This window comes from Streptomyces sp. NPDC028368, assembly GCF_055565615.1.
The window spans coordinates 566640-679725 of record NZ_JBVHTY010000003.1 but is presented as its reverse complement, the minus strand read 5'-3'; the positions used below and the strand labels follow the sequence as shown (position 1 = coordinate 679725).

Below are 113086 nucleotides of genomic sequence, written 5' to 3'. Positions count from 1 at the left end.
ACATGTACGCGGAGTACGCGAAGGACCCGCGGATGCGGGCCAATATCGGTATCCGCCGGCGGCTGGCCCCGCTGCTCGACAACGACCGCAACCAGATCGAACTCTTCACGGCCCTGCTGCTGTCACTGCCCGGCTCGCCGATTCTTTACTACGGCGACGAGATCGGCATGGGCGACAACATCTGGCTCGGCGACCGCGATGCGGTGCGCACCCCGATGCAGTGGACGCCGGACCGTAACGCCGGATTCTCCTCCTGCGATCCGGGCCGGCTCTCGCTGCCGACCATCATGGATCCCGTCTACGGCTACCAGGTCACCAATGTCGAGGCGGCGATGAGTTCACCGTCGTCGCTGCTGCACTGGACCCGCCGCATGATCGAGATCCGTAAGCAGAATCCGGCGTTCGGGCTCGGCAGCTACACCGAACTCCCCTCCAGCAATCCGGCGGTACTGGCCTATCTGCGGGAATCGCCCGGCAGCGGCGGCGCGGACGACGACCTGGTGCTGTGCGTGAACAACTTCTCGCGCTTCGCGCAGCCGACGGAGCTGGACCTCCAGGCGTTCAACGGCCGTCATCCGGTCGAGCTGATCGGCGGCGTCCGCTTCCCGCCCATCGGCGAACTGCCGTACCTGCTCACCCTCGCGGGCCACGGCTTCTACTGGTTCCGGCTGCGCAGAAACGCCGCCTGAACGGGGCCGCCCCACCGGGCACGGGCCCCCAGAAATCCGCCCGTACGCGGCCGCACGCGCGTACGGGCGTTTTTTGACCTTTCGCTCGGGCAGTCTCCCTACTACCGCACGGGCCGGGCGAGCAAGGGCGGCCGGTCTCCGGGGCCCTGGAGACCGCCGCGCAACGCAGGCAGCGCATGTCGCACCACACCGCTGCCGTACGGACGATCCTCGCGTGAGGCCCCCCGGACTCCGTCTGGGGGTACCCCCACCGCGCCGCCGCACAGTCAAGGCCGCATTCCGGGACACTTTGGGCTATCTGTCGTGTGCCCGGGGAAAGGACGCGACGCCATGTCGGACACCGCCTCGACCCGTGCCACCCGAAAAACCCCTGACCGCCCGCTCGTCGCCGCACCCGATCTGCTGTCCTCGCTCGTGCCGTTGCTCGCCGAATGGGTGCCCCGCCAGCGCTGGTTCGCCGGCAAGGGACGGCTGATCACCGGCTTCTCGCTGGTCTCGGCGACCGAACTGCTGCCGTGCACCGCCGACGGCGGCACACCGGGAATACTGCAGCTGCTCGTGCGCGCCCAGCAGTCGGCGCCGCCGAGCCGGGCGACCGTCGCGGGTGACTGCTATCAACTCCTGCTGGGGGTACACCCCGCACTGCCGCCGCAGCTGGCGCCCGCCGCGATCGGCCGGCCGGCCGGCGGCCCGCTGCGCGGCCGTACCGTCTACGACGCGCTGCTCGACAACCGGCTGTGCGCGCTGCTGCTGGAGCGGCTGCGGGTGCCCGGCCGGATCGGCGCGCTGCGCTTTTGCCGCGAGCCGGGCCAGGACCTCCCCTCCGGGCTGCCGGCCCGGCCGATCGCCGTCGAGCAGTCCAACTCCTCGATCGTGTACGGGGATTGCTACATCCTGAAGGTCTTCCGGCGGATCGCGCCCGGCCTCAACCCGGATCTGGAGCTGCCCCGCGCGCTCGCCGACGCCAAGTGCGCGCGGGTGCCCGCCCCCGTGGCGTGGTACGAGGCCGAAGCCGCCGAGGAGGGCGGCGAGCCGACCACGCTGGGGGTCCTCCAGCCGTATCTGCCGGGCTCCGCGGACGGCTGGCAGCTGGCGCTCAACGCGCTGGCCGTACGGGCCGACTTCACCGGCTCGGCGCGGGCGCTGGGCCATGCCACCGCCGAGGTGCACACCGCGCTCGCCCAGACGCTGCCGACCACCGAACTGCACCGCCCGCAGCTGACCGCGATCGCCGCCCGGATGAACGCGCGGCTGGAGGCCACCGCCCGCGCGGTGCCCGTGCTCCAGCCCTATCGCGACCGTCTGCGGGCGGCGTTCGACGCGCTCGCCGTCGTCGGCCACGACGGCCGCAGCTGGGCCGCCCAGCGCATCCACGGCGATCTGCATCTGGGCCAGACGCTGCGCTCCGCCGACGAGGGCCGCTGGTCGCTGATCGACTTCGAGGGCGAGCCGGCCCGGCCGCTGGTGGAGCGCCGCCGCCTGCAGCCGGCGCTGCGCGATGTCGCCGCGATGCTGCGCTCCTTCGACTACGCGGCGCGCAGCGGGCAGGCCGGCGGCGACCCCTGGTCGCTGGAGTGGGCGCGCCGCACCCGTGAGGCCTACTGCCTGGGCTATGCCGAGGCGGGCGGCCTCGACCCGCGGTCGGCGCCCGAGCTGATGCGGGCCTACGAGACCGACAAGGCCGTCTACGAGGTGCTGTACGAGGCCCGGCACCGGCCCGACTGGCTGGCCGTACCGATGGCCGCCATCCGGCGGCTGGCGGCGGACAACGGTGCCTGCGGGCCCGACGGCCGCGGGTGAGGGGGCCGCAGAGGAACCGTCCCCCCGCCACCGCGCCACCACCCGAGATCCGACCGACGCCCCGCCCCGAGGAGGCACCCCACGTGACCGCCCGCCCGTCTGCCACCACCGACCCGGCAGGAACCGCTTCGCCATCCCCCGCAGGATCGCCGCCGTCCCGCCGTACCCCTGCCGATCCCGGGCCCGGCCAGGACGCGACCGGCGAACCCGCGGGGAGCGGCGAGCGTGCGCCGGGCGGCCGCCCGCCCGCGTCCCGGGCCGTCGCGGCCACCCGTACCGCCCGGCCCTCCGTCACGTCCCGTACGGCGAAGCCCAAGGCCGCGAGCCATGGTGTGCGGGCCGCCGCCCCGCTCGGCGACGAGGACCGGGGCCGGCTGCTGGGCGGCGCCCATCACGATCCGCACGGGCTGCTCGGCGCACACCCGGTGCGCGGCGGGCTGCTCTTCCGGGTCCTGCGGCCGTACGCCAAGGGCGTCACCGTCGTGGCGAAGGGGCTGCGCGCCGCTCTGCACGCCGAGGGCGACGGGCTGTTCGCCGGGGTGCTGCCGCTGCGCGCCATCCCCGATTACGAGCTGCTGGTGGAGTACGACGACAACACCGTGACGGTGCAGGATCCGTACCGCTTTCTGCCCGCGCTCGGTGAGCTGGACCTGCATCTGTTCGGGGAGGGCCGGCACGAGCAGCTGTGGCGGGCACTGGGCGCGCGGACCATGGACCACCAGGGCGTGACCGGCACCCGCTTCACTCTCTGGGCGCCCAACGCCCGGGGCGTGCGGGTCGTCGGCGACTTCAACTTCTGGGACGGCACCGGCTTTCCGATGCGGTCGCTGGGCTCGTGCGGCGTCTGGGAACTGTTCGTGCCGGGTGTCGGCGAGGGTGAGCTGTACAAGTTCGAGATCACCCGGCCGGACGGCTCGACGACCGTACGCGCCGACCCGATGGCCCGGCGGACGGAGTGCCCGCCCGCCAATGCCTCGGTCGTGGAGGAGTCGCACTACCGCTGGAAGGACGCCGACTGGATGGCGCGGCGCGGTGAGCGGCCCGTGCACCAGGCCCCGTTCTCCGTCTACGAGGTGCACCTCCCCTCCTGGCGCCCCGGCCTCACCTACCGCCAGCTGGCCGTCCAACTGACCGCCTACGTAAAGGACTTGAGCTTCACCCATGTCGAGCTGATGCCCGTCTCCGAGCACCCCTTCGGCGGCTCGTGGGGCTATCAGGTGACCGGCTTCTACGCGCCCACCGCCAGGATGGGCACCCCGGACGACTTCAGGTACCTCATCGACGCGCTGCACCGGGCCGGCATCGGTGTCCTGATGGACTGGGTGCCCGCGCACTTCCCGCGCGACGACTGGGCGCTGGCGGAGTTCGACGGACGGCCGCTGTACGAGCACCAGGACCCGGCACGGGCCGCGCACCCGGACTGGGGCACCCTGGAGTTCGACTACGGCCGCACCGAGGTCCGTAACTTCCTGGTCGCCAACGCCGTGTACTGGTGCGAGGAGTTCCACATCGACGGCCTGCGCGTGGACGCCGTCGCCTCCATGCTCTACCTCGACTACTCCCGCGAGGAGGGCGGCTGGACCCCGAACGTCCACGGCGGCCGGGAGAACCTCGACGCGGTCGCCTTCCTCCAGGAGATGAACGCGACCGTCTACCGCCGCTGCCCCGGCGTCGTCACCATCGCCGAGGAATCCACCGCCTGGGACGGCGTCACCCGCGCCACGCACCACGTCGGGCCCGGCGGCTTCGGCGGCCTGGGCTTCGGGCTGAAGTGGAACATGGGCTGGATGCACGACTCCCTCGTCTACGTCTCCAAGGAGCCGGTGCACCGCAAGTACCACCACGGCGAGATGACGTTCTCCATGATCTACGCCTACTCCGAGAACTATGTGCTGCCGATCTCCCACGACGAGGTGGTGCACGGCAAGCGGTCGCTGGTGTCGAAGATGCCCGGCGACTGGTGGCAGCAGCGCGCCACCCACCGCGCCTACCTCGGCTACATGTGGGCCCACCCCGGCAAGCAACTCCTTTTCATGGGACAGGAGTTCGCGCAGGGCGCGGAGTGGGCGGAGAGCCATGGCCCGGACTGGTGGCTGCTGGACCCGTCGTACGAGGCGGAGCCGGACCACCGGGGCGTACGCGATCTCGTACGCGACCTCAACCGGTGCTATGCGGACGCGCCGGCGCTGTGGGAACGCGACACCGACCCGGCCGGCTTCTCCTGGATCGACGGCGATGCCGGCGAGGACAATGTCCTCTCCTTCGTCCGCCATGCCGCCGACGGCACCCCCCTGATCGCCGTCAGCAACTTCTCCCCCGTCGTCCGCCACGCCTACCGCCTCGGCGTCCCCGACCGGATCCCCGCCTGGCGCGAGGTCCTCAACACGGATGCGCTCCGCTATGGCGGCAGCGGTGTCGTCAACCCGGACCCGCTCAAGGCCGATCCCACTCCGTGGAACGGCCGGGACGCCTCCGTTGCGGCCGTCCTTCCTCCGCTGGCCACGGTGTGGTTCCTCCCCACGTAGTCCGTCCGCTGCGCTTTGGCTTGGCCCCACGTTGTCGGCCGTCCCGCCGTGGGAGTTCTTCGCCGTGGCGCCTGCGGCGGGCGGTGCCGCTGCGCGGGGCTGTTCGGCTGCGGGACCGGACCTACACGGCTCCGCCGCTACGGCCCGCCCCCTCCCCGTTGAGGGTGGGAGAAGAGGGCCGGTGGGGATGCACGTCAGTGGTCAGCTGTGCCCTGTGGATCTCAGGTGCACCGGACCCTCATCGCACGCCCCCACCGACCCTTCTTTCCACCCACCCGTGGGAGGGGCCGCGCCGCAGGACGAAGTCCGGAGGCGTGGTACCGCACCCGACAAACCCACGCCCGCCGCAGGCGCCACGGCGAACAACCACCACGGCGGGACGGCCGACAACGTGGGGCGACAATTCAGACGTTGGCCGGAGCCGTGGGCGCCGGGATGGGTACCCCCGGCTCGCCGTGTGTGTCGACGGCGAGCGTCTTCTCGTCGAACGGCATGCGCCCGGCAAGCACCTCGGTCACCCGGGCCTTGTCGATCTCCTTGGTCCAGGTGCCGACCAGGACCGTGGCCACCGCGTTGCCCGCGAAGTTGGTGAGCGCCCGTGCCTCGCTCATGAAGCGGTCGATGCCGACGATCAGGCCGACGCCGTCGACCAGTTCGGGACGGTGCGACTGGAGGCCGCCGGCCAGCGTGGCCAGGCCCGCGCCGGTGACGCCCGCGGCGCCCTTCGAGGCGATGATCATGAAGACCAGCAGCGAGATCTGCTGGCCGACCGGCAGCGGCTTGCCCATGGCCTCGGCGACGAACAGCGAGGACATCGTCAGGTAGATGGCGGTGCCGTCCAGGTTGAAGCTGTAGCCGGTGGGGACGGTGATGCCGACCACCGGCTTGCTGACGCCCAGGTGCTCCATCTTCGCGATCAGCCTGGGCAGCGCCGACTCCGAGGACGAGGTGGACAGGATCAGCAGGAATTCGCGGGCCAGGTACTTCAGCAGCCGGAAGATGTTGACGCCGGCGACGAGGCGGAGCAGCGTGCCGAGCACCACGATCACGAACAGCAGGCAGGTGGTGTAGAAGCCGACCATGATGACGGCCAGCGACTTCAGCGCGTCCAGGCCGGTCTCGCCGACCACCGCCGCGATCGCGCCGAAGGCACCCACCGGCGCCACCCACATGATCATCGCCAGCACCCGGAAGACCAGCTTCTGGAGGTGCCCGACGCCGCGCAGTACCGGCTCGCCCGCCGAGCCCAGCGCCTGCAGCCCGAAGCCGACCAGCAGCGCCACCAGCAGCGTCTGCAGCACCTCGCCCTTGGTGAAGGCGGAGACCAGCGTGGTCGGGATCATGCCGAGCAGGAACTCGGGCAGGCTCTCGCCGCCGCCCTCGGTCTGCGCCTGGCCCGCGTGCCTTACGGTCTCGGTCAGGTGCAGGCCGGATCCGGGATCCAGGATGTTGCCGACCACCAGGCCGATGGCCAGCGCGACGGTGGACATCACCATGAAGTAGCCGAGGGCCAGACCACCGACCGCGCCGACCTTGGCGGCCTTACGCACCGAGCCGACGCCCAGCACGATGGTGCAGAAGATGACCGGCGAAATCATCATCTTGATGAGGTTCACGAACCCGGTGCCGAGCGGCTTGAGCTGGACGGCGACGCCGGGCGCGGCAAAGCCCACGATGATGCCGAGCAGCACCGCGCCGATCACGGCGATGTAGAGAAAGTGGGTACGGTCCCGCTTCTTGGGTGCGGACTCCTCGGTGGTGCCCCCACGCGGCGGGGTCTGTGCAGCCACGGCTGCCTCCTCGGGATACGGCTGTGCGCTGATCTGCGGCTCTGTGCACAGCGAGTCCCGGCGACTATGCACGCCGCTGTGGCGCCCGTCACCCTTGCGTGCATTTCGTTCACGTAAAAGTGGCCGTGCGCCCGCCGCGAAAGTGACCGTGCAGACTGTTCTGTATGCGACTCCCCCCTCCCCGGCCGCCCAGGCGGCTGCGCGGCCCGCGCAGTCTGGCCGGGCAGCTGTTCGCCATGCAGGTGGTGCTGGTGGCGGCGGTCGTGGCGGGCTGTGCGCTGTTCGCGTATCTGAGCGCGCAGCGGCAGGCGGAGCAGACCGCGCGGCGGCAGGCGACAGCCGTGGCCACCACCGTCGCCGATTCCCCGGTGGTCGTGGCGGCGGCCCGCACGAAGGATCCGACGGCCGCGCTCCAGCCGTACGCGGAGCGGCTGCGGCGCGATGCGGGCGTCGACTTCGTGGTGGTGATGGCGCCGGACAAGACGCGCTGGACGCACCCCGAGCCGTCCGCGATCGGCAAGAAGTACCTGGGGCACATCGGGCCGGCGCTGCACGGCCGGATCGTGCCCGAGACGCACATGGGGGTGCTCGGGCCGTCCGTACGGGTCGTCGCGCCGGTCCGTGATCCGCGGCGCGGCGGCCGGATCACCGCGCTGGTCAGCGCCGGGATCACCATCGAGACGATCAGCGAGCAGCTGCGGGACCAGGTGCCGCCGGTGATCGGGGTCGCGGCGGGTGCGCTGGCGCTGGGCGGGCTGGGCACGTATGTGATCAATGCCCGGCTGCGGCGGCACACCCACGGAATGAACGCCGCCGAGCTGAGCCGGATGCACGACTACCACCAGGCCGCGCTGCACGCGGTGCGCGAGGGGCTGCTGCTGCTCGACGGACAGCGCCGGGTCGCCTTGATCAATGACGGCGGGCGGGAGCTGCTGGGACTGTCCGACGACGCCGTGGGCCGTCTCGTCACGGAGCTGGGGTTGCCGCAGCCGCTGACCGAGGCGCTGCTCGCGCCGGGCCCGCGCGTCGACGAGCTGCATCTGACCGCCGAGCGGGTCCTGGTCGTCAACTGCGCACCCGTCTCCGGAGGCGAGCACCGCGGCAGTGTCGTCACCCTGCGCGATCACACCGAACTCCAGGCGCTGTCGGGCGAGTTGGACTCCGTACGGGGCTTCGCCGAGGCGCTGCGCTCGCAGGCCCATGAGGCCGCCAACCGGCTGCACACCGTGGTCTCGCTGATCGAGCTGGGCCGGGCCGAGGAGGCGGTGGATTTCGCGACCGCCGAACTGGAGCTGGCGCAGGCGCTGACGGATCAGGTCGTCGGCGCGGTCGCCGAGCCGGTGCTCGCGGCGCTGCTGCTCGGCAAGGCCGCGCAGGCGAATGAGCGGGGCGTCGAGCTGACCCTGACCCCCGACAGCCGGATCGACGACGGGCTGCTGCCGCCCGATCTGCCCGCCCGGGACCTGGTGACCGTGCTGGGCAACCTCATCGACAACGCCCTCGACGCCGCCGCCCCGCCCCGAGCGGCGGTAGTCGTCTGGTCGGAGACCGCCTTCCGGGCGGGACCACCAACGGCCCCTGCCCCGGCCAACCGCGCCTCGGGGCGCCCCGCCGTACAGGTCACCGCGCGGGCGACGGACGGCGAACTGCTGCTGTGCGTCGCCGACAACGGTCCCGGCGTGGCCGCGGACGCCACGCGGGAGATCTTCCGGCGGGGCTGGTCCACTAAGGCCGGCACGGGCCACGGTCTGGGCCTCGCCCTCGTCAGGCAGGCCGTGCGCCGCAACCGCGGCACCCTCACCCTCGACCGGGCGCCGGAGGGCGGCGCGCGGTTCACCGTACGGCTGCCGCTGCACGCCACGAGAGGAGGTGCCCGGTGAGCACCCCCGACGGCCGGACCCCCGACGGCCGGCACTCCGATATCCGGGTCCTCGTCGTCGAGGACGATCCGGTCGCCGCCGACGCGCACGCCCTGTACGTCGGGCGGGTGCCCGGCTTCACCGTCTCCGGCACCGTGCACTCCATGGGTGACGCCCGCCGCCATCTCGACCAGTACGCCGTCGACCTGCTGCTGCTCGACCTGTATCTGCCCGACGGCCACGGGCTGCACCTGGTCCGGACGCTGCGCGCGGCCGGGCACACCGCCGACATCATCGCCGTCACCTCGGCCCGCGATCTGGCGATGGTGCGCGAGGGGGTCTCGCTCGGCGTGGTGCAGTACGTACTGAAGCCCTTCACCTTCGCCACCTTGCGCGACCGGCTCACCCGTTACGCCGCGTTCCGGGCCACCGCGGGCGAGGCCAGCGGCCAGGACGAGGTGGACCGGGCGATCGCCGCGCTGCGCTCGCCGCGGCCGGCCGCGCTGCCCAAGGGGCTGACCGCGGCCACCCTGCGCGCGGTGACGGATGTCCTGCGGGCCGCCGAGGGCGGGCTGACGGCGGCGGAGGCGGCCGCCGACGTCGGGATCTCCCGGATCACCGCCCGCCGCTATCTGGAACATCTCGTCGAGAGCGGCCGGGCGGCCCGCGCTCCGCAGTACGGCCAGGTGGGCCGCCCGGAATTGCGCTATCGCTGGTCGGGCCATTGACCGGCTGTGAGCGGTGACTTACTTTCAGCGGGCAGTACGCCGTGGTTAGTTGACCGTGGTTAGTTGGAGGTCGTGCCGTGCGCCCCACCGCCCCGCTGATTCTGCTCACCGCCGCCGTCGTGGCCGCCGGTACGCTCACCGCCTGCGGCAACGGGTCCGGGAGCGACCGGAACACCGTCAAGGTCGCCTTCATCAAGGACACCAACGGCAAGGTCCTGGTCCGCGACCAGTACATCGCGCTCGTGGCGAAGGAATTCGAGAAGGCCAACCCGGGCAAGAAGGTCAAGCTCATCCCGATCCAGGCGTCGGAGAACGACTACTACACCAAGATCCAGCAGATGATGCGCTCCCCGAAGACCGCACCGGACCTGGTCTACGAGGACACCTTTCTCGTCAACTCCGACATCAAGGCGGGACTGCTGCGCCCCCTGGACCCGTATCTGGCCAAGTGGCAGGAGTGGCGGCAGTTCGAGGCGACCGCGAAGACCGCGGCGAAGGCCCAGGACGGCCGGACGTACGGCGTCCCGGACGGCACGGACACCCGTGGGCTGTGGTTCAACAAGAAGGTCTTCAAGAAGGCGGGGCTGCCGGCCGACTGGCGGCCCAGGACCTGGGACGAGGTGCTGGACGCGGCCCGCACCGTCAAGGACAAGGTCCCCGGCGTCATCCCGCTGAACGTTTTCACCGGCAAGGGCGCGGGCGAGGCCGCCGTGATGCAGGGCTTCGAGATGCTGCTGTACGGCACGGGTGCGCATCAGCTCTATGACCCGGGCACGAAGAAATGGGTCACCGGCAGCAAGGGGTTCCGGGACAGTCTGACGTTCATCGACACGGTCTACAGGGAGAAGCTCGGACCCGAGGTGTCCGATGCGCTCAGCCCCGGCATCCAGACCAATGTGGCGGCCGAGCTGCTGCCCGAGGAGAAGCTCGCGATCGACCTGGACGGTTCCTGGCTCGGCCAGCAGTGGCAGAAGACGGGCGGCGGCAACCCCTGGCCCCAGTGGTCGACGACGCTCGGCCAGGCGCCGTTCCCCACCCAGCACGGCGCCGCACCCGGCCGGGTCAGCCTGGCCGGCGGCTGGACGTGGTCGGTGCCGCAGAAGTCCCAGCAGCCCGATCTGGCCTGGAAGCTGATCAAGACCTTCCAGTCGAAGAAGAACGCCCTGGAGTGGTGTGTACGGGGCGCGCAGATCGCGGTCCGCAAGGACGTCGCGAGCGATCCGCGCTATCTGCGGTCCGTGCCCGGCATCGGCTTCTTCACCGGCCTGGTCAAGATCAGCCGGTACCGGCCTGCGCTGCCCGCCTACCCCAAGGTCTCCGCGGCCATCGGCGAGGCGATGGAGGCCGTCACCGCCGGCTCCGCCTCTCCCGGCCGGGCCGCCAAGGACTACGACGAAGCGCTGAAGTCCATCGTGGACGGCCAGGTCGTCGCCAAGCCATGACCCGCGCCGCCGCCAGGGCCGCGCGCCCGGTCCGTACGGCCCGTACGGCCCGCGTCCGCAGAGGTCTGCTGCGCTGGTCCCCCCTCGCCCCGGCCACCGTCCTCCTTCTGCTCTTCCTCGCCGGCCCGATCGGCTACTGCGTCTACATCGCCTTCACCGACACCCAGCTGACCGGCCAGGAATCGGCGTCCTTCGTCGGCCTGGCCAACTTCCGGCACGCCCTGACCGACCCCGCTTTCCTCAACGCGGTCGTCCTCACCCTGGTGTTCACCGTGCTCTCCTCGGTCCTGGGCCAGAACACCCTCGGGCTCGTACTGGCGGGCCTGATGCGGCGCGCGTCGCGGCCGCTGCGGTCCCTCACCGGCGCGATCGTGATCACCGCCTGGGTGCTCCCGGAAATCGTCGCCGGTTTCCTGCTCTACAGCTTCTTCGAGCGGCGCGGTACCCTCAACGCCGTCCTGGCATGGCTCCAACTGCCCACCCAGAACTGGCTGTTCACCCTCCCCATCCTGGCCGTGTCGTTCGCCAATGTCTGGCGCGGCACCGCCTTCTCGATGCTCATCTACTCCGCGGCGCTGGACGGCATCCCCCAGGAGGTCACCGAATCGGCCGCGGTCGACGGCGCGGGCGGGCTGCGGCGGCTGTGGCACATCACGCTGCCGATGATCCGCCGCTCCATCGGCACCAACCTGATGCTCAACACCCTCCAGACGCTCTCCGTCTTCGGACTGATCTGGGTCATGACGCGGGGCGGTCCGGGCAACCGCAGCCAGACCCTCCCCGTGTTCATGTACGACCAGGCGTTCCTGAAGTCCCTGATCGGCTACGGCACCGCGGTGGCGCTGCTGCTGCTCCTGGTGGGCGCGCTGTTCTCGGCCGTCTATCTGCGTCTGATGCGCGAGGAGGTCTGATGAGGCGCAGGGGGGACCGCCGCCGCCTCGCCGCCGACGCGGGCCTGCTGGCCGTCGCGGCGGCCTTCGCGATCCCGCTGGTCTGGCTGGTGCTGTCGTCGCTCAACACCGAGGCGACGCTGCGCGTACGGCTGCCCAAGTCCCCCACCCTGGACAACTTCTCGGCCGTACTGACCGACGACATCACCTTCACGCCGATGCTCAACAGCCTGCTGCTGTGCGGCGGCGCCACCGCGCTCTCGGTCGTCTGCGCGGCACTGGCCGCCTACCCGCTGTCCCGGTTCCGCGCCCGCTTCAGCCGCCCGTACCTGCTGACCGTCCTGTTCTCGACCTGTCTGCCGATCACTGCGATCATGGTCCCGGTCTACGGACTCTTCGTCCAGGTCAACCTGATCGACACGATGTACGGCACCGCGCTGTTTCTGGCCGCGACCCAGCTCCCGTTCGCCATCTGGCTGATGAAGAACTTCATGGACGGCGTGCCGCGGGCCCTGGAGGAGGCGGCCTGGACGGACGGCGCCTCCTGGGCGCAGACCCTGCTGCGGATCATCCTGCCGCTGATGGGCCCCGGCCTCACCGTCGTGACGATCTACACCTTCATCATGATGTGGGGCAATTTCTTCGTCCCCTTCATGCTGCTGCTCTCCCCCGAGCAGCTTCCCGCCTCCGTCAGCGTCTTCACCTTCTTCGGCAGCGAAGGCAGCGTGGCGTTCGGGGAACTGGCCGCGTTCTCCGTCCTGTACTCGACGCCGGTGATCCTGCTGTACGTCCTGATCGCGCGGCGGCTGGGCGGCGGGTTCGCGCTGGGCGGAGCGGTGAAGGGTTAGGCCGGCGGCCGGCACAGCCGAAACGTCCGCCGTACCGTCCATCCGGTACGGCGCATACCACAGCGGACGGGATCTCGCCCATTTCCGACGTGGAAACCTACGAGTTAACAACTTGTTCATTCACACCATAGGTGTGAAAGCACCACGTCACTTACCGTGTGCCGGTGAACACGCACGACAGTGAGCCCCGCAGGCCCCCATTCAACGCCGAGGCCGCCCGCCGGCTCCGCGAGGCCCTCGGCATGACGCCCGCCCATGTCGCGTACGGGATGTCGGCCGCCTACGGGCTGCGCGTCGTGCCTGCCATGGTCGTCGCGTGGGAGCACGGTGAGAGTGCGCCGACCGAAGCGGAGCTGACCGCGCTGGCGGGGGCGCTGTGGTGCTCACCCGGGGAACTGCTCGGGGCGCCCGACACGCTGCGTGAGTACCGGATGGCGGTCGGGCTCGCGGCGGGCGATCTGGCAATGCGGATCGGCATGGACCAGCGGGCGTACGAGCGGCTGGAGGAGGGCGGGAAGTGGACCGGCACCGACCGGCAGGCCGCGGCGCTCGGCGAGGCGCTGGAGCTGCCGCCCCCCGCGCTGCTCCGGTTCACCGGCCGTGACGAGAAGCTGACCGAGCTGCTGACCAGCGCCGTCACCACGCGCTGGCAGGCGTATGTGCGGCCGGTCAGCAAGCTCGTGGCGCTTCCCAAGGAGCAGATCCAGGACGTCCTGCAGGCGCTGCACGGCGACTACCAGGCGGGTATGGCCGGCACGCTCAACTGGGGCGGCGGGAGCGGCGCCGAGGAGTCCGGCAAGGCGGGGCGCGCGTTCCTCGACGGGATCCTGGCGGCGTTCTGGGAGCGGATCGGGCGGGAGCGCCCCTAAGGGTCTCTGCCCCCGCGCGTCGGCCGGAGGGCAGCCACGGGTCCCCCCACGGTATGACGCCGGGGGCCGGCGTCACACTTCCGGCCGGTGCGGCTTTCGGTCCCTTGGGTTGACGACTGGGCTGGCCTGCGGATTCGAGAATGGGGACATCGATTCGACCGTCCCCCTTCAGGAGTCCCCGTGTCCCACGCGGCCGCTGCCTTTCCCGGTTCCCCCGCTTTCCCCGCCACCTCGGCCGTCGCCGCCCGCGCCACCGACCTGAGCAAGGTCTACGGAGCGGGTGAGACGCGCGTGGTCGCGCTGGACTCCGTCTCCGTCGACTTCGGCAAGGCCCGGTTCACGGCGATCATGGGCCCCTCCGGCTCCGGCAAGTCCACGCTGATGCACTGCATGGCAGGGCTGGACGGCATCTCCTCGGGTTCCGCCCGCATCGGCGACACCGAGCTGGCGTCGCTGAACGACCGGCAGCTGACCCGGCTGCGCCGGGACAAGATCGGCTTCATCTTCCAGGCGTTCAATCTGCTGCCGACGCTGACCGCGCTGGAGAACATCACCCTGCCGATGGACATCGCGGGCCGCCGGCCGGACCGGCAGTGGCTGACCACCGTCATCGAGACGGTGGGCCTGTCCGGGCGGCTGGCGCACCGGCCGGCACAGCTCTCCGGCGGCCAGCAGCAGCGGGTCGCCGTCGCGCGGGCGCTGGCCGCCCAGCCGGAGATCATCTTCGCGGACGAGCCGACCGGAAATCTCGACTCCCGCTCCGGCGCCGAGGTGCTGGGCTTTCTGCGCGAGTCGGTGCAGGCGATGCAGCAGACGGTCGTGATGGTCACCCATGACCCGGTCGCCGCGAGCTACGCGGACCGGGTGGTCTTCCTCGCCGACGGCCGCATAGTCGAGGAGCTGCACGCGCCGACCGCCGACGCCGTCCTCGACCGGATGCGGCTGTTCGACTCCAAGGGCCGTACGAGCTGACGCGGGCGCGCCCCGTTGGCCGTACCCCGCCCCGGCATCCGCCCCGCCTTCCGTATTCCGAGCACCGGACTCCAGGACTGACACCACCACCATGCTGCGAACCGCCTTGCGCAACGTCCTTGCGCACAAAGCCCGTTTGATGATGACCGCGCTCGCGGTCCTGCTGGGCGTCGCCTTTGTCGCCGGCACCCTGATCTTCAGCGACACCGTCGGCGAGGCGGTCAAGAACGCCTCCGCCAAGAATCTCAAGGATGTCGCCGTCTCCGTCCAGGCCACCAACTCGGACCCCGATGCCGTCGGTACGGAGGAGAACGGCAAGCGGACCACCGCCCTCGACGACAAGCTGGCGGACCGGATCCGTGCGCTGCCCGGGGTGGCCTCCGTACGGCCCGACGTCACCGGCGAGGCGACCCTCGCCGGCAAGGACGACCAGCCGATCGGCAACGGCTGGCAGAACCGCGCGGTCAACTACCAGCCGGGGAAGGACGGCAAGGACAGCCGCTATCCGATGGCGCAGGGGCGCGGTCCGGCCGACGGCGGCGAGATCGCGCTGGCCCGCAGCACGGCCGAGGCCGCCGGGTACCGGATCGGTGACACCGTGCGGTTCGCGACCGACGGGCCGGTGCTGAAGAAGAAGCTGGTCGGGATCGTCGCGACCGATGACCCGCAGGTGACGGCGGGCGGCAGTCTGGCGCTGTTCGACACCGCCACCGCGCAGAAGCTGTATCTGCACCCGGGGCAGTTCGACGAGCTGGTGGTGGCGGCCACGCCCGGCACCGACCAGCGGGCGCTGACCGCGAAGGTCCGCGAGCTGCTGCCCAAGGGGCGTGCCGAGGCGCGAAGCGGCAGCGAACTCGCCGCCGAGCAGAGCCGGATGATCGCCGACCAGAACAGCGCGCTGAGCAAGACCCTGCTGACCTTCGCCGGGATCGCCCTGTTCGTCGGGGTGTTCATCATCGCCAACACCTTCACCATGCTGATATCCCAGCGCAGTCGCGAGATCGCGCTGCTGCGCGCGGTCGGCGCCTCGCGCCGGCAGGTCGTCCGCTCGGTGCTGGCCGAGGCCGCGCTGCTGGGGCTGATCTCCTCCGTCATCGGGTTCGCACTGGGTGCGGGGATCGCGGTGGGGCTGCGCGCGGTGCTGGACGCCAATGGCGCGGGCTTCCCGGACGGGCCGGTCATCATCAGCCCGACGACGATCCTGGCCGCGCTGGCCGTCGGCGTCGTGGTGACCGTACTGGCCGCCTGGCTGCCGTCCCGTAAGGCGGCGAAGATCGCCCCGGTGGAGGCGCTGAGCAGTGTGGAGGCGCCGCCCCCGCTGCGCGGCCTGGTCGTCCGTAACTCCATCGGTGCGGTGGTCACCGGCCTCGGCGTCGCCGTCATGCTCTGGGTCTCCACCCTGAAGTCCGGCGACGATCTGCCGATCGCCATGGCGGGCTCGATGCTGACGCTGATCGGCGTGATCATCCTGGCTCCGCTGCTGTCCCGGCCGCTGGTCTCCCTGGCCGGGCTGGTCACCACTCGGCTGTTCGGTATCGGCGGCAAGCTGGCCAAGGAGAACGCGCTGCGCAATCCGCGGCGTACGGCCGCCACCGCGTCGGCGCTGATGATCGGCCTCACCCTGATCACCGGTATGACGGTCGTCGGGCACTCCGCGCAGCTGGGCATGGACAAGATGGCGGACACCGGGCTGACCGCGGACTACCAGATCAAGACCTCGACCTATGTGGGGCTGGACCCCGAACTGTCCAAGAAGGTGGCGAAGGTACCGGGCGTCGAGGCGATGGCGCCGTTCCGCGGGGCGGGCTACACCACCTCCGGCGGCCACGGTCCCGGCGGCGGGTTCGGTTACCTGCGCGGCACGGACCTCTCGGTGATCGACAAGGTCACCCAGCTCACCTTCAAGCAGGGCTCGTTGGCGGACATCAGGGCCGGCGGTATCGGCGTATCGGCGACCGGCGCCAAGGAGCACGGCTGGCGGGTCGGCGAGACGGTGAGCGTGGAGTTCCAGGACAAGAAGAAGGAGAAGCTCAAGGTCGCCGCCGTCTACGAGGACAATGAGACGCTCGGCGAGTCCTTCGGCGCCCTGTCGCTGGTCGATCCGCATCTGCCGGCGGCAAAGAATGACGAGCTGCTGGTGAAGGCGGCCGGCGGCGGCTCCGCGGCGCTGGTCAAGGACATCCGGCATGCGCTCGGCGACAGCCCGCTGCTGAAGATCCAGAACCACGACGATCTGCGCAAGGAGACCGCCGGGCAGATCGACACCGTCCTGAACATGGTCTACGGGCTGCTGGGCATGGCCGTCATCATCGCGGTGGTCGGCGTCGTCAACACCCTGGCGATGTCGGTGTTCGAGCGGACCCGGGAGATAGGGATGCTGCGCGCCATCGGGCTGGCGCGCAGCGGCATCAAGCAGATGGTCCGGCTGGAGTCGGTGGTCATCTCGCTGTTCGGCGCGGTGCTCGGCATGGGCCTGGGCATCTTCCTGGCCTGGGCCGGCGGCAGCATGGTCGGCTCGTCCTTCTCGACGTACGAAATGGTGCTGCCCTGGGGCCGCCTCGGCCTGTTCCTGCTGATCGCGCTGGTCGTGGGGGTCCTGGCAGCGGTATGGCCGGCCCGCCGCGCGGCCCGCCTGAACATGCTGGAGGCCATCGGCGCGCAGTAGGAAGAAAGCGTGACGGCGGCGGCCCCGGACTCCAAGGGGGCCGCCGCCGTCACGTAGCGCTCGGTGTCACGTACCGCTCGGTGCGGGCCGCGTCAGGAGCAGCACATCAAAAGACCGACTCGGCCTCGTCCATCCGGTGGGCGGGCACCCGCTTGAGTTCGGTGACCGCGTCGGCCAGTGGCACCATCGTGATGTCCGTGCCGACCAGGGCGGTCATCTTGCCGAAGTCGCCGCGGTGGGCGGCCTCGACGGCGTGCCAGCCGAAGCGGGTGGCGAGCACCCGGTCGTACGCGGTGGGGGTACCGCCGCGCTGGACGTGGCCGAGGATGACCGGGCGGGCCTCCTTGCCCATGCGCTTCTCCAGCTCATGGGCGAGGGCGTTGCCGATGCCGGAGAACCGCTCGTGGCCGTAGAGGTCGATGGCGCCCTTCTTGTAGTCCATGGTGCCGGGGGCCGGGTGCGCTCCCTCGGCGATACAGACCACGGCGAACTTCTTGCCGCGGGCGAACCGCTCCTCGATCATCTCGACCAGGTCGTTGACGTCGAATTCCCGCTCCGGCAGGCAGATGCCGTGGGCGCCGCCGGCCATGCCGGACTCCAGCGCGATCCAGCCCGCGTGCCGGCCCATGACCTCGACGACCATGACCCGCTGGTGCGATTCCGCGGTGGTCTTGAGGCGGTCGATGGCCTCGGTCGCGACGCCGACGGCGGTGTCGAAGCCGAAGGTGCGGTCGGTGGAGGAGATGTCGTTGTCGATGGTCTTGGGGACGCCGACGACCGGCAGCCCGGCGTCCGAGAGCATCCGGGCGGCGGTGAGCGTGCCCTCGCCGCCGATCGGGATCAGGACGTCGATGCCGTAGTCCTGGGAGTGGTCCTTGGCGTTCTCGCAGGCCTCGCGGAGCCGGTTGCGCTCGAGCCGGGACGAGCCGAGGATGGTGCCGCCGCGGGCGAGGATGCCGCTGACCGCCTCGAGGTCGAGCTTGCGGAAGCGGCCCTCGAGCAGCCCCGCGAAACCGTCCTCGAAGCCGATGACCTCGTCGCCGTGGCCGGTGAGGGCCCGGTGGACAACAGACCGGATCACAGCGTTCAGGCCGGGGCAGTCGCCGCCTGCGGTGAGGACTCCGATACGCATCGTGCTGTGTCTCCTGTGCTCGCTGTTGGTTCTTGTGAGCCGGTCCGATTGTTTCATGAGCGTGCAGGCCCTGACCTCACCCGCGGGCTACCCCTACTGTCTCCTCACCGGACTGTTCAGGGGAAACTGAGGGAGCGGCTTAGCCATCTGCGCAGGTATTGTCAAGAGGGGCAAGCCCACCATAACGGGTTATTTGACCTTGTGAGCGCCGGTATGGCGTGCGAGCAACGGAAGGACGGAGAGCACGCGTGACGCGCAGCGTGTACGTGACCGGGATCGACCGAGGCGACGGCCGCCAGGTCATCGAGCTGGGAGTCATGGAGCTCCTGACCCGCCATGTCGACCGGGTGGGGGTCTTCCGCCCGCTGGTCCACGACGACGGGCCCGACCGGCTGTTCGACCTGCTGCGGGCCCGCTACCGGCTCACCCAGGCCGCCGACACCGTATACGGCATCGGTTACGAGGAGGCCGCCACCCTCCAGGCGGAGCGCGGCACCGACGAGCTGGTCTCCCGCCTCGTCGACCGCTTCCACGCCGTGGCCAGGGAGTACGAGTACGTCCTGGTCCTCGGCTCGGACTACGCCGGCACCAACCTGCCGGCCGAGCTGGCCCTCAACGCCCGCCTCGCCAACGAATTCGGCGCCTCGGTGCTCGCCGTCGTCGGCGGCCAGGGCCAGGAGGCGGAGTCCGTACGGGCCGAGGTCCGCAACGCCTACCGGGCCTACCACTCGCTGGGCTGCGACGTCGTCGCCATGGTCGCCAACCGCGTCGCACCCGAGCTGCGTACGGCCATCGTCGACCGGCTCTCCGCGCGCCTCCCGGTGCCCTGCTACGCGCTCCCCGAGGACGGCTCGCTCTCCGCGCCGACCGTCGGCCAGATCGTGCACACGCTGGGCGCGGAGGTGCTGCTCGGCGACGACTCCGGCCTCGCCCGCGACGCCCGGGACTTCGTCTTCGGCGGCGCCATGCTGCCGACGTTCCTCAAGGCGCTCACCCCCGGCTGTCTGGTGATCACCCCTGGGGACCGCGCCGACCTGGTCATCGGCTCGCTGGCCGCGCACAGCGCCGGCGCCCCGCCGATCGCCGGTGTGGTGCTCACTCTCGACGAGCGGCCCGGCCCCGACATCATGGCGCTGGCGAGCCGGCTCGCCCCCGGCACCCCGGTCGTGTCCGTACCCGGCGGGTCCTTCCCGACCGCGGGTGAGCTGTTCGCCATCGAGGGCAAGCTGAACGCCGCCTCGCCGCGCAAGGCGGAGACCGCGCTCGGCCTGTTCGAGCGCCATGTGGACACCGTGGAGCTCACCAACCGCATCTCCGTCGCCCGCTCCGGCCGGGTCACCCCGATGATGTTCGAACACGAGCTGATCGAGCGCTCCCGCTCCGGCCGCCGCCGCGTCGTCCTGCCCGAGGGCGGCGAGGAGCGCGTCCTGCGGGCCGCCGATGTGCTGCTGCGCCGCGATGTCTGCGACCTCACGCTGCTGGGCGAGGAGGAGGCGATCCGCAAGCGCGCCACGGATCTGGCCATCGACCTGGCGGGTGCCCAGATCATCGACCCGCAGACCTCCGAGCTGCGCGAACGGTTCGCCGAGCGGTACGCCGAGCTGCGCTCCCACAAGGGCGTCGGTTACGAGCTGGCCTACGACGTCGTCGCGGACGTCTCCTACTTCGGCACGCTGATGGTCCAGGAGGGCCTGGCCGACGGCATGGTGTCCGGCGCGGTGCACTCCACCGCCGCGACCATCCGGCCCGCCTTCGAGATCATCAAGACGAAGCCGGGCGCCCAGATCGTCTCCTCGGTCTTCTTCATGTGCCTGGCCGACCGGGTCCTGGTCTACGGCGACTGCGCGGTCAACCCGGACCCGAACGCAGAGCAGCTGGCGGACATCGCCATCCAGTCGGCCACCACCGCCGCCCAGTTCGGCGTCGAGCCGCGGATCGCGATGCTCTCGTACTCCACCGGCACCTCCGGCTCCGGCGCGGACGTCGACAAGGTCCGCAAGGCCACCGAGCTGGTCCGCGAGCGGCGCCCGGACCTGCTGGTCGAGGGCCCGATCCAGTACGACGCGGCGGTGGATGCGGCGGTCGCGCAGACCAAGCTGCCCGGCTCCGACGTCGCCGGGAAGGCCACCGTGCTGATCTTCCCGGACCTGAACACCGGCAACAACACCTACAAGGCCGTCCAGCGCTCGGCGGGCGCGGTCGCCGTCGGTCCGGTGCTGCAGGGTCTGCGCAAGCCGGTCAACGACCTCTCGCGCGGCGCCCTGGTCCAGGACATCGTCAACACCGTCGCCATCACCGCCATCCAGGCGCAGGGCGCCCGGCCCGGCGCCGAGCGCTCCGCCTGAGCCCCCGGAACCCTCCCCCACCCCATCGGAAAGCACTACATGACTGCCACCGCCTCCCGCGTCCTCGTCCTCAACTCCGGCCCCTCGTCGCTGAAATACCAGCTGCTCGACATGACCGGCACGCAGTCGGCCGGCGGCTCCGCCGCGGGCCGTCTCGCCGTCGGCCTGGTGGAGCGGATCGGTGAGGAGACCTCGCGTCTGGTGCACACCCCGCTGGCCGCCGGCGGCGACAGGCGCGAGACCGAGGGCCCGATAGCCGACCACGAGGCCGCGCTGAAGGCCGTCGCCGCGGAGCTGGCCGCCGACGGGCTGGGGCTGGACTCGCCGGAGCTGGCCGCGATCGGGCACCGGGTGGTGCACGGCGGGCTGAAGTTCACCGAGCCGACCGTGATCGACGCTGCGGTGCTCAAGGAGATCGAACGGCTGGTGCCGGTCGCGCCGCTGCACAACCCGGCCAACATCACCGGCATCAGGACCGCGCAGGCGCTGCGCCCCGACCTGCCGCAGGTCGCGGTCTTCGACACCGCCTTCCACACCACGATGCCGGAGTCCGCGGCCCGCTACGCCATCGATGTCGAGACCGCCGACGCGCACCGCATCCGCCGCTACGGCTTCCACGGCACCTCGCACGCCTATGTCTCCCGCAAGACCGCGGCGCTGCTGGGCAAGGACCCGTCCGAGGTCAACGTCATCGTGCTGCACCTGGGCAACGGCGCCTCCGCCTCCGCGGTGGCCGCCGGCCGCTGCGTGGACACCTCGATGGGTCTCACCCCGCTGGAGGGCCTGGTCATGGGCACCCGCTCCGGTGACATCGACCCGGCCGTCACCTTCCACCTCAAGCGGGTGGCGGGGATGGACGAGGACGAGGTCGACGCGCTGCTCAACAAGAAGAGCGGGCTCATCGGGCTGTGCGGCGACAACGACATGCGGGAGATCCGGCGCCGTATCGACGAGGGCGACCAGCGCGCCCAGCTCGCCTTCGACATCTACATCCACCGGCTGAAGAAGTACATCGGCGCCTACAGCGCGGTGCTCGGCCGGGTCGACGCGGTGGCATTCACCGCCGGCGTCGGCGAGAACGCCGCCCCGGTGCGGGAGGCCGCCCTCGCCGGTCTGGAGCTGATGGGCATGGCGGTGGACGCCTCGCGCAACGCCGTACGGTCCGACGAGCCGCGGCTGATCTCGCCCGAGGACGCGCGGGTGGCGGTCGCCGTCGTGCCCACCGACGAGGAACTGGAGATCGCTCAGCAGACATATGCCCTGGTCAACGCCTAGACGTTGGTGTTTCCGCCCACCGGAATATTCCGCTCTGAAACAAACCGATAGGATTCCGCCATGCGCCGTTCCAAAATCGTCTGCACCCTGGGCCCCGCCGTTGACTCTTTCGATCAGCTCAAGACACTGATCGAAGCCGGTATGAACGTGGCCCGTTTCAACATGAGCCACGGGACCCACTCGGAGCACGAGGAGCGGTACCACCGTCTTCGCAAGGCCCAGGAGGAGACCGGCCACGCCATCGGCGTGCTGGCCGACCTCCAGGGCCCCAAGATCCGCCTGGAGACCTTCGCCGAGGGCCCGGTGGAGCTGGTGCGCGGCGACGAGTTCGTCATCACCACCGAGGACGTGCCCGGCGACAAGACCATCTGCGGTACGACCTACAAGGGCCTGCCCGGCGACGTCTCCAAGGGCGACCCGGTCCTGATCAACGACGGCAATGTCGCGCTGCAGGTCATCGAGGTCGACGGCCCGCGGGTGCGCACCATCGTCATCGAGGGCGGGGTCATCTCCGACCACAAGGGCATCAACCTGCCCGGCGCGGCGGTGAACGTTCCGGCGCTGTCCGAGAAGGACATCGACGACCTCAAGTTCGCGCTGAACATGGGCTGCGACATGGTCGCCCTCTCCTTCGTCCGGGACGCCAAGGACGTCCAGGACGTCCACCGCGTCATGGACGAGGTCGGCCGCCGGGTCCCGGTCATCGCCAAGGTCGAGAAGCCGCAGGCGGTGGCCAACATGGAGGATGTCGTGATGGCCTTCGACGCCGTCATGGTCGCCCGTGGTGACCTGGCGGTGGAGTACCCGCTGGAGAAGGTCCCGATGGTGCAGAAGCGCCTGGTGGAGATGTGCCGGCGGAACGCCAAGCCGGTGATCGTGGCGACCCAGATGATGGAGTCGATGATCACCAACTCCCGGCCGACCCGCGCCGAGGCGTCCGACGTCGCCAACGCCATCCTCGACGGCGCGGACGCGGTCATGCTCTCCGCGGAGTCCTCGGTCGGCAAGTACCCGATCGAGACCGTCAAGACGATGTCGAAGATCGTCGAGGCGGCCGAGGAGGAGCTGCTGTCCAAGGGCCTGCAGCCGCTGGTGCCGGGCAAGAAGCCGCGTACGCAGGGCGGTGCGGTGGCCCGTGCGGCCTGCGAGATGGCGGACTTCCTGGACGGCAAGGCGCTGGTGGCCTTCACCAAGTCCGGTGACACCGCCCGCCGGCTGTCCCGCTATCGCGCCACGCAGCCGATCCTGGCCTTCACCACCGAGACCTCCACCCGCAACCAGCTGACGCTGAGCTGGGGCGTGGACGCCTTCGTCGTACCGCACGTGGACAACACCGACGCGATGGTCGACCTGGTGGACGCCGAACTGCTCAAGCTCAAGCGCTACAACGCGGGTGACACCATGCTGATCACCGCCGGTTCGCCCCCCGGCGTCCCCGGGACCACCAACATGGTCCGGGTGCACCGCCTCGGCGGCGAGAGCGCCTGACGGGCTGACGGGCCCGCACGACGGAAAACGGCTGTGGGCCGCCCCCCGAGGGGGCGGCCCACAGCCGTTTTCTGCACCTTCCGGAAAGCTCCGCCGCGCGGGGCGGCTCTCCCGGTCAGTCCTCGATGGTCACGTGCATACCCGGGACATGGAGATTGCCGCCGAACTGGCCCGCCTGGTCGATCTTCACCTTGGTGAAGTACGCGAACGGGACATTGATGGGCGGCGGGTGCTCGGGGTCGAACACGATCGGGATCAGGCCGAAGAGATTGCCCTGCAGCCGCTCGGTGTACATCGTCACCTTGCCGCCACGGATGGTGGAGGTGGACCCTGGCGTCGACCGGACGTGGTACTTCTTCCCGGACGTCGGGTCGTCGACGATCTGGTGGAGATCGCCGATGTCGATGCTGTCGGCCGTGAACTTCAGGGCCTGCTTGGTACGGCCGCCCTGCGTCGTGACATTGACGACGCCCTCGTAGTTCAGACCGCGCAGGGTGAGCCCGCTGGACTCCAGGTGCCAGGGGGCATCGGGCAGGGTGACGGGCGTCTGCTCGTCCTTGCCCTTCTGCTTGTTCTCGACGACACAGGGGTATCCCTGCTTGCCGCCGGCGTCCTTGCCGTCCAGCCCGCCGCCGGGCAGGGCGTTGTCCGCCGTGCCGACCACACCGTGGACGGTGTCGTTGACCGTCTTGGACCCGTTCCCGCCGTTCGTGAGGCTGCCGACGGTGTCCTTGACCGGCTTGGTGAGCTTGTCGGCGGCAGACGCGGAGTCCTTGGACGCGGAGTCCTCGGACCCGGCGTCCTTCGAAGCGGACGCGGAGGGCGAGGGGCTCGGCGAGGCCGCCGGCTTGTCCTCGGACGTGTCGCCGCCGAAGAGACCGCCGAGCGCATCACCGATGCCGCCCAGCAGACCGCCGTCGTCCTTCTTGTCCTCGGAGGCCGACGGCGACGGGCTCGGCGAGCTCGACGGCTGGTCGGTCCCCGTGGAGCCGGAGGGCGTGGGCTCGGGCGTCTTGCCCGCGTCCTTGGTGGCCGAGGGAGAGGCGGAAGGCTTGTCGGACGGCTTGGCGGCGTCCTTTTTGTCCTGCTTGTCCTTCGCGTCCTCCTTGGCCTTGGCGTCCTTCCCGTCCACCTTGTCCGGGGCAGTGACGCACGGGCCGTCCTTGAAGGGGCTCTTGGGCGCCGGCTTGGCGATCGCCATCTGGGGCGTGAGCCCCATGCCCATGAGCACGGCGGACGGCATGGCGGCGATGGCTATCGCCTTGCCCGCGGGCACGTGGAACCGAGTCAGCAGCGGCTTCCTCGGTACTGCGTGCCGCGGCCCGGTTCTCGGCCCGGCGGCTGCGTTGTCGTGCAGCTCGTCACCCGGCACGGTGCCTCCCGTTCGTTCCGTTGGTCGGGCTCGTTCCTGACAGGTCGTCCAGTCCGAAGCCCAGCCCGGAACCGGCGCCGTTGGCCGGTGCGGGATTCGTGGCGACCACCGGTCCGGCGATCACCTCGCGCTCCTTCTCACCGCCATCGTCCGCGCTCTGCGGCCGGCCCGGCGCCCAGGCGATGCCCAGCGCACCCCCGATCAGCGCCACGAGGTAGCCGATCAGGAAGCCGCCGAAGTTCGAGACGACCAGGGAGACCAGGGAGAGCAGAATCGCCGCCACGCCCGCGAACACGCGCGAGACGGGCTGGAACCACAGGGTGAGACCGAGCACGACCAGCAGTACGCCGATGATCAGCGAGCCGGCGCCGGCGGTGGTCGCCATGCTGACGGTCAAGCCACCGAGCGAGAGGTGCGCGTAGGGGAAGTACATGATCGGGACCCCGCCGAGCAGAGTCAGCAGGCCGCCCCAGAACGGGCGGCGGCCGCGCCAATCCTGGAACGAAAGGCGCTTGTGGCCGAAGGTCTCGATCAGCCGTGGTCGCGTGTCGGCGCTCATGTTGTACAGCTCCTCGGGACTGGCAAATCGGTGGTACTGAGCTGGAGTGCGTAACTGATGCAACCGGCGTACGGGCACGGGGCACGGCTTCTGCCGCCGTACAGCTCACCCCGCGCCCGCACGCTCAGTGCGTCAGTAGCACTCGTTCTTGCCCTTGGCGACGCTCATCTTCAGGCCGCTGAGCTTGAACGTGCCGGCCGTGGTGGCCCAGGCACGCTGCTTGACGTTGGTCAGCACGGCCGAGTCGGCTTCCTGGGCGAAAGAGCCCGGGTCCGCCTTGTCGCCCTTGTGCATGCCGGGGCCCTTGGACGTCGAGCCCGCAGCAACACCGATGTTGATGTTGTTGAAGGTCGCGTCCGCGTCCAGCTGATCCAGGTCGATGTAGAGGTTCTTCGCCTCGACCGGCGTGCTACCGCCACCGGCCGACAGCTTCATCGACACATCGCCGAACACCGGGACCGGCACGACGACGGACTGGCACAGGTTCTTGATCTTGGCGCTCGAGAACCCCGAGACCGCCACCGGGACGTTCTTGCCGCCCTTCTGGGCGTCAACGGCTCCGTACTGAACGAATCCGGTGCCGTCCAGGCGGTCGGTTGCGACCTTGAACTGCTGGCCGGACACGCTGAACGATGCCGCGAGCGCACCCTGCGAGAGGGCTACGCCGATCGCCGCTGTCGCGGCAACGCTCGGCACCATGACGACGGCGAACCGCTTCCATCTGGTCCCGCCACGAGCCAGGGACTCCATGACTTTCCTCCTTCTCGGACGTACATCTCCGGTGCCCGACCTCTCAGTTGAGAGCAGCCGCACCTGGGATGGGAGAAGTGCTACGTCCTCGGGAAGGAGAGCGCCCGTCCTCGGAGGCGCTGTGCGTTCCGATTACCGGCGATCACCCCCGAGCGACAACCACTGGCCACGCTCTCGCGCAACCTCCTGGACAGGCCCTGCCGGAAGGGGCAGAGACCCCCCTGTCCATGGCCGGCGCTCACTGCCGCCGACCACTCGGTGGGGACCCCGAATACCCCGCGGCACCAACCGGATGCCGGGCTGCGGGAAGGGACCGAGCGTGGCCGATCGTGGTGCATTCGGAGCCGCCGCACAAGGGGCTCGTTACTTGCGGGTAACGGACCGATAACCGAGCCGCGACCGACCGAAACCGAACGGGCACGCACCGTCGCACTGACCGCGGCGGGACAACGGTCATTTACGGGCACAACGACCCAAGAAAGGCGGTCGGACTTACTCCAAGTAACAGCGCCTACGATTACCAAGATTTGGTAAAACGTAGGCGCCATTCCGTTTGCCGAGACACCTCGCGGGAGGTGTGGAGGTCACACGGGTGTCACACGGCCGTCATGCGAGGGACTGTCAGAACAGGACACGTGCAAGGGCCGTGCGCGCCGCGGTCACCCGCTGGTCGTCCGTACCGATCACCTCGAACAGCTCCAGCAGTCGCACCCGCGCGGCCTCCCGGTCATCACCGGAGGTCCGCTTCACCGCGTCGACCAGCCGCCCGAAGGCGTCCTCGACATGCCCGCCGACCAGATCGAGGTCCGCGGCACAGATCTGCGCCTCGACATTCGCCGGGTTCTCCGCGGCCTCCTTGCGCACCGCCTGCGGGTCCAGGTCCTGCACCCGGCGCAGCAACTCGGCCTGCGCGAGCCCGAGCTTGGCCTCCGGGTTGGCCGGGTCGTCGGCGAGGACGTTCTTGTACGCCTGGACGGCGCCGCCCAAATCACCGGCGTCCAGCGCCTGGCTCGCCGCTTCCAGCAGCGCGTCGTACGGGCCGACCGGCTCGGGCGCGGGCTCACTCTCCACCGGGGCCTCGACGGCGGCGTCGACCGGCGCGCCCACGATGCCGAACTGCTGCTCGGCGGCCTGCACCAGCTGGTCCAGCACCTGCCGGATCTGCGCCTCGGGGGCCGCACCCTGGAACAGCGGGATGGGCTGGCCGGCGACCACCGCGAAGACGGCCGGGATGCCCTGCACCCCGAACTGCTGGAAGAGCATCTGGTTGGCGTCGACGTCGATCTTGGCCAGCACGAACTTGCCGGCGTACTCGGTGGCGAGACGCTCCAGCAGCGGACCCAGCTGCTTGCACGGCTCGCACCATTCGGCCCAGAAGTCGATGACGACCGGAACCTCGGTGGAGCGCTGCAGGACGTCCTGCTGGAACCCTGCCTCGTCGACGTCGAACACCAGGCGGGCGCCGCCCGCGGGTGCCTGGCCGGTGCGGGCCGCCTCGGCGCGCGCCTGCTCGGCCTTCTCCTTCGCTTCCCCGGCCGCCTTCACCGCTGCGAGGTCGACGACTCCACTCATGGACATGTTGCGTGGCTGCATGAGTCCATCCTCCCCCCTGGGCACCGTGTTCCGAAAAGCGATGCGGAAATCCGGCCGAATGACCTGAACGGCACCGCCGGACCTGCCGCCGGGCACCGCCCCCGTGCGTACGCCCCGCCGGGTTGCCGGCGTACGTCCGGGAAGGTGCCCGAGCCGGCCCGAGGAGGACCGGTGTGTGGTCCCGAGGAGGACCGTTGTGCGGCCCTGGGTCCCCACCCATGGCCTGTGGTTGTCGCCGCGCGAGCCCGTTCCCAGCGAGCTCTTACGCTACGACCCGTAGCGTAACTGTCCGCGACCCCCACTCGGCACCCGGTTTCGGCCCCCCACGACGTGATCTGCCTCACGAGCCGCGTCGCCGGGTCACTTACTGGCCGGTATGGTCGCCCGCATGCACGACTCCACCAGCCCCCGGAAAGGCCGCACCGGCCGCCCGCGCAGCGCCGAGGCCGACCGCGCGATCCTCGACGCGACCCGCGCCGCGCTCGTCGACCTGGGCTGGGGAAAACTCACCATGGGCGATGTCGCGGCACGGGCCGGCGTCGCCAAGACCACGCTCTACCGCCGCTGGGCCAACAAGAACGAGCTCGTCGTGGACGCCGTGGCGGTCCTCTTCGACGAGCTCGAACTCCCCGACCGCGGCTGTCTGAAAGCCGACATCGAGGGCGTGGTGCTCCAGTTCGGTGCGCTGCTCGCCCGGCCCGAGACCAAAACGGCACTGATGGCCGTGGTCGCCGAGTCCACCACCGACGACGCGCTGCGCGAGCGGATCCGCTCGGCGATCGTCGACCGCCAGAAGCGGCTGGTCGTCCTCGGCCGCGAACGCGCCCAGAAGCGCGGCGAACTCCCGCCCGACAGCCCCGGTCCCGAGGGTGCGCTGGCCGCCACGCAGGCCGTCGGCCTGATCTTCGACGTCATCGCCGGTGCGATCGTCCACCGCACCCTGGTCAGCTCCGAGCCGGTGGACCCCGCCTGGGCCCACCAGTTCTCGACGGTGCTGCTGACCGGCCTGGTCGGCCTGGGCTGACGGGCCGACAGGCCGACCGGGCCGGACCGGCCTCAGACCTGGTAGCGGTCGGCCGCGAACAGATGCAGATTCCCGGCCACCCACCGCGACGTCCGCTCCAGGCCTTCCTCCAGCGAGATCCTCGGCTCCCACGAAGCCCACTCCCGCGCCCGGGAATTGTCCGACAGCAGCCGCTCGACCTCGCTGCCCGAGGGCCGCAGCCGCGCGGTGTCCACCACCACCTCGGCCTCCCGGCCCGACGCCGCGATCAGCGCCTCGGCCAGCGCGCCGATGGCGATCTCCCGGCCGGTGCCCAGATTGACGACCTGCCCCAGCGCCCGCTCGCAGTCCGCCATCGCCAGGAAACCGGCCGCGGTGTCCGTCACATACGTGAAGTCGCGGGTCGGGGTGAGCGAGCCGAGCTTGATCTGCCGGGCGCCGGAGTGCAGTTGGGCCAGGATCGTGGGGATCACGGCGCGCGCCGACTGCCGGGGACCGTAGGTGTTGAAGGGCCGTACGACCGTCACCGGCAGCTCGAACGCGTGCCAGTGCGACAGCGCCATCATGTCGGCGCCGATCTTCGAGGCGGAGTAGGGCGATTGCGGCTGGAGCGGGTGGTCCTCGCCTATCGGGGCGGTCAGCGCGGTTCCGTACACCTCACTGGTCGAGGTGTGGACGAGGCGGCGCACGGCGTGCCGGCGGCAGGCCTCCGCGAGGTTCTCGGTCCCGACCACGTTCGTCTGGACATAGGCGCCCGGCGAGTCATAGCTGTACGGGATCCCGATCAGCGCCGCCAGATGGAAGACCGTGTCGCAGCCCGCGACGGCGTCCATCACCCGGCCCGCGTCCCGTACATCCCCCGTGATCATCTCGACCGGGGACCCGGGCACCAGATAGCGCGCCAGATTGCCCTTCTCGGCATACGGCTTGTAGTGGACGAAGGCGCGTACCTCGGCGCCGGCCTCGACCAGCATGTCGACCAGGGTCGAGCCGATGAATCCCTCGGCCCCGGTGACCAGAACCTTGCGGCCCGTCCAACGCGCCGTATGGGTAGTGCTGCTGCTCATGCTGACTCCTTCATCGTGCAGGTGGTTGCGTAGGGGTGGCCCGCCAGCGCCAGCGCCTTGGCGGCCAGCAGGTCGGCGGCGCGGGCATGGGTGCCCGGGTCGGCGGCGGCGCCCATCGCGGCGAGCCGGTCCGGGTCGTCGAGCAGGGGGGTGACCAGCGCGTCCAGCCGCTCGTCCGTGGTCTGCGCGTCCGGCAGCAGCAGCGCCGCCCCGGCGTCGGAGAGCACCCGCGCGTTGTGCGTCTGGTGGTCGCCGGGCGCATGCGGATACGGGACGAGGACGGCGGGCATCCCGATGGTGGCCAGCTCCGCGACGGTCGACGAACCGGCCCGGCACACCACCAGATCGGCGGCGGCGTAGGCCAGATCCATCCGGTCCAGATACGGCACCGCCTCGGCGACCGCCGCCCCGCCGTTCGCCGCCAGCAGCGCCCGGGTCTCCTCCAAAGCGGCGGGGCCGGTCTTGATCAGCAGACGGAGACCGCCTCGGGAGCGATAGCGGCCGGCCAGCCCGACCGCGGCCTCGGTGAGCCGCGCCGCGCCCAGGCTCCCGCCGTTGACCAGCAGCAGCCGGGCCCCGTCCGGGACACCCAGCTCCCGCCGGGCCGTCGCCCGCAGCGCCGCCCGGTCCAGCCCGGCCAGCGGGCCGACCAGTGGCATCCCCACCGTCTCGGCCCGCTCACCGCCCGCCAGGTGCGCCCGGCTGCGGTCGAAGGCGAGCGCGAGATGCGGGGTGAGCCGGGCCGCGAACTTATTGGCCCGGCCGGGCACCGCGTTGGACTCATGGACCAGGCTCGGCAGCCCGGCCATCCGCGCCCCGACGATGACCGGTGCGCTCGGATAGCCGCCCATGCCGACGGCCACCTGGGCGCCCTGCGCCTTGAGGATGGCCCGGCACTGGGCGCCGGATCTGAGCAGGGCGGCCGGCAGCAGATAGCGCCGGGCGCCGAGTGACGGGTCGAAGGGGATCATGTCGACGGTGTGCAGCCGGTATCCGGCCTGCGGTATGAGCCGGGTCTCCAGACCGCGCTCGGTCCCGACGAACGAGATCACCGCGTCGGGCACCGCCCGGCGGAGCGCGTCGGCGAGGGCGAGCCCCGGATAGATGTGACCGCCGGTGCCGCCCGCACCGATCACGACAGAGAGTGGTGTGCGCATGGCCGCCACGCTCGCCAAGTGCCCTAAGAAGCTTCTAAGAGAGGTGTTTGACAGCCTGTGTCCATGCCCCATCACCCAGCACAGCCGTCCGCAGCAGGGCAGCCTCTCCCGCCCTCCGCATCCAAGATCCTCGTCGTCGACGACGAACCGGAGGTCCGCGCCGCCGTCGAGGACGGTCTCACCGTCGAGGGCTATGCGGTACGCGGCGCCGCCGACGGTCTGGCGGCGCTCTCCGAGGTCGCCGCCTGGCAGCCGGACGCCCTCGTGCTGGATGTGATGATGCCGGTACTGAACGGGCTGGCCGTCTGCCGGCGTCTGCGCGCGCTGGACGACCGCACGCCCATCCTCGTACTGACCGCGCTGGACTCCGTCAGCGAACGGGTCGACGGCCTGGATGCCGGAGCCGACGACTATCTGGTCAAACCCTTCGCGCTGGACGAACTCCTGGCGCGCCTGCGGGCCCTGCTCCGCCGGGCCGCCGCCCCCGCCGCCGACGACGGCACCCTGGCCTTCGGCGACCTGGTCGTCGACCCGCGCACCCGCAGCGGCCACCGGGCGGGCCGTCCCCTGGAGTTCAGCCGCACCGAATGGGCGCTGCTGGAACTGCTCCTGCTGCACCCGGGACAGGTGATGCCGCGCGAGGTGATCCTGGAGCGGGTCTGGGGCCGCGACTTCGGGCCGGACTCCAACTCCCTTGCCGTATACGTCGGTTACCTTCGCCGCAAGCTGGAGGCGGGCGGCGAGCCGCGCCTCGTCCACACCGTGCACGGCGTCGGCTACCGCCTGGACCGGCCGGAGGAGGCGTGAGCGATCGGCATGAGCGAGCAAACGATGCAGAGGTGCGCGCCACGCGCATGCGGGGCCGAGCGAAGCGAGGGTTCGGCATGAGCGGCAGGCGCGGGCTGGGCGGGCGGTGGGTGCGCCGGCGGCCGCTGCGCGCCCGGCTGGCGCTGGCGGCCTCGGCGGCGGTGGCGCTGGTCGCCATCGGTGTCTGCGCCGCCGCGTTCGTCATCATCCGCATCCAGATGACCCGCCAGCTCAACCTCAACCTGGCCCAGACGGCCACCCAGCTCACCCAGCAGACCCGGGGCTGGGGCCCGACTGCGGGCGACACCTCCTGCCGGTACCAGGCCGTGCCCTGCGTCCAGATCGTGCCGGCCGACCCGGCCCGCGACCCGCACGAGCGGTACGAGCTACCGGTCTCCGCCGCCACCCGCCAGGTGGCCGCCGGGCACCGCCCGGCCTACTACACCAACCTGACGGTCGCCGGACACCCGGTCCGGATGTTCACCAAGCACCTCCCCCCCAAGGACCAGGCGCTCCAGGTGGCACTGCGCTCCGACAGCGTGGAGCGGGGCGTACGGCATGCCGCCTGGGCGCTGTCCGCGGTGGGCGGCGCCGGCGTGCTGCTGGCCGCCGCGCTCGGCTACTGGGTCTCCCGCACGGGTCTGGCGCCGGTCGCCCGGCTCACCGCCACCGCCGAACGCATCGCCGCCACCCGCGACGCCCGCCACCGCATCGAGCTGCCCACCGGCTCCCCGGCCCGCGAGGACGAGGTCACCCGCCTGGCCACCAGCTTCAACATCATGCTCGGCGAACTGGAACAGTCCGTCGCCGCGCAGCGCCGCCTGGTCGCCGACGCCTCTCACGAGCTGCGGACCCCGCTGACGGCCCTCCGTACGAACGCCGAACTCCTCGCCCGCGCCGACCGCCTGACCGACGCCCAGCGCGACCGCGCCTCCGCCGCGCTGGGCCGCCAGCTGCGCGAGGTCACCACGCTGGTCAACGACCTGATCGAGCTGGCCCGCGACGAGGAGCCGCAGCCTCTGGTGGAGCAGGTGCGCCCGGCCGCCCTCCTGGAACACGCGGTCGGCGCGGCCCGCGAGCACTGGCCGGAGATCACCTTCACCACCCGCATCGACCCGGCCGCGGCCGCGGCCACCCTGCCCGGCGTCCCGTCGCGCCTGGCCCGGCTGCTGTCCAACCTTCTCGACAACGCCGCCAAGTTCTCCCCGCCGGGCGGCCCGGTGGACACCGAACTCACCCTCGCCTCGGGCGAGTTGAACCTGACGATCCGCGACCACGGCCCCGGCATCGCACCCGCCGACCTGCCCCATGTCTTCGACCGCTTCTACCGCGCGGAGGCGGCCCGCGCCCTGCCCGGCTCCGGTCTCGGCCTGGCCATGGCCCGCCAGATCGCCCGCGCCCACGGCGCCGACCTCACGGCGGAACGGGCGCCGGGCGGCGGGGCGCTGTTCCGGCTACGGGTGCCTGCCGGGACGCCGTAGCCGGGCCCCGCGCCGGCTGTGGGTGCGGGCGCCGTCCTCGTGAGCGGTGTCCCTCAGAACCCGGCCGGCTCGGTGTAAATCCCCCACTCGTCCCGCAGCACGCCGCAGATCTCGCCGAGCGTCGCCTCCGCGCGGACCGCCTCCAGCATGGGCTCGATCATGTTGCCGCCGTTGCGGGCGGCGGCCAGCATGTCGTCCAGTGCGGCCTTCACCCGGGTGTCGTCGCGGGCCGCCTTCCGGTCCGCCAGGACCCGTACCTGCTCGCGCTCGACCTCATGGCTGACCCGCAGGATCTCCAGGTCGCCGGTGACCGATCCGTGGTGGCAGTTGACGCCGACGACCCGCTTGTCGCCCTTCTCCAGGGACTGCTGGTACTGGAAGGCGGATTCGGCGATCTCGCCGGTGAACCAGCCGTCCTCGATGCCGCGCAGAATGCCGGAGGTGATCGGGCCGATCGGGTGCGAGCCCGTCGGGACCGCCCGTGCGCCGCGCTCCTTGATCTGGTCGAAGATCTTCTCGGCGTCCGCTTCGATCCGGTCGGTCAGCGACTCGATGAACCAGGAGCCGCCCAGCGGATCCGCCACGTTGGCGACGCCGGTCTCCTCCATCAGCACCTGCTGGGTGCGCAGCGCGATCTCCGCGGCCTGCTCGCTGGGCAGCGCCAGGGTTTCGTCCAGCGCGTTGGTGTGCAGCGAGTTGGTGCCGCCGAGCACCGCCGCCAGCGCCTCCACCGCGGTGCGCACGACGTTGTTGTACGGCTGCTGCGCGGTCAGCGAGACGCCGGCGGTCTGGGTGTGGAACCGCAGCCACTGGGCCTTCTCGCTGGTCGCGCCGTAGACGTCGCGCATCCAGCGGGCCCAGATCCGGCGCGCCGCCCGGAACTTGGCGATCTCCTCGAAGAAGTCGACATGGGCGTCGAAGAAGAAGGACAGGCCCGGGGCGAAGGTGTTGACCTCCAGTCCGCGGCTGAGCCCCAGTTCGACGTAGCCGAAGCCGTCGGCGAGGGTGTACGCCAGCTCCTGCGCGGCCGTCGCGCCCGCTTCGCGGATGTGGTAGCCGGAGACCGAGAGCGGCTTGTACGCGGGGATGCCGCGGGCGCAGTGCTCCATCAGGTCGCCGATCAGGCGCAGATGCGGCTCGGGCTGGAAGAGCCACTCCTTCTGGGCGATGTATTCCTTGAAGATGTCGGTCTGGAGGGTGCCGTTGAGGACCGAGGGGTCCACGCCCTGGCGCTCCGCCGCCACCAGATACATGCAGAAGACGGGGACGGCCGGCCCGGAGATCGTCATGGACGTCGTGACGTCACCCAGCGGGATGTCCTTGAACAGGACCTCCATGTCGGCCGCGGAGTCGATGGCGACGCCGCAGTGGCCGACCTCGCCGAGCGAGCGGGGGTCGTCGGAGTCCCGGCCCATCAGCGTCGGCATGTCGAAGGCGACCGAGAGGCCGCCGCCGCCCGCCTTGAGGATCATCTTGTAGCGCTCGTTGGTCTGCTCGGCGTTGCCGAAGCCCGCGAACTGGCGGATGGTCCAGGTGCGGCCGCGGTAGCCGGTCGGATACAGACCGCGCGTGAAGGGGTACTCCCCCGGCCATCCGATCCGCTCGAAGCCCTCGACGCGGTCGCCGGGCCGGGGGCCGTACGCCGGCTCCACGGGGTCGCCGGAGAGCGTGGTGAAGTCGGCGTCGCGCTTCCGGGCGGAGTCGTACCGGGCCTGCCAGCGGCGGCGGCCCTCTTCGATCGCGTCAGCGTCCATACCTTCGAATTTACTAGGACGTCCTAGTACTTGTCGATGGCTGGCGGCTTCGAGTCGTTACGGGCGGCCCCTCGCGGAGCCGGACAAACGCAAACGCGCCCGTCCGGCATGGGGACAGGCGCGTCGGTAAAGAGGAGCGGAAGCCGGGTCTCAGACCTTGACCGGCTGCGGCGCACCCTCCGTGACCAGCGGCTCGATCTCGCGGACGACCTTGCGCTCGACGAAGAAGGCGGCCGTCGGGATCGTCCCGGAGACCAGCACCCACAGCAGCTTGCCGAACGGCCACCGGGCCTTGGAGCCCAGGTCGAAGGCGAAGACCAGGTAGATGATGAAGAGCACGCCATGGATCTGCGCCACGACGAGGGTGAGGTCCTTGCCCAGCTCAAAGCCGTACTTGAGCACCATGCAGGCGCAGAGAACCAGCAGCATCACGGCGGTGATGTAGGCCATCACCCGGTATCGGGTCAGGACGCTTCGCTTCATGCCCTGAGCGTAACCGCCCGTTCCGGGGCGATCTTCGCCGCCCCCCGGCATACCGGCGGGCCCGCTACTCCTCGGCGAAGTCGGCCGCCGCGACCCGCAGCGGCCGCAGCATGGCGAAGATCTCGCCGCACTCCTCGGCGTCGTAGGCACCGAGGCCGAAGTCCATCGCCATCAGGTCCTGGGTGGCGGCATCGCACACCTTGCGGCCCTTTTCGGTGATGGAGGCGAGGGTGCCACGGCCGTCGTTCGGGTTGGGCCGCTTGGCGACCAGGCCCGACTTCACCAGCCGGTCGACGGTGTTCGTCACCGAGGTCGGGTGCACCATCAGCCGCTCGCCGATCTTGGACATCGGCAGCTCACCGGCCTTGGAGAAGGTCAGCAGCACCAGCGCCTCGTAGCGCGCGAAGGTCAGCTCGTACGGCTTGACCACGGCATCCACCTCGGCCAGCAGGATCTGGTGGGCCCGCATGATCGAGGTGATCGCGGCCATCGAGGGCACGGCTCCCCATCTGCGCTGCCACAACTCGTCGGCACGCGCGATGGGGTCGAAGGCAAGGCTGAGCGGCTTAGGCACGTCTTTGACCCTACCCGCCGGTCATATCGTGGTCAGCTCTGTCTCAGCTTTCGGGCCGCATGGCCGGGCCCCGGGCCGTCCGCCGCACCCCGTAAATCGCCGCGAGCACACCCACCGAGCCGATCGCACCCGCCGCCGGCATCACCACCTGAAGCGGTGCGTACCCGGCGGCCACACCGCCCAGCCCCATCCCCAGGCCCATGATCGTCATCCGCCCCGCCTGCATCATCGTCATCGCCTGGCCCAGCAGCTCCTCGGGGACCGCGGCCACGAACCAGCGGTCGACGCCGAAGTTGTACGAGATCCCGGTGCCGGTGAGGACGAGCAGCATGACGGCCCAGCCGAGCGAGGGACGGGCCGCGAAGCCGAGGGAGGGCAGGACGGCGAAGACGCTCATGGGGAAGGTGAGACGGGAGCGGGCGTGCGGGGCGAGGAACGAGCCGGCCAGGGTTTCGGCGGTGATCGCACCGATGGGCATGCTGCACAGCAGGAGCCCCAGGCCGGCGGGGCCGGTGCCGAGGAGGTCGCCGTAGGGGATCAGCAGCGCCTCGGGGACGACCACGAAGGCCGGCGGCAGCCAGCTGAGCAGGAGGAGGGCACGGATCCGGCGGTCGCCCAGCAGGCGGCGGATGCCGGTGAGGGAGGCGCCCAGGAGTGCGCCGCGGGCGGCGTCCCGCGCGGGACGGGCCCGGGTGCCCAGGCGCAGCAGGAGCGCCGAGCTGACAAAGGTGCAGGCCGTGATGCACAGCACCGCTCTGGGCGGCACCACGGCCAGCAGCACGCCCCCGGCGGCGAAGCCGGCCAGCTGGGCGCCCTGGTTGACGATGCGGATGAGCGAGCGGCCCAGCACGAACGGCTCGCCGGCGCCGAGGATCTCGCCGAGGGTGCCGGCCCGGGTGCCGGCGAAGACCGGGGCGATGGCGGCGGTAACGCAGCGGAGGAAAAGGAGGAGGGCGACGGGCGCGCCGGGCGCCACCATGCCCGCCGCGGCGAGCGCGCACAGGACGTCGCAGACGACCAGGACGGTACGGGCGGGACAGCGGTCGGCGACGGCGGACAGAAGCGTGCCGCCGACGACGTACGGGAGCAGGCCGAGGGCGAAGGTCAGGGCGCTGAGCAGGGGCGAGCCGGTGAGGTCGAAGACCAGCAGGGAGAGGGCGATCTCGCAGACCACCACGCCGAGGGAGGAGAGCAGATGGGCGGCGAAGACGACGCGGAATTCGGGGACGGCGAAGACGGCGCGGTAACCGCCCGGGGTGCCGGGACCGTCGGCATCGGGGCGTGCGGGGGCGCGGCCCGGCTTCGCGGGCCCGGTGGGCGAGAGCATGGCGGCAGCGTGCCGGGGGCGGGCGAGGGGTCATAGTCTTTCGGCCGCAGCCGAATCCCGGGGAGGGGAGGCGCCTCAGGTGCCGCTGGATCTGCATTTCGGGGCGGACGACTTTCTGCGTATCCGGTTCGCCATTTCGCCGCTGTGCGAGACGCATGAGGCGGTACGGACGCTGCGCCGCGCGGACCGGCACGGCTATCACCTGCCGTGGCTGCGGCGGATGCGCGAGACGGTCGCGGGGCTGGATCTGTCGCCGCTGTGGCTGTTCATGCCGTCGTCACCGCCCGGGTACACGCCGGATTTCCTGGGGCGGCCGCCACATGCGCCGCTGGCCGGGTTCGAGGAGGAGCTGGCGCTGCTGCGGGCCACGGATCCGGCGGTGGCGCGTGCCGAGATGGCCAAGTCGCTGGCGTGTGTGCCGGGGGCGGCCGGCTCGGCGCGCGGCCGGGCGGCGCTGGCGGATCCGGCGCGGGCGGTCCAGGAGCTGGCCGATGTCACCGAGCGGGCCTGGCACGCGCTGCTGGCACCGGACTGGCCGCGGCTGCGCGCCCTGCTGGAGGCGGAGATCGCCTACCGGTCGCACCAGCTGGCGGGCGGCGGGCTGCGGCGGCTGTTCGCCGATCTGCATCCGCGGCTGTCGTGGTCCCGGGACACGCTCACCGTCCGTACGCGGACCGATTTCGTCCAGATGCAGGATCTGGACGGGCGCGGGGTGCTGCTGCTGCCGAGCGTGTTCGTCTGGCCGGATGTGGTGAGCGGCTTCGATCCGCCGTGGCAGCCCACGGTCATCTATCCGGCGCGCGGGATCGGCGGGCTGTGGAGCGAGCCGGAGACGGGGCCCGCGCTCGCGCGGCTGCTGGGCGCGAACCGGGCGGCCGTACTGGCCGCCCTCGACGCCCCGTCGACCACCTCGGCCCTGGCCCACCGCCTGGGCCTGGCGCCCTCGTCCGTATCGGCGCATCTGTCCGTGCTGCGCGACGCCGGTCTGCTGGCCTCGCGCCGGCACGGACATCAGGTGCACTACGAGCGGACGCCGCTGGGCATCGCCCTGGCGGCGGGCGGCTGAGGGGTCCTAGGACCCCTGTGCGAGATGGCGCTCGACGGTCTCGACCTTCGAGGTCAGGCCGTCGGTGACACCGGGCCGGATGTCGGCCTTGAGGACCAGCGAGACCCGCCCGGCGCGCGCCTCGACGGCCGCGACCGCACGCTTGACGACGTCCATGACCTCGTCCCACTCACCCTCGATGGAGGTGAACATGGCGTCCGTACGGTTGGGCAGCCCCGACTCGCGGACCACCCGGACCGCGTCCGCGACGTATCCGCCGACGTCCTCGCCGACGCCCAGCGGGCTCACCGAAAAGGCGACGATCATGCGCTGACGACCCCTTCCTTACGGGCGCGGGCGGCGATCACACCGGCCTCTTCCTCCCGCTTGAGGACCCGGTCGCCGTAGAGCCCGCCGAAGGGCAGGATCGCCAGGAGGAAGAAGAACGCGACGCGCTTGAAAGGCCACTTGGTGCGGTTCCACACGTCCAGCAGCAGCACCACGTAGGTGATGAACAGCACGCCGTGGATCATGCCGAGCGGCATCACCAGGGAGTCGTAGTCGAAAGCCAGACGGAAGCCGGTGCCGAAGATCAGCAGCGCCGGGAAGGAGATCGCCTCCGGGATGGATGCCAGGCGCAGTCGGTGCAGGGCAGCGGCGGTCTTGATGTCCACGGGAACCTCGTCAGTACGGCGAAGGGGGGCCGGCAATGGCTTGTGCAAGGGTTCACAAGCTTCGCCCATTGTGACAGCCGCCCGAATGATCACTGCGCCGGGGGCGGCGAAGCCCGGATACGGCTCACCGGGGGCAGACCATGACCAAAAGGGCCTGCCCCGCGCGGCCCCGGCCGACTACGGTCTGACCCGTGGCTCAGTTTCGGCTCCAGGGGAGCAAGGTGCTCGCCGTCGATATGACGGGCGACGCCGTCAAGGCGAAAAACGGTGCGATGGTCGCGTACGACGGCCAGATGTCGTTCAAGAAGATGACCGGCGGCGGCGAGGGGCTGCGCGGCATGGTCACCCGGCGGCTGACGGGCGAGCAGATGGCCGTGATGGAGGTGAAGGGCCATGGCACCTGCTTCTTCGCCGACCGCGCGAGCGAGATCAATCTGGTGCGGCTGACCGGCGAGAAGCTGTACGTCGAGGCGAGCAATCTGCTGTGCACGGATGCGGCGCTGCACACCGGCACGACCTTCACCGGACTGCGCGGCGCCTCGCAGGGCAACGGCCTGTTCACCACCACCGTCGAGGGCCACGGCCAGGCCGCGATCACCTCCGACGGCCCCGCGGTGGTGCTGCGGGTCACCAAGCAGTACCCGCTCCAGGTCGACCCGGGCGCCTACGTCGCCCACACCGGCGACCTCAAGCAGCATTTCCAGTCCGGGGTGACCTTCCGCACCTTCATAGGAGAGGGCTCCGGCGAGGCGTTCCAGATCCGGTTCGAGGGCGAGGGCCTGGTGTACGTACAGCCCAGCGAGCGCAACACCGTGGGCGGTGAGATCTGATGGCGTTCACGGCACTCAACTCCCGCATGGTGGAGGCCCGTATCGCACCGGGTCAGCGGATGTTCAGCCAGCGCGGCGCGATGCTCGCCTATCGCGGCGAGGTCTCCTTCACCCCGAACATCCAGGGAGGCCAGGGCGGCATCGGCTCGATGATCGGCCGCCGCATCGCCGGTGAGGCGACGCCGCTGATGACGGTGGAAGGCTCCGGCACGGTGATGTTCGGCCACGGCGGCCATCACGTCCATGTCGTCGACCTGACGGGCGAGACGCTCTACGTCGAGGCCGACCGGCTGCTGGCCTTCGACGGCTCGCTGCAGCAGGGCACGATGTTCATGGGGTCGCAGGGCGGGGTGATGGGCATGGTGCGCGGTCAGGTCACCGGCCAGGGGCTGTTCACCACCACCCTCAAGGGGCACGGTTCGGCGGCGGTGATGGCACACGGCGGGGTCATCGAGCTGCCGATCACGCCGCAGCGGCCGGTCCATGTCGACCCGCAGGCCTATGTCGCCCACCGCGGCGACGTCCGCAACAAACTCTCCACGGCGCTCGGCTGGCGCGACATGGTCGGCCGCGGCTCGGGGGAGGCCTTCCAGCTGGAGCTGTCGGGCCAGGGCACCGTCTACGTACAGGCGTCGGAGGAGAAGCTGTGACCGGTCCCGTCGTCCACGACATCCAGACGCTGCCGGCCGACGACAACGTCCATGCCTACGCCTTCAGCGTGGAGCTCAACGGTCAGTGGTTCCTGCAGAAGGGGAAGATGATCGCCTATTACGGGCGGATCGACTTCCACGGCATCGGGCACGGCCGCCTCGACCGGCTGATCGCGGGCAGCTTCCATTCGCCGCTGCACGCCGCGGACTGGGTCGTCGCCGAGGGCCAGGGCAAGATGCTGCTCGCCGACCGCGCCTTCGATGTGAATTCCTTCGATCTCGATGAGGGCAACCTCACGATCCGCGCCGGTAATTTGCTCGCCTTTCAGCCATCTCTGTCACTGAAGCAGTCGATCATCCCGGGCTTTCTCACCCTGATCGGTACCGGCAAGTTCGTGGCCGCCTCCAACGGCCCGGTGGTGTTCGTCGAGCCACCGATCCGGGTGGACCCGCAGGCGCTCGTCGGCTGGGCGGACTGCCCCTCGCCGTGCCATCACTACGATCACCAGTACCTGCGGGGATTCCTGGGCGGACTGCGGGCGCACACCGGGATCGGCGGGGCCTCGGGCGAGGAGCACCAGTTCGAGTTCGTGGGGGCCGGGACGGTCCTGCTGCAGTCGACGGAGGTGCTGATGCCGGAGCGGGCGACCGGCGCGGTACCGGACGAGCCGGGCGTTCCGGGCGGCGGCGGGCACGCGCCGCAAAGTGGCTCACAACTGCCCCAGCTGCCCGGGGGCCTCGGGGGCCTCCAGCGCCGCTTCGGGCTGTGAGCGGTAGTCTGCGGACGGTGACCTCGAACGTCTGACCAACCGCACGAGGTCTCGCCGGTGTCCCACCAGTCGATACGGGGGCCGATGGTGGCCGATGGTGGCCGTCGGGCAACTTAATTAACTATTCAACTTTTACGGGTAGAATTCCTCACATGACGAACGACAGCGACACCCCCTGGCTGACCGACCAGGAGCAGCGTGCCTGGCGCACCCATCTGGACGTCAGCAGGCTGCTGATGCACCAGCTGGAGCGCGATCTGCAGCCGTTCGGCCTGACGAACAACGACTACGAGATCCTGGTCAACCTCTCCGAGGCCGAGGACCACCGGCTGCGGATGAGCGACCTGGCGGCCTGCACCCTGCAGTCCAAGAGCCGTCTGTCCCACCAGATCACGCGGATGGAGAACGCCGGTCTGGTGCGCCGCGAGAGCTGCGAATCGGACCGCCGCGGCCTGTACGCCGTCCTGACGGAGGAGGGCTGGGAGACCATGCGCCGGGTCGCCCCGCACCACGTCACCTCGGTGCGCAAGCACTTCATCGACCTGTTCTCCGCCGAGGACCTGGACGCGCTGCGCGCCTCCCTCACACCGGTGGCCGAGCACCTGAGGGAACGCCGCGGCGGTCTCTGACCCGATCGCCGCGGCCCGTTCCGGGACCGCGGCCCCGGCTCAGGAAGCCACCGGCAGCCGCAGCTCGAACACCGAGCCCTCCCGCACGGCCAGCGAGCCGCCGTGCCGCACCGCGACATCCCGCGCGATGGCCAGCCCCAGCCCGGCCCCGCCGTCGTCCCGTGCGCGCGCGTCATCGAGCCGTACGAACCGCTCGAAGATCCGCTCCCGCTCGCCTTCCGGCACCCCGGGCCCGTCGTCCTCGACCCGCAGCACCGCCCACTCCCCCTCACACACCACGGCCACCCTGACGGAACCGGCCGCATGCCGCTGCGCGTTGTCCAGCAGGTTGCCCAGCACTCGCCCCAACTGGCCGCGCGATCCGGCCACTTCGACGCCCGCCAGGTCACCGGCCCGTACCGGAATGCGGTCGCCGACCCGCTGCGAGCTCTCCTCCCGGACCAGCGCGGCCAGATCGATACGGGCCTCGGCGGGCCGCTCCCCCGCATCCAGCCGGGCCAGCAGCAGCAGATCCGCGGCCAGCCGCTGCAGCCGTACGGTGTCCTCCACCGCCCCCGGAACGTCCAGCAACTCCGGGTGCGCCACGGCCACTTCGAGCTGCGTGCGCAGACTCGCGATCGGACTGCGCAGCTCGTGCGAGGCGTCCGCGACAAACCGCCGCTGACGCTCCACGGACGTCTCCAGGGCCGCCAGCGTCTCGTTGGTCGTCCGGGCCAGCCGGCCGATCTCGTCCTGCGCCGCGGGCACCGGCACCCGCCGGCTCAGATCCGTACTGGCGGTGATCGCGGCCATCTCCCCGCGGATCCCCTCCACCGGACGCAGCGCCCGCCGGGTCACCAGCCAGGTCACCCCGGCCACCACCAGGAGCAGCAGCGGCAGCCCGGTCAGCATCGCGGTGCGCACCGTGCCGACGGTGCTGCGCTCGGGCGCCAGCGCCGAACCGGCCCGCACCGTGGCCTGCACGCCACCGGTGTCCTTGGCCTCGACCGACGCGAAGCGGTAGTCGGCCACCTTGCCGTCGACGTTCGCGGTGCCGTCCCGCAGGTGCGCGTCATCGTCGACCTCGCCCGGCCGGGGCCCGCTCGGGTCGTCGTCATCGTCGTCCTCGTCGCCGGGCGGCGCGACGCCCGCTCTCTTCGGCGGTCCCACGGCCTTGCCGTCGACGGCGCGCACATCGTCGCCCGCCGCCAGCACCCGCCCGTCGTCGTCCAGCACCACGACCGGATGGTCGTCACCGTCCGGCAGATCCAGCTTGCCGTACGCCGTCCCGGTCGCGATCTGCGTGGCGACCTCCCGCGCCGCGACCTCGGCCTGCAGCCCCGCCTGGTCCCGGAGGCTGCTCCCCAGCACCAGCAGCACCGCCGTACCGGCCGCGATCAGCGCCACCGCCACCACGACCGTCGCGCCGGCCGCCGCCCTGGCCCGTACCGAGCCCAGCACCTCAGGCACCGGGCACCAGCCGGTATCCCGCGCCGCGCACCGTCACGATGCGCCCGGCGCCGAGCTTGCGCCGCAGCGCGCTCACATACACCTCGATGATGTTGACATCGCCCTCGTACGCGAAGTCCCAGACGTGCTCGAGGATCTCCGCCTTGGAGACCACATCGCCCGCCCGCAGCGCCAGTTGCTCCAGCACGGCGAACTCCTTGGCGGTCAGCGCGACCTCCGTGCCGTCGAGCTCCACCTTGCGCGACCCCTGGTCGACGGCGAGCGTCCCCACCCGCAGCACCGGCTGTGCGGTCCGCCCGCGCCTGCGCAGCAGCGCCTTGACCCGGGCCACCAGGACCACATACGAGAACGGCTTGGTCAGATAGTCGTCGGCGCCGGTGTCCAGCCCCTCGGCCTCGTCGTACTCGCCGTCCTTGGCGGTCAGCATCAGGACCGGTACGTCGTTGCCCGCGGCCCGCAGCGCCCCGCAGACGCGGTAGCCGTTCATGCCGGGCAGCATGATGTCCAGCACGATCAGGTCGTACGCGCCCTCGCCCGCCCGGTGCAGGCCGCTCAGGCCGTCGTGGACCACATCGACGGCGTACCCCTCGGCCGTCAGGCCCTTGGCCAGCGACAAAGCCAGCCGCCGTTCGTCCTCGACAATCAACAGGCGCATGGGAGCCACCTTGTCACCCCGTACCTGAAGACCTCTTCAGGCGACTTCAGCTGCGCTTCAGGTTCGTTCGGCGACTGTGGTGTCACAGCCGATCACAGGGGAGAACACATGAAGCGCCACCTCATCATCGCCACCGCCGCGGCGGCCGCCCTCATCGCGGGCGGCACCGCCACCGCCGTCGCGGTCAACAGCGGCGACGGGCCCACCGGCGCGCAGTCCGGCACCCGGGCGGCCGCGCAGCCCGCGGCGCACGACGACCGGGGGCGGGACGACCACGACGACGACCACGGTCAGGAGGACCTCCGCGAGGCGCACGCCGCCAAGGTGACCGCGCCGCAGGCCGCGGCGGCCGCGCTGAAGGCCGTCCCGGGCACCGTGACCGGCCTCGACCTGGACCGGGACCGGCCCGGCCTGGTCTGGGACGCGGACGTGCTCGGCAAGGACGGCAAGTGGCACGAGATCACCCTGGACGCCAGGGACGCCCGCGTGCTGAACCAGCACATCGACCACGAGGACGACGGCCCCGACCCCCGGGGCGTGAAGGTGGACGCCGCCGCGGCCTCCCGTACCGCCGCCGCGCACGGCACGGTCACCTCCGTCGATCTGGACGGCGACCACCGGGCCGGGGCCGTCTGGGAGGTCGAGACCGTCACCAAGGACGGCAAGGAGCACAAGCTGCTGGTCGACCCGCAGTCCGGGAAGCTGACGGTCGCGCCGGCGCACGACGCGGATGACGACGACAACGACGGCGCGGACGACTGACCCACGGTGCCTGTGCGGCCGCCCCGGCCCCCCGGGGCGGCCGCCCTCGGCCGCGGTGCGTCAGCCGCCGTTCGTCAGTCCGTCGACCAGCTCGTCGGCCGCCCGGTAGGGGTCCGTCTCGCCGGTCACTATCCGCTCGGCGAGCGCGTCCAGCCGCTGGTCCCCGCTCAGATCGCCGATCCGCTCGCGCAGCGCCGTCACCGCGATCGTCTCGACCTCCCGGGCCGCGCGGGCCCGGCGGCGCTGTGCCAGCACCCCGTGCTCCTCCATCCAGGCGCGGTGCTTCTCCAGCGCCTCGACCACCTCGTCGACGCCCTCGCCGCGCGCCGCGACCGTCTTGACGATCGGCGGCCGCCAGTCGCCCGGCGCCCGCGATGCGCCCAGCCCCAGCATGTGGTTCAGCTCGCGGGCGGTGGCGTCGGCGCCGTCCCGGTCGGCCTTGTTGACCACGTAGACGTCGCCGATCTCCAGGATTCCGGCCTTCGCCGCCTGGATTCCGTCGCCCATGCCGGGGGCCAGCAGCACCACGCTGGTGTCGGCCTGCGAGGCGATCTCCACCTCGGACTGGCCGACGCCGACCGTCTCGACGAGGACGACGTCACAGCCCGCCGCGTCCAGGACGCGGATCGCCTGGGGGGCGGCCCAGGCCAGGCCGCCCAGATGGCCGCGGGTGGCCATCGAGCGGATGTAGACGCCGGGGTCGGAGGCGTGCTCGCTCATCCGTACCCGGTCGCCGAGCAACGCCCCGCCGGAGAACGGCGAGGACGGGTCGACGGCAAGGACGCCGACCCGTTTGCCCGCCTTGCGGTAGGCCGTCACCAGGGCCGAGGTGGTGGTGGACTTCCCGACGCCCGGTGAGCCGGTCAGCCCGACCACATAGGCGTTACCGGTGAGCGGCGCAAGCGTCGCCATCACCTCGCGCAGCTCCGGTGCGGCCCCCTCGACGAGGGAGATCAGCCGGGCCACCGCCCTCGGCCGGCCCTGCCGGGCCTGCTCCACCAGCTGCGGGACGTCCACCATCGCTGCCCGTCTCCTTCGGCTCGGCGTCTTTCGCGGTTACTTACCCGGAACGCGGATGATCAGCGCGTCACCCTGGCCGCCGCCACCGCACAGCGCGGCGGCGCCCACGCCACCGCCCCGGCGGCGCAGCTCCAGCGCGAGGTGCAGCACGATACGGGCGCCGGACATGCCGATCGGGTGACCCAGGGCAATCGCGCCGCCATTGACATTCACCTTTTCCGGGGACACCCCGAGGTCCTTCATTGACTGCACGGCGACCGCCGCGAAGGCCTCGTTGATCTCGATCAGATCAAGATCTTCGACAGTCAGGCCTTCCTTGCCCAGGGCGTGGTTGATGGCGTTGGAGGGCTGCGACTGGAGGGAGTTGTCGGGGCCGGCGACATTGCCGTGCGCGCCGATCTCCGCGATCCATTCCAGGCCCAGTTCCTCGGCCTTGGCCTTGCTCATCACGACGACCGCGGCGGCGCCGTCGGAGATCTGCGAGGAGGTGCCGGCGGTGATCGTGCCGTCCTTGGCGAAAGCCGGGCGCAGCTTGCCGAGCGATTCGGTGGTGGTGTCGCCGCGGATGCCCTCGTCCTTGCTGAAGAGGACCGGCTCGCCCTTGCGCTGCGGGATCTCGACGGGGGTGATCTCGGCTTCGAAGAGCCCGTTCTTCTGGGCGGCGGCGGCCCGCTGGTGGGAGCGCGCGGCGATCTCGTCCTGCTCGGGGCGGGCGATGCCCAGGCGGGTGTTGTGCTTCTCGGTGGACTCGCCCATCGCGACGCCCTCGTAGGCGTCGGTGAGGCCGTCGTGGGCCATCGCGTCGAGCATCTCGACGGCGCCGTACTTGTAGCCCTCGCGGGACTTGGGCAGCAGGTGCGGCGCGTTGGTCATGGACTCCTGGCCGCCCGCGACGACGACGTCGAACTCCCCGGCGCGGATCAGCTGGTCGGCCAGCGCGATCGCGTCCAGGCCCGAGAGACAGACCTTGTTGACGGTGAGCGCGGGGACGTTCATCGGGATGCCGGCCTTGATGGCGGCCTGGCGCGCCGGGATCTGCCCGGCCCCGGCCTGGAGCACCTGGCCCATGATCACGTACTGCACCTGGTCACCGCCGATGCCCGCCCGGTCCAGCGCCGCCTTGATGGCGACCGCGCCCAGATCGGCGCCGGAGAAGGTCCGCAGGGATCCCAGGAGCCGTCCCATGGGGGTGCGCGCTCCCGCCACGATCACCGAGGTGGTTGCGTTCGTGCCATTCGTTGCAGACATGCGGTGCGGCCTTCCTTGCAGGGAAGTTAACGAGGGTTCCCGTCAATGTACTGAGCGGTACGCCCCGGGTCACCGGGAAGTAGGTGTGACGGCGCGCACGTTGCGTAACCAGCCGTGCGAGCGGTGCACTGGAGCCATGCTGACGCGAATCGACCACATCGGGATCGCCTGTTTCGACCTCGACAAGACCGTCGACTTCTACCGTGCCACGTACGGGTTCGAGGTGTTCCACTCCGAGGTCAACGAGGAGCAGGGCGTCCGGGAGGCGATGCTGAAAATCAATGAGACCTCCGACGGCGGGGCCTCGTATCTGCAGCTCCTGGAGCCGACCCGGGAGGACTCCGCGGTGGGCAAGTGGCTTGCCAAGAACGGCGAGGGCGTACACCACATCGCGTTCGGTACGGCGGATGTGGACGAGGACGCCGCGGCCATCCGCGGCAAGGGCGTCCGGGTCCTCTACGACGAGCCCAGGACCGGTTCAATGGGCTCCCGGATCACCTTCCTGCACCCCAAGGACTGCCACGGAGTGCTCACCGAACTCGTCACCGCCGCACCCTCCGCCCCGGCGGACCACTGACCTACGCGTTCCCCGGCCGGTAGAGTGCACCTTCGGCCGGGGTAAGGGAGTGGGGCTCGGTCCATACTCTGCCGATGATCTGACACCATTTCTTCGGAAGGGTCAGCTCCGATGGACGCGAGTCCGGTACGACGTGACGTGTACGGGACGAGCATCCGCAGGACGGAGTCGGCCGCCACCATGACCAGGGGACGGATGGGACCGCGCAGTGCGGGGCAACGACCGCTACGAGGCTGACGACCACCTCTCGCAGTTCGAGGCCGAGATGGAGCGGCTGAAGACCGAGCGGGACAAGGCCGTCCAGCACGCCGACGACCTCGGCTATCAGGTCGAGGTGTTGCGCGCCAAGCTGCATGAGGCGCGCCGCAACCTCGCGACCCGCCCTGCCTACGACAACATCAGCCACCAGGCCGAACAGCTGCTGCGCAATGCGCAGATCCAGGCCGACCAGCTGCGGACGGACGCGGAACGGGAGCTGCGCGAGGCGCGGGCCCAGACCCAGCGGCTGCTCCAGGAGCAGGCCGAGCGGCAGTCCCGGCTGGAGGCCGAGCTGCACTCCGAGGCGGTCACCCGCCGGCAGCGCCTGGACGAGGAGCTCAACGAGCGCCGCCAGACCGTCGAGTCGCATGTCAACGAGAACGTCGCCTGGGCCGAACAGCTGCGTGCCCGCACCGAATCGCAGGCCCGCCGCCTCATGGAGGAGTCCCGGGCGGAGGCCGAGCAGGCGCTGGCGTCCGCGCGCGCCGAGGCCCAGCGGCTGTCCGAGCAGGCCCGCGAGCGGCTCGGCACGGCGGCCGAGGAGGCCCGCACCGAAGCGGAATCCATCCTGCGCCGGGCGCGCACGGACGCCGAGCGGCTGCTGAACGCCGCGTCCAACCAGGCCCAGGAAGCGACCGATCAGGCCGAGCAGCTGCGCACCACCGCCGGCAGTGAGTCGGAGGAGGCGCGCCGGGCGGCCGCGGAGCTGACCCGTACCGCCGAGGCGCGTATCCAGGAGGCGGACGCCGCGCTGCGCGAGGCGCGCACCGAGGCCGAGAAGCTCGTCGAGGAGGCCCAGCAGGCCGCCGGCAAGCGGCTGTCGGCCACCGAGTCGGAGAACGAACAGCGCACCCGTACGGCCAAGGCGGAGATCGCGCGGCTGGTCGGCGAGGCCACCAAGGAGGCCGAGGCGCTCAAGGCCGAGGCCGAGCAACTGCGCGCGGATGCCCGTACGGAGGCCGAGCGGCTGGTCGCCGAGGCCCAGGAGAGCGCGCGGTCCAAGGCGGCCGAGGACTCCGCGGCGCAGCTGGCGAAGGCGGCGCGGACCGCCGAGGAGGTGCTGACCAAGGCGTCCGAGGACGCCAAGGCCACCACCAAGGCCGCCGCCGAAGAGGCCGAACGGCTGCGCAGCGAGGCCGAGTCCGAGGCGGACCGGCTGCGCGAGCAGGCGCACGACACCGCGGCGCAGCTCAAGGGCGCGGCGAAGGACGACACCAAGGAGTACCGCGCCAAGACCGTCGAACTCCAGGAGGAGGCACGGCGGCTGCGCGGCGAGGCGGAGCAACTGCGCGCGGACGCGGTCGCCGAGGGCGAGCGGATCCGCAGCGAGGCCCGCCGCGAGGCCGTACAGCAGATCGAGGAGGCGGCCGGGACCGCCGAGGAGCTGCTGGGCAAGGCCAAAGCCGATGCGGAGGAGACCCGTTCGGGTGCCGTCGCGGAGAGCGAGCGGGTACGGACCGAGGCCATCGAGCGCGCCTCGTCGCTGCGCCGGCAGGCCGAGGACGCGCTGGAGCGGGCCCGTGCGGAGGCCGAGCAGCTGCTGCTGGAGGGCACCCAGGCCGCCGAGACGCTGACCACGACGGCCGAGGACAGCGCCCGGGAGCTGCGCGCGGAGGCCGAGCGGGCCGCCGAGGAGAAGCGCACCGAGGCGCAGGCCGAGCTGGACCGGCTGCACACCGAGGCCGAGGCCAGGGTCACCGCCGCCGAGGACGCGCTGCGCGAGGCGCGGACCGAGGCCGAGCGGCTGCGCCGGGAGACGCAGGAGGAGGCGGCCCGGCTCAAGGCGGAGGCCGCCGACCGGCGCCGGACGTTGCAGCAGGAGGCCGAGGAGGAGACCGAGCGGCTGCGCGCCGAGGCCGCCACGGACGCGTCGACGGCGCGTGCCGAGGGCGAGGCGGTGGCCGCACGGCTGCGCAGTGAGGCGGCGGCCGAGGCGGAGCGGCTGCGGGCCGAGGCGCAGGAGACCGCGGACCGGGTGCGCGCGGAGGCGGCCACCGCCGCGGAGCGCACCGGTACGGAGGCGGCGCAGGCGCTGGCCGAGGCCCAGGAGGAGGCCGCGCGGCGCCGCCGGGAGGCCGAGCAGCTGCTGGGCGAGGCCCGCGAGGAGGCCCATCAGGAGCGCACCGCGGCGCGCGAGCAGAGCGAGGAGCTGCTGGCGTCCGCCCGTACCCGGGTCAGCGAGGCGCAGGCGGAGGCCGAGCGGCTGGTCGAGGAGGCGGACCGGCGCGCGGGCGAGCTGGTCACGGCGGCCGAGCAGACCGCGCAGCAGGTACGCGACTCGGTCGCGGATCTGCACGAGCAGGCCGAGCAGGAGATCGCCGGGCTGCGCTCGGCGGCCGAGCATGCTGCCGAGCGCACCAGGACCGAGGCGCAGGACGAGGCGGACCGGGTCCGCAAGGACGCCTACGACGAGCGCGAGCGCGCCTCCGAGGACGCGGCGCGGGTGCGGCACGAGGCGCAGGAGGCGTCCGAGGCCGCGAAATCCCTTGCGGAGCGGACGGTTTCGGAGGCCATCGAGGAGGCCGACCGGCTGCGGACGGAAGCCGCCGGGCTGCTGGACGAGGCGCGGCGGGACGCCAACACGGCGCGCACGGAGGCCGCGGAGCAGGCCGACAACCTGCTGGCGGAGGCGACCGGCCAGGCCGAGAAGCTGGTCGCGGACGCCGGCGCGAAGGCCCGGCAGCTGCGTACCGAGGCATCGGACGCGCTGGCCTCGGGCGAGCAGGACGCGGCGCGGGCCCGTGCGGAGGCGCGGGGCGACGCGAACCGGATGCGGTCCGACGCCGCCGGGCAGGCCGACGCGCTGATCACCGAGGCGCGCTCGGAGGCCGAACGGATCGTCACCGAAGCCACCGAACTGACCTCTTCGGCTCAGGACGACGCGAACCGGATGGTCCAGGAGGCCCAGCAGGCCGCCGACCGGCTGCGCGCGGAGGGCGAACAGCAGGCGCACGCCATGGTCACCGAGGCGTCCGAGGCCGCGGAGCGGCTGCGGACCGAGGCGGCCGAGGTGCTGGAGAACGCCCGGACGGACGCCGAGAAGACCGGCGACGAGGCGCGCAAGGCGGCCAACAAGACGCGGTCGGACGCGGCGGAGCAGGCCGACCAGCTGGTCTCGGAGGCCGGTACGGAGGCCGAGCGGCTGCGGACCGAGGCGGCGGAGACCACCGCCACCGCCGAGCGGGACGCGGACCGTACCCGGGCCGATGCCCGCGAGCAGGCCGAGGCGATGCTCGCCGCGGCCACCGCGGACGCGGACCGGATGCGGGCGGACGCGGCCGAAACGGTCACCGCCGCGCAGGAGCACGCCAACCGCACCCGCGGTGAGTCCGCGAAGGTCAAGGAGGACGCCGAGGCCGAGGCGGAGCGGCTGCGGACCCAGGCGCAGCAGGAGTCGGACCGGCTGCTGGACGAGGCCCGTAAGGACGCCGCCAAGCGCCGTGGGGACGCCGCCGAGCAGGCCGACCAGCTCATGGCCAAGGCCCAGGAAGAGGCGCTCAAGACGGCCACCGCCGCCGAGGAGCAGGCCGACACGATGGTCGGGGCGGCCCGCAAGGAGGCCGACCGGCTGGTGTCGGAGGCGACGGACGACGGCAATGCCCGGGTGGAGAAGGCCCGTACGGACGCCAACACCCTGCTGGAAGAGGCCCGTGGGGACGCCACCGCCATACGGGAGCGGGCCGAGGAGCTGCGGGCGCGGGTGGAGAGCGAGGTCGAGGAGCTGCACGACCGGGCCCGCCGGGAGTCGTCGGAGGCGATGAAGAACGCCGGCGAGCGGGTCGACAAGCTCATCGCGCAGGCCACCGAGCAGCAGGTGGAGGCCAAGGAGAAGGCCGACCAGCTGCTGTCGGACGCGAACAGCGAGGCGAGCAAGGTCCGCATCTCGGCGGTCAAGAAGGCCGAGGGTCTGATCAAGGAGGCCGAGAACAAGAAGGCCGAGGCGGTGCGCAACGCGGAGCGGATGCGGACCGAGGCCGAGGCCGAGGCCGCCCGGATCGTGGACGAGGGCAAGCGCGAGCTGGAGGTGCTGGTGCGCCGACGGGAGGACATCAACGCCGAAATCTCCCGTGTTCAGGACGTATTGGTAGCGTTGGAGTCCTTCGAGACGCCGGGGGGCGGCTCGGAGGGCAAGGGGGGCGTCAAGGCATCCGCGGGAGCCGGGACAACTCGTTCGAGTGGCAAGCAGTCTGAAGGGTAGCCACTCAAATGAGGGGTCATTCTCCACTTCAAACGCGCAATGACTCGATGACACGCCGTTAAGACCCCTAGGATTCCCTTATCACCTCACCGGTCTCTTTCGACAGGAACCCCATGAGCGACACATCCTCCCCCTTCGGCTTCGAGCTCGTGCGGCGTGGGTACGACCGCGGTCAGGTGGACGACCGCATTACCAAGCTCGTCGCCGACCGCGACAGTGCGCTGGCCCGCATCACGTCGCTGGAAAAGCGGATCGAGGAGCTGCACCTCGAGACGCAGAACGCCCAGGCTCAGGTCAACGACGCCGAACCGTCCTACGCAGGTCTCGGTGCGCGCGTCGAGAAGATCCTCCGCCTCGCCGAGGAAGAGGCCAAGGACCTGCGCGAGGAGGCCCGCCGCGCCGCCGAGCAGCACCGCGAGCTGGCCGAGTCGGCCGCCCAGCAGGTCCGTAACGACGCCGAGTCGTTCGCCGCAGACCGCAAGGCGAAGGCGGAGGACGAGGGCGCCCGGATCGTCGAGAAGGCCAAGGGTGAGGCATCGACGCTGCGCTCGGAGGCGCAGAAGGACGCGCAGTCCAAGCGCGAGGAGGCGGACTCCCTCTTCGAGGAGACCCGCGCCAAGGCCGCGCAGGCCGCCGCGGACTTCGAGACCAACCTCGCCAAGCGCCGCGAGCAGTCCGAGCGCGACCTGGCCTCGCGTCAGGCCAAGGCCGAGAAGCGTCTGGCGGAGATCGAGCACCGCGCCGAGCAGCTCCGCCTGGAGGCCGAGAAGCTGCGCACCGACGCCGAGCGCCGCGCCCGCCAGACGGTCGAGACCGCCCAGCGCCAGGCCGAGGACATCGTGGCCGACGCCAACGCCAAGGCCGACCGGATCCGCAGCGAATCCGAGCGCGAGCTCGCGGCCCTGACGAACCGCCGCGACTCCATCAACGCGCAGCTGACCAACGTCCGCGAGATGCTGGCGACGCTGACCGGTGCGGCCGTCGCCGCGGCCGGCGCCCCCGGCGAGGACGAGCCCGTCTCCCGCGGCGTCCCGGCCCAGCAGACCCGCTGACGCCCGGCAGGACCTGCCCGGCAGCTTCCCGCGCCCCCGTACCGCCGCTGTGGCGGTCCGGGGGCGCGGTCGTGTGACAGGGGGCGTGCCCCGGTGGCGAGGGCCCTTGGGCGCCCTTAGCGTGCTGTACATGATCGAGCTCGAGGGGCTGACCAAGCACTACGGCGACAAGGTGGCTGTGGACCACCTCACGTGCACGGTGCGGCCCGGCATCGTCACCGGCTTCCTCGGCCCCAACGGCGCGGGCAAGTCCACGACCATGCGGATGATGCTCGATCTGGACAATCCGACCGAGGGCACGGTCCGGATCGACGGCAGGCACTACCGGCAGCTGCGGGATCCGCTGACGTACATCGGCGCGCTGCTGGACGCGAAGGCGATGCACGGCGGCCGGAGCGCGTACAACCATCTGCTGTGCCTGGCGCAGAGCAACGGCATTCCGCGCGGCCGGGTCGGCGAGGTGCTGGACACCGTGGGGCTGACCTCGGTCGCCAAGAAGCGCTCGAAGGGCTTCTCGCTCGGCATGGGCCAGCGCCTGGGCATCGCCGCGGCGCTGCTGGGCGACCCGGAGATCCTGATGTTCGACGAGCCGGTCAACGGCCTCGACCCCGAGGGCATCCACTGGATCCGCAATCTGATGAAGAGCCTCGCCTCCCAAGGCCGTACGGTCTTCGTCTCCTCCCACCTGATGAGCGAGATGGCACTGACCGCCGACCACTTGATCGTGATCGGCCAGGGCCGCCTGATGGCGGACACCTCGATGGCCGCTTTCATCCAGGAGAACTCACGCTCCTACGTCCGGGTGCGCGCCCCCGAGCAGGAAAAGCTGCTGGATCTGCTGCACGCAGAGGGGATCAACGCGGTGGCGGTCGGCAACGGCTCGCTGGAGATCGACGGGGTGCCGGCCGCCCGGCTGGGCGAGATGGCCGCCCGGCATCAGCTCGTCCTGCATGAGCTGAGCCCCCAGCAGGCGTCGCTGGAAGAGGCCTTTATGCAGCTCACCGCCGAATCCGTGGAGTACCACGCGCACGACGACCGGCCGGCGGCGGTGCGCGCCGGGCGGCCGCCGTTGGACGGCGCTCCGGTGCAGCCGGACGACTGGGGCGCGGAATGGCGCCGGCACGAGCAGAAGAAGGGGAGCTGAGCGATGGCGGTGGTCACGCAGGTGCTGCGTTCGGAATGGACCAAGATCAGGTCGGTCCGGTCGACGGTGTGGACGCTGGGCATCGCCGTGGTGGTCACCGTCGCGCTGGGCGTGCTGATCTGCACCCTGGCCAGGAACGACTTCCGCTCGATGGCGGCCCGCGACCGGCTCACCTTCGACCCCACCAACATCAGCTTCGCCGGGATGGGGCTGGGCCAGCTCGCGATGATCGTGTTCGGGGTGCTGGTGGTCTCCAACGAGTACAGCACCGGCATGATCCGCACCTCGCTCGCCGCCGTACCGCAGCGCGCCACCTTCCTGTTCAGCAAGCTGCTGGTGGCCACCGTCCTGGTCTTCGTGGTCGGCCTCGCCACCAGCTTCCTGACGTTCTTCGCGGGTCAGGCGGTGCTGGGCGGCCACCGGGCCCACCTGGGCGATGCCGGGGTGCTGCGCGCGGTCGTCGGCGGCGGCCTGTACATGACCCTCATCGCCCTGTTCTCCATGGGCGTGGCCGCGATGCTGCGCAGCCCGATGCTGTCGCTCGGCATCCTGATGCCGTTCTTCTTCCTGATCTCCAACATCCTCGGCAATGTCTCGGCCACCCGGAAACTCGGCCGCTATCTCCCCGACCAGGCGGGCCAGAAGATCATGCAGGTGGTGCCGCGGGTCGGCGACGATGTGCCGTACGGGCCGTGGGGCGGTCTGGGGATCATGGTCGCGTGGACACTGGCGGCGCTGGCCGGCGGTTTCCTCCTCCTCAAAAAGCGCGATGCGTAACGCCGCGCCGGGCGTGAGCCGCACGTACGTGGGGGTTCGGATGTCTCTCATCCGTCCCGTTTGACGGGAACCGTCAACTCCCCGATAACCTCCTAACCCTCACGGGGGTACGAGAGCGCCTCTGCCCCGTACCATCGCGCGAGGGGCGGAGAATGATCGAGGCAGTCGGCCTGACAAAGCGCTACGGCGCCAAGACGGCCGTGCACAACCTGTCGTTCCAGGTACGGCCGGGGACCGTCACCGGCTTCCTGGGGCCCAACGGCTCCGGCAAGTCGACGACGATGCGGATGATCCTGGGGCTGGACACACCGACCTCGGGCTACGCCACCGTCGCCGGCCGCCCCTTCCGCAAACTCCCCAACGCACCCCGCCAGGTGGGCGCGCTGCTCGACGCCAAGGCGGTGCACGGCGGCCGCAGCGCACGCCAGCATCTGCTCTCGCTCGCCCAGCTCTCCGGCATCCCGGCCCGCCGGGTCGACGAGGTGCTCGGCGTGGTCGGTCTCCAGGCCGTCGCGGGGCGGCGCTCCAAGGGCTTCTCGCTCGGCATGGGCCAGCGGCTGGGCATCGCCGCGGCGCTGCTCGGCGATCCGCAGGTGCTGCTCTTCGACGAGCCGGTCAACGGCCTCGACCCCGAGGGCATCCTGTGGGTGCGCAATCTGATGAAGCAGCTGGCCGCCGAGGGCCGTACGGTCTTCGTCTCCTCCCACCTGATGAGCGAAATGGCGCTCACCGCCGAGCACTTGATCGTGATCGGCCGCGGCCAGCTGCTCGCCGATATGCCCGTCAAGGACTTCATTTCGGCCAACTCCGCGGACTTCGCCCGGGTACGTACCCCCGACACCGATCCCGAGCAGCGCGAGAAGCTGACCGCGGCACTCGGCGAGGCGGGCGCACAGGTCGTACCGGAGCCGGACGGCGCGTTGAAGGTGACCGGGCTGCCGCTCCCCCGGATCAGCGATCTCGCGCACGGCGCCGATGTCCGGCTGTGGGAGCTGTCGCCGCACCAGGCTTCCCTGGAGGAGGCGTACATGCAGCTCACCCAGGGTGCCGTGGACTACCGCTCGACGGCCGACCAGCGGGCGGGCCTGCAGCAGCAGATGCCGGCCGGATATGCGCCCGGCCAGGGACAGCCGCATCCGTACGCCCCGCAGAACCCGTACGCCCAGCAGGCGCCCGGCGCTCCGGGGCCGGGCTACCCGCCGCCGGGGCAGGTTCCGGGTCACCCGTACGGGGCACCCGAGCAGTACGGCGCCCCCCACCCTTACGGGCAGCCGCCGCAGCCCGGCGCGCCCATGCCGCCGCCGGCTCAGCCCGCCGCCCCCGCCGCAATGCCCACGCCGCACAACGAGGACGCCCGATGACCAGCCCTCAGCAGCCGCAGCCCCAGCCGCAGCCTGAGCGCGGGCCGAACGACACCGGCGCGCACCAGCAGCCGATGCCGCCCGCGCCGCCGATGCCGCCGTCCCCACCGCCGGCCGCCGCGCCCCGGCCTGAGCAGCAGGCGGAGCAGCCCGCGCCCGCGCCCGCCAGGGAAGCCGGCACGATGATGCTCCAGGCCCAGCAGCCACCGGAGCAGGCCGCCCCCGCGCCGGGCCCCACGCTCGCCAAAGAGGCCGGCACGATGATGCTGCAGGCCCAGCCGCTCCCCCAGCCGCAGCCGCAGGCGCATCCGCAGCCCCAGCCGCTCGCCGCGCACGGCCCCGGCAAGGACGGGGGCACGATGATGCTCCAGGCTCAGGCCGCCCCGGCCCCGGCCCCCCAGCCGCAGCCGCAGCCGTACGGCCAGGCGCCGCAGGGCCCGCCCCACCAGCAACAGCAGCCGCAGCAGCCGCAGCAGCCGCAGCAGCCGCAGCAGCCGCAGCCGCAGTCCGCCCCCAACTGGCAAGGCGGACAAGCCGGTTATGTCTCGCCGATCCCGGTGAACAACACCCACCTCGGGCACGCCCTGGCCTCCGAGTGGACAAAGATCCGTTCGGTGCGTTCGACGATCTGGACGCTGGGCGTGATGGTCCTGCTGATCGTCGGCATCGGTGTGCTGATCTCCGGCCTCCTGGCCGCCTCCGGCCATGCACTCGGCAACAAGCTGGGGCTCTCGTTCATCGGCCTGCTGCTGGGCACCTTGTGCATCATCCCGCTCGGCGTACTGGTCATCTCCTCCGAGTACGGGACGGGGATGATCCGTACGACCATGACCGCCTGCCCCAGCCGGGCGCGGGTGCTCGGCGCCAAGGCGGTCGTCTTCTTCCTGCTGTCCTTCGTCGTGACGACGCTCTCCGCCACCGTGGTCGCGCTCACCTCGTCGGCCATGATCGACGGCCCCGACCCGACGGGCGGCCTGTGGCTGCGCGCCACCGTGGGCGCCGGTCTGTATGTGTCGATGCTCGGCCTGCTGGCCATGGCGGTGGGGTCGCTGCTGCGGCATTCCGCGGGGGCGATCAGCGCGATGCTCGGGCTGGTGCTGCTGCCGATGCTGCTGGCGATGTTCATGGCCGCTTCGGACAGCCTCAGGAACTTCGCCATGGGGCTGATCAACTACTCGGTCCCCAACGCCCTGGCGACACTCCACGACGCTTCGTTCTTCAGGGACTCCGGCCCGCAGGGCTGGACCCCGCTGTGGATCCTCGCCGGCGTCACCACGGCCGTCCTGGCCGCCGCCTTCGTCGTCCAGGAACGACGCGACGTCTAGAACTCAATACCTGGGTGCGTTACGGGACCGCTGGAGCCGCGCGCTCCGGCGGTCCCGTGCGTTCCAGCAGGCCTTGTGCCAGTGCCGGCGGTCGTCGACATCGCCGTCCTGCGGCCAGGCGACGACATGCGGCACACCGGGCGGGATCTCCTGGTCGCAGCCGGGGCAGCGGTAGTGCTTGCCCGCACCGCCGCCCCCGACCTGCCGCACGATCCAGTCCTCGCCGCGCCATTCCTCGGTCTTTTCCAGGCCGTAGCGGTCACCGCCCGTGCGGTCGGAGGGCTTCGCACCGCCGCTGAGGCGGTTTCGACGCGGGGACACTGAACACCTCGGGCAATCTGCGGGGATGGGGGTCCCCCCGCGCGAGCGGAGTCGAGCGTGGGGGGAGGGTTGTCACCAGCGTACGCGGCCCGGTCAGGGGCGGAAGCCGCCCGGCAAGTTTCTGCGATCATCGGGAAATTTCGCGTCAGGCCGTGCCCTTGGCACGTGTCAGACGTTGTTGCCTGTAAGGGGGAAGCCGCGTCGGCTGCGAGGAGGCAGAGAGCGATGCGCGTTGGAGCTTTCATCCTGGCCGCTCAATTCCCGGGCCAGGGACAGGGGGAAGCACTGCACCGCGCGGTGCGCTCCGCGCAGGTGGCGGAGGAGGCCGGGCTCGACGATGTCTGGCTGGCGGAACACCACTTCGTGCCGTACGGCGTCTGTCCGAATGCGGTGACGCTGGCCGCGCTGCTGCTGGGCCGCACCCACCGCATCGGGGTCGGCACGGCGGTGAGCGTGCTGCCGACCCAGCATCCGGTGGCGCTCGGTGAGCAGGCGGCGCTGCTGCACCTCACCGCCGAGGGCCGGTTCACCCTCGGTGTCGGCCGGGGCGGGCCCTGGGTGGATCTCGAGGTCTTCGGTGCCGGGCTGGCCGCGTACGACCACGGTTTCCCCGAAGCGCTCGATCTGCTGCTGCGCTGGCTGCGCGAGCCACGGGTCGGCGCGGCGGGTGAGCGCTATGCGTTCCGGGAGGTGGCGGTCGTGCCACGGCCGGTCGAGGCGCTGACCGATCCGGACGACGCCCCCTCCGGGCCGCCCGTAGTGGTCGCCTGCACGTCGCCCGCCTCCGTGCGGCTGGCCGCGGAGCGCGGACTGCCGATGCTGCTCGGTATGCACTGCGGCGACGAGGAGAAGGCGGAGATGGTCGCGCTGTGGCGGTCGGCCGCGCTGGAGGCCGGCCGGGACGGCGATGAAGTGGCCGCGGCCGAGCATGTCTCCGCGGGTGTGGTGCAGATCGCCGACGCGCGCCGGGATGCCGAGGAGACCCTGACGAAAGCGATGCCCGGCTGGCTGCGGCAGGGGCTGGGCGCGCATGTGACGGTCGACGGCCGCTATCGCACCATGCGGGATCCGCTGGCGTATACGGAGCTGCTGTGCTCCCTGCATCCCGTCGGCCCGCCGCGGCTGTGCGCGGACCGGCTGGCGGCATCGGCGGAGCGTACGGGCATCAAGCGGTTCGCGCTGCTGGTCGAGGGCTCCGGCGATCTCGCCGCCACCGAGGAGAACGTCCGCCGGCTGGGCACCGAGGTGCTGCCGCAGCTGGGGTGACTCCGCCGGACGGGGCGGAGCGGCCAGCGGCGGTCCCGGTTCCTGGGGTACTGCGGTCATACGGAGGCGCCGTGCTTCGGGGGAGGTCATACCGTGTGCGGTGGTGCTGCCGCTGGCGCATGGGCATGGTGTGTACCCCCCACGTGGTGCGCAGCGGCAGCAACTCCGATCAGCAGTCGCGCAGTTCGGGCGACTGGTTCAGCAGCTGGCCCCGGATCGAGGTGAATTTGGCCAGGCGGTCGTCCACGGCCGAGTCGAGCGGGAAGACCGCGACCCGGTGGCAGTTCTGAAAAGCGAGGCGCACACCGAAGTGGCGCTCCAGCGAACCGCGGATGGCGTCACTCGCCAGTGCGCGCAGCAGCTGGCCGCGCGCCTGCTCGTCCGGCGGCGGCGTCTGGTTGTCGGCGAACTGACCGCCGTCCACCTTCAGCTGGGCCACCAGAGAGCTGATCATCCCCCATGCGTAGGGGAGGGAGTTCCGGACGCAGTCGACAAATGCGGCTTCGTCGACCTCGCCTCGCTCGGCCTGTTCGAGGAGGGCCGGTGAGACGTCGAGCGACATGAGGTTCTCCTCTCGCGGCCCCGCCGGGACGGACGGGGCCTAGGGACGGGACAAGGGGTCTAGCGACGGAGCGTGTTCGCCTCACAACCCCCCGCTTCAACGGTATGCCGCGCAAGAGGCCCGCACCAGGAGATTGCACATACAACCGGCCAAAGGCGAGCGCCGGGGGTGCGGGGATTTCCCCCGGAAAGAGACCGTGTGCCAAGGGCGAATCGCGCGGGCGGCCTCCGGTCGAGTAGCGTTTCGCCCCATGCGTCTCGTCATCGCCCGCTGCTCCGTGGACTACGCGGGCCGGCTCACTGCCCACCTCCCCTCGGCCCCCCGCCTCATCCTGGTGAAAGCGGACGGCTCCGTCTCCATTCACGCGGACGACCGGGCCTACAAACCGCTCAACTGGATGTCCCCGCCCTGTTCCCTCAAGGAGGGTGACGGCGAGGTGTGGACGGTGGAGAACAAGGGTGGCGAGAAGCTCATCATCACCCTGGAAGAAGTTCTGCACGACTCCTCGCACGAGCTCGGCGTCGACCCCGGCCTCATCAAGGACGGCGTGGAAGCCCATCTTCAGGAGCTGCTCGCCGACCGGATCGAGACCCTCGGCGAGGGATACTCCCTGATTCGGCGTGAATACCCCACTGCCATTGGCCCCGTGGATATCTTGTGCCGGGACGCCGACGGCCAGACCGTTGCCGTGGAGATCAAGCGACGGGGTGAGATCGACGGTGTCGAGCAGCTCACCCGCTATCTCGAACTCCTCAACCGCGACCCGCACTTGGCGCCCGTGAAGGGCATCTTCGCGGCCCAGGAGATCAAACCGCAGGCACGGGTGCTGGCCACGGACCGTGGCATCGGCTGTGTCGTCCTGGACTACGACGGCCTGCGCGGCATCGAGGACGACAAGCTGCGGCTGTTCTGAGCCCGCTGCGCATGCGCTGAGTATGCACCGAGCCCCGGGGTCCGCTCGTCGGCCCCGGGGCTCCGTGCGTCCGTCAGGCGGCCGACGCGCTGCCGGTGCCCGACGGGCTGCCGCTCTGGGGGTCCGACGGCGTGCCCGAGCCGGCCGCGGACGGGCTCGCGGCGGACGCGGACGCCGAGTCGGGGCTCGTGCCCGACGGGCTGCTGCCCGAGGCGGTGGCCGACGGGTTCTGCGTCGTCGGCTTGTCCGTGGGGTCCTGCGTCGGCGTGGGGTCCTGGGTCGGCGTCGGGTCCTGCGTGGGCGTCGGGTCCTGGGTCGGCGTCGGATCGGTCGGCCGGCCGGTCGGCTTGTGGGTCGGCGCGGTGGGGCGGCCGGTCGGTTGGGTCGGGCCGTCCGTCGGGTCCGTCGGCTGGGTGCTGGGGTCGTTCGGCGCCTGGCTGGTGGCGGGGTCGCTCGCCGACGGGGACGCGCTCTTCTTGTGGCGGGCGTCGGCGGGCGTGGACGTACCGGGGCCGGAGGGCGGCAGGCCGGAGCCCGTGCTGGGCTGCTCGGTCGGCGGATCCGGGTTCTCGGCGTCCGGGGTGGTCTGTTCCGAGGTGACGTGATCGCCGCCCTTGGAGTCGTCGCCGGAGGTCATACCCAGCGTGACGACGGTGCCCATGACGGCCACCAGCAGGGCGCCGGCGCCCGCGGCGACGAGGTTGCGCCGGGCCGCCCGCTTGCCGGTGGCGCCCGCGGTGGCCGGAAGGGCCGTGGTAGCGGCGGTGCCCGCCGCGCCCCGGGCGACGACGGTGGCCGTGCCACCCCCGGCGCGCGGGACCCGCAGCTTGGCCGTCGATACGGCGTCGGGCGCGGCGGCGTCCGCATCCGGCCGTACCGCCGGTGCCCTGGTGCCCGCGCCGGCCTGCGGCCCGACGGGCTTGAGGACGGTCGTGTCCGCGGCGGCCGAATCCGCCCGCGAACGGTCGCTGACCAGCGCCAGCGCCCGCCGTCCGGCGACCGCACCCCGGCGGTCGGAGAGCACCCCGCGCAGCCCGATGGACGCCTCCAGCTCGGCCCGCGCGCGGTCCAGGCTGCCGCTGCACAGCGCCAGCACGCCCAGCTCGTGGTGGAAGTAGGCCTCCTCCGCGACCTCACCGGCCCGCCGCGCGGCCTCCTGGCCGTGCCGCAGGCTGCGCTCCCAGGCGCTCCAGTGCAGCGCCGCGGCGAACGCGGGCGCGGCCGTACGGGCGAGCAGCACGGCCGCGCTGGCGTGGCCGCTCTCCCGGCTGCCGGTCAGCACGCCCATCGCGGCCAGCACCGCATCCGCCTCGGCGGCGGCCCGCTCGGGGGCGACCGAGGGGTGGCCGGCCCACCAGGCGTAGTGCTGGGCGGCGGTGTGTGCCCGCGCGGCGGCTCCCTCGGCGTAGCCGATCACCGACAGCTGGTCCTGGACGGTCGCGGCGAGCCGGTAGTGGGACCCCGCCGGGGTGATCAGACCGCAGCCCAGCAGATCGCCGAGGAGGGCGTCCGCGTGGGTGTCCTCGGTGAGCGCCGGCAGATGCGACTGGTGCGGCAGCTCGCCGCCGAGCGCGACGGCGAAGCGCAGCGTCTCCTGGGCGGCGCCGCCGAGCCGGGCGGCGAGCAGCGGTACGGGTGAGGCGGCCTCGCCGAGCGTGGGCAGCGGGCCGTCGGGGTGTACGTCGCTGCCGGCGGCCTCGTCCCGGTCCGCGTCGGCGGCATCCGGGGCAGCATCCGTATCGGCCTGCACGCGGTCGCGCCGGCGCAGCAGCGCCGCGGCCTGGACGAAGCGCAGCGGCAGCCCCTCGGACTCGAACCACAGGTCCGCGGCCCAGGCCTCCTCGTCGGCGGTGAGCGTCCGGTCCACGGCGCGCTCCAGCATCCGTACGCAGGCGGCGCGGCCGATGCCGCCGAGGAAGACCTCCTCGAGCGGGGAGCCGGCGCTGGGGGCCGGGACATCGGGGGTGGCGGCGATCAGGAAGGCGCATTCGGGGGTGGCGTCGAGCAGCTCGTCGAGTGCGGTGCCGCCGAATTCCAGGTCGTCCAGGACGACGATCGCGCCGATGCCGCCGAGCCGGCGCAGCAGCTCCGGGCGGTCGGGGCGGTGCTGCGGGGCGCGGTAGACGGCGCCGAACAGCGCGTACAGCACGTCGGTGGGGGTGCGGTGGTAGCCGGAGAGCCGGATGACGCCGTCGGGGGCGAGGTCGGCGCAGGCGGTGGCGACGGCGTCCAGCAGGCGGGTGCGGCCCGAACCCGAGGGGCCGGTGACGCGTACGGACCGGCCGCGGGACAGCAGCCGCACCAGGCGTTCGGTTTCTTCGGCGCGCTCTTCGAGGACAGTCTCGTGACCGGCGAATCCGGGCGGGCCCGGCGGCAGCGGGGGCGCGGCGGCGCGGGCGGCCTCGGTGCGCTCCTCCGGCCGGAGCTTGCCGGGGACGGACGGGCGCTCACCCGGCGGGCAGGGCTCTATCTCGCTGCCGTCGATGGGGTTGACGGTGACGAGGTAGCCGCCCGAGACCAGCCGTACGACGCGGGCCTGGCCGCCGGAGCCCTCCTGCGGGGCACCGAACGGCGGTGCCGGCGCCTCGGCAGGGTGATCCTGCTCGGCGTACTCCTCAGGTCCCCGGCTCGTGTTCGGGTCCATGCTGCAAGCTCCCAGATCTGGCGTGCCCGACTGCTCTTCCGGCCGTTCGCACCCCCCGACTCCGGCCGGGATCTCCTGGCCGGAGCGTCTGGTCTGGTCCGGTGCCCGCCGTATTGATGGCATAGGGCGGGGAACCGAACCTTAGACCGCGGGAGCGGAGCGGCACACCGCCGGGGCCGGGCCTCGCCCCGAACGCGCCGATCGTCCCGGCAGGAGCAGATTCTGCACCTTCACGGCCTTTGCCTCGCACGCTGCGCCTCACACACGAGGAAGCGATTCCGCTTCGATGCCGCCCTCGATGGCGAGGATGCGGTGCAGCCGGGTGGCGACCAGGAGGCGCTGCATCTGGGGCGGCACGCCCCGCAGTACCAGCCGGCGGTTGGCCCGGCCGGCGCGGCGGTGCACGCCCATGATCACACCGAGGCCGGTGGCGTCCCAGGAGTCCAGCTCGGTCAGGTCCAGGACGAGATCGCCATGGCCGGAGTCGACGGCGGCGTGCAGGGCCGTACGGGCGTCCGCCGCGCTGCGGACGTCGAGGCGGCCCCCGACGACCAGCTCGACGTGGTCGCCCCTGATGTGCATATGCGCTCCCCGAATTGATGGGTTTCTGCCTTGACGTCTACAGAACTGACTGCCTCTCATGCGGCGAAGTTGCCGCCTGTAAGCGAACCGATACCGAATTCACCCCGGAGGGTGATCACATCGGACCCATCACCTCGGATCGACGGCCCTGACGTGGTATCAGCGGAGTCAGTGCTCGTAGAACCCCTGCCCACTCTTGCGGCCGATATCGCCCGCATCCACCATGCGCCGCATGATCTCCGGCGGCGCGAACTTCTCGTCCTGGGACTCGGTGTAGATGTTGTCGGTGGCGTGCATCAGGATGTCGATGCCCGTCAGGTCGGCGGTGGCCAGCGGTCCCATCGCGTGGCCGAAGCCCAGCTTGCAGGCGATGTCGATGTCCTCGGCGGTGGCCACCCCGGACTCGTACAGCTTCGCCGCCTCGACCACCAGCGCCGAGATCAGGCGGGTCGTGACGAAGCCGGCGACATCGCGATTGACGACGATGCAGGTCTTGCCGACCGACTCGGCGAACTCCCGCGCGGCGGCGAGCGTTTCGTCACTGGTCTTGTAACCCCGTACCAGCTCGCACAGTTGCATCAGCGGCACCGGCGAGAAGAAGTGCGTGCCCACGACCCGCTCGGGGCGGGTGGTGGCCGCGGCGATCTTGGTGATCGGGATGGCGGAGGTGTTGGACGCCAGCACCGCGTCATCCTTGGCGAGCTTGTCCAGCGACTGGAAGATCTCCCGCTTGACCTCGATCTTCTCGAAGACCGCCTCGACAACGATATCGGCGTCGGCGACGGCTTCCAGGTCGGTCGTGGTGGTGATCCGGGCCAGCGCCTGCTCGGCGGCGGCCGCATCCAGCTTCCCCTTGGCGACGAACTTCTCGTACGAGGCCTCGATGCCGCCCTTACCGCGGGCCAGCGCCTCGTCCGTCACATCGCGGAGAACGACGTCCCAGCCCGCCTGGGCGGAGACCTGCGCGATACCGGACCCCATGAGTCCGGCGCCGATGACGGCGAGCTTCCTTGCCACTGCTGTCCCCTAACACCCTGTGCATTTGACGGCTCTCACGATGACTCTCAGGGCGACGTTAGCGGTCGTGAGCGATCCTTTGGCGGGTAAGAGATGCGCGTCACGTCTCGAATGACGGACATCACACCGACGGGGCCCGGCAGCGGCACGCAGGGCCGTCAGTCGGCCGCCCGTACGGCGTAGTTGAGGACCTTTTCGCTCAGCAGTTCCTCCATCTCGTCCAGCAGGACGAGGGCCTCGCGGGAGACGACGTCGGGCCGGCGGCCGGCGATCATCTCGTCGGCGATGGCGGCCATCAAGGTCTGGTGGACCCAGTTGATCTGGCCTGCCATCAAGCCGGGCATCGGGTCGTCTGCGGCGGCACCGGTCTCCTGCCGGAGGGTGGCCTTCAGGTTGTCGTACTGCTCCTGCTGCACATGCCACAGGCGGGCCTGGAGCGTCGCCGATCCGTGGACGACCTTCATGAAGCGTTCGTACCCCTCGATGAGGCCGACCTTGGGCGAGACGCTCTCCACTTCCTCGCGCAGCTCGCGCAGCACGGCGACGGCGGCCGACTCCCCCGCATCCCGGGCGCGGACGAACCGCGACAGCCGGTCGATCAGCCCCTTGCTCCGGTCGAAGAAGAGCTCTTCCTTCGCCGGGAAGTAGTTGTAGACCGTGTTGACGGAGACGTTCGCCGCCTCGGCGATCTCCGCGATGGGCACCGCGTCGAAGCCGCGCTCCAGGAAGAGGCCGGTCGCCACGTCCGAAATGAACTGGCGGGTCTGCCGCTTCTTCCGCTCCCTGAGTCCCTCTGCCATGCCCTTCACCCTACCCTTCGCTGGGCTCCATGAAATTTTGGAGGCATTGCAATTTTGAGATCTCTCTGTTTCCCTGTCTGCCATGCCAGTCATCAGCGCGTCCGGCCTCGCCCGGACCTTCACCACCAAACGCGGCCCCGTCGAGGCCGTACGCGGCATCGACCTCACCGTCGAGCGCGGCGAGATCCTCGGCTTCCTCGGCCCCAACGGCGCCGGCAAGACCACCACCCTGCGGATGCTGACGACCCTGCTGACCCCCACCGGCGGCCGCGCGACCGTCGCCGGCTGCGACCTCGTCCGCGACCCGGCGGGGGTACGCCGCGCCTCGGGTTACGTCGCCCAGTCGGGCGGCGTGGACCCCAACGTCTCGGTCCGCGAAGAGCTCCTCACCCAGGCCCGCCTCTACCGCCTGACCAAGCCCCAAGCCCTCGCCCGTACCGAGGAGTTGGCCGCCTACCTGGGCCTGACCGGGCTGCTGGACCGCAAGACCGCCACGCTCTCCGGCGGCCAGCGGCGGCGCCTGGACATCGCGATGGGCCTCACCCACCGGCCCGAGGTGCTCTTCCTCGACGAGCCGACCACCGGCCTCGACCCGGGCAGCCGCGCCGACCTGTGGGACCTGGTCCGCCGGATCCGCGCCGAGCACGGCACCACCGTCTTTCTGACCACCCACTACCTCGACGAGGCCGATGCGCTCGCCGACCGGCTGGTGATCGTCGACAACGGCGTGGTCGTCGCCGACGGCACCCCGGACGCCCTCAAGCGCGCCCACGGGGGCTCCCCCGACGCGTCCCTCCAGGACACCTTCCTCGCCATCACCGGGCGCACCACCTCGCCCACGGACACCGCTCCCGTAGCGGTTTAGGAGACCCCCTTGTCCCCGACGTCCCCGACGTCCTCGTTCCTCTCCGACACCGCGCTGATCTTCGGGCGCTACGCCCGCCAGACCCTGCGCTCCAGGCTCCAGATGCTCTTCGGCGTCCTGATGCCGCTGCTGTATCTGCTCTTCTTCGGCCCGCTGCTGACCGGTCTCCCACTGTCCTCGTCCGGCAGCTCCTGGCAGCTCCTGGTCCCCGGACTGCTGCTCCAACTCGCCCTGTTCGGCGCCGCGTTCTGCGGTTTCGGCATCATCGTCGAGAAGCAGTACGGGGTCGTGGAGCGGATGCGGGTGACCCCGGTGAACCGGCTGGCGCTGCTGCTGGGGCGGGTGCTGCGCGATGCGGCGCTCTTCGTCTTCCAGGCCGTCCTGCTGGTACTGGCCGCGCTGGTCATGGGCATGCGCGCGCCGCTGCCCGGCATCCTCATCGGCTTCGCCTTCGTCGCCGTGCTGACCGCCGCGCTCGCCTCGCTCTCGTACGCGCTGGCGCTGAAGGTGACCACGCCGCAGGAGTTCGGGCCGGTCATCAATGCCGTCACGATGCCCTCGATGCTGCTGTCCGGGCTGATGCTGCCGATGTCGCTGGGGCCCAAGTGGCTCGATGTGCTCTCGCACTTCATGCCGTTCCGCTATCTCGTCGACGCGGTCCGGTCGGCGTTCGTCGGCTCATACGCCTCCTCGGCCATGCTCTACGGCGTCCTGGCCGCCCTCGCGCTCGTGGCGGCGTCGATGGCCCTGTGCACCCGGGCGTTCCGCAGGGCCGCGGCGTAGGCTCGCCCGTATGGTGAATCTGACGCGCATCTACACCCGCACCGGCGACAAGGGCACCACCGCCCTCGGCGACATGAGCCGCACCGCCAAGACCGATTCGCGGATCTCGGCCTATGCGGACGCCAACGAGGCCAATGCCGCCATCGGGGTGGCCCTCGCCCTGGGCTCACTGCCGGACGAGGTCGCCGCGGTGCTGCTGCGCGTACAGAACGACCTCTTCGATGTCGGCGCCGACCTGTCGACGCCCGTGGTGGAGAACCCCGAGTTCCCGCCGCTGCGCGTCGAACAGGCCTACATCGACAAGCTGGAGGCCGACTGCGACCGCTTCCTGGCCGACCTAGAGAAGCTCCGCAGCTTCATCCTCCCGGGCGGCACGGCCGGCGCCGCGCTCCTCCACCAGGCCTGCACGGTCGTCCGCCGCGCGGAGCGCTCCACCTGGGCGGCGTTCGAGGAACACGGCGAGATCATGAATCCGCTGACGGCCACCTACCTCAACCGGCTCTCCGACCTGCTGTTCATCCTGGCGCGTACGGCGAACAAGGAGGTCGGGGACGTGCTGTGGGTGCCGGGCGGCGAGCGCTAGGCGGCGTCCGGCCGATCGCCGGCACCGGGCCTAGCGCAGCGACGTCTCCCGCGGCCGGTCCGAGGCCTCCGGCCTCGTGGTCCCGTGCGGGTCCTTCTTCTGCCAGATGAGGTAGGTGGCGGCGATGACACCGTGGATGGCGAGCATCCGCAGTGCGGTGAACTGCCAGTCGCGCAGCGACCCGATGTCGCCGTCGCTGCCGACGTACCGGACCGCGATCTGCAGCAGGCCCGTCGCGACGGCCACCATCAGCAGCGTCCGCAGCCACAGCTTCCCCTCGTGCCGGGCGCGGGCGAGGCCGTAGCGCGGGGGCTTGACCGGGGGCGGGCCGCCGGCGAAGCGGTGGGAGAAGTGGCCGTCCACCCAGGTGATCGTGTAGTGGCCGTAGGCGACGGTGTAGCCGATGTAGACGGCGGCCAGCCCGTGTTTCCAGTCCGCCGGGGCGCCCTGCTTCAGGTCGATCGCGGTGACGATCAGCAGGATCAGCTCCAGCAGCGGCTCCATCAGGAGCACGGCGGCGCCGGTGCGTGGCATCCGGGCGAGGTAGCGCAGGGCCAGGCCGCCGGCCAGGAGGACCCAGAAACCCACCTCGCAGACGATGATCAGCGTGACGACCATGATGGGCCCCTCTCCACGTCCCGTTCGAACGGACAGGTCAAGCGATCGGACAGGTCAAGGCTCGCAGCGGCCGCCGCCCCGTACGTCGTCAGCAGCGACGATCCGGTGGCCCGGGAACTGCATCTTTCGATGTAGCCCTGCCGCGGGCGGGGATGAGGCCGAGATGGCAGCGGCGCACCCCGGTGGCGTGTTGGATGGCAGGGTGAGAGCCCGCCCCCTCGCCGCGCCCGGCCGCCCGCACCGCATCGATGTGCTCATCGCGGGCGGCGGGCTGCTGTGCGGCGTGCTGCTGTGGACGCTGCGTCTGCACGGCGGTCCGCCGGTGTTCGGGCTGCCCGCCTCGCTCACCCTGCTCTCGCTCACCATGATCTGCGGGGCCGAACTGATGCGCCGTACGGCCCCGATGGCCGCGCTCGCCGTCGCCGTCCTGGCGCTGACCCTGGACATCTGCAGCGGCACCCTGGTCGCCACCGTTTTGATGTTCACCGATGTGGTCTACGCGGCGGTGCTCTACGGCAGCCCGGCCGCGGCCCGCCGGATCCCGCTGTACAGCGTCCTGCTGACGGTGCTGGCGACCCTCGTGATGACGGCGCTCTGGCACGATCCCCAGCTCGTGACCGTCAGCATCGGCATCGCCCTGATCACCATCGCCCCGGCCTGGACCGGCGTGATCATCCGTAATCACCGCGATGCCGCGCAGACCGCCCGGCTGCGCGCCGAGCAGACCGCGCTGCTGGCCGAGATGGACCGCGCCCAGGCGGTGGCCGGCGAGCGGGCGCGGATGGCGCGCGAGCTGCACGACATGGTGGCCAATCACCTCTCCGCGATCGCGATCCACGCCACCGCCGCACAGACCCTCGGCGACCCCGCGGCGACCCGCGAGGCGCTCGGGGTGATCCGCGAGAGCAGCGTGCAAGGTCTGGCCGAAATGCGCCGCCTTATTGGCCTGTTGCGGGACACCAAGGCGGCCGGCGGCGATGAACCGGCCGCCACCCCCACGCTGGACGGGCTTCAGGCGCTGATCGCCCAGGCCCGTACACACGGCGCGAGCAGCGGCCTGACCTTCGCGCTGGACGGTCCGCGGGCCACGCCGCAGCTGGTGGCACCGGTCGAGCTCGCCGCATACCGCATCGTCCAGGAGTCCGTGACCAACGCGCTCAAGCACGCCGCACCCGGCGAGGTCCTGGTGCGGATCGCCCAGGACGGCGGCGGGGCGCTCACCGTCACCGTCCGCAGCCCGTACGCCGAGCGGCCGGGCCCCCGCGCGCCCGGTTCCGGCGCCGGGCTGGTCGGGATGCGCGAGCGGATCGCCCTGCTGGGCGGCACATTCGAGGCCGGCCCCCGAAGCGGGCCGGCCGGCAAGGTCTGGCAGGTGCGGGCCGCGCTGCCCGCCCTCGAGGAGGAAGAACAACGATGACTGGCGCCGCCGCGCAGCCGATCCGGGTCCTTGTCGCCGAGGACCAGTCCGCCGTACGCGCCGGGCTGGTGCTCATCCTGCGCTCCGCCCCCGACATCGAGGTGGCCGGAGAGGCGGCGGACGGCGAGGAGGCGGTACGGCTCGCCCGCGAGCTGCGCCCCACGCTCGTCCTCATGGACATCCAGATGCCCCGGCTCGACGGGGTCGCCGCCACCCGCGACATCGTCGCCGAGCAGCTCGCGGACGTCCTGGTGCTGACCACCTTCGACCTGGACGAATATGTCTTCGGGGCGCTACGGGCCGGGGCCGCGGGCTTTCTGCTGAAGGACAGCGACGCGGCCACGCTGCTGACAGCGGTGCGGACAGTGGCCTCGGGCGAGGGCCTGATCGCCCCGGCGGTGACCCGGCGGCTGATCGCGGAGTTCGCCGGCCCCCGGATGGCGGCACGGCCGGCGCGGGACGGCGACGGCCCGGATCCCGCCGTCCTGGACGCGCTGACGCCGCGCGAGCGGGAGGTGCTGGGCTGTCTGGGCCGGGGGCTGTCGAACGCCGATATCGCGCGGCATCTGGCGATGGCGGAGGCCACCGTCAAAACGCATGTCAGCCGGCTGCTGTCGAAGCTCGAACTGCGCAGCCGGGTGCAAGCGGCCGTGCTGGCACGGGAGTTGGGAGTCGAGGGGCCGTAGGGCCTGTCCGGTGGATCGGGGTCGGACAGGCCCTGGGCGGCCTCAGGCGACGTTCACCCTCTGGCCGGGCGGCGCCGCCTCCAGCCACGCCAGGAAACCGGTGAGCGCGTCCTCGCTCATCGCCAGCTCCAGGCGGATGCCACGGTGCCGGCAGGCCAGGACGATGGAGTCGGAGAGCAGCGCCAGCTCTTCCTCACCCTGGGGGGTGCGGCGCTGCAGCACCTCGATGGCGGACCGCTCGAGGACGCGGCGGGGCCGGAGGGCGTACGAGAACACCCGGAACCACTCGATCCGGTCACCGTTGTAGCGGGCCACGCCGTAGATCCAGCCCTTGCCGCTGGGGTCGGCGGCCTTCTCCGGTACGTTCCAGCGCAGGCTGCAGTCGAAGGTGCCACCGGACCGCTGGATGAGCCGCCTTCTCAGTCCGAAGACGAACAGCCCCAGCAGCACCAGTACCACGACGATGCCGCTCACAAGCAGAGCGAGGACCATCTCGACCGACCTCCTCGCCTCGGTGGGGGTACCCCCGGACGGAGTCCGGGAGCAGGGAAACGCACCTGCAGTGCCTCAGCCGCGGGCCGCTCCGGAGGATTCCGGGCAGCCCGCGGCTGAGGATCGATCTCGTCGGTGCCGGGGCTCAGTGAACGCCCGTCACCGCACGCAGCCGGACATCGGCGCGACGCTCGGCGGCCGCGTCAGCGTCCGACTTCGCTCGCTCCAGGGCCCGCTCCGCGCGCTGGACATCGATCTCGTCCGACAGTTCCGCGATCTCCGCGAGCAGAGACAGCTTGTTGTCGGCGAACGAGATGAAGCCGCCGTGCACGGCGGCGACGACGGTGCCGTCCCCGCTCTCGCCGGTCGTACGAATCGTCACCGGGCCCGACTGCAGCACGCCGAGCAGCGGCTGGTGTCCGGGCATGACGCCGATGTCGCCCGACGAGGTGCGCGCGACGACCAGGCTGGCTTCGCCCGACCAGACCTGACGGTCCGCGGCGACCAACTCGACGTGCAGCTCAGCCACGATGGCTCCTCGGGTCTCCACCTGCCTGGTGTGGCAGATGTTGGGTCAAATACTAGTGGTCGTACGGACCGGGGGCGGCCAGGGCCGCCCCCGGGACCGGTGCCGGGGTCAGGAGACGCCCAGCTCCTTGGCATTGGCCTTCAGGTCCTCGATGCCACCGCACATGAAGAACGCCTGCTCGGGGAAGTGGTCGTACTCGCCGTCCGCGATCGCGTTGAACGCGGTGATCGACTCGTCCAGCGAGACGTCCGAGCCGTCGACACCGGTGAACTGCTTCGCCACGTGGGTGTTCTGCGACAGGAACCGCTCGATACGACGGGCGCGGAAGACGGTGAGCTTGTCTTCCTCGCCGAGCTCGTCGATACCCAGAATCGAGATGATGTCCTGGAGGTCCTTGTACTTCTGCAGGATCGTCTTGACGCGCGAGGCGCAGTCGTAGTGGTCCTGCGAGATGTAGCGGGGGTCCAGGATCCGGGACGTCGAGTCCAGCGGGTCGACCGCCGGGTAGATGCCCTTCTCCGAGATCGGGCGCGACAGAACGGTCGTCGCGTCCAGGTGGGCGAAGGTGGTGGCCGGCGCCGGGTCGGTCAGGTCGTCCGCGGGGACGTAGATCGCCTGCATCGAGGTGATCGAGTGACCACGGGTCGAGGTGATGCGCTCCTGGAGGAGACCCATCTCGTCGGCCAGGTTCGGCTGGTAACCCACCGCGGAGGGCATCCGGCCGAGCAGGGTCGACACCTCGGAACCCGCCTGGGTGTACCGGAAGATGTTGTCGATGAAGAACAGCACGTCCTGCTTCTGCACATCGCGGAAGTACTCCGCCATGGTCAGACCGGCCAGGGCGACGCGCAGACGGGTGCCCGGCGGCTCGTCCATCTGACCGAAGACCAGCGCGGTCTTGTCGATGACGCCGGACTCCGTCATTTCCTCGATGAGGTCGTTGCCCTCACGGGTGCGCTCACCGACACCGGCGAACACCGACACACCGTCGTGGTTGTTGGCCACGCGGTAGATCATTTCCTGGATCAGAACGGTCTTGCCGACACCGGCACCACCGAACAGACCGATCTTGCCGCCCTTGACGTACGGGGTCAGCAGGTCGATGACCTTGACGCCGGTCTCGAACATCTCGGTCTTCGACTCGAGCTGGTCGAAGGACGGGGCCTTGCGGTGGATGGGCCACCGCTCGGTGATCTCGGACTCGGCCTCCGGCTTGTTCAGGATCTCACCGAGGGTGTTGAACACCTTGCCCTTGGTGATGTCGCCGACCGGGACGGTGATCCCGGCGCCGGTGTTGGTCACCGAGGCCTGGCGGACCAGGCCGTCGGTGGGCTGCATCGAGATCGCCCGGACCAGGCCCTCGCCCAGGTGCTGGGCAACCTCGAGGGTCAGGATCTTGATGGCCCCGGCCTCGGCCGGGTCGGCGACCTCGACGGTCAGCGCGTTGTAGATGTCCGGCATCGCGTCGACGGGGAACTCCACGTCGACGACCGGGCCGATGACCCGCGCGACGCGGCCCGTAGCCGTGGCCGTTTCAACAGTGGTGGTCATAGTGGTCAGTCACTCCCCGCGGTCGCGTCGGCCAGAGCACTGGCGCCACCGACGATCTCGCTGATTTCCTGGGTGATTTCGGCCTGTCGGGCCGCGTTGGCAAGCCGCGAGAGCGACTTGATGAGGTCTTGCGCATTGTCGGTCGCCGACTTCATCGCGCGCCGCGTGGCGGCGTGCTTGGAGGCGGCGGCCTGCAGGAGCGCGTTGTAGATCCGCGACTCGACGTAGCGCGGCAGCAGGGCGTCCAGGACGTCCTCGGCCGACGGCTCGAAGTCGAACAGCGGAAGGATCTCGCCCTTGGACGACTCCTCGGCCGCGGCCTTGTCGAGGCTGAGCGGCAGCAGCCGGTCGTCGAGCGCCGTCTGCGTCATCATCGAGATGAACTCGGTGAAGACGATGTGGAGTTCGTCCACGCCGCCCTCGGCGGTGTCCTTCTGGACAGCCTCGATCAGCGGTGCGGCGATCGCCTTCGCGTCCCCGTACGTCGGGCTGTCGGTGAAACCGGTCCACGACTCCACGACCTTGCGCTCGCGGAAGCTGTAGTACGACACACCCTTGCGCCCGACGATGTAGACGTCGACCTCTTTGCCCTCGGCCTTGAGCCGCTCGGTGAGCTTCTCTGCGGCCTTGATGACGTTGGAGGAGTAGCCGCCGGCCAGACCGCGGTCGCTCGTGATGAGCAGCAGCGCGGCCCGTGCGGGGCTCTCCACCTCGGTCGTCAGCGGGTGCTGGGTGTTCGAACCCGTGGCAACCGCCGTCACCGCGCGGGTCAGTTCACTCGCGTACGGCGTCGACGCCGCCACCTGGCGCTGCGCCTTGACGACGCGCGAGGCGGCGATCATCTCCATCGCCTTGGTGATCTTCTTGGTCGCGGTGACGGAGCGGATGCGACGCTTGTAGACCCGGAGCTGGGCTCCCATGGATCAGGTCCCTTCCGTCGTCACTTGCTGGTGCCGGCCGGGGTGTCCTCGCCGAGCAGCTTGCCGTCCGAGGTCTCGAACTGCTGCTTGAAGCCGTCGACGGCCTCGGCGATCGCACCGATGGTGTCGTCGGACATCTTGCCGCCCTCGACGATGCTGGTCAGCAGGTCCTTCTTCTCCCGGTGGAGGTAGTCGAGGAGCTCCCGCTCGAAGCGGCGGATGTCCTCGACCGGGACGTTGTCCATCTTGCCGTTGGTGCCGGCCCAGATGGAGATGACCTGGTCCTCGGTGGAGTACGGGGCGTACTGAGCCTGCTTGAGCAGCTCGGTCATGCGCTTACCGCGCTCCAGCTGCGCCTTGGAGGCCGCGTCCAGGTCGGAACCGAAGGCGGCGAACGCCTCCAGCTCGCGGTACTGGGCGAGGTCCACGCGAAGCCGGCCGGAGACCTGCTTCATCGCCTTGTGCTGAGCGGAACCACCGACACGGGAGACGGAGATACCGACGTTCAGCGCGGGACGCTGGTTGGCGTTGAAGAGGTCCGACTCCAGGAAGCACTGGCCGTCGGTGATGGAGATGACGTTGGTCGGAATGAACGCCGACACGTCGTTCGCCTTGGTCTCGACGATCGGCAGGCCGGTCATCGAGCCGGCGCCCATCTCGTCGGAGAGCTTGGCGCAGCGCTCCAGCAGACGCGAGTGCAGGTAGAAGACGTCGCCCGGGTAGGCCTCACGGCCCGGCGGACGGCGCAGCAGCAGGGACACGGCGCGGTAGGCGTCGGCCTGCTTCGAGAGGTCGTCGAAGATGATCAGGACGTGCTTGCCCTGGTACATCCAGTGCTGGCCGATGGCCGAGCCGGTGTAGGGCGCCAGGTACTTGAAGCCCGCCGGGTCGGACGCCGGGGCGGCGACGATGGTGGTGTACTCCAGGGCGCCGGCCTCCTCCAGCGCACCGCGCACGGACGCGATGGTGGAGCCCTTCTGGCCGATGGCGACGTAGATGCAGCGGACCTGCTTCTTCGGGTCGCCGGTGCGCCAGTTGTCGCGCTGGTTGATGATCGTGTCGACGGCCAGGGCGGTCTTGCCGGTCTGGCGGTCACCGATGATCAGCTGACGCTGGCCGCGGCCGATCGGCACCATCGAGTCGACGGCCTTGTAGCCGGTCTCCATGGGCTCGTGCACCGACTTACGGACCATGACGCCCGGAGCCTGCAGCTCCAGGGCACGGCGTCCCTCGGACTCGATCTCGCCGAGGCCGTCGATCGGGTTGCCCAGCGGGTCGACGACGCGGCCGAGGTAGCCCTCGCCCACGGCGACCGAGAGCACCTCACCGGTGCGCTGCACCGGCTGGCCCTGCTCGATGCCGCTGAACTCACCGAGGATGACCGCACCGATCTCGCGCTCTTCCAGGTTCAGCGCAAGACCGAGCGTGCCGTCCTCGAACTTCAGCAGTTCGTTCGCCATCGCCGAGGGAAGGCCCTCGACATGCGCGATGCCGTCACCGGCATCGCTGACCGTGCCGACCTCTTCGCGCGAGGCCGCGTCCGGCTTGTACGCCTGGACGAAGTTCTCCAGCGCGTCCCGGATCTCCTCCGGCCGGATCGTGAGCTCCGCCATCTGGGTTCCCTGCTCTCCTTGTTGGGCCCGAAGTTACTTGCGGGTGTCCGAGGGGCTTGTCCCCTCGGGGGGTTTCCGCCTACGGCCCAACTCGGGCCGCCGTCCTGCTTGTGCTGCGTCGCAGCTGTTGAGTTGGTGGCTGGGTCAGCCGGCCATCCGCCGGGCCGCCTCTTCGAGGCGCTCCGCGACGGTCCCGTCGATGGCCTCGTCGCCGATCCGGACCCGGACGCCGCCGAGGACCTCGGGGTCCACGTCGAGGTTCAGGTGGATCTGCCGTCCGTACGCCGCGGTCAGGGCGGCGCCGAGGCGCTGCCGCTGCCCTTCGGTGAGGGGCACCGCCGAGGTGACCACCGCAACCATCCGGTCCCGGCGGTGCGCCGCCAGCTTGGAGAGGGCATCGAGTCCCGCTTCCAGGCTACGGCCTCGCGGCGCTCCCACGAGACGGACGACCAGCCGCTCGGTGACCGGGTTGGCCCGGCCGCCCAGCAGCGAGTGCAGCAGCTCCGTCTTGGCCGGGACCGACGCGGTGTGGTCCGTCAGTGCGCTGCGCAGCGCGGGGGCCGAGGCGACGATCCGGCCGAACCGGAACAGCTCGTCCTCGACCTCGTCGAGCGCGCCGGAGCGCTGGGCCGCGGCCAGATCGGCGCTGTAGGCCAGCTCCTCGATCGAGTCCGTCAGGTCACGCGAGCGCGACCAGCGGGAGCGGACCATGCCGGCGACCTGATCGGCGGCCGGGCCGCTGATCTGGCTGCCGAGCAGCCGCTTGGCCAGTTCGGCCCGCGCCTCGCCGCCCTGCGCCGGGTCGGTCAGGACCCGACGCAGCGACACCTCGCGGTCGAGCAGAGCGGTGACGGCAGCCAGCTCCTCGGCGAGCTTCGCCGCGTCGACGGACGCGTCATCCGTCAGCGCGTCGAGCTGCTCGCGTGCGGAGGCGAGTGCCTCGCGGCTCGCTCCGTTCATCGGCCGGCCTCAGCCTTCGTCGCGTCCGACGCCGCCTGGGCCTCGAGGTCGTCGAGGAAGCGGTCGATGGTCCGGCTCTGCCGGGCGACGTCCTCGAGGGACTCGCCGACGAGCTTGCCGGCCAGGTCGGTGGCGAGCTTGCCCACGTCCTGACGCAGCGACTGCGCGGCCGCCTTACGGTCCGCCTCAATCTGGGCGTGACCGGCAGCGATGATCTCCTCACGCTGCCGCTGGCCCTCGGCGCGCATCTCGGCGATGAGCGTCGCGCCCTGCTCCTGCGCCTCCTGGCGCAGTCGCGCGGCCTCATGGCGGGCGTCGGCGAGCTGGGCCCGGTAGTCCTCGAGGACCTGCTGGGCCTCAGCCTGGATGGCCTCGGCCTCCTCCATGCGGCCTTCGATCTGCTTCCTGCGCTCTTCCAGAACACGGTTGATGTTCGGGAGGAGCTTCTTGGCCAGGATGCCGAAGACGATGAAGAAGGCGATCAGGCCGATGACCAGCTCTGGAATCGGCGGGACCAGAGGGTTCTCGGGAACCTCCGCCGCCAGGTTGACCAGGGTCACAACAATGCCTTCCGTCTAAATGGGCGTCGTCGAGCGATGCGCTTACTTGTACGCGTAGCCCATGACGATGCCGATGAGGGCGAGCGCCTCACAGAAGGCGAAACCCATGATCTGGTTGGTGCGGATCAGGCCGGCCGCCTCGGGCTGACGGGCGAGGGCCTGGGTGCCGTTACCGAAGATGATGCCGACGCCGACGCCGGGGCCGATGGCCGCGAGGCCGTAACCGACGGAGGCGATGTTGCCGGTGAGGCCGGCGGCGAGGTTGACAGTCTCGAGAGCAGCGGACATGCCGTTACTTCCTTCTCTTTCACGGACCGGTGGGGGTTGGCCACCGACGACTTAACGGTTTGCGGGAGCCGGGTCGCTCAGTGGTTCTCGGCGAGCGCGCCCTGGACGTAGTTGCAGGCCAGGAGGACGAAGACGTACGCCTGGACGGCCTGGATGAAGAGCTCGAAGGCGGTCATCACGATGGTCATCACGAACGACGCGCTCGCGTAGACGATGCCGACGCCGTTCAGCAGGTACCAGCTGGCGATGGTGAACATCAGGATCAGCATGTGACCCGCGAACATGTTCGCGAAGAGCCGGACCGCGTGGGTGAACGGCCGGATGATCAGGTGCTGGAGCAGCTCGAGCACCATGATCAGCGGGAGAACCCAGCCGAGCGACTTGTCATAGCCCGAGAGGTTCTTCAGGGCGCCGACGAACCCGTGCCGCTTGAAGGTCAGCGACATCCAGATGATGTAGACGATCAGCGCGAGCCCGATGGGGAAGGCGATGACCGAGGTGACCGGGAACTGGGCGAGCGGAATGATCGACCAGAGGTTCATCACCCACACGAAGAAGAACAGCGACACCATGAAGGGGACGTACTTGTCGCCCTCCTTCTTGCCGAGCGCGTCATAGACGAGCCCGCGGCGCACGAAGTCGTATCCCGCCTCGCCGATCATCTGCAGCTTGCCGGGGACCACCTTGGCCCTGCCGAATGCGGCCCAGAAGAACCACACGACCACGAGCGTGCTCAGCAGGGCGAGCAGCATCGGCTTGTTGAACTCGAAGCCGCCGATGGTGAAGAGCGGATCGAAGACGAACGAATGAAGGCCCGGGGACTCGAAGCCACACCCCGGAATAAAGAGGTGACAGTTCGCGTCGAAGGCGAGCATCGTTTCAGCACTCACCGCGGGCTCCTTCAGCGTGGCGCATGGGTACGGCAACCTCGTTGTGTCGGCGCGGCGTTGAGCCACGGAGCGGCACTGGACTGGTCTTACGGATTAGGGGGCGGCCGGCCGGCGCTGGGCCGGGCCGAATCACAGGCATCGGCCGCGAGAACTGCCCATCGGACTCCGTGGAATCTGGGAGCTCAGCCGCCTGCGCCATCTGTGCCGCAGTTGGCACCGGACGATAGCAGGCCCGCATGAGGGCATTTATCCCGGCCCTACGTCTCACGTCGGCGACCCCGCCGTCTCCGCGTTCTTCGCCTCCGCGGAGTCGGGATTCACGTACAGGATCTTCTCCTTCATATGACCGCGGGTCTGTGCCGCGATCCATACGAGGGCTGCGCCGAGCAGGGTGAACGCAAATACCTTTGTGTCAAAGAGCGTTGTGTCCTTGAACGCGATCACGAAGACCGCGACAAGCAGAATCTGCACCGTGTAGAGCAGCAGGCCCATCATCTGGAACAGCTGCGGAAGCTTCTTGGCGGTCTGCTGCAGGACGACGAGCCCCGTGCCCATCACGAGCACCACCAGCGCGGTGCCGATGACGGCGCCGATCACCGCCGCCCCGCCCGCGGCCACGGCGCTCACGGCAACGGCGATGGCGCCGATGGCGAGCGTGGGCACAACGGCGGTCAGGAGTAGTCGGGCGTCATTCGACTGCATGGCGGCGCTCCGGCAAAGGGTGGGGGTGGTGTCGTCAAGGACGAGCGTAGACCCGGCCTGAGGCGGAACCTGAGGCCAAAGGGCCGTCGCACTACGGTCCTTCGGCTCTATCGCCGGGTTTCGTGAACGGTATCACAAACTATTTGATGAGGTCTTTACCTGGTTCGTGTGGACCCTGTCACACCTGAGCGTGAACCTGCGCGTTGGTGCACTGACAGCCAGAAAATTGTCTGGTATGGGGTCAACTATCCAAGTTTCTGCCCCACGTTGGAGCGACTGCCCCGTCGGCTCAGTGACGACTGTCCGCCTTCCGGCGGTCCACGAAGCGTGACCGGTCGCCGATGGCGGTGGCCCCGTTCACGCCCGCCGGGAGGGGCTCGCGCTCCGTCGCCGGCTCGCCCGGAGCGGCTCCGTCCGCCGTACCGTCAGCCGCCGCGCCCGCCTCGGCAGGCCCCCGCCGGCTCCTGCGGTACCGCGGCGGAACCATCCACTCCGCCCAGCGCGGCGCCCGCGGTGTGAAGCGCGGCAGCAGAAGCAGCACCAGCCCCACCGCGCTCAGCAGCACGATGCCCAGCACGATCCACATGCTGGCGTTGTTCACCGAGTACGCGACGGCGCCGAAGGCGATCAGCGCCGACCAGAAGTACATGATCAGCACCGCGCGGCTGTGCGAATGACCGATCTCCAACAGCCGGTGGTGCAGATGCCCGCGGTCGGCGGCGAACGGCGACTGGCCCTTCCACGTACGGCGCACGATCGCCAGGATCAGATCCGCGACCGGCACCGCGATGACCGTCAGCGGCAGCAGCAGCGGGATGTAGACCGGCACCATCGTGTGGGTGGCCTCCCGCAGACCACCGGTCTTCTCGCCCAGCAGATCCGGGTCGACCTGGCCGGTGATCGAGACCGCGCCGGCGGCCATCACCAGCCCGATCAGCATCGAACCGGAGTCGCCCATGAAGATCCGCGCCGGGTGCATGTTGTGCGGCAGGAAGCCCAGGCACATGCCCATCAGAACGACCGAGAACAGCGTTGCGGGCGCGGCCGCCTCGATGCCGTAGCCGTACCAGAGCCGGTAGGCGTACATGAAGAACGCCGCGGCGGCGATGCAGACCATGCCGGAGGCCAGACCGTCCAGACCGTCGACGAAGTTGACGGCGTTGATGGTGATGACGACCAGCGCGACGGTCAGCAGCGTGCCCTGCATCGGGGTCAGCGAGACCGTGCCGATGCCCGGGATCGGGATCCACAGGATCGTCAGCCCCTGGAGGACCATCACCCCCGCGGCGATCATCTGGCCGCCGAGCTTGACCAGCGCGTCCACGCCCCACTTGTCGTCGAGTACGCCGAGGATCCAGATCAGCGCGGCGCCCGACAGCAGCGCCCGCGGCTCGTTGGAGCTCTCGAAGACGCTCTTGAGGTTCGTCAGGTGCGAGGCGACCAGGAGGCCCGCGCACAGCCCGCCGAACATCGCGATACCGCCGAGCCGCGGTGTCGGCTCGCGGTGTACGTCACGCGCACGGATCTCCGGCATCGCACCGGCCGCGATCGCGAACTTCCGCACCGGCCCGGTCAGCAGGTAGGTCACCGCGGCCGTGACGCACAGCGTCAGCAGGTATTCACGCACGGGCTGCCCCATCGGTATAGCTGGCCATCACAGCCACACACCCTATGCGTGTCCGCCCCCTGGCCGTGAATACAGGGGAAGACGCGGGCCGGCCGCGAATGGTTCCCGCCGGGCTCCGGCGGTCAGCCGCGATCGGGATAAGGCGGAAAGCGGTGGACCAATGCGACGGTCTCCGCACGGGCCCTGGTGTCCTCCCGCAGCGCCGCCCCGATCAGCTCGGCGATCCGGTGCATCTCGGCCTCGCCCATCCCCTGGGTCGTCACCGCCGCGGTACCCAGCCGGAGGCCGTTACGGCGGCCCGTGCGCCGGTCAGGCACGTCGGCGCACGGCAGCGCGCAGGTGTCCAGCACGATCCCGGCGGCCGCCAGCCGGCCCCGGGCGTTGCGCGCGTCCACCCCGAGCGGCGTGCTGTCCGCGGTGAGCAGATGGGTGTCCGTACCGCCGGTGCTGACCGTCAGCCCCTGCTCCGCCAGCGCCTGGGCCAGCCTGCGGGCATTGGCGACGACCTGATGGGCGTACGCGCTGAACGCGGGCGTGGCGGCCTCCGCGAAGGCGACGGCCTTGGCGGCGACCGCGTTCATCTGCGCACCCCCTTGGGTGAAGGGGAACACCGCCCGGTCGATCCGCTCGGCCAGCTTCGCGCCGCACATCACCATCCCGCCGCGCGGCCCGCGCAGCACCTTGTGGGTGGTGGCACACACCACATGGGCGTACGGCACCGGGCTGGGCGCGGCGCCCCCGGCGATCAGCCCCAGGGGGTGTGCCACATCCGCGATCAGATACGCACCGACCTCGTCGGCGATGTCGCGGAAGGCCGCGTAGTCGATGTGCCGGGGATACGAGATCGAGCCGCAGACGATCGCCCTGGGGCGGCGGGCACGGGCCAGCGCGAGGATCTCGTCGTAGTCGAGCAGCCCGGTCTCCTCGTCGACGCCGTAGCCGGCGAAGTCGAACCACCGGCCGGAGAAGTTGGCGGGCGATCCGTGGGTGAGGTGTCCGCCGTGCGGGAGGGACATGGCCAGGACGGTGTCTCCCGGGCGCAGCAGGGCGGCGTAGGCGGCCAGAACGGCCGAAGACCCGCTGTGGGGCTGGACGTTGGCGTGTTCGGCGCCGAAAAGGGCCTTGGCGCGCTCCACGGCGATCCGCTCGGCGAGGTCGACGATCTCGCAGCCGCCGTGGTGCCGGGCGCCCGGATACCCCTCGGCGTATTTGTTGCCGAGCTGGGAGCCGAGGACGGCGAGGACGGCGGGCGAGGTGTAGTTCTCCGCGGCGATCAGCTGAAGGCCGTCGGCCTGGCGGGCGCTCTCGCCGAGCAGGACCCCGGCGATCTCCGGGTCCTGGCGCAGCAGCGCGTCGAAATCGGGGACGCCGGCCGGCCCGGGGGCGCCGTCTCGGGCGGCGGCCCGTGCCCTCTCCTCGGCGGCCTTGCTCTCGCTGCGGGCTGACGCGGTGGTGGCGGACATCGCTGGCTCCGGGCCTCGTACGGGGACGTAGTCCCAATGTAGGCGCGGTGGAGCGATCGGGCGCGGTGTGTGCGGCGCACGGGCGGCGAGCCGCTCTAGGCGCGCGCCGGGACCCCCGTCAGCGCGGTGACGACCGGGTCCAGCGCCTGGTTGATCTCGTCCCCGATGGAGCGGAAGAAGGTGATGGGGGCGCCGTAGGGGTCGTAGACCTCGTCGGACTCCGGGTTGGGAGCCAGCAGCCAGCCGCGCAGCGCCGCGGCGGCGCCGACCAGCGCGCGGGCCCGCTCGACCAGCCCGCCGCCCGGCAGGTGCGGGTCGGGCTCGGGCAGCGTGGCGGGGTCTATGGCCCGCACCAGCCGGTTGAACTCCTTGAGCGTGAAGGTGCGCAGCCCCGCGGAGTGGCCCATCGAGATGACCTGGGCGCGGTGGTCGCGGGTGGCGGTGAGCACCAGGTCGGCGCGGATGACGTGCTCGTCCAGCAGCTCGCGGCCGATGAAGCCCGCCGGGTCCGCGCCGTAGTCGCTGCACACGGTGGCGGCGTGCGCCTCCATGGGGGCGCCCTCGTGCCCCCACGTACCGGCGCTCTCCACCAGCAGCCCGCCGCTGCACTCCTCGCCGAGCCGCAGCTCCAGGGCACGCCGGTGCAGCCGCTCGGTGATCGGCGAACGGCAGACGTTGCCGGTGCTGACGTGCAGGATCCGGAAGGGGTGGGCAGGGGGCAGCAGGAACTCGTCACCCGGTCCCGCTATGCCACGCCCCAGGGGCGCCATCAATTGGCCACCTCGAGCTCGGGTACCACCTTGCGCAGCTCCGCCGCGCTGATCGCGCCCTCACGCAGCAGCACCGGGGTCCTGCCGGTGACATCGACGATCGAGGACGGTACGGCGGCGGGCGTCGGACCGCCGTCGAGGTAGACGGAGACCGAGTCGCCCAGCATCTCCTGTGCGGCGTCGCAGTCCTGCGGGGAGGGGTGGCCGGTGAGGTTGGCGCTCGAGACGGCCATCGGGCCGAATTCGGTGAGCAGCTCGATCGCGACGGGGTGCAGCGGCATCCGCACCGCGACCGTGCCGCGGGTCTCGCCCAGATCCCAGGTCAGCGACGGCTGGTGGTTGGCGACGAGGGTGAGCGCGCCGGGCCAGAAGGCGTCGACCAGCTCCCAGGCCTGCTCGGAGAAGTCGGTGACCAGGCCGTGCAGGGTGTTCGGGGACCCGACGAGGACCGGGGAAGGCATCCCGCGGCCGCGGCCCTTGGCCTCCAGCAGATCGCCGACGGCCTCGGCACTGAAGGCGTCCGCGCCGATGCCGTAGACGGTGTCGGTCGGCAGCACGACCAGTTCGCCGCGGCGGATGGCCGAGGCGGCCTCGCGCAGACCGGTCGCGCGGTCGGTCGCGTCGTTGCAGTCGTAACGCCGGGCCATTTAACGGACCTCCTCGTGCGGAACGGGTACATCGGATGCAGCGGCCACAGCGGCTGCATCGGGCGTCGAAGCGGGACGCGTCATGGCGTCGCCCGGCGCGCGGTGGCGAAGCGGGGCCTGTTGTTGAGGTCCGGGTGGTCGGCCGCGTCGGCCCAGCCCCGCTCCTCGGTGAAGATCCACGGCACCTGTCCGCCCTGGGTGTCGGCGTGCTCGATGACGACCACGCCGCCGGGCCGCAGCAGGCGGTGTGCGGTCCGCTCGATGCCGCGGATGGTGTCGAGACCGTCCTCGCCGGAGAACAGCGCCAGCTCCGGGTCGTGGTCCCGGGCCTCGGGCGCGACATACTCCCACTCGGTCAGCGGGATGTACGGCGGGTTGGAGACGACCAGGTCGACCTGTCCGTCCAGCTCGGGCAGCGCGGTGAGCGCATCGCCCTGGTGGAGCTGGACCCGGGAGCCGTCGACGTTCTTGCGGGCGTACCGCAGGGCCTCCTCCGACAGCTCCACGGCGTGCACCCGCGAGCGCGGCACCTCCTGCGCCAGGGCGAGGGCGATGGCCCCCGACCCCGTGCACAGGTCGACGATCAGCGGCTCGACGACGTCCATGGCCCGTACCGCGTCTATGGCCCAGCCGACCACCGACTCGGTCTCCGGGCGGGGCACGAACACCCCTGGCCCGACGGCGAGTTCGAGGTAGCGGAAGAAGGCGCGGCCGGTGATGTGCTGGAGCGGTTCGCGCGCCTCGCGGCGGGCGATGGCCTCCCAGTAGCGGGCGTCGAAGTCCGCGTCGGGGACCGCGTGCAGTTCACCCCGCTTGACGCCGTGCACATGCGCGGCGAGTTCCTCGGCGTCGAAGCGCGGTGAGGGCACGCCGGCGTCGGCCAGCCGCTGGGTGGCCTGGGCCACCTCGGCGAGCAGCAGGTTCACGAGCTTCCTCCAGCCGGTACGTACACGTCGTGCGGTCTTACTGGGCGGCGGCGAGCTTCGCCGCCGAGTCGGCGTCGACGCACGCCTGGATGACCGGGTCCAGCTCGCCGTCGAGCACCTGGTCCAAGTTGTACGCCTTGAAGCCGACCCGGTGGTCCGAGATCCGGTTTTCCGGGAAGTTGTACGTGCGGATCTTCTCGGAGCGGTCCACGGTGCGCACCTGGCTGCGGCGGGCGTCGGCGGCCTCCTGCTCGGCGGCCTCCTGGGCGGCGGCCAGCAGCCGGGAGCGCAGGATGCGCAGGGCCTGCTCCTTGTTCTGGAGCTGGCTCTTCTCGTTCTGGCAGGAGGCGACCACGCCGGTGGGCAGGTGCGTGATGCGTACCGCGGAGTCGGTGGTGTTGACGGACTGGCCGCCAGGCCCCGACGAGCGGTACACGTCGATGCGCAGATCGTTCATGTTGACCTCGACGTCGACCTCCTCCGCTTCCGGGGTCACCAGGACACCGGCCGCCGAGGTGTGGATACGGCCCTGCGACTCGGTGGCGGGCACCCGCTGGACGCGGTGCACCCCGCCCTCGTACTTCAGCCGCGCCCAGACGCCCTGACCGGGCTCGGTCGCGCCGTTGCCGCCCTTGGTCTTCACGGCGACCTGGACATCCTTGTAGCCGCCGAGCTCGGACTCGGTGGTGTCGATGATCTCGGTCTTCCAGCCGACCCGTTCGGCGTAGCGCAGATACATGCGCAGCAGGTCGCCGGCGAACAGGGCCGACTCGTCGCCGCCCGCGCCCGCCTTGATCTCCAGGAGGACGTCCTTGTCATCGCTGGGGTCACGCGGTACGAGCAGCAGCCGCAGCTTCTCGGTCAGCTCCTCGCGCCGGACGTCGAGCTCCTTGACCTCATCGGCGAAGTCCGGGTCGTCCGCGGCCAGTTCGCGCGCGGTCTCCATGTCGTCGCCGGTCCGCCGCCAGGAACGGTAGGTGGTGATGATCGGGGTCAGCTCGGAGTAGCGCTTGTTGAGCCGCATGGCCTCGCGCTGGTCGGCATGGACCGCGGGGTCGGCCAGCCGTTTCTCGAGATCGGCGTGCTCGCCGACCAGTTCCTCGACCGCCTCGAACATCGTGTGTTCCTCTGCTGACTGACTGGACTTCCCGGGGCTGCCGTCGCTGCGGCCCCCGGAACCCCCCGGCCGGACGGCGGGAGGCCTGACGACAAAGACGCCGGTCCGGTCACCCCTGTCCAGGGGCGACCGGAGACCGGCGCCTTGCGGGTCGCTACTTCTTGGCGGCTGCGGCCTTGCCGAAGCGGGCCTCGAAGCGGGCCACGCGGCCGCCGGTGTCCATGATCTTCTGCTTGCCCGTGTAGAACGGGTGGCACTCGGAGCAGATGTCGGCGCGGATGTTTCCGCCGGCAACGGTGCTACGGGTGGTGAACGACGCGCCACAGGTGCAGCTGACCTGGGTCTCGACGTACTCCGGGTGGATGTCGCGCTTCAAGGGATTCTCCTAGGTTCGGGAGTGCACCGGGTCGTGTCGCGGGTTGCGTCACGTGAACCGGGGCCGACGGTCCAGTCTGCCAGGACTAGCCGTATCTCCCAAAACCGGGGTACGTCCGCAGGTATTCCCCACCCCGCCCGTCCTGCGTTCCCCGCCCCGGTACGGGGGCCCGCGGGGCCCCGGTACCGCGGACGGCGGCTACTTCACGTACTTGCTCGTGCCACCCTTGTCACCGGCCGAGCCCTTGATGGCGGCCTTCGGGATGGCCTTGTCCTGCCGCAGCGCGTCCCAGACCTGCTTGGCCTGCCGGGTCAGCGGCACCACCCGGTCCGGGTTGGCCGGGTCGTACGTCACCGGCAGCGTCACCATGTCGATGTGGTCCGACCCGATGGAGCCCAGGCTCTTGGCCAGCCCGGTCAGCTCACCCACCGAATTCAGGTCGGTGTCGGTGGTGATGGCCTTGGTGGCGGTGTCCGCGATGTCGTACAGCTTGGTGGGGTTGGTGAGCACCCCGACGTTCTTGACCTGGTCCATCAGCGCCTTGATGAACGTCTGCTGGAGCTGGATACGGCCCAGGTCACTGCCGTCGCCGCCGGGGACGCCGTGCCGGGTCCGTACGAGACCGAGCGCGTCCTCGCCGTTCAACGTGTGCTTGCCGGGCTGCAGGTGCAGGTGGCTGTCGTTGTCGTCGATCGGCTTGGTGGTGGTGATGTCCACGCCGCCCAGCGCGTTGATGAGCTTCTTGAAGCCGGTGAAGTCCACCTCGAGGAAGTGGTCCATCCGGATCCCGCTGATCGACTCGACGGTCTTGACGGCGCATGCCGGGCCGCCGACCTCGTAGGCGGTGTTGAACATCGCCCGCTGCGCACCGGGGACGACCTTGCCGTCCTTGGTGCAGTCCGGCCGCTTGATCATGGTGTCGCGCGGGACGCTGACCACGCCGGCCTTCCGGTGGCCCTTGTAGACGTGCACGACCATCGCGGTGTCGGAGCGGGCTCCGCCCTCGTCCTTGCCATACTGGCCGTTCTTGCCGGCCCGCGAGTCCGACCCCATTACCAGGATGTCCATCGAGCCGTTGTCGACGTTCTGGGGGCGGTCGTGGCCGAGGGCGGCGTTGATGTCGACGCCCTTGAGGTTGCCGTTGAGCTTGAAGTAGACGTATCCGAGTCCGGCCGCGCCGAGCAGTACCACGCTGACCAGCGTGCACAGGGTGATCGTCAGTGCCCGGCGGCGGCGGGTCGGTCCCCTGCGCCGGCGGCCCGTGGCACGTATGCCGCGGGCACGGCTTTCGGCCGTCTTCGCGGTCCCGTTGCTGTCCGCCATCTGCTCCTCAGTCCTTGGTCTCTCGGCTACCCCTCGCCGCACCGTGCTCCGTACATCACGGCTTGTTGTGTCTGGTCAGACGGGAGGTAGACGGGAAGGGTTGCACAGCGTGGTGTGTGCCCTTTCTTAGAAAAGGGACCGGCCGGCGCGCTGCGACCCGGGACTTTCGTCCTTCTCACCTGCGATTTCGGCCCGTTTTCGGACATTGCGTGAACGGTTGTGCGGTGCACACGCCTGTGCGGAAGGTCTCAGACGGGGCTCCGCCGCGGCCGCTCGGGGCGGCCCAGGTCACACCGGAGAGCGGACAGCACGGAGCCCTCCCCACCCACAGGGGTGAGGAGGGCTCCGCGAGGGTCGTCGCCAGGGCGTCAGTCGTTGCCGTTGCCGCCCATACCCGGTGTCGTCTTCTGGATCTGGAGCAGGAACTCCGCGTTGGACTTCGTCTGCTTCATCTTGTCCAGCAGCAGCTCGATGGCCTGCTGCTGGTCCAGCGCGTGCAGCACCCGGCGCAGCTTCCAGACGACGGAGAGCTCGTCGCTGCCCATCAGGATCTCTTCCTTACGGGTGCTGGACGCGTCCACGTCCACCGCCGGGAAGATCCGCTTGTCGGAGAGCTTGCGGTCGAGCTTGAGCTCCAGGTTGCCGGTGCCCTTGAACTCCTCGAAGATCACCTCGTCCATCCGCGAGCCGGTCTCGACCAGCGCGGTGGCCAGGATGGTCAGCGAACCGCCGTCCTCGATGTTGCGCGCGGCACCGAAGAAGCGCTTCGGCGGGTAGAGCGCGGTCGAGTCGACACCACCGGACAGGATGCGGCCGGAGGCGGGCGCCGCGAGGTTGTACGCGCGGCCCAGACGGGTGATGGAGTCCAGCAGGACGACCACGTCGTGACCCAGCTCCACGAGACGCTTGGCGCGCTCGATGGCCAGCTCGGCGACGGTGGTGTGGTCCTCGGCCGGGCGGTCGAAGGTCGAGGAGATGACCTCGCCCTTGACCGACCGCTGCATGTCGGTGACCTCTTCCGGACGCTCGTCGACCAGGACGACCATCAGGTGGCACTCGGGGTTGTTGCGGGTGATCGAGTTGGCGATCGCCTGCATGATCATGGTCTTGCCGGTCTTCGGCGGGGCCACGATCAGACCACGCTGGCCCTTGCCGATCGGCGTGACCAGATCGATGATCCGGGTCGTCAGGCCGCCCGACTCACCCTCCAGGCGCAGCCGCTCCTGCGGGTACAGGGGCGTCAGCTTCCCGAACTCGGGCCGCTGGCGGCCCTGTTCGGGCGCCACGCTGTTGACGGTGTCGAGCCGCACCAGCGCGTTGAACTTCTCGCGCCGCTCGCCGTCCTTGGGCTGACGGACCGCACCGGTGACGTGGTCACCCTTGCGCAGACCGTTCTTACGGACCTGGGCGAGCGAGACGTACACGTCGTTCGGCCCGGGCAGGTAGCCGGAGGTCCGGATGAACGCGTAGTTGTCGAGGATGTCGAGGATGCCCGCGACCGGGATCAGGACGTCGTCCTCGGTCACCTGCGGCTCGTTGCCGAATTCCTCGCGGCCGCCACGACGGCCACGGCGGTCGCGGTAGCGCCCGCGACGGCCCCGGCGGCCGCCCTCGAAGTCGTCGTCGTCATCCTGACGGCGGTTGTCGCGGTTGTCGCGGTTGTCCCGCTGACGGTTGCCGCCCTGGCCGCCGCCGTCGCCCGCGTCACTCTTGCGGCGGTCGCCGCGGTCGCCGCGGTCACGGTCGCGCTGGCCGCGCTGGCCGCGGTCACCGCGGTCGCCCTTCTGCTGGCGGTCCTGACGGTCGCCACGGTCCTGGCGGTCCTTGCCCGGCCGGCTCTCGCCGGTCTCCTGCACCGTGGTGTCGGTCTTGGCTTCCGTCTTGACCTCGGTCTTCGCCTCGACCTTGGTGTCGGTCCGGACGTCGCCGGAAGCGGCCTCGGGGCTGCCCGCCGCGGCGGTGGCCCGGCGCCGGCGGCGCTCGCCGGCCGGCTGCTCGTCGCTGACGGGCTGGCCGGGGATCTCGATCTGCTGCTGAGCGGCCGCGGGCTGCTCGGCGGCCTTGTCGCCCTTGGCGGCCTTGTCGGCGCTCTTGCCGGCCGTGTCCTCGCCCGTACGGGCCTTGGAGGTCGTACGGCGCTTCGGCTTGGTCTCGGTGGCGGCGGGCGCGTCGGCCTTGGCCGCGGCGCCGGAGCCCCCAGCCTGCTTCTCCTTGATGACCTCGATCAGCTGGCTCTTGCGCATCCGCGCGGTGCCCTTGATGCCGAGGCCGGAGGCAACCTGCTGCAGCTCTGCCAGGACCATGCCGTCAAGGCCGGTGCCAGAACGGCGGCGCCGCGTGGTTGCGGGCGCGGCGGGAGCGTCCGTGGCGGGCGCGGTGGCACTGCCATCGGTGCGCACGCCCATCAGATCGGTGGTGTCGCTCACGAAGGGTCCTTCCCTGGAGCGGGCGTCGGCCTGTCTGGCTCGGCGACCGGGTTGTGCTGTCCGGCTCGATGTCCTTGGTCTTGCGGACCTGGCCGGGGCGGTGGTCCCGCCGGAAATGGCGGAAAGATCAATTCATGGTTCCGGCGTGAAGAGATGCAGAGTGACTCATGACGCCACGCCGATTCCGGAGCGTGCTCACTTCTGCTCAGGCCATTGCTCCAAGCAGTTTGGGAGGCTCCCGGAAGAAAGTGGTCCCGACTGGGGACACCAAGCACCGCGCCACTCAGGCGTCGGGTACTGACTTGAGGTTAACACTACCGGATCCAACAAACATTCCCCCTCTCCAAGACCGGCAATCAGTCGATCACACGCGTGATCACCCGGCGAGCGGCAGCACGCAGGTGCCCACCGCGTCGAGGGTCAGCCGGTTGGCCGCCCACCCCTCACCCGCCGCCGCGGCAACCTTGTCGGCCACCGCATCCTCGACCAGCGCGAGCACGGTGGGGCCCGCACCGGAGATGACTGCAGGGACGCCGTCCGCGCGCAGTCGGTTCACCAGGGCCACACTCTCCGGCATCGCGGGGGCGCGGTATTCCTGGTGAAGTCGGTCCTCGGTCGCGGCAAGCAGCAGCTCGGGGCGCCTGGTCAGGGCCTCGACGAGCAGTGCGGCACGGCCGGCGTTGGCCGCGGCGTCCACATGGGGGACGGTACGCGGCAACAGTCCACGGGCGGTCTCGGTGAGCACCGGTTTTCCGGGCACGAAGACCACCGGAACGATGGAATCGGCGGGATCCATCCGGATCGCCCGCGCGGTTCCGGTGTCCATCCAGGCGAGCGTGAATCCGCCCATCAGGCAGGCGGCGACATTATCGGGGTGGCCCTCGATCTCGGTGGCCAGCTCCAGCAGCGCGGTGTCGTCGAGCTTCTGCTCGCCGCCTATCGTCACGGCGCGGGCGGCGACGATGCCGGCGCAGATGGCGGCCGACGAGGAGCCCAGGCCGCGGCCGTGCGGGATGCGGTTGGCGCAGACGATTTCCAGGCCGCGCGGCTGTCCGCCGAGCAGGTCGAATGCGGTGCGCATCGACCGTACGAGCAGATGGCTCTCGTCACGCGGGAGGGTGTCGGTGCCCTCACCTGCGATGTCGACGTGCAGACCGGAGTCGGCGACGCGCACCACGACATCGTCATAAAGGCCCAGGGAAAGGCCGAAGGCGTCGAAGCCGGGACCGAGATTGGCGCTGGAAGCGGGGGTGCGCACCCGGACGGCGGCGGCGCGGAACGCGGGACCGGCCATCGCTCGATGACTCTCCTTGATTGATGCTGCGGTACTGCCCCAGAACACCGGCACCGAGGCGCCCGGACGGCTCATGGGGTCTGTTCTGACCTGCCCTGCGCACCACTGCGTTATGCCGTGGGGAGGGGAGTTGGCTGCCAGCCTATCGAAGGAAGGTTCTGTGGCGACATAGGGCGCACAGGAGGCGCACGATGCGTGTCGCGCGCTTCCTGTGCCCCAGCGCCGTCTCTTCCGGCTTTGCAGCCTTTGCACAATTTGCTGTTCGGCGAGTTGCGGGGGCGACGGCCGCCCCCGCACCCTTGGTCCGTACGGGCAGGAGCTGCCGGTACGGACCGCGGATCACGCCAGGCCCAGCCGCTCGGCGGCGGCGTTCGCGTCGATCGGGATCGTGACCGGCTGCGGCGCACCGGCCACCGCCCAGTCCGGGTCCTTGAGGCCGTTGCCGGTGACCGTGCAGACGATCTTCTGGCCGGGGTCGACCTTGCCCTCTTCGGCGGCCTTGAGCAGACCGGCGACGGACGCGGCCGAGGCGGGCTCGACGAAGACGCCCTCCTGGGAGGCCAACAGCCGGTAGGCGGCCAGGATCTGACGATCGGTCACCTCGTCGATGAAGCCGCCCGACTCATCCCGCGCCCGCTCGGCGAACGCCCACGACGCGGGGTTGCCGATCCGGATCGCGGTGGCGATGGTGTGCGGGTCCTTGACGACCTCGCCGCGCACGATCGGCGCGCTGCCGGAGGCCTGGAAGCCCCACATCCGCGGGGTACGGGAGGCGATGCCGTCGGCGGCGTACTCCTGGTAGCCCTTCCAGTACGCCGTGATGTTGCCGGCGTTGCCGACGGGCAGCACGTGAATGTCGGGCGCGTCGTCGAGCATGTCGACGATTTCGAAGGCGGCGGTCTTCTGGCCCTCGATGCGCACCGGGTTCACGGAGTTCACAAGTGCGACCGGGTAGTTGTCGGACAGGCCCCGGGCCAGCGTCAGACAGTCGTCGAAATTCCCGTCGATCTGCAGGATCTTCGCGCCGTGCACCAGCGCCTGGCCCATCTTGCCGAGCGCGATCTTGCCCTGCGGGACGAGCACCGCGCAGACCATCCCGGCGCGCACCGCGTAGGCGGCGGCCGAGGCGGAGGTGTTGCCCGTGGAGGCACAGATGACCGCCTTGGCGCCCTCCTCCTTGGCGCGGGTGATGGCCATCGTCATCCCGCGGTCCTTGAAGGAACCGGTGGGGTTGGCACCCTCGACCTTGAGGTGCACCTCGCAGCCGGTGCGCTCGGAGAGCACCTGGGCCGGTACGAGGGGGGTGCCGCCCTCCCGGAGGGTGACGACCTCGGTCGTGTCGCTGACCGGCAGCCGGTCACGGTATTCCTCGATGATTCCGCGCCACTGACGGCTCGCGGTGGAATTGGCAGACATGGGTTCCTTTACTCCCCTTCGACCCGCATGATGCTGGCGACACCGCGGACGGTGTCCAGCTCGCGCAGTGCCCCGACGGTCGACGACAAGGCCGCGTCGGCCGCTCGGTGGGTGACGACGACGAGAGATGCCTCGCCGTCCTTGCCCGACTGACGGACCGTATCGATCGATACGCCGTGTTCGGCGAAGACCGTCGCGACCTGCGCAAGAACGCCGGGCTTGTCGGCCACGTCGAGACTGATGTGGTACCGCGTGACGACTTCGCCCATCGGGCTGACGGGCAGCCGCGTGTACGCGGACTCACCCGGCCCGGTGGTGCCGGCGACCTTGTTGCGGCAGACCGCGACGAGGTCACCGAGGACCGCGGAGGCGGTCGGTGAACCGCCCGCGCCGGGACCGTAGAACATCAGCTGCCCGGCCGCGTCGGCCTCGATGAAGACCGCGTTGTACGCCTCGCGTACCGAGGCGAGCGGATGCGTGAGCGGGATCATCGCGGGATGCACCCGGGCCGTGACGGACGCGCCGTCCGCCGCCCGCTCGCAGATGGCGAGCAGCTTGACCGTGCAGCCCATCCGCTTGGCGGAGGCGATATCGGCCGCGGTGACCTCGGTCAGTCCCTCGCGGTGGACGTCGTCGATGGTGACGCGGGTGTGGAAGGCGATACCGGCCAGGATCGCGGCCTTGGCGGCGGCGTCGAAGCCCTCGACATCGGCGGTCGGGTCGGCCTCGGCGTAGCCCAGCGCGGTCGCCTCGTCCAGCGCCTCGCTGTAGCCGGCGCCCGTCGAATCCATCTTGTCGAGAATGAAGTTGGTGGTGCCGTTGACGATGCCGAGCACGCGGTTGACCTTGTCGCCGGCCAGCGATTCGCGCAGCGGCCGCACCAGCGGGATCGCGCCGGCCACCGCGGCCTCGTAATAGAGGTCCGCGCCATTGGCCTCGGCCGCCGCATGCAGCGCGGCACCGTCCGCGGCCACCAGCGCCTTATTGGCCGAAACCACACTCGCGCCGTGCTCGAAGGCCGTGGTGATGAGTCCCCTGGCGGGCTCGATCCCGCCGATGACCTCCACCACCACATCGATGTCGCCGCGTTTGACCAGGGCGGTCGCATCCGTGGTGACGAGCTCGGCCGGGATGCCGTCGCGCACCCTGTCGGGGCGGCGGACGGCGATCCCGGCGAGCTCCACGGGCGCGCCGATCCGGGCGGCGAGGTCGTCGGCGTGCGTCGTCATGATGCGCGCCACCTCTGAGCCGACAACACCACAGCCCAGCAGCGCCACCTTCAGCGGACGCGTACGCATCATTCGACCCCTGCTTCTCATCGATCAGCGATATTTCAGCTTGCTCATGCACCAGTCTCACGCACCGGACGGCGGATTCCGCCTGTCGTCCAGATGCCGAGACATTTATTTCATCCGGGGCCCGGCCCCGCGAATCCGGCCCTACCCGACATCCAACCGCAGGAGATCTTCCTCCGTCTCCCGCCGGACGATCACCCTGGCCTCGCCGTTGGTGACCGCCACGACGGGCGGCCGCAGCGCGTGGTTGTAGTTGCTCGCCATGGACCGGCAGTACGCCCCCGTGGCGGGCACCGCGAGCAGGTCGCCCGGCGCCACGTCGCTGGGCAGGAACGCATCCCGGACGACGATGTCCCCGCTCTCGCAGTGCTTGCCGACCACCCGCGACAGCATCGGCTCGGCGTCCGAGACCCGGGACACCAGGGCCACGCTGTACTCCGCGTCGTACAGCGCCGTGCGGATGTTGTCCGACATCCCGCCGTCCACGGACACATACGTCCGCAGGCCTTCCAGCTCCTTGACCGTGCCGACCTCGTACAGCGTGAACGCCGTCGGTCCGACGATCGCCCGTCCCGGCTCGACGGACAGCCGCGGCACACCCAGCCCGGCGGCCTCGCACTCCTTCGTCACGATCTCGGTCAGTGCCTTCGCGATCTCGTGCGGCTCGCGCGGATCGTCGTCCGAGGTGTACGCGATGCCCAGCCCGCCGCCGAGATCGATCTCCGGCAGCTCGACGCCGTGCTCGTCCCGCACCTCCGTCAGCAGCTGCACCACCCGGCGGGCGGAAACCTCGAACCCCGCCATGTCGAAGATCTGCGACCCGATGTGGCTGTGGATGCCGATGAGTTCCAGGCCGTCCAGCTTCAGCGCCCGCCGTACGGCCTCGGCGGCCTGCCCGCCCGCCAGTGCGATCCCGAACTTCTGGTCCTCGTGCGCGGTCGCGATGAATTCGTGCGTATGCGCCTCGACACCGACCGTGACCCGGATCTGCACCCGCTGCCGCTTGCCCAGCCGCTCCGCGATATGCGCGACCCGCACCATCTCCTGGAAGGAGTCGAGAACGATCCGCCCGACGCCGGCCTCCACGGCCCGGGTGATTTCCTCGGTGCTCTTGTTGTTGCCGTGCAGCGCGATCCGCTCCGCGGGCATCCCCGCCGCGAGCGCCGTGGCGAGTTCTCCCCCGGAGCAGACGTCGAGATTCAGCCCTTCTTCGTTCAGCCACCGCACGATGGCCCGGGAGAGGAACGCCTTCCCGGCGTAGAAGACATCGGCCCCCGGCCCGAAGGCGTCCTTCCAGGCGCGGCAGCGCGCCCGGAAGTCGTCCTCGTCCAGGAAATACGCCGGCGTACCGAATTCCTCGGCAAGCGCACGGACGTCCAGTCCGCCGACGGTCACCACACCGTCGGCATTGCGCCGGACGGTACGGGACCAGACGCGCGGGTCAAGGGTGTTGAGATCGGCGGGCGGCCCGGCGTAGTGCCCCTCGGGCAGCACGTCAGCATGCCTGGGCCCTGCAGGATGCGCGGAACGACTCATGACAGCGAGGATCCCCTCAATTTCAAATCACAGATATTCGGGAGCGGAGATGCCGAGCAGACGCAGGCCGTTGGCAAGCACCGTTCCGGCGGCCTCGGCAAGGGCCAGCCGGGCGCGGTGCACGGCCAAGGGTTTCTGCTCCCCGACGGGCAGCGGCGGGCACATCTCGTGCCACCGGAAGAACGCGTCCGCCGTCGCCTCCAGATGCCGCACCATCCGGTCCGGTGCGCGGTGCCGGGCGGCGGCCTCGACGGTGGCGGGGTAGGTGGCCAGGAGGGCGGCCAGGGGCTGGGTGGCGGGGCCGGACCGGGGGTCCGCCGAGGTGACCTCCCCGGGCTCGCTCGCGAACCCGAGATCCTGCGCATTACGCACCAGCGCCCGCGTCCTCGCGTACGCGTACTGCACCCGGAACCGCGGGTTTTCCTCCCGCTGCACCGGCCGCTCGGGCAACCGCACCGCATCGCGCGCCGCGGGCCGCAGCAAGGCCCAGCGCGTCTCGTCCTGCCCCAGCCGGGCAACCATCCCGGCAAGCTCCGCCGCGTCCGCCTCGGCGGGCGCCGACTCTGGAACGGGCCTCTTCGGGTCCGCCATCCCGGCCGCCGCAACGATCCGCCGCAGCGCCTCGGCGACGACGAGTCCGCGGGCCCCACCGGGCACCGGCCCGTCGACGAGGGCCTCCCCCGGCGCACGCTCCCCATAGCGGGCGCCCCGGGTCAGCACATCCCTTACGAGCGCGGTCTGCGCACCGTCCCCCAGCGTGAAATTCAAGAACCCCGGCCCGGCGATCTCCACCCGGGCTATCCCGGCGCTCCCCACCAGCCGCTTCCGCAGAATCTCGGCGACCTCCCGGGCCGGCCGTCCCGCCTCCTTGGCGAGCTGCAGCGCGACGCTGGAGGCGTAGTCCCCGCACCCGGCCCGCCGCGGCGGTCGCACCACGATCCGCGCCGGCACCGGAACGGAGAGCTCCTTCTCGTCCACGGCACCACGCACGGAGCGCAGGACGGTACGGGAGAGCTCAGCGGGGGTCACGGGACAAGCGTATGGGAGAAGGCCCCCGGTCACGCGACCGGTTTCGCCCTGTGGACACCTTTACGCAGCCGGCGGGCTCACTCAGCCGCCGGGCCGGGCCGCGGCCTCCGACCCCCCGGCCGTCTCCACGCCCGCCTCCACCTCGACATCGAGGTCCACGTCCTCCAGCTCGGCGCGCACCCTCGCCGCGCTCCCGCCGACCTGCACCCCGGCCTCCACGCCGATGCTCGCGCCCTCGGCCCCGCCCGGCCCCTCACCCTCGCCGTCGGCCCCGCGCTCCCGCTGCCGCCCCTCGCGGACGAGCATGCCCACGGTCCGCACCAGCTCGGTCGGCTCGAACGGCTTCGCCAGGAAGGCATCGACGCCCACCCACTCGCCGTTGTCCACCTCACCCTGGGTGCACGCGCTGACGATGGCGATGGGGATATCCCACGTCCGCGGATCGGACCGCAATCGCGCCGCGGTGTGCAGACCATTCAGCCGCGGCATCACGACATCGAGGGTCACGACATCAGGTCTCACGTGGTGCACGACATCCAGACATTCGGCACCATCAGCCGCGGTCACGACCTCGAAGCCCTCCAGCTCGAGATTGACCCTGATCAACTGCCGGATCACCTTGTTGTCATCGACAACGAGGATCCGACCGGACAAGCCAGGCACACCATGAGAGTAGGGGCCCACCTGCGGCTGCGTCCCGGTTTTGCCCACTTCCGCCCCCATGCGAGGGACCTTTGCACGACCACCGCCGGCACACCCGCCGGATGCGCTACGGCCCCTCCGACCCCGCTCTTCCACCCCGCAAAACCCTGTTCCTGAACACCCCATCAGAGCTGGTAAGGTTCTACCCGTCGCCGCAAGAACACAGGCGGCAACGCCCCCGTAGCTCAGGGGATAGAGCAACGGCCTCCGGAGCCGTGTGCGCAGGTTCGAATCCTGCCGGGGGCACTCCAGCCGGAACAGCGTGATCAACCCGCTGACCTGCTGAAGTGCCGGACTTCAAGAGCCGGATCCAGTTCCACTGGGTCCGGCTCTTTGTCGTTGCTGCGCCCTGATCGCGCGTGAGTGGCGAGTGAGGGCCAGGAGGCCCTGGTGTTCCAGGGGCAACGCCGCAATGGCCGGCGTCACCTCCGGTCGGCCCCAACTGGGCTTCATCCGGCAGACATTACCTGCCGGCCGAGTCTCAGCATTTCGAGAGCATCGCCCTGCGGCGCATGGCGAGATAGCCCTTCGGGACGCTCCTGGCTTCATTCGGCAACCAAAAGCCTGGCGTTTCCATATTCATTGCGGGATTGCCGGTAATTATCGTTTTCCGGACCGGACACACTTACTCAGTGTGACGTTTCCCTTGCCGCACATTCAATGGATTACCTCAGGACTGAATGGACCCGCCGGGAACTCGATACCCCATTGAGTGGGGGCTTTGAGGTTATCGCTCTGCTGCCCGGTGGAGACCAGGTGCGCCGGGGGACCCCTTCAAGGGCCTTGGCGAGCGTCCGCGCACAATGGGCGGTACGGCGCTGCCGCCCAAGCGCAGCGCCACTACGGGGAGTTGACATGCAGAGTACGAACGGCGGGGCCTCCCTCGTCATCGCCGCGCTGGTCGTCGGGCTGGTGGTGCGACGGCAGTTGCGCACCCGTCCGGTGCGGCGCAACGGCTCGTTGATCACCCCGGTGGTCCTCGGTGTCCTGGGCGCCGCGGGGATCGCCTTCGGCGTCTCCACGGTCGCCAGGGCCCACCCGCTGACCGCGCTGCCTGTCGTCCTCCTGGTGGGGAGCCTGGCCGTCGCAGCGGGCTTCGGCATGGCCAGGGCGCGGACCGTACGAGTCTGGCACGGTCCCGAGGGCGAGGTGCTGCGCAAGGGGACGGCGGCCACTACCGGGCTGTGGCTGGCCTCGGTGGGCGTGCACCTCGGGCTGGGCCTGTGGATCGACCACGCGGCCGGGGCCGGGGTACTGGGGACCGTGTCGCTGTACGCGTACCTGGCGATCGGCCTGGGGACGCAGAACCTCCTGGTGCGCGGGCGGGCTGCCGCGCTGTGACCCCAGCCCGACGCGGCCGATCGGCACGACTCCGGCCGGCACTCCGGCAGCGGTAGGCGGCAGAGACCGCTTCCGTGGCCGGTTGCGGTTCACTCGCCCGGGGCATGGACAAGGGCTGGCTGGCCGGTAGCGCGACTGCGGGATCCCAAGATCCCTGATCTTGTGGACCCGTAATGATCACTAGTGCTCCAGGAGAGCCATGCACCGTTTTCCCCTGGCCAGCGCCCCGCCCGGCAAGGCGCCGGGCCGGCACCGTCCGACCACACCGTCACTGTCCCGCCGCAGCCGTCGCCTCTGTTGGAGCTCGGCCGCCGCCCTGTTGCTGCCCTGCCTACTCGTCGCGGCCGGCTCGCCGGCGAACCCCGCGGCCGGACGCCGGGCCCGCTATCCCGTGCGCGTCAGCGCCTACGTGGCCAACAGCGGCTCGACGACCCTCTCGGTTTATGACACCCGTCTGGAGAGCCGGCTCGGGGCCGTCCAAGTGGGCCACAGCCCGACGGGCGTAGGAGTGGATCCGGACGGCGAGGCGGTCTACGTCGCCAACAGCCGTTCCGACACCGTTTCCTTCGTCGGCACCGGCTCCCGGCTGGTCACGGCCACCGTGCGGGTCCAGCGCCGGCCCTTCGCGGCGGTGCCGACCCGCGACGGCCGCCATGTGCTGGTGGCCAACTTCGGCTCGGACACGGTCTCGGTCATCAACGTCCGGGCCCGGCACGTGATCACCACCGTGCCGGCGGGGCGGCTGCCGCACAGCATCACCACGGTGCCGGACGGCCGCGCGTACGTGACCGACAACGGCGGTGGCTCGGTGTCCGTGCTCGACCCGCACTGGCATTCGATCCGGCACATCCAGGTGGGAGACTTTCCCAGCGGGATCAGTTCGTCGCTCTCCGGCCACCAGGTGTATGTCTCCAACACCGGTTCCGGCACGGTGTCGGTCATCGACCCGCACACCGAGAGCGTGGTGGCCACCCTGCCGGGCGGCCGTGCGCCGCTGGGAAACGCGGTCAGCCCCGACGGCAGACACCTTTACGTCGCCGATTCGGCCCGGGACTGCCTGTTGATCATCGACATCCCCGCCCGCCGCATCGTCGCCCACGTCCCCGTCGGCGTCCAGCCGCAGGGTGTCGCCATCACCCCTGACGGCCGGCGGGTGTGGGTGACCAACGAACAATCCGACACCGTGTCGGTCATCGATCCCTTCGCCCGGCGGGTCCGCTTCACCCTGCCGACGGGACACGAGCCCGAAGGCATCGCCATCACCCCACGCTGAACTTGACAGTGACCCCATGAGCCGCGACCGGTTCCCGCCTTGTGACGCGTGGGCGGCTGTGGGGTTGACCGGTACGAGGACGCGTCCTACGTCGTGGCGGGGATCCTGGCGCCGGTTCTTCGAGCCGGGTGCGCGGGTTCGCATCCTGCCGGGGCACTCCAGCAGGAGCAGCGTGAGCATCCCGCTGAGGTGCTGAAGTGCCGGACTTCAAGAGCCGGATCCAGTGTCACTGGGTCCGGCTCTTTGCCGTTGCGCGGTGCATGGCATGCTCGCTCGCGGGCCGGGAACGTTGTCCAACTTCGGGGGAAGCGATGAATGCCGGGATGAATGCGCCGTCGGCGCGAAGCGAGGCGGAAAGCCTGGTCCGCTCTCGGCTTACGGTAATTGCTCGGGCCCTGTCCGGGCTGGTGCTGGTCGGCGGCTTTCTTGCGGCGGGGCTTGCGACTGCCATTTCCTATGTGTCCCATCCGCTCGGCCCCTGGGACCATCAAGCCTTTGACCATATCCATTTGTTCAGCCGGATCGGTCTCGCGTTCACCCTCTGCACGGCTCCCGTCGCCGTCCTCGCCGTCGCCCTGCGGTGGCTGCGGCCGTGGTGGTGCGTTCCGGTCGTGGTCCTTGGCATGGGCGCGTGGGGGCGGATGACCCTGTTCCTCCCGGCGGGATGACCGCGCCGGGACCCGTACCCGCGGATTCGCGCGGTGGAATGGAATGACCGGGCGCCGGGCCGGTTCGGCCAGGTGCCCGGTCAGGGGGAAGGAAGGCGGAGGGAGAAAGGGCCCGGCCGTCCGGTCAGTTGGCGTCGAGGCGGACGGGGAGCGATTCGATTCCGTAGACGATCGACAGCTTTCGGAATTCGAGCTCCTCGGGCTTGGCGGCCAGGCGCATGTGGGGGAAGCGGCGGACCAGGGCGGGATAGGCGGCGCGGAGTTCCATACGGGCCAGTTCGGCGCCGACGCAGCGGTGTATTCCGTAGCCGAAGGCGAGGTGGGAGGGAACGTTACGGGAGGGGTCGAACTGTTCCATTTCCGGACCGAGTTTGCCGTCCCGGTCGGCGCCGCTGAGGGAGCAGAGGACGACGTCGCCGGAGGCGATCTGAATACCGCCGATTTCGATGTCCTCGCGGGCGAAGCGGGGGAAGGCGACCTGGACGACGGTGAGGTAGCGGAGCAGCTCCTCGACGTAGCGTTCCACGACGTCGTTGTCGTCGTTCTCGAGGGCCGCGAAGTGTTCGGGGTCCTGGAGGAGGACCAGGGCGCCGAGGGCCAGCATGCTGGCGGTGGTTTCGAAGCCGCCGGTCAGGACGCCGTCGGCCAGGCCGGCCAGTTCTTCGTCGCTGACCGAGTCACCGTGTTCCTTGACGATCATGCCGAGCAGGCCGTCGCCCGGATTCTCGCGCTGCTTCTTGACGATGTCCCGGAAGTAGGAGAGGGATTCGGATATGGCACCGAAGGACGCATTTGCGCCGCTGAAGAGGTCGAATCGGGCGGCGCTGAGGCGTTCGAAGTCGGCGCGGTCCTCGTAAGGGACACCGAGGAGTTCGCAAATGACGAGGGAGGGGATGGGGAGGGCGAAATGCTGGACGATGTCGACCGGGTCGCCGTTTTTGCCCGCCGCTTCCATGGCGTCGAGGCGTTCTTCGACGATCTCGTGGATGCGGGGGGTGAGGCGGCCGAGGCGGCGCATCGTGAATTCGGGGGTGAGGAGGCGGCGGAGTCTGGTGTGGACGGGCGGGTCCGCGAAGCCGAGGCCGCCGGGGTTCTGTTCGGCGCCGGCACCGGCGCTGCCCACGAGGTTGGTGAAGTCCGAGCTGAAGGCATTGGCCTTCCCGAGTACCGCCTTGACTTCGTCGTAGCCGGTGACCAGCCAGACGTTGGCGGCTATCGGCACCGGAAGCTTGGTGATCGGCTCCTTCTCCCGGATGACCCCCAAATCGCCTACGGGGTTGAGCCCATCGCGGCGCAAGGGCATCAGGACGGACTCGGGCAAGAAAGACATTCGAGACAGGTCGAAGCCCTTCTTGCGCGTTCTCGCCAGATACATGCGGCCGGCCCAGGCGATGATCCGGGAACGGAGAGTCGTCATGACGCTAATACTGCCTTTCGTCGAGGGGGTCGGTCACCCGCGCTCCGCGGCCCATGGGGGCCGAGACGGCGCGGGACCTCCACTCGGCGTGCACGGATGAGACATACGCCATAGCCCCTCGCCTGCGGTGGTCATGGCGTAGGTCCATGCCACCGACCGATGTTGTCGGTCGTCCGCAGCGGCGTGACGAGCTCGGCCTTCCACTTTTCGGTCTTTTCGGTCTGTTTGTTGAGTTCGGTCGGGTCGTTCAGGTCCTCCGGACGAGTTTACAAACTGTCTTTGGGGGCGTTCACGGAACGAGCGGGGGCGGCACCGGAATCGCGGAGATCACTGAGCCGCCTCGTCCTCGCGTACTGCCATGTGCGCCACCTTGTCGTCACGGAAGCTGCAGAGGTGCTGGAGGGTCCGCTCCGACCAGTGGTCGCCGCCGTGGGCGTCGCGGGCTCCCGGGCGCACCCGGACGGCGAATTGGGCCCGCCAGTAGGACAAGACGGCGTCGATGCCGTGCAGTCGGGTGCCTGCCGCGACGTTGGGCCGGTCCACGTCCGGGTGGAAGTGGGCGCGGGTGAACGCTTCGACGTCCCGGTCGTCCTGAGTGTTGAAGGTCTCGTAGCAGCGGTGGAGGAAGTCCGCCCGGACGGCGGGGATGCCGGGTGTCGTCATGACCCTTGGCCCATCGCATTCCGGACGGTGCGGCAGAGGATTCCGTCCGTGGCGAACGTCCCGGTCGGCCGGACGGCGAAAATTCCGTGGGTCATCCGGCGCCGTGGGTGCGCGCGGCCGGGGTCCGGGGCGCGCGCTGTACGGGAGAGGGCCGCGGCGGTTTCGCTCCGGGAGCGGGGGCGGAAGCGGGGGCGGGCGGTGGCCGTGCCGGACGTGCGCTCCTGGACGTAGCGGCTGAACCCGGGGGCCGTCCGGTCGCCCAACCGCCCGCCTGTTCGGCCGCCCACCCCGGCCCCGAACGTCGGGTGCGACATAACGGATATATGGCTCGCCGCTTGCTACGTTGCCTGGCATGACGGCAACGGCACCGGCGGCCCCCGCGCGCCCCGCGGACACTCCCCCACCCTTGCCGCTGCCGCCCAAGCAGCGCGGCATCGAACTGGGCCTCCTGATGGGCGCCGTGTTCATCAGCGTCTGCGGGTATCTGGCCGTGGGGCTCGCCACCGGCCATGCCGTCCCGCGCGGCGCGGCCGAATACGGCGCCGGCCTCGGCGCCCTCGCCCTGCTCGCCCATCTCGCCGTACGCCTGCGCGCGCCGTACGCCGATCCGCTGCTGCTCCCCATCGCCGTACTGCTCAACGGTCTCGGCCTGGTGCTGATCTTCCGGCTCGATCTGGAGACGCCCGGCAACCATGCCGCGCCCGCCCAGCTGGTGTGGTCCACGGTCGGCGTCGGGCTGTTCATCGGTGTGGTGGTCCTGCTGCGCGACCAACGGATGCTGCAGCGCCACGCCTCGCTCTGTGCGGCCCTCGCGCTGCTTCTGATGGTCGCGCCGATCGCGTTCCCGGCCATCAACGGCGCCAAGATCTGGATCCGGGTGGCGGGGCTCTCGCTGCAGCCCGGCGAGTTCGCCAAGGTGCTCATCACCGTCTTCTTCGCGGCCTACCTCGCCGCGCACCGCGGTGCGCTGAATGTCACCGGGCGCACGGTGTGGAGTCTGCGGCTGCCGGCCGGCCGGGTGCTCGGGCCGGTCGTGGCGATCTGGCTGGTCAGCGTGGGCGTGCTGGTGCTGGAGAGGGACCTGGGTACCTCACTGCTGTTCTTCGGGATCTTTGTGGTCCTGCTCTATGTGGCCACCGGGCGGATCGGGTGGCTTGCGGTGGGGCTGTTGCTGGCGGGGGTGGGCGCGGCGGCGGTCGGGACGCTGGAGCCGCATGTGCACGGGCGGGTGGAGGACTGGCTGCATCCGTTCGCGGGGATCGCGGCGGGCGACGGGCCGGGGCAGCTCGCCCAGTCGCTGTTCGCGTTCGCGGCGGGCGGGCTGCTGGGGACCGGGCTGGGACAGGGCGACTCGGCGCTGATCGGGTTCGCGATGAAGTCGGACTTCGTGCTGGCGACGTTCGGCGAGGAGCTGGGGCTGGCCGGGCTGAGCGCACTGTTCGTGCTGTACGCGCTGCTGGTGGGGTGCGGTTTCCGCGCCGCCCTCGGCATCCGCGAACCCTTCGGCGGGCTGCTGGCCGTGGGCCTCGCCGTGCTGCCCGCCGTCCAGGTCTTCGTCATCGCGGGCGGAGTGATGGGGCTGATCCCGCTGACGGGAATGGCGTTGCCGTTCCTGGCGCAGGGCGGGTCGTCGGTCGTGACGAACTGGATCATTGTGGCGCTGCTGGCGCGGATCAGTGACCGGGCGCGGGGGCCCGAGCGGGTACGGGGGCCCGAACGGGGGCGGGCGCGGGGGCCCGAGCGGGTACCCGGGCCCGAGCGGGTACGGGGACGGGCGCGGCCGGAGACGGGCCGGCCCGGCGGCCGGGAGCCGGAGCGCCGCCGGTGAACCGCTGCATCCGGCAGACCGCCGTCATCTCCGCCCTCCTCCTGCTCGCGCTGCTGGTCAACGCGGCCCGGGTGCAGGTCTGGGAAGCCGACGCGTACACCGCCAATCCGGCCAACCGCCGTGCCGCTTTGGCCCGTTACGCCCAGCCGCGCGGCGCCGTGCTCGTCGCGGGCCGGCCCGTCACCGGCTCCCGGGACAGCGGCGGCCGGCTGCGCTACGAGCGGACGTACACCGACGGCCCCCTGTACGCGCCGGTCACCGGCTACTCCTCGCAGCTCTACGGCACCTCCCTGCTCGAGCGCGCCGAGGACGGCATTCTGGCCGGCACCGACGGCCGGCTCGCCACCTTCCCCTGGTGGGACCGGCTGACCCGCGGCCACCGGCAGGGCGGCAGCATCGCCACCAGCATCCACCCCGCGATGCAGCGCGCCGCGTTCCGCGGGCTCGGCCGCAAGAAGGGCGCGGTGGCCGCGATCGAGCCGCGTACCGGGCGGATCCTGGCGCTGGCCAGCACGCCCTCGTACGACCCCAACGCCCTTTCCGGAAACGGCACTTCGGTCAGCGGCAGCTGGCGGCGGCTGACCCGCGCCGCCCGGCGGCCGATGCTCAACCGGGCCATCCGCAAGACGTATCCGCCGGGCTCCGTCTTCAAGGTCCTCACCGCGGCGGCGGCGCTGGAGAGCCGTGCGGTGACCGATATCGACGCCCCCACGGACACTCCCGATCCGTACACCCTGCCCGGCACGGCCACCCGCCTGGGCAACTCGGCGAAGGGCTGCCACAACGCCAGCCTCAAGGACGCCTTCCGTATCTCCTGCAACACGGTGTTCGCGCGGCTGGGTGCCCAGGTCGGGCTGCACGCCATGGCGGACACCGCCGAGCGGTTCGGGTTCAATGACCGGCAGCTGCGCATCCCCTCCCTGGTGGCACCGAGCACCTTCGGGACGCAGATGGACGCCTCGCAGGTCGCGCTGTCGGCGATCGGGCAGTTCGACACCACTGCCACACCGCTGCAGATGGCGATGGTGGCGGCGGCGGTCGCCAACGACGGGATTCTGACACCGCCGTATCTGGTCGACGGCATGGCCAATGCCCGGGGAACCGCCCTGGACGCCGGGCCGCGGGCGCCCGCACGCCAGGCGATGGGGCCGGCCGTCGCCGAGCGGCTCCAGGACATGATGATCGACGTCGTCGAGCACGGGAGCGGGAAGCAGGCCGCCATCAAGGGCGCCACCGTCGGCGGGAAGACCGGTACGGCGCAGCACGGAATGCGCAACGAGGGGGTGCCGTACGCCTGGTTCATCTCCTGGGCGAGGGCGAAGGACCACAGTGAGCCGTCGGTGGCGGTGGCCGTGGTGGTCGAGGACGCCGCCGCGGACCGGTCGGACATCAGCGGCGGCAGTATCGCGGCGCCGATCGCCCGCGCGGTGATGGCGGCCGCGCTGCGGGACGACGGACGCGCGCCACAATGACCGTATGACGGAAACGACTCCCCCCGCGCCGCTGTCGCTCGCCGAGGTCGAGGCGCTGGCCCGGCGCGCGCATGAGGGCCAGACCGACAAGGCGGGCCGCCCGTACGCCGAGCATCTGGCCGCGGTCGCCGCGGGGGTACGGGAGCGGGGCGGCAGCGAGGAGCAGATCGCGGCGGCCTGGCTGCACGACGCCGTCGAGGACGACGCGCTGAGCCGGGAGTGGCTGGCCGGTGCGGCGCTGAGCGGGGTGACCAAGGCGATGGTCCTCGCCGTCACCAAGCAGGCGGGCGAGCCGGTCGAGGAGTACACCGCCCGGATCCTGGCCACGCCCGGCGCGCTGCTGGTCAAGGAGTCCGACCTCGCGCACAACGCGGATCCGGCCCGGCTGGCCGTGCTGGACGCCCCGACGCGGGAGCGGCTGACGGCCAAGTACGCAAGGGTGCGGGCCCTGTTGGGGCTGCGGTAGGCCGTCGCCGGGTCCACGCACCGGACGCTTCCGCAACAAGGTGCCGTGCACAACTACTCTGCGGCGATGACCCAAGCGATGAGCCCCACGCAGCCTTCGGACGCGCCGGCCGCCCACGTGATCGCCGCACTGGACGGCGTAGGCGTCCGCCGCTACACCACCGACCAGGTCATCCTCGACGCCATCGACTGGAGCGTGCGCTCCGGTGAGCACTGGGCCCTGCTCGGCGCGAACGGCGCGGGCAAGACGACCATCCTGCGTCTCATCGGCGCGCTGATGTTCCCCACCGTCGGCACCGTCGAGGTGCTCGGGCACCGGCTCGGCAAGGTGGACGTCCGCGAGCTGCGCGCCGTCATCGGTCTGGTCTCCAGTGCGCAGAAGGTTCCGCAGGACGCGACCGGGCACACCGTCGTACTGACCGGCGCGACCGGCACCGTGCAGCCGCTGTGGCGCAAGTACGACGCGGCCACCCGCGAGCGCGCCCATGAGCTGCTCGCCGAGCTGGACTGCAAGGAGCTCGCGGACCGCCCGTACGGAGTGTGTTCGGGCGGCCAGCGGGCCCGGATCCTGATCGCCCGCGCGCTGATGTCCGACCCGTCACTGCTGCTGCTCGACGAGCCGTTCAACGCGCTCGACCTGCCCTCCCGCGAGGACCTGATCGACTCCCTGCATCAACTGGCCCTGGGGCGGCCGGAGTTGGCTACCGTGACGGTCACCCACCATCTGGAGGAGCTCTCCCCCGCCATCGGTCACGCCCTGCTGCTGCGCGACGGGCGGGTCCAGGCGCGCGGCCCGGTGGCCGAGGTGCTGACCGGCGCGCGGATGACGGCGTGCTTCGGCCGGCCGATCGAGGTGTCCCGGCACGAGGGGCGCTGGATGGCGCGGTCGGGCAAGCGCTAGCCGCCGGCGTGGGGCAGCGCCTCGCGCCGCTTCGACCACTCCGCGGGCAGCGCGCCCGTGCCCGTACGGGCCGCCACCACCCCGCCCGCGATGGCGCAGGTGGTGTCCACGTCGCCCAGGCCCGCGGCCGTCGCCCAGAGCGCGGCCGGGAGGTCGTCGGCGTGCCGGGCGGCGCACCACAGGGCATACGGGACGGTGTCGTCGGCGCGGATCCGGTGGCCGCTGCCGAGCAGGCCGGAGGCCGCGACGGGGTCGGTCTCCAGGGGCAGTCCGGCGGCGCGCAGCAGGCCCTGCCGGACCGGGCCGTCGGGGGTGCGGGCGGCGACCGCGGCGAGCGCCGGTATCTCGCCGCGGGCCGAGAGGGCCGCCGCCACGGCCACCGCCACCGCGCCCGCGATGCCCTCGGGGTGGGCGTGGGTGACGGAGGCGGAGCGGGCGGCCTGTTCGACGGCGCGGTCGAGGTCGTCGTGGAACCAGGCCCCGAGCGGGGCGACCCGCATTGCGGCGCCGTTGCCGAGGCTGCCCTCGCCGCCGAAGAGGGCGGCGGCCAGCGACTCCCATGCGTCGGGGGTGGCGGCGACGCGGGACAGCAGGGCATGCATACCGGAGCCGTAGCCGCGTCCCGGGTCGGCCTCGTAGGTGGCGGCGAACCGCTCGGCCAGCGGCTGCGACGCCACCTCGCCGTGCTCCTCCAGGACGGCGAGCAGATCCGCCGCCATGGCGGTGTCGTCGGTCCAGTGCCAGTGCGGGTCGGGCGGGGTGCGGCGGGCCGCGATCAGTGCCCGGGACTCGTCCATCGGGCGGAAAATCCGGAAGAAGCGCTCCCCGAAGGCGTCACCGAACGCCAGCCCCTCGATGCTCCGGTACGCCGCGTCCCGTCGTCGGTCATCCATGCGGGGATCCTGCCACGCCGGGAAGGGCGGCGGCCGGGGATTTCCGTGGCGCAGCCGGTCAGCCCTCCGCCGCCCCTTGCGCGATCGCGTCGGCCACCTCGGCCGTACGGGCCTCTTCCTCGGCGGCGAAGCGTTCCGCGTCCAGCTTCTCGGCCAGTTCCTCGTCCTGGGCCATCAGCAGGTCCAGGTTGGAGTCGCCCATGTCGAAGACGCCCATGTCCAGGTAGGCGCGCTGGAGGCGTTCGCCCCACAGGCCGATGTCCTTCACGCACGGCACGATCCGGCTGAACAGCAGCTTGCGGAACAGGTGCAGGAATTCGGAGCGCTCGGTGATCTCGGCGGCTTCCTGCTTCGGTATGCCGAAGTTCTCCAGCACTTCCAGGCCGCGCAGCCGGTCGCGCATCAGGTAGCAGCCCTCGATGACGAAGTCCTCGCGCTCGCGCAGTTCGGCATCGGTGAGCTGCTTGTAGTAGTCGCGCAGCGCCATCCGGCCGAAGGCGACATGGCGCGCCTCGTCCTGCATGACGTAGGCGAGGATCTGCTTGGGAAGCGGCTTGGTGGTGGTGTCGCGGATCATGCCGAAGGCGGCCAGCGCCAGGCCCTCGATCAGCACCTGCATGCCCAGGTAGGGCATGTCCCAGCGGGAGTCCCCCAGGGTGTCGCCGAGGAGCGACTGGAGGTTGTCGTTGATTGGGTAGAGCATCCCGATCTTCTCCCGGAGGAAGCGGCTGTATATCTCCGCGTGCCGGGCCTCGTCCATGGTCTGGGTGGCGGAGTAGAACTTCGCGTCGAGGTCCGGGACGGACTCCACGATCCGCGCCGCACACACCATGGCGCCCTGCTCGCCGTGCAGGAACTGGCTGAACTGCCAGGAGGTGTAGTGCCGGCGGAGATCTCCGCGGTCCTTTTCCGTCATCTTGTCCCAGTACTTGGTGCCGTACAGGGACATGGACTCATCGGGGGTGCCGAGCGGATCCTGCGGATCCACCTCCAGGTCCCAGTCGATCCGCAGATTGGCGTCCCACTGCTTGTCCTTGCCCTTCTGGTAGAGGGCGAGCAGCCGTTCGCGACCCTCGCCGTACTCCCAGCTGAAGCGGGCGGCCCCGGTGGCGGGCACCTTCCACAGGGGGTCGCCTGGGTCCTGTACGTAAAGATCGCGGGTCGACACCGACGCCTCCTCAGCTCACGGAACTCGCCACACACTCGCCACAGCACTCACCGGAACCACTCGCCGGAACACGCAGGAGGGGCTCTCCGCAGGCTTGCCAAACGCCGCGCTCCGGGAGGTCGTTGGCAGGCTCACACGGTTCTTACCGGCGGGTCAATAAGTCGCGCACGGGGGATTGACGGCCTTACTGACGCGCAGTCTCATAAGAGGCGATCCATCGTGACCGCCGGTAACCCCGTGAGTGAGGTAGCCACCGCAATGACGAGCGCGCCAACCGCCATGACCGTGACGGATACCGAAGTCCTGCGAGACGCCCTCGGGCTGCTCAAGGACCGCGAACAGGTCGCCGAGCGACTGCTCGACTCCTCCGCCCAGCACTCCTTCGACCCCGACACCGAGCTCGACTGGGACGCGCCCCTCGAAGAGGGCAAGTGGTTCTGGCCGCCGGAACTCGTCTCGCTCTACGACACCCCGCTGTGGAAGAAGATGTCGCTCGAGCAGCAGCAGGACCTCTCCCGGCACGAGGCGGCCTCGCTCGCCTCGCTGGGCATCTGGTTCGAGATCATCCTGATGCAGCTGCTCGTACGGCACATCTACGACAAGCCGGTGACCAGCGCGCATGTCCGCTACGCGCTCACCGAGATAGCGGACGAGTGCCGGCACTCCAAGATGTTCGCGCGCATGATCGAGCGGGGCGGCGCCCCCGCGTACCCGGTCTCCCGGCTCAACCACAATCTCGCCCGGATTCTCAAGACGGTCTCCACCACCCCCGGTTCCTTCGCCTGCACCCTGCTCGGCGAGGAGATCCTCGACTGGATGCAGCGGCTGACGTTCCCGGACGAGCGGGTGCAGACCATCGTGCGCGGGGTGACCCGGATCCACGTCGTCGAGGAGGCCCGGCATGTCCGCTACGCCCGCGAGGAACTGCGCCGCCAGATGGTCACCGCACCGCGCTGGGAACGGGAGTTGACCCGGATCAGCTGCGGCGAGGCGGCCCGGGTCTTCTCCCTCGCCTTCGTCAACCCGCAGGTCTACACCAATGTCGGCCTGGACCGGCGCACCGCCCTCGCCGAGGTGAAGGCCAGCGGCCACCGCCGCGAGGTGATGCAGTCCGGCGCCCGGCGGCTGACCGATTTCCTCGACGAGATCGGCGTCATGCGGGGTGTGGGGCGGCGGTTGTGGCGGAGCTCGGGACTGCTGGCCTGAAGCGCCCGCAGCGACCGGGTACGGCACGAGCACCTGTACGACCCGGAATCCGGGGCGGTTACGCTGCTGTTCATGAACGGCAGCGGCACCGCCCCAGCAGTACCCCGACCCGCCTACCGCAGGCTGAGCGTCGAGCAGCGCCGCAGCCAACTGCTCACCGCCGCACTGGGACTCTTCGCCCAGCGCGCGCCGGAGGATGTCTCGCTGGACGATGTCGCGACGGCCGCCGAGGTCTCGCGCCCGCTCGTCTACCGCTACTTCCCGGGCGGCAAGCAGCAGTTGTACGAGGCCGCGCTGCGCAGCGCGGCCGACGTACTCGAGCGGTGCTTCGCCGAGCCGGAGACCGGGCCGCTCACCCAGCGGCTGTCGCGTGCGCTGGACCGCTATCTGGCGTTCGTCGACGAGCACGACGCCGGGTTCAGCGCGCTGCTGCAGGGCGGCAGCGTCGTGGAGACCACCCGTACGACCGCGATCGTGGACGAGGTGCGGCGCGCCGCCGCCGACCAGATCCTGCGGCACCTGGGCGAGCCGGAGCCGGGCCTGCGGCTGCGGATGACGGTCCGGATGTGGATCACCGCCGTCGAGGCCGCCTCGCTGATCTGGCTCGACGAGGACAAGCGGCCCGGCCTGGACGAGCTGCGCGACTGGCTCGTGGACCACTTCGTGGCGCTGCTGACCGCGACCGCGGCCCGGGACGAGCAGACCGCGCGGGTCACCCGGGCGGCGCTGGCCCTGGAGGCCGCCCAGGGGCCGGTCGGCGATCTCGCCCGCCGGATCCTGCCGGTCGTCAGTGACGCCGCACACCTGCTGTGACCTGCCTCTGTCCGGCAGGGGTGTGACACTGAGGGGGTGAGAAGCGAGAACACCCCCTTCGTCGGCGGGCCGCTGGACGGCCGGATCCTGCCGGTCCTGGTCGGCGCGACCGGCCAGCCGCCGAAGAGCTATGAGATCCCGGTGCCGAACGACGACGGACGGCCGCCGACGGTCTATGTCTACCGGCGGGTCCCGGGGCGGGTGGGACGCCTGGGGCTGCCCAGCGGATGGCAGTACGAGTACGCCCCCGAGGAAGCGGCGCGGGGCAGCGGTCCGCTGCGCCGGCTGTTCCGGCGCACCCGCTCCGGCGGCTGATCGAGTGGACCGGGCGGCGCCACCGACGCCCATTCGTCCGAAATGTACGACTGTCGTGACAGCATCCTTAATGCCCGGACCGTTCGGGCACTCGGAGCTTGCGGCGGAGGTGGACCGGTGTCCCGACGTGTTCTGCCCTGGGTCTGCACCCTGGGGCTCATCGGCGTGGTGGCCCTGACGCTGCCCTCGTCGGTCCTGGCCGACCCCGGGCCGGACCCGGCGCCCGCGGAGTCGGCTCCCGGGGGGCCGACCTCCGCGGGCTGGGAGGACACCAAGCCGTCGGACACCAAGCCGTGGGACTCGCGCCTGCCGGGCAGCGGGGCCCGCGGGATCCGTCCTCCGGACACCAGGCCCCCGGACGGCAGGCCGACCCCCGGGCCCACCGGTACGGGGACCATGGACACCGGGACGTCGGACACCTGGATCCCGGACACCGGCGAGGGCGAGCTGGGCCGGGTCACCGAGGGCGTCGACGGGGGTGACCCCGACGGCCCGGACGGCATGCCGGAGACCACAGGCGGCAGCGGCGCGGCCGGCGGCACCGATGAGCCGTCGGACACCGGCCCCGCCGGCCGGTCCGCCGGCCCCTCCCCCTCGCCCTCCCCCGCGCCCGCCGACCTCAGCCCGGTCACCCTCCTGCAGAAGCTGCAGAGTCTCTACCGGCAGTCCGAGGAGTCCACCAAGGCCTATCGCGCGACGGAGGACGACCTCAGGGCGGTGCGGCAGCAGTCCGACAGCCTCACCTCGCAGCTGACGCGGGCCCGTGCGCAGCTGGCCGGCGGCCGGGCCGACGCGGGGCGGCTGGCGCGGCTGCAGTATCAGGCGTCGGGATCGCCGGTCTCGTCGTATCTGCGGGTGCTGCTGGCAAGAAATCCCCAGCAGGCCATGGACACCAGGCACTTGATCCGAGAGGCGGCGCGGGACCAGCGCGCTGCCGTGGCCCGGCTCACCACCAGCGAGAAGAAGGCCGACACACTGGCCACCAAGGCCCATGCGGCGCTGGACAAGCAGCAGGCGCTCACCGACCGGGCCCGCTACCAGCGGGAGAGCGCATCGGGGAAGCTCAAGGAGGTCGAGGCGCTGCTCGCCTCGCTCTCCCCGCAGCAGCTCGCCGAACTGGGGCGGCTGGAGGCTCAGGCAACCGACGGCGTGCGGCGTGACCTGCCGGCGGAGGCCTGACGACGAAGAACCCGGCCGGCGGACCGTAGGAGTCCGCCGGCCGGGAGGGTTGCGCGCCGCTCAGCCGGTCAGCCGGCCAGCGAGGCGAGGTAGGCGTTCGTCTTGTCCGGGTCGTAGAAGAAATTCTCGAAGTCGGACGGGTCGTCGAAGCCGTTGGCGAAGCGGTCGGCGACGGGCTGGATCTGGCCGGCCGCACCGATGAGGTTCAGGATGTGCTCCGGCGGCGGGGCCAGCATCGCGTTGGTCCACTTGGTGACGTGCTGGGCGGTGTTCCAGTAGCGGTCGAAAGTGGCCTGCATCCAGTCGG

Annotated in this window: 102 protein-coding genes, 1 tRNA gene and 1 pseudogene (2 of these 104 only partly in view); 49 read left to right on the top strand and 55 right to left on the bottom strand. The window is 70.8% G+C overall.

Translation table 11 applies throughout. The features are described 5' to 3' along the window. The 3 genes from treS to glgB all read left to right on the top strand — a co-directional run. Positions 1 to 689 carry the 3' portion of a maltose alpha-D-glucosyltransferase gene (gene treS / locus ACZ4S3_RS10195; RefSeq protein WP_467929527.1) on the top strand. It extends 1030 nt beyond the left edge of the window, so the window shows 689 of its 1719 coding nt (coding positions 1031-1719); the start codon falls outside the window, past its left edge; the stop codon is at positions 687 to 689. A 330-nt stretch (positions 690 to 1019) separates the two neighbouring features. Further along, complete coding sequence (locus tag ACZ4S3_RS10190) at positions 1020 to 2489, top strand: maltokinase N-terminal cap-like domain-containing protein (RefSeq protein WP_467929523.1); 1470 nt, start codon at positions 1020 to 1022, stop codon at positions 2487 to 2489. A gap of 83 nt (positions 2490 to 2572) precedes the next feature. Next, positions 2573 to 5014: a 1,4-alpha-glucan branching enzyme gene (gene glgB / locus ACZ4S3_RS10185; RefSeq protein WP_467929519.1), complete on the top strand. Its 2442-nt coding sequence runs from the start codon at positions 2573 to 2575 to the stop codon at positions 5012 to 5014. A 404-nt stretch (positions 5015 to 5418) separates the two neighbouring features. On the opposite strand, the gene ACZ4S3_RS10180 is transcribed toward glgB, so the two are convergent. Further along, entirely contained in the window at positions 5419 to 6804 is a 1386-nt protein-coding gene (locus tag ACZ4S3_RS10180; protein WP_467929515.1) for a cation:dicarboxylate symporter family transporter, read from the bottom strand. A 164-nt stretch (positions 6805 to 6968) separates the two neighbouring features. Between ACZ4S3_RS10180 and ACZ4S3_RS10175 the strand changes: the two genes are divergently transcribed. The 8 genes from ACZ4S3_RS10175 (at position 6969) to ACZ4S3_RS10140 (ending at position 17077) form a co-directional block, all read left to right on the top strand. Then, on the top strand, positions 6969 to 8684 hold the full coding sequence (locus tag ACZ4S3_RS10175) for a sensor histidine kinase (RefSeq protein ID WP_467929511.1): 1716 nt from the start codon (positions 6969 to 6971) through the stop codon (positions 8682 to 8684). Beyond that, the gene (locus ACZ4S3_RS10170; protein WP_467929509.1) at positions 8681 to 9391 is read left to right on the top strand and encodes a response regulator; all 711 of its coding nucleotides are present in this window, start codon (positions 8681 to 8683) and stop codon (positions 9389 to 9391) included. The genes ACZ4S3_RS10175 and ACZ4S3_RS10170 overlap by 4 nt, the downstream gene beginning before the upstream one ends. Positions 9392 to 9468: 77 nt before the next feature. Continuing rightward, a complete protein-coding gene (locus ACZ4S3_RS10165; RefSeq protein ID WP_467929505.1) occupies positions 9469 to 10833 on the top strand; it encodes an extracellular solute-binding protein in 1365 nt (454 codons plus the stop codon). Next, a complete protein-coding gene (locus ACZ4S3_RS10160) occupies positions 10830 to 11744 on the top strand; it encodes a carbohydrate ABC transporter permease (RefSeq protein ID WP_467929502.1) in 915 nt (304 codons plus the stop codon). Before ACZ4S3_RS10165 ends, ACZ4S3_RS10160 begins: the two co-directional genes overlap by 4 nt. Next, positions 11744 to 12571 (top strand): carbohydrate ABC transporter permease, encoded by an 828-nt coding sequence (locus ACZ4S3_RS10155; RefSeq protein WP_467929499.1) that lies wholly within the window; start codon positions 11744 to 11746, stop codon positions 12569 to 12571. Before ACZ4S3_RS10160 ends, ACZ4S3_RS10155 begins: the two co-directional genes overlap by 1 nt. Positions 12572 to 12729: 158 nt before the next feature. After that, positions 12730 to 13440, top strand: coding sequence for a helix-turn-helix domain-containing protein (locus ACZ4S3_RS10150; protein ID WP_467929494.1), 711 nt, complete (start codon positions 12730 to 12732; stop codon positions 13438 to 13440). Positions 13441 to 13620: 180 nt separating this feature from the next. Beyond that, positions 13621 to 14412 (top strand): ABC transporter ATP-binding protein, encoded by a 792-nt coding sequence (locus ACZ4S3_RS10145; protein ID WP_467929489.1) that lies wholly within the window; start codon positions 13621 to 13623, stop codon positions 14410 to 14412. 91 nt (positions 14413 to 14503) lie between these two features. Further along, positions 14504 to 17077, top strand: coding sequence for an ABC transporter permease (locus ACZ4S3_RS10140; protein ID WP_467929485.1), 2574 nt, complete (start codon positions 14504 to 14506; stop codon positions 17075 to 17077). Between the two features lie 106 nt (positions 17078 to 17183). On the opposite strand, the gene ACZ4S3_RS10135 is transcribed toward ACZ4S3_RS10140, so the two are convergent. Continuing rightward, on the bottom strand, positions 17184 to 18209 hold the full coding sequence (locus ACZ4S3_RS10135; RefSeq protein ID WP_467929483.1) for an ATP-dependent 6-phosphofructokinase: 1026 nt from the start codon (positions 18207 to 18209) through the stop codon (positions 17184 to 17186). 248 nt (positions 18210 to 18457) lie between these two features. Here ACZ4S3_RS10135 and pta point away from each other — a divergent pair, with 248 nt between their 5' ends. The 3 genes from pta to pyk are packed head-to-tail and all read left to right on the top strand — an operon-like array spanning position 18458 to position 23317. Then, positions 18458 to 20554, top strand: coding sequence for a phosphate acetyltransferase (gene pta, locus ACZ4S3_RS10130; protein ID WP_467929478.1), 2097 nt, complete (start codon positions 18458 to 18460; stop codon positions 20552 to 20554). Between the two features lie 39 nt (positions 20555 to 20593). Next, complete coding sequence (locus ACZ4S3_RS10125) at positions 20594 to 21829, top strand: acetate kinase (protein WP_467929474.1); 1236 nt, start codon at positions 20594 to 20596, stop codon at positions 21827 to 21829. A gap of 60 nt (positions 21830 to 21889) precedes the next feature. Beyond that, positions 21890 to 23317, top strand: a complete 1428-nt coding sequence (gene pyk, locus ACZ4S3_RS10120) for a pyruvate kinase (protein ID WP_467929471.1) — start codon at positions 21890 to 21892, stop codon at positions 23315 to 23317. Positions 23318 to 23432: 115 nt separating this feature from the next. On the opposite strand, the gene ACZ4S3_RS10115 is transcribed toward pyk, so the two are convergent. The 4 genes from ACZ4S3_RS10115 to ACZ4S3_RS10100 form a co-directional block, all read right to left on the bottom strand. Then, on the bottom strand, positions 23433 to 24689 hold the full coding sequence (locus ACZ4S3_RS10115) for a hypothetical protein (protein ID WP_467929466.1): 1257 nt from the start codon (positions 24687 to 24689) through the stop codon (positions 23433 to 23435). Then, positions 24679 to 25248: a DUF6114 domain-containing protein gene (locus tag ACZ4S3_RS10110; RefSeq protein WP_467929462.1), complete on the bottom strand. Its 570-nt coding sequence runs from the start codon at positions 25246 to 25248 to the stop codon at positions 24679 to 24681. Before ACZ4S3_RS10110 ends, ACZ4S3_RS10115 begins: the two co-directional genes overlap by 11 nt. Positions 25249 to 25380: 132 nt before the next feature. Next, positions 25381 to 25998 carry a DUF6230 family protein gene (locus ACZ4S3_RS10105; protein ID WP_467929458.1) on the bottom strand — a complete coding sequence of 206 codons (618 nt, stop codon included), beginning with the start codon at positions 25996 to 25998 and terminating at the stop codon, positions 25381 to 25383. A gap of 621 nt (positions 25999 to 26619) precedes the next feature. Further along, a complete protein-coding gene (locus ACZ4S3_RS10100) occupies positions 26620 to 27591 on the bottom strand; it encodes a tetratricopeptide repeat protein (RefSeq protein ID WP_467929455.1) in 972 nt (323 codons plus the stop codon). A gap of 376 nt (positions 27592 to 27967) precedes the next feature. On the opposite strand from ACZ4S3_RS10100, the gene ACZ4S3_RS10095 reads away from it, so the two are divergent. Continuing rightward, entirely contained in the window at positions 27968 to 28615 is a 648-nt protein-coding gene (locus ACZ4S3_RS10095) for a TetR/AcrR family transcriptional regulator (protein WP_467929451.1), read from the top strand. Between the two features lie 32 nt (positions 28616 to 28647). Here ACZ4S3_RS10095 and ACZ4S3_RS10090 read toward each other — a convergent pair whose 3' ends face one another. Then, on the bottom strand, positions 28648 to 29661 hold the full coding sequence (locus ACZ4S3_RS10090; protein WP_467929446.1) for a GDP-mannose 4,6-dehydratase: 1014 nt from the start codon (positions 29659 to 29661) through the stop codon (positions 28648 to 28650). Next, positions 29658 to 30818, bottom strand: coding sequence for a UDP-N-acetylglucosamine--N-acetylmuramyl-(pentapeptide) pyrophosphoryl-undecaprenol N-acetylglucosamine transferase (locus ACZ4S3_RS10085; protein ID WP_467929442.1), 1161 nt, complete (start codon positions 30816 to 30818; stop codon positions 29658 to 29660). Before ACZ4S3_RS10085 ends, ACZ4S3_RS10090 begins: the two co-directional genes overlap by 4 nt. Positions 30819 to 30881: 63 nt before the next feature. Here ACZ4S3_RS10085 and ACZ4S3_RS10080 point away from each other — a divergent pair, with 63 nt between their 5' ends. Together ACZ4S3_RS10080 and ACZ4S3_RS10075 are read left to right on the top strand one after the other, a co-directional pair. Beyond that, positions 30882 to 31625: a response regulator transcription factor gene (locus tag ACZ4S3_RS10080; protein WP_467929438.1), complete on the top strand. Its 744-nt coding sequence runs from the start codon at positions 30882 to 30884 to the stop codon at positions 31623 to 31625. Between the two features lie 77 nt (positions 31626 to 31702). Beyond that, complete coding sequence (locus ACZ4S3_RS10075) at positions 31703 to 33106, top strand: sensor histidine kinase (RefSeq protein ID WP_467929433.1); 1404 nt, start codon at positions 31703 to 31705, stop codon at positions 33104 to 33106. A gap of 53 nt (positions 33107 to 33159) precedes the next feature. Here the strand turns inward: ACZ4S3_RS10075 and ACZ4S3_RS10070 are convergent, their stop codons facing one another. From ACZ4S3_RS10070 to ACZ4S3_RS10055, 4 genes are all read right to left on the bottom strand, one after another. After that, positions 33160 to 34860 (bottom strand): acyl-CoA mutase large subunit family protein, encoded by a 1701-nt coding sequence (locus tag ACZ4S3_RS10070; RefSeq protein ID WP_467929428.1) that lies wholly within the window; start codon positions 34858 to 34860, stop codon positions 33160 to 33162. Positions 34861 to 35010: 150 nt separating this feature from the next. Next, complete coding sequence (locus ACZ4S3_RS10065; protein ID WP_467929423.1) at positions 35011 to 35343, bottom strand: DUF3817 domain-containing protein; 333 nt, start codon at positions 35341 to 35343, stop codon at positions 35011 to 35013. Positions 35344 to 35407: 64 nt separating this feature from the next. After that, the gene (locus tag ACZ4S3_RS10060; protein ID WP_467929420.1) at positions 35408 to 35917 is read right to left on the bottom strand and encodes a MarR family winged helix-turn-helix transcriptional regulator; all 510 of its coding nucleotides are present in this window, start codon (positions 35915 to 35917) and stop codon (positions 35408 to 35410) included. A 43-nt stretch (positions 35918 to 35960) separates the two neighbouring features. After that, positions 35961 to 37244, bottom strand: a complete 1284-nt coding sequence (locus tag ACZ4S3_RS10055; RefSeq protein WP_467929416.1) for an MFS transporter — start codon at positions 37242 to 37244, stop codon at positions 35961 to 35963. 79 nt (positions 37245 to 37323) lie between these two features. Between ACZ4S3_RS10055 and ACZ4S3_RS10050 the strand changes: the two genes are divergently transcribed. Beyond that, positions 37324 to 38310 (top strand): ArsR/SmtB family transcription factor, encoded by a 987-nt coding sequence (locus ACZ4S3_RS10050; RefSeq protein ID WP_467929412.1) that lies wholly within the window; start codon positions 37324 to 37326, stop codon positions 38308 to 38310. Between the two features lie 6 nt (positions 38311 to 38316). Here ACZ4S3_RS10050 and ACZ4S3_RS10045 read toward each other — a convergent pair whose 3' ends face one another. Together ACZ4S3_RS10045 and ACZ4S3_RS10040 are read right to left on the bottom strand one after the other, a co-directional pair. Next, entirely contained in the window at positions 38317 to 38616 is a 300-nt protein-coding gene (locus tag ACZ4S3_RS10045) for an MTH1187 family thiamine-binding protein (RefSeq protein WP_467929407.1), read from the bottom strand. Further along, a complete protein-coding gene (locus ACZ4S3_RS10040) occupies positions 38613 to 38963 on the bottom strand; it encodes a DUF3817 domain-containing protein (RefSeq protein ID WP_467929402.1) in 351 nt (116 codons plus the stop codon). The genes ACZ4S3_RS10045 and ACZ4S3_RS10040 overlap by 4 nt, the downstream gene beginning before the upstream one ends. Before the next feature lie 191 nt (positions 38964 to 39154). Between ACZ4S3_RS10040 and ACZ4S3_RS10035 the strand changes: the two genes are divergently transcribed. The 4 genes from ACZ4S3_RS10035 (at position 39155) to ACZ4S3_RS10020 (ending at position 41842) form a co-directional block, all read left to right on the top strand. Next, positions 39155 to 39793, top strand: a complete 639-nt coding sequence (locus tag ACZ4S3_RS10035; protein WP_467929397.1) for an AIM24 family protein — start codon at positions 39155 to 39157, stop codon at positions 39791 to 39793. Next, positions 39793 to 40443, top strand: a complete 651-nt coding sequence (locus ACZ4S3_RS10030; RefSeq protein ID WP_467929395.1) for an AIM24 family protein — start codon at positions 39793 to 39795, stop codon at positions 40441 to 40443. Before ACZ4S3_RS10035 ends, ACZ4S3_RS10030 begins: the two co-directional genes overlap by 1 nt. Beyond that, entirely contained in the window at positions 40440 to 41213 is a 774-nt protein-coding gene (locus ACZ4S3_RS10025) for an AIM24 family protein (protein ID WP_467929393.1), read from the top strand. Before ACZ4S3_RS10030 ends, ACZ4S3_RS10025 begins: the two co-directional genes overlap by 4 nt. A 152-nt stretch (positions 41214 to 41365) precedes the next feature. Next, positions 41366 to 41842, top strand: coding sequence for a MarR family winged helix-turn-helix transcriptional regulator (locus ACZ4S3_RS10020; RefSeq protein ID WP_467929389.1), 477 nt, complete (start codon positions 41366 to 41368; stop codon positions 41840 to 41842). A gap of 39 nt (positions 41843 to 41881) precedes the next feature. Here ACZ4S3_RS10020 and ACZ4S3_RS10015 read toward each other — a convergent pair whose 3' ends face one another. Both ACZ4S3_RS10015 and ACZ4S3_RS10010 read right to left on the bottom strand, forming a co-directional pair. Next, a complete protein-coding gene (locus tag ACZ4S3_RS10015) occupies positions 41882 to 43279 on the bottom strand; it encodes a sensor histidine kinase (RefSeq protein ID WP_467929745.1) in 1398 nt (465 codons plus the stop codon). Positions 43280 to 43283: 4 nt separating this feature from the next. After that, entirely contained in the window at positions 43284 to 43946 is a 663-nt protein-coding gene (locus ACZ4S3_RS10010; RefSeq protein ID WP_467929385.1) for a response regulator transcription factor, read from the bottom strand. A gap of 108 nt (positions 43947 to 44054) precedes the next feature. Between ACZ4S3_RS10010 and ACZ4S3_RS10005 the strand changes: the two genes are divergently transcribed. Then, on the top strand, positions 44055 to 44708 hold the full coding sequence (locus tag ACZ4S3_RS10005; RefSeq protein ID WP_467929381.1) for a PepSY domain-containing protein: 654 nt from the start codon (positions 44055 to 44057) through the stop codon (positions 44706 to 44708). A gap of 60 nt (positions 44709 to 44768) precedes the next feature. Here ACZ4S3_RS10005 and meaB read toward each other — a convergent pair whose 3' ends face one another. Continuing rightward, positions 44769 to 45728, bottom strand: coding sequence for a methylmalonyl Co-A mutase-associated GTPase MeaB (gene meaB / locus ACZ4S3_RS10000; protein WP_467929377.1), 960 nt, complete (start codon positions 45726 to 45728; stop codon positions 44769 to 44771). 36 nt (positions 45729 to 45764) lie between these two features. Then, positions 45765 to 46940 carry an acetyl-CoA C-acetyltransferase gene (locus tag ACZ4S3_RS09995; RefSeq protein WP_467929743.1) on the bottom strand — a complete coding sequence of 392 codons (1176 nt, stop codon included), beginning with the start codon at positions 46938 to 46940 and terminating at the stop codon, positions 45765 to 45767. 172 nt (positions 46941 to 47112) lie between these two features. Between ACZ4S3_RS09995 and mce the strand changes: the two genes are divergently transcribed. From mce to ACZ4S3_RS09960, 7 genes are all read left to right on the top strand, one after another. Beyond that, entirely contained in the window at positions 47113 to 47553 is a 441-nt protein-coding gene (mce, locus tag ACZ4S3_RS09990) for a methylmalonyl-CoA epimerase (protein WP_467929373.1), read from the top strand. Positions 47554 to 47761: 208 nt separating this feature from the next. Beyond that, positions 47762 to 52009, top strand: a complete 4248-nt coding sequence (gene scy, locus ACZ4S3_RS09985) for a polarized growth protein Scy (protein ID WP_467929369.1) — start codon at positions 47762 to 47764, stop codon at positions 52007 to 52009. A 113-nt stretch (positions 52010 to 52122) separates the two neighbouring features. Continuing rightward, entirely contained in the window at positions 52123 to 53061 is a 939-nt protein-coding gene (locus ACZ4S3_RS09980) for a cellulose-binding protein (RefSeq protein WP_467929365.1), read from the top strand. Between the two features lie 130 nt (positions 53062 to 53191). Next, positions 53192 to 54205: an ABC transporter ATP-binding protein gene (locus ACZ4S3_RS09975; RefSeq protein ID WP_467929361.1), complete on the top strand. Its 1014-nt coding sequence runs from the start codon at positions 53192 to 53194 to the stop codon at positions 54203 to 54205. Positions 54206 to 54208: 3 nt separating this feature from the next. Continuing rightward, a complete protein-coding gene (locus tag ACZ4S3_RS09970; RefSeq protein WP_467929356.1) occupies positions 54209 to 54982 on the top strand; it encodes an ABC transporter permease in 774 nt (257 codons plus the stop codon). Positions 54983 to 55134: 152 nt separating this feature from the next. Continuing rightward, positions 55135 to 56343, top strand: a complete 1209-nt coding sequence (locus ACZ4S3_RS09965) for an ABC transporter ATP-binding protein (RefSeq protein WP_467929351.1) — start codon at positions 55135 to 55137, stop codon at positions 56341 to 56343. Next, positions 56340 to 57668, top strand: coding sequence for an ABC transporter permease (locus ACZ4S3_RS09960; protein ID WP_467929347.1), 1329 nt, complete (start codon positions 56340 to 56342; stop codon positions 57666 to 57668). Before ACZ4S3_RS09965 ends, ACZ4S3_RS09960 begins: the two co-directional genes overlap by 4 nt. A gap of 3 nt (positions 57669 to 57671) precedes the next feature. On the opposite strand, the gene ACZ4S3_RS09955 is transcribed toward ACZ4S3_RS09960, so the two are convergent. Then, entirely contained in the window at positions 57672 to 57989 is a 318-nt protein-coding gene (locus tag ACZ4S3_RS09955) for an ATP/GTP-binding protein (protein ID WP_467929343.1), read from the bottom strand. A gap of 225 nt (positions 57990 to 58214) precedes the next feature. Between ACZ4S3_RS09955 and ACZ4S3_RS09950 the strand changes: the two genes are divergently transcribed. Beyond that, entirely contained in the window at positions 58215 to 59255 is a 1041-nt protein-coding gene (locus ACZ4S3_RS09950) for an LLM class flavin-dependent oxidoreductase (RefSeq protein ID WP_467929338.1), read from the top strand. A gap of 169 nt (positions 59256 to 59424) precedes the next feature. Here the strand turns inward: ACZ4S3_RS09950 and ACZ4S3_RS09945 are convergent, their stop codons facing one another. Next, positions 59425 to 59817 (bottom strand): SCO5389 family protein, encoded by a 393-nt coding sequence (locus ACZ4S3_RS09945; protein ID WP_467929333.1) that lies wholly within the window; start codon positions 59815 to 59817, stop codon positions 59425 to 59427. Between the two features lie 250 nt (positions 59818 to 60067). On the opposite strand from ACZ4S3_RS09945, the gene nucS reads away from it, so the two are divergent. Next, the gene (gene nucS / locus ACZ4S3_RS09940) at positions 60068 to 60730 is read left to right on the top strand and encodes an endonuclease NucS (protein ID WP_467929328.1); all 663 of its coding nucleotides are present in this window, start codon (positions 60068 to 60070) and stop codon (positions 60728 to 60730) included. Between the two features lie 73 nt (positions 60731 to 60803). Here nucS and ACZ4S3_RS09935 read toward each other — a convergent pair whose 3' ends face one another. From ACZ4S3_RS09935 to ACZ4S3_RS09920, 4 genes are all read right to left on the bottom strand, one after another. Next, complete coding sequence (locus ACZ4S3_RS09935; RefSeq protein WP_467929326.1) at positions 60804 to 63374, bottom strand: ATP-binding protein; 2571 nt, start codon at positions 63372 to 63374, stop codon at positions 60804 to 60806. A gap of 258 nt (positions 63375 to 63632) precedes the next feature. Further along, positions 63633 to 63956, bottom strand: coding sequence for an STAS domain-containing protein (locus ACZ4S3_RS09930; protein WP_467929321.1), 324 nt, complete (start codon positions 63954 to 63956; stop codon positions 63633 to 63635). Between the two features lie 168 nt (positions 63957 to 64124). Further along, the gene (locus ACZ4S3_RS09925; protein WP_467929317.1) at positions 64125 to 64973 is read right to left on the bottom strand and encodes a 3-hydroxyacyl-CoA dehydrogenase family protein; all 849 of its coding nucleotides are present in this window, start codon (positions 64971 to 64973) and stop codon (positions 64125 to 64127) included. A 158-nt stretch (positions 64974 to 65131) separates the two neighbouring features. Continuing rightward, a complete protein-coding gene (locus ACZ4S3_RS09920) occupies positions 65132 to 65773 on the bottom strand; it encodes a TetR/AcrR family transcriptional regulator (RefSeq protein ID WP_467929312.1) in 642 nt (213 codons plus the stop codon). Between the two features lie 82 nt (positions 65774 to 65855). On the opposite strand from ACZ4S3_RS09920, the gene ACZ4S3_RS09915 reads away from it, so the two are divergent. The 3 genes from ACZ4S3_RS09915 to ACZ4S3_RS09905 are packed head-to-tail and all read left to right on the top strand — an operon-like array spanning position 65856 to position 68004. After that, a complete protein-coding gene (locus tag ACZ4S3_RS09915) occupies positions 65856 to 66638 on the top strand; it encodes an ABC transporter ATP-binding protein (RefSeq protein ID WP_467929308.1) in 783 nt (260 codons plus the stop codon). A gap of 9 nt (positions 66639 to 66647) precedes the next feature. Next, a complete protein-coding gene (locus ACZ4S3_RS09910) occupies positions 66648 to 67421 on the top strand; it encodes an ABC transporter permease (protein ID WP_467929303.1) in 774 nt (257 codons plus the stop codon). Positions 67422 to 67431: 10 nt separating this feature from the next. Continuing rightward, positions 67432 to 68004 (top strand): cob(I)yrinic acid a,c-diamide adenosyltransferase, encoded by a 573-nt coding sequence (locus tag ACZ4S3_RS09905; protein ID WP_467929301.1) that lies wholly within the window; start codon positions 67432 to 67434, stop codon positions 68002 to 68004. Positions 68005 to 68034: 30 nt separating this feature from the next. On the opposite strand, the gene ACZ4S3_RS09900 is transcribed toward ACZ4S3_RS09905, so the two are convergent. After that, positions 68035 to 68622, bottom strand: a complete 588-nt coding sequence (locus ACZ4S3_RS09900; protein WP_467929296.1) for a hypothetical protein — start codon at positions 68620 to 68622, stop codon at positions 68035 to 68037. A gap of 163 nt (positions 68623 to 68785) precedes the next feature. Between ACZ4S3_RS09900 and ACZ4S3_RS09895 the strand changes: the two genes are divergently transcribed. Both ACZ4S3_RS09895 and ACZ4S3_RS09890 read left to right on the top strand, forming a co-directional pair. Then, positions 68786 to 70039 carry a sensor histidine kinase gene (locus ACZ4S3_RS09895; protein WP_467929292.1) on the top strand — a complete coding sequence of 418 codons (1254 nt, stop codon included), beginning with the start codon at positions 68786 to 68788 and terminating at the stop codon, positions 70037 to 70039. Continuing rightward, a complete protein-coding gene (locus ACZ4S3_RS09890; protein ID WP_467929288.1) occupies positions 70036 to 70725 on the top strand; it encodes a response regulator in 690 nt (229 codons plus the stop codon). The genes ACZ4S3_RS09895 and ACZ4S3_RS09890 overlap by 4 nt, the downstream gene beginning before the upstream one ends. A gap of 42 nt (positions 70726 to 70767) precedes the next feature. Here ACZ4S3_RS09890 and ACZ4S3_RS09885 read toward each other — a convergent pair whose 3' ends face one another. From ACZ4S3_RS09885 to ACZ4S3_RS09765, 25 genes and pseudogenes are all read right to left on the bottom strand, one after another. Next, the gene (locus tag ACZ4S3_RS09885; protein WP_467929283.1) at positions 70768 to 71217 is read right to left on the bottom strand and encodes a DUF2550 domain-containing protein; all 450 of its coding nucleotides are present in this window, start codon (positions 71215 to 71217) and stop codon (positions 70768 to 70770) included. Between the two features lie 145 nt (positions 71218 to 71362). Next, positions 71363 to 71746: a F0F1 ATP synthase subunit epsilon gene (locus tag ACZ4S3_RS09880; protein ID WP_018087383.1), complete on the bottom strand. Its 384-nt coding sequence runs from the start codon at positions 71744 to 71746 to the stop codon at positions 71363 to 71365. A gap of 108 nt (positions 71747 to 71854) precedes the next feature. After that, positions 71855 to 73297, bottom strand: a complete 1443-nt coding sequence (atpD, locus tag ACZ4S3_RS09875; protein ID WP_467929279.1) for a F0F1 ATP synthase subunit beta — start codon at positions 73295 to 73297, stop codon at positions 71855 to 71857. A 5-nt stretch (positions 73298 to 73302) separates the two neighbouring features. Then, positions 73303 to 74217, bottom strand: a complete 915-nt coding sequence (locus tag ACZ4S3_RS09870) for a F0F1 ATP synthase subunit gamma (RefSeq protein WP_467929275.1) — start codon at positions 74215 to 74217, stop codon at positions 73303 to 73305. Positions 74218 to 74237: 20 nt separating this feature from the next. After that, the gene (atpA, locus tag ACZ4S3_RS09865) at positions 74238 to 75830 is read right to left on the bottom strand and encodes a F0F1 ATP synthase subunit alpha (RefSeq protein ID WP_467929270.1); all 1593 of its coding nucleotides are present in this window, start codon (positions 75828 to 75830) and stop codon (positions 74238 to 74240) included. A 144-nt stretch (positions 75831 to 75974) separates the two neighbouring features. Then, on the bottom strand, positions 75975 to 76790 hold the full coding sequence (locus tag ACZ4S3_RS09860) for a F0F1 ATP synthase subunit delta (protein ID WP_467929266.1): 816 nt from the start codon (positions 76788 to 76790) through the stop codon (positions 75975 to 75977). Continuing rightward, a complete protein-coding gene (locus ACZ4S3_RS09855; protein ID WP_467929263.1) occupies positions 76787 to 77350 on the bottom strand; it encodes a F0F1 ATP synthase subunit B in 564 nt (187 codons plus the stop codon). Before ACZ4S3_RS09855 ends, ACZ4S3_RS09860 begins: the two co-directional genes overlap by 4 nt. 42 nt (positions 77351 to 77392) lie before the next feature. After that, entirely contained in the window at positions 77393 to 77638 is a 246-nt protein-coding gene (atpE, locus tag ACZ4S3_RS09850) for an ATP synthase F0 subunit C (RefSeq protein ID WP_030065540.1), read from the bottom strand. Positions 77639 to 77715: 77 nt separating this feature from the next. After that, on the bottom strand, positions 77716 to 78513 hold the full coding sequence (atpB, locus tag ACZ4S3_RS09845) for a F0F1 ATP synthase subunit A (protein ID WP_467929739.1): 798 nt from the start codon (positions 78511 to 78513) through the stop codon (positions 77716 to 77718). Between the two features lie 279 nt (positions 78514 to 78792). Further along, positions 78793 to 79230: a hypothetical protein gene (locus ACZ4S3_RS09840; protein ID WP_467929256.1), complete on the bottom strand. Its 438-nt coding sequence runs from the start codon at positions 79228 to 79230 to the stop codon at positions 78793 to 78795. A 289-nt stretch (positions 79231 to 79519) separates the two neighbouring features. Beyond that, complete coding sequence (locus ACZ4S3_RS09835) at positions 79520 to 80869, bottom strand: MraY family glycosyltransferase (RefSeq protein ID WP_467929251.1); 1350 nt, start codon at positions 80867 to 80869, stop codon at positions 79520 to 79522. A 110-nt stretch (positions 80870 to 80979) separates the two neighbouring features. Continuing rightward, the gene (locus ACZ4S3_RS09830) at positions 80980 to 82320 is read right to left on the bottom strand and encodes a serine hydroxymethyltransferase (RefSeq protein ID WP_467929247.1); all 1341 of its coding nucleotides are present in this window, start codon (positions 82318 to 82320) and stop codon (positions 80980 to 80982) included. A 95-nt stretch (positions 82321 to 82415) separates the two neighbouring features. Further along, positions 82416 to 83093: an arsenate reductase/protein-tyrosine-phosphatase family protein gene (locus ACZ4S3_RS09825; RefSeq protein ID WP_467929241.1), complete on the bottom strand. Its 678-nt coding sequence runs from the start codon at positions 83091 to 83093 to the stop codon at positions 82416 to 82418. After that, entirely contained in the window at positions 83090 to 83737 is a 648-nt protein-coding gene (locus ACZ4S3_RS09820) for an L-threonylcarbamoyladenylate synthase (RefSeq protein ID WP_467929237.1), read from the bottom strand. The genes ACZ4S3_RS09825 and ACZ4S3_RS09820 overlap by 4 nt, the downstream gene beginning before the upstream one ends. An 80-nt stretch (positions 83738 to 83817) precedes the next feature. Continuing rightward, positions 83818 to 84663 carry a peptide chain release factor N(5)-glutamine methyltransferase gene (prmC, locus tag ACZ4S3_RS09815; protein WP_467929233.1) on the bottom strand — a complete coding sequence of 282 codons (846 nt, stop codon included), beginning with the start codon at positions 84661 to 84663 and terminating at the stop codon, positions 83818 to 83820. 37 nt (positions 84664 to 84700) lie between these two features. Further along, complete coding sequence (gene prfA, locus ACZ4S3_RS09810) at positions 84701 to 85780, bottom strand: peptide chain release factor 1 (RefSeq protein ID WP_467929229.1); 1080 nt, start codon at positions 85778 to 85780, stop codon at positions 84701 to 84703. A 154-nt stretch (positions 85781 to 85934) separates the two neighbouring features. Continuing rightward, positions 85935 to 86156, bottom strand: a complete 222-nt coding sequence (rpmE, locus tag ACZ4S3_RS09805; RefSeq protein WP_467929224.1) for a 50S ribosomal protein L31 — start codon at positions 86154 to 86156, stop codon at positions 85935 to 85937. A gap of 198 nt (positions 86157 to 86354) precedes the next feature. Further along, positions 86355 to 87479 carry an LCP family protein gene (locus ACZ4S3_RS09800; protein WP_467929220.1) on the bottom strand — a complete coding sequence of 375 codons (1125 nt, stop codon included), beginning with the start codon at positions 87477 to 87479 and terminating at the stop codon, positions 86355 to 86357. A 368-nt stretch (positions 87480 to 87847) separates the two neighbouring features. Beyond that, positions 87848 to 89905, bottom strand: a complete 2058-nt coding sequence (gene rho, locus ACZ4S3_RS09795) for a transcription termination factor Rho (protein WP_467929215.1) — start codon at positions 89903 to 89905, stop codon at positions 87848 to 87850. Between the two features lie 376 nt (positions 89906 to 90281). Further along, positions 90282 to 91199 (bottom strand): homoserine kinase, encoded by a 918-nt coding sequence (gene thrB, locus ACZ4S3_RS09790; RefSeq protein WP_467929212.1) that lies wholly within the window; start codon positions 91197 to 91199, stop codon positions 90282 to 90284. A gap of 339 nt (positions 91200 to 91538) precedes the next feature. After that, positions 91539 to 92615: a threonine synthase gene (gene thrC, locus ACZ4S3_RS09785; protein WP_467929208.1), complete on the bottom strand. Its 1077-nt coding sequence runs from the start codon at positions 92613 to 92615 to the stop codon at positions 91539 to 91541. 8 nt (positions 92616 to 92623) lie between these two features. Next, entirely contained in the window at positions 92624 to 93916 is a 1293-nt protein-coding gene (locus ACZ4S3_RS09780) for a homoserine dehydrogenase (RefSeq protein WP_467929204.1), read from the bottom strand. A 138-nt stretch (positions 93917 to 94054) separates the two neighbouring features. Further along, on the bottom strand, positions 94055 to 95446 hold the full coding sequence (gene lysA, locus ACZ4S3_RS09775) for a diaminopimelate decarboxylase (protein WP_467929200.1): 1392 nt from the start codon (positions 95444 to 95446) through the stop codon (positions 94055 to 94057). Positions 95447 to 95473: 27 nt separating this feature from the next. Next, positions 95474 to 96475: an ArgS-related anticodon-binding protein NrtL gene (gene nrtL, locus ACZ4S3_RS09770; protein ID WP_467929196.1), complete on the bottom strand. Its 1002-nt coding sequence runs from the start codon at positions 96473 to 96475 to the stop codon at positions 95474 to 95476. A 222-nt stretch (positions 96476 to 96697) separates the two neighbouring features. Beyond that, a pseudogene (locus ACZ4S3_RS09765) lies at positions 96698 to 97198 on the bottom strand (response regulator); the annotation flags it as partial. 153 nt (positions 97199 to 97351) lie between these two features. Between ACZ4S3_RS09765 and ACZ4S3_RS09760 the strand changes: the two are divergent. The 4 genes from ACZ4S3_RS09760 (at position 97352) to ACZ4S3_RS09745 (ending at position 100459) form a co-directional block, all read left to right on the top strand. Further along, a tRNA-Arg gene (locus ACZ4S3_RS09760) sits at positions 97352 to 97423 on the top strand. Between the two features lie 609 nt (positions 97424 to 98032). Further along, positions 98033 to 98518 (top strand): hypothetical protein, encoded by a 486-nt coding sequence (locus ACZ4S3_RS09755; protein WP_467929194.1) that lies wholly within the window; start codon positions 98033 to 98035, stop codon positions 98516 to 98518. A gap of 199 nt (positions 98519 to 98717) precedes the next feature. Then, entirely contained in the window at positions 98718 to 99791 is a 1074-nt protein-coding gene (locus ACZ4S3_RS09750; protein ID WP_467929193.1) for a beta-propeller fold lactonase family protein, read from the top strand. A gap of 197 nt (positions 99792 to 99988) precedes the next feature. Continuing rightward, positions 99989 to 100459, top strand: coding sequence for a hypothetical protein (locus ACZ4S3_RS09745; protein WP_467929191.1), 471 nt, complete (start codon positions 99989 to 99991; stop codon positions 100457 to 100459). Positions 100460 to 100583: 124 nt separating this feature from the next. On the opposite strand, the gene ACZ4S3_RS09740 is transcribed toward ACZ4S3_RS09745, so the two are convergent. Beyond that, on the bottom strand, positions 100584 to 101876 hold the full coding sequence (locus tag ACZ4S3_RS09740; RefSeq protein WP_467929188.1) for a cytochrome P450: 1293 nt from the start codon (positions 101874 to 101876) through the stop codon (positions 100584 to 100586). Between the two features lie 327 nt (positions 101877 to 102203). Beyond that, entirely contained in the window at positions 102204 to 102539 is a 336-nt protein-coding gene (locus ACZ4S3_RS09735) for a nuclear transport factor 2 family protein (protein WP_467929183.1), read from the bottom strand. Positions 102540 to 102891: 352 nt separating this feature from the next. Between ACZ4S3_RS09735 and ACZ4S3_RS09730 the strand changes: the two genes are divergently transcribed. The 4 genes from ACZ4S3_RS09730 (at position 102892) to ACZ4S3_RS09715 (ending at position 107205) form a co-directional block, all read left to right on the top strand. After that, a complete protein-coding gene (locus tag ACZ4S3_RS09730; RefSeq protein ID WP_467929179.1) occupies positions 102892 to 104367 on the top strand; it encodes an FtsW/RodA/SpoVE family cell cycle protein in 1476 nt (491 codons plus the stop codon). Then, the gene (locus ACZ4S3_RS09725) at positions 104364 to 105839 is read left to right on the top strand and encodes a penicillin-binding transpeptidase domain-containing protein (protein WP_467929174.1); all 1476 of its coding nucleotides are present in this window, start codon (positions 104364 to 104366) and stop codon (positions 105837 to 105839) included. The genes ACZ4S3_RS09730 and ACZ4S3_RS09725 overlap by 4 nt, the downstream gene beginning before the upstream one ends. A gap of 4 nt (positions 105840 to 105843) precedes the next feature. Further along, entirely contained in the window at positions 105844 to 106305 is a 462-nt protein-coding gene (locus ACZ4S3_RS09720; protein ID WP_467929169.1) for an HD domain-containing protein, read from the top strand. A gap of 78 nt (positions 106306 to 106383) precedes the next feature. Beyond that, positions 106384 to 107205 (top strand): ABC transporter ATP-binding protein, encoded by an 822-nt coding sequence (locus tag ACZ4S3_RS09715; RefSeq protein WP_467929734.1) that lies wholly within the window; start codon positions 106384 to 106386, stop codon positions 107203 to 107205. Here the strand turns inward: ACZ4S3_RS09715 and ACZ4S3_RS09710 are convergent. Then, positions 107202 to 108098 carry an ADP-ribosylglycohydrolase family protein gene (locus ACZ4S3_RS09710; protein WP_467929166.1) on the bottom strand — a complete coding sequence of 299 codons (897 nt, stop codon included), beginning with the start codon at positions 108096 to 108098 and terminating at the stop codon, positions 107202 to 107204. The two genes, ACZ4S3_RS09715 and ACZ4S3_RS09710, sit on opposite strands and share 4 nt — an antisense overlap. A gap of 58 nt (positions 108099 to 108156) precedes the next feature. After that, on the bottom strand, positions 108157 to 109266 hold the full coding sequence (locus ACZ4S3_RS09705) for a ferritin-like domain-containing protein (protein WP_467929161.1): 1110 nt from the start codon (positions 109264 to 109266) through the stop codon (positions 108157 to 108159). A gap of 258 nt (positions 109267 to 109524) precedes the next feature. Between ACZ4S3_RS09705 and ACZ4S3_RS09700 the strand changes: the two genes are divergently transcribed. The 4 genes from ACZ4S3_RS09700 (at position 109525) to ACZ4S3_RS09685 (ending at position 112779) form a co-directional block, all read left to right on the top strand. Beyond that, positions 109525 to 110472: an AurF N-oxygenase family protein gene (locus ACZ4S3_RS09700; RefSeq protein ID WP_467929157.1), complete on the top strand. Its 948-nt coding sequence runs from the start codon at positions 109525 to 109527 to the stop codon at positions 110470 to 110472. Between the two features lie 72 nt (positions 110473 to 110544). Then, positions 110545 to 111285: a TetR/AcrR family transcriptional regulator gene (locus ACZ4S3_RS09695; RefSeq protein WP_467929153.1), complete on the top strand. Its 741-nt coding sequence runs from the start codon at positions 110545 to 110547 to the stop codon at positions 111283 to 111285. Positions 111286 to 111321: 36 nt separating this feature from the next. Beyond that, the gene (locus ACZ4S3_RS09690; RefSeq protein WP_467929150.1) at positions 111322 to 111600 is read left to right on the top strand and encodes a hypothetical protein; all 279 of its coding nucleotides are present in this window, start codon (positions 111322 to 111324) and stop codon (positions 111598 to 111600) included. A gap of 117 nt (positions 111601 to 111717) precedes the next feature. Further along, complete coding sequence (locus tag ACZ4S3_RS09685) at positions 111718 to 112779, top strand: coiled-coil domain-containing protein (RefSeq protein WP_467929148.1); 1062 nt, start codon at positions 111718 to 111720, stop codon at positions 112777 to 112779. Positions 112780 to 112847: 68 nt separating this feature from the next. Here the strand turns inward: ACZ4S3_RS09685 and ACZ4S3_RS09680 are convergent, their stop codons facing one another. Further along, a protein-coding gene (locus ACZ4S3_RS09680) for a styrene monooxygenase/indole monooxygenase family protein (protein ID WP_467929145.1) crosses the window boundary here: on the bottom strand, positions 112848 to 113086 show its 3' portion. The gene runs 1015 nt beyond the window's last position; the window shows 239 of its 1254 coding nt (coding positions 1016-1254); its start codon lies off the right edge, out of view; the stop codon is at positions 112848 to 112850.

Excerpts from the sequence above, each read along its gene's own strand:
- ACZ4S3_RS10190 (WP_467929523.1), top strand. The coding sequence starts at position 1,020 with ATGTCGGACACCGCCTCGACCCGTGCCACCCGAAAAACCCCTGACCGC.
- ACZ4S3_RS10175 (WP_467929511.1), top strand. The coding sequence starts at position 6,969 with ATGCGACTCCCCCCTCCCCGGCCGCCCAGGCGGCTGCGCGGCCCGCGC.
- ACZ4S3_RS10160 (WP_467929502.1), top strand. The coding sequence starts at position 10,830 with ATGACCCGCGCCGCCGCCAGGGCCGCGCGCCCGGTCCGTACGGCCCGT.
- ACZ4S3_RS10155 (WP_467929499.1), top strand. The coding sequence starts at position 11,744 with ATGAGGCGCAGGGGGGACCGCCGCCGCCTCGCCGCCGACGCGGGCCTG.
- ACZ4S3_RS10140 (WP_467929485.1), top strand. The coding sequence starts at position 14,504 with ATGCTGCGAACCGCCTTGCGCAACGTCCTTGCGCACAAAGCCCGTTTG.
- ACZ4S3_RS10135 (WP_467929483.1), bottom strand. The coding sequence starts at position 18,209 with ATGCGTATCGGAGTCCTCACCGCAGGCGGCGACTGCCCCGGCCTGAAC.
- ACZ4S3_RS10125 (WP_467929474.1), top strand. The coding sequence starts at position 20,594 with ATGACTGCCACCGCCTCCCGCGTCCTCGTCCTCAACTCCGGCCCCTCG.
- pyk (WP_467929471.1), top strand. The coding sequence starts at position 21,890 with ATGCGCCGTTCCAAAATCGTCTGCACCCTGGGCCCCGCCGTTGACTCT.
- ACZ4S3_RS10110 (WP_467929462.1), bottom strand. The coding sequence starts at position 25,248 with ATGAGCGCCGACACGCGACCACGGCTGATCGAGACCTTCGGCCACAAG.
- ACZ4S3_RS10105 (WP_467929458.1), bottom strand. The coding sequence starts at position 25,998 with ATGGAGTCCCTGGCTCGTGGCGGGACCAGATGGAAGCGGTTCGCCGTC.
- ACZ4S3_RS10100 (WP_467929455.1), bottom strand. The coding sequence starts at position 27,591 with ATGCAGCCACGCAACATGTCCATGAGTGGAGTCGTCGACCTCGCAGCG.
- ACZ4S3_RS10095 (WP_467929451.1), top strand. The coding sequence starts at position 27,968 with ATGGTCGCCCGCATGCACGACTCCACCAGCCCCCGGAAAGGCCGCACC.
- ACZ4S3_RS10090 (WP_467929446.1), bottom strand. The coding sequence starts at position 29,661 with ATGAGCAGCAGCACTACCCATACGGCGCGTTGGACGGGCCGCAAGGTT.
- ACZ4S3_RS10085 (WP_467929442.1), bottom strand. The coding sequence starts at position 30,818 with ATGCGCACACCACTCTCTGTCGTGATCGGTGCGGGCGGCACCGGCGGT.
- ACZ4S3_RS10080 (WP_467929438.1), top strand. The coding sequence starts at position 30,882 with ATGCCCCATCACCCAGCACAGCCGTCCGCAGCAGGGCAGCCTCTCCCG.
- ACZ4S3_RS10075 (WP_467929433.1), top strand. The coding sequence starts at position 31,703 with ATGAGCGGCAGGCGCGGGCTGGGCGGGCGGTGGGTGCGCCGGCGGCCG.
- ACZ4S3_RS10070 (WP_467929428.1), bottom strand. The coding sequence starts at position 34,860 with ATGGACGCTGACGCGATCGAAGAGGGCCGCCGCCGCTGGCAGGCCCGG.
- ACZ4S3_RS10065 (WP_467929423.1), bottom strand. The coding sequence starts at position 35,343 with ATGAAGCGAAGCGTCCTGACCCGATACCGGGTGATGGCCTACATCACC.
- ACZ4S3_RS10055 (WP_467929416.1), bottom strand. The coding sequence starts at position 37,244 with ATGCTCTCGCCCACCGGGCCCGCGAAGCCGGGCCGCGCCCCCGCACGC.
- ACZ4S3_RS10045 (WP_467929407.1), bottom strand. The coding sequence starts at position 38,616 with ATGATCGTCGCCTTTTCGGTGAGCCCGCTGGGCGTCGGCGAGGACGTC.
- ACZ4S3_RS10030 (WP_467929395.1), top strand. The coding sequence starts at position 39,793 with ATGGCGTTCACGGCACTCAACTCCCGCATGGTGGAGGCCCGTATCGCA.
- ACZ4S3_RS10020 (WP_467929389.1), top strand. The coding sequence starts at position 41,366 with ATGACGAACGACAGCGACACCCCCTGGCTGACCGACCAGGAGCAGCGT.
- ACZ4S3_RS10010 (WP_467929385.1), bottom strand. The coding sequence starts at position 43,946 with ATGCGCCTGTTGATTGTCGAGGACGAACGGCGGCTGGCTTTGTCGCTG.
- ACZ4S3_RS10005 (WP_467929381.1), top strand. The coding sequence starts at position 44,055 with ATGAAGCGCCACCTCATCATCGCCACCGCCGCGGCGGCCGCCCTCATC.
- meaB (WP_467929377.1), bottom strand. The coding sequence starts at position 45,728 with ATGGTGGACGTCCCGCAGCTGGTGGAGCAGGCCCGGCAGGGCCGGCCG.
- mce (WP_467929373.1), top strand. The coding sequence starts at position 47,113 with ATGCTGACGCGAATCGACCACATCGGGATCGCCTGTTTCGACCTCGAC.
- ACZ4S3_RS09980 (WP_467929365.1), top strand. The coding sequence starts at position 52,123 with ATGAGCGACACATCCTCCCCCTTCGGCTTCGAGCTCGTGCGGCGTGGG.
- ACZ4S3_RS09975 (WP_467929361.1), top strand. The coding sequence starts at position 53,192 with ATGATCGAGCTCGAGGGGCTGACCAAGCACTACGGCGACAAGGTGGCT.
- ACZ4S3_RS09970 (WP_467929356.1), top strand. The coding sequence starts at position 54,209 with ATGGCGGTGGTCACGCAGGTGCTGCGTTCGGAATGGACCAAGATCAGG.
- ACZ4S3_RS09965 (WP_467929351.1), top strand. The coding sequence starts at position 55,135 with ATGATCGAGGCAGTCGGCCTGACAAAGCGCTACGGCGCCAAGACGGCC.
- ACZ4S3_RS09960 (WP_467929347.1), top strand. The coding sequence starts at position 56,340 with ATGACCAGCCCTCAGCAGCCGCAGCCCCAGCCGCAGCCTGAGCGCGGG.
- ACZ4S3_RS09950 (WP_467929338.1), top strand. The coding sequence starts at position 58,215 with ATGCGCGTTGGAGCTTTCATCCTGGCCGCTCAATTCCCGGGCCAGGGA.
- ACZ4S3_RS09945 (WP_467929333.1), bottom strand. The coding sequence starts at position 59,817 with ATGTCGCTCGACGTCTCACCGGCCCTCCTCGAACAGGCCGAGCGAGGC.
- nucS (WP_467929328.1), top strand. The coding sequence starts at position 60,068 with ATGCGTCTCGTCATCGCCCGCTGCTCCGTGGACTACGCGGGCCGGCTC.
- ACZ4S3_RS09935 (WP_467929326.1), bottom strand. The coding sequence starts at position 63,374 with ATGGACCCGAACACGAGCCGGGGACCTGAGGAGTACGCCGAGCAGGAT.
- ACZ4S3_RS09930 (WP_467929321.1), bottom strand. The coding sequence starts at position 63,956 with ATGCACATCAGGGGCGACCACGTCGAGCTGGTCGTCGGGGGCCGCCTC.
- ACZ4S3_RS09920 (WP_467929312.1), bottom strand. The coding sequence starts at position 65,773 with ATGGCAGAGGGACTCAGGGAGCGGAAGAAGCGGCAGACCCGCCAGTTC.
- ACZ4S3_RS09915 (WP_467929308.1), top strand. The coding sequence starts at position 65,856 with ATGCCAGTCATCAGCGCGTCCGGCCTCGCCCGGACCTTCACCACCAAA.
- ACZ4S3_RS09905 (WP_467929301.1), top strand. The coding sequence starts at position 67,432 with ATGGTGAATCTGACGCGCATCTACACCCGCACCGGCGACAAGGGCACC.
- ACZ4S3_RS09900 (WP_467929296.1), bottom strand. The coding sequence starts at position 68,622 with ATGGTCGTCACGCTGATCATCGTCTGCGAGGTGGGTTTCTGGGTCCTC.
- ACZ4S3_RS09895 (WP_467929292.1), top strand. The coding sequence starts at position 68,786 with ATGGCAGCGGCGCACCCCGGTGGCGTGTTGGATGGCAGGGTGAGAGCC.
- ACZ4S3_RS09890 (WP_467929288.1), top strand. The coding sequence starts at position 70,036 with ATGACTGGCGCCGCCGCGCAGCCGATCCGGGTCCTTGTCGCCGAGGAC.
- ACZ4S3_RS09885 (WP_467929283.1), bottom strand. The coding sequence starts at position 71,217 with ATGGTCCTCGCTCTGCTTGTGAGCGGCATCGTCGTGGTACTGGTGCTG.
- atpD (WP_467929279.1), bottom strand. The coding sequence starts at position 73,297 with ATGACCACCACTGTTGAAACGGCCACGGCTACGGGCCGCGTCGCGCGG.
- ACZ4S3_RS09870 (WP_467929275.1), bottom strand. The coding sequence starts at position 74,217 with ATGGGAGCCCAGCTCCGGGTCTACAAGCGTCGCATCCGCTCCGTCACC.
- atpA (WP_467929270.1), bottom strand. The coding sequence starts at position 75,830 with ATGGCGGAGCTCACGATCCGGCCGGAGGAGATCCGGGACGCGCTGGAG.
- ACZ4S3_RS09860 (WP_467929266.1), bottom strand. The coding sequence starts at position 76,790 with ATGAACGGAGCGAGCCGCGAGGCACTCGCCTCCGCACGCGAGCAGCTC.
- atpE (WP_030065540.1), bottom strand. The coding sequence starts at position 77,638 with ATGTCCGCTGCTCTCGAGACTGTCAACCTCGCCGCCGGCCTCACCGGC.
- atpB (WP_467929739.1), bottom strand. The coding sequence starts at position 78,513 with ATGCTCGCCTTCGACGCGAACTGTCACCTCTTTATTCCGGGGTGTGGC.
- ACZ4S3_RS09840 (WP_467929256.1), bottom strand. The coding sequence starts at position 79,230 with ATGCAGTCGAATGACGCCCGACTACTCCTGACCGCCGTTGTGCCCACG.
- ACZ4S3_RS09835 (WP_467929251.1), bottom strand. The coding sequence starts at position 80,869 with ATGGGGCAGCCCGTGCGTGAATACCTGCTGACGCTGTGCGTCACGGCC.
- ACZ4S3_RS09830 (WP_467929247.1), bottom strand. The coding sequence starts at position 82,320 with ATGTCCGCCACCACCGCGTCAGCCCGCAGCGAGAGCAAGGCCGCCGAG.
- ACZ4S3_RS09820 (WP_467929237.1), bottom strand. The coding sequence starts at position 83,737 with ATGGCCCGGCGTTACGACTGCAACGACGCGACCGACCGCGCGACCGGT.
- prfA (WP_467929229.1), bottom strand. The coding sequence starts at position 85,780 with ATGTTCGAGGCGGTCGAGGAACTGGTCGGCGAGCACGCCGATCTCGAG.
- ACZ4S3_RS09800 (WP_467929220.1), bottom strand. The coding sequence starts at position 87,479 with ATGGCGGACAGCAACGGGACCGCGAAGACGGCCGAAAGCCGTGCCCGC.
- thrB (WP_467929212.1), bottom strand. The coding sequence starts at position 91,199 with ATGGCCGGTCCCGCGTTCCGCGCCGCCGCCGTCCGGGTGCGCACCCCC.
- thrC (WP_467929208.1), bottom strand. The coding sequence starts at position 92,615 with ATGTCTGCCAATTCCACCGCGAGCCGTCAGTGGCGCGGAATCATCGAG.
- ACZ4S3_RS09780 (WP_467929204.1), bottom strand. The coding sequence starts at position 93,916 with ATGATGCGTACGCGTCCGCTGAAGGTGGCGCTGCTGGGCTGTGGTGTT.
- lysA (WP_467929200.1), bottom strand. The coding sequence starts at position 95,446 with ATGAGTCGTTCCGCGCATCCTGCAGGGCCCAGGCATGCTGACGTGCTG.
- ACZ4S3_RS09755 (WP_467929194.1), top strand. The coding sequence starts at position 98,033 with ATGCAGAGTACGAACGGCGGGGCCTCCCTCGTCATCGCCGCGCTGGTC.
- ACZ4S3_RS09750 (WP_467929193.1), top strand. The coding sequence starts at position 98,718 with ATGCACCGTTTTCCCCTGGCCAGCGCCCCGCCCGGCAAGGCGCCGGGC.
- ACZ4S3_RS09740 (WP_467929188.1), bottom strand. The coding sequence starts at position 101,876 with ATGACGACTCTCCGTTCCCGGATCATCGCCTGGGCCGGCCGCATGTAT.
- ACZ4S3_RS09735 (WP_467929183.1), bottom strand. The coding sequence starts at position 102,539 with ATGACGACACCCGGCATCCCCGCCGTCCGGGCGGACTTCCTCCACCGC.
- ACZ4S3_RS09730 (WP_467929179.1), top strand. The coding sequence starts at position 102,892 with ATGACGGCAACGGCACCGGCGGCCCCCGCGCGCCCCGCGGACACTCCC.
- ACZ4S3_RS09720 (WP_467929169.1), top strand. The coding sequence starts at position 105,844 with ATGACGGAAACGACTCCCCCCGCGCCGCTGTCGCTCGCCGAGGTCGAG.
- ACZ4S3_RS09715 (WP_467929734.1), top strand. The coding sequence starts at position 106,384 with ATGAGCCCCACGCAGCCTTCGGACGCGCCGGCCGCCCACGTGATCGCC.
- ACZ4S3_RS09710 (WP_467929166.1), bottom strand. The coding sequence starts at position 108,098 with ATGGATGACCGACGACGGGACGCGGCGTACCGGAGCATCGAGGGGCTG.
- ACZ4S3_RS09700 (WP_467929157.1), top strand. The coding sequence starts at position 109,525 with ATGACGAGCGCGCCAACCGCCATGACCGTGACGGATACCGAAGTCCTG.
- ACZ4S3_RS09695 (WP_467929153.1), top strand. The coding sequence starts at position 110,545 with ATGAACGGCAGCGGCACCGCCCCAGCAGTACCCCGACCCGCCTACCGC.